The 115,343-nt window shown below is 27.9% G+C and carries 113 protein-coding genes, 1 riboswitch and 1 other annotated feature (2 of these 115 cut by a window edge); of the genes, 26 read left to right on the top strand and 87 right to left on the bottom strand.

Features of this window, described 5'->3' with window-relative positions:
- From recG to AACH12_RS09045, 3 genes are all read right to left on the bottom strand, one after another.
- Positions 1-487, bottom strand: partial view of an ATP-dependent DNA helicase RecG gene (gene recG / locus AACH12_RS09035; RefSeq protein ID WP_338535088.1) — the 5' end (the start) only. 1,544 nt of this gene lie to the left of the window's left edge; 487 of the gene's 2,031 nt are visible here — the first part of the coding sequence; it begins with the start codon at positions 485-487; its stop codon lies off the left edge, out of view.
- Positions 488-576: 89 nt separating this feature from the next.
- The gene (locus AACH12_RS09040; RefSeq protein ID WP_338537368.1) at positions 577-2,205 is read right to left on the bottom strand and encodes a DAK2 domain-containing protein; all 1,629 of its coding nucleotides are present in this window, start codon (positions 2,203-2,205) and stop codon (positions 577-579) included.
- Between the two features lie 24 nt (positions 2,206-2,229).
- Positions 2,230-2,583 (bottom strand): Asp23/Gls24 family envelope stress response protein, encoded by a 354-nt coding sequence (locus AACH12_RS09045; RefSeq protein ID WP_338535089.1) that lies wholly within the window; start codon positions 2,581-2,583, stop codon positions 2,230-2,232.
- Between the two features lie 290 nt (positions 2,584-2,873).
- Here AACH12_RS09045 and rpmB point away from each other — a divergent pair, with 290 nt between their 5' ends.
- On the top strand, positions 2,874-3,065 hold the full coding sequence (gene rpmB / locus AACH12_RS09050) for a 50S ribosomal protein L28 (RefSeq protein WP_338535090.1): 192 nt from the start codon (positions 2,874-2,876) through the stop codon (positions 3,063-3,065).
- 136 nt (positions 3,066-3,201) lie between these two features.
- On the opposite strand, the gene AACH12_RS09055 is transcribed toward rpmB, so the two are convergent.
- From AACH12_RS09055 to AACH12_RS09130, 16 genes are all read right to left on the bottom strand, one after another.
- Positions 3,202-3,879, bottom strand: a complete 678-nt coding sequence (locus AACH12_RS09055; RefSeq protein WP_338535091.1) for a thiamine diphosphokinase — start codon at positions 3,877-3,879, stop codon at positions 3,202-3,204.
- Positions 3,869-4,522 (bottom strand): ribulose-phosphate 3-epimerase, encoded by a 654-nt coding sequence (rpe, locus tag AACH12_RS09060; protein WP_338535092.1) that lies wholly within the window; start codon positions 4,520-4,522, stop codon positions 3,869-3,871. Before rpe ends, AACH12_RS09055 begins: the two co-directional genes overlap by 11 nt.
- Positions 4,516-5,406, bottom strand: a complete 891-nt coding sequence (rsgA, locus tag AACH12_RS09065; RefSeq protein WP_338535093.1) for a ribosome small subunit-dependent GTPase A — start codon at positions 5,404-5,406, stop codon at positions 4,516-4,518. The genes rpe and rsgA overlap by 7 nt, the downstream gene beginning before the upstream one ends.
- A 12-nt stretch (positions 5,407-5,418) precedes the next feature.
- Entirely contained in the window at positions 5,419-7,413 is a 1,995-nt protein-coding gene (pknB, locus tag AACH12_RS09070; protein ID WP_338535094.1) for a Stk1 family PASTA domain-containing Ser/Thr kinase, read from the bottom strand.
- Positions 7,414-7,429: 16 nt separating this feature from the next.
- Positions 7,430-8,146 (bottom strand): Stp1/IreP family PP2C-type Ser/Thr phosphatase, encoded by a 717-nt coding sequence (locus AACH12_RS09075; protein WP_338535095.1) that lies wholly within the window; start codon positions 8,144-8,146, stop codon positions 7,430-7,432.
- A gap of 11 nt (positions 8,147-8,157) precedes the next feature.
- On the bottom strand, positions 8,158-9,480 hold the full coding sequence (gene rsmB / locus AACH12_RS09080; protein WP_338535096.1) for a 16S rRNA (cytosine(967)-C(5))-methyltransferase RsmB: 1,323 nt from the start codon (positions 9,478-9,480) through the stop codon (positions 8,158-8,160).
- Positions 9,481-9,619: 139 nt separating this feature from the next.
- Positions 9,620-10,537 carry a methionyl-tRNA formyltransferase gene (gene fmt / locus AACH12_RS09085; RefSeq protein WP_338535097.1) on the bottom strand — a complete coding sequence of 306 codons (918 nt, stop codon included), beginning with the start codon at positions 10,535-10,537 and terminating at the stop codon, positions 9,620-9,622.
- Position 10,538: 1 nt separating this feature from the next.
- On the bottom strand, positions 10,539-10,994 hold the full coding sequence (gene def, locus AACH12_RS09090; RefSeq protein ID WP_338535098.1) for a peptide deformylase: 456 nt from the start codon (positions 10,992-10,994) through the stop codon (positions 10,539-10,541).
- A gap of 20 nt (positions 10,995-11,014) precedes the next feature.
- The gene (gene priA / locus AACH12_RS09095) at positions 11,015-13,480 is read right to left on the bottom strand and encodes a primosomal protein N' (RefSeq protein ID WP_338535099.1); all 2,466 of its coding nucleotides are present in this window, start codon (positions 13,478-13,480) and stop codon (positions 11,015-11,017) included.
- Positions 13,481-13,499: 19 nt separating this feature from the next.
- Positions 13,500-14,684: a bifunctional phosphopantothenoylcysteine decarboxylase/phosphopantothenate--cysteine ligase CoaBC gene (coaBC, locus tag AACH12_RS09100; protein WP_338535100.1), complete on the bottom strand. Its 1,185-nt coding sequence runs from the start codon at positions 14,682-14,684 to the stop codon at positions 13,500-13,502.
- Between the two features lie 82 nt (positions 14,685-14,766).
- Positions 14,767-14,964 carry a DNA-directed RNA polymerase subunit omega gene (gene rpoZ / locus AACH12_RS09105; RefSeq protein ID WP_338535101.1) on the bottom strand — a complete coding sequence of 66 codons (198 nt, stop codon included), beginning with the start codon at positions 14,962-14,964 and terminating at the stop codon, positions 14,767-14,769.
- Positions 14,958-15,578: a guanylate kinase gene (gmk, locus tag AACH12_RS09110; protein ID WP_338535102.1), complete on the bottom strand. Its 621-nt coding sequence runs from the start codon at positions 15,576-15,578 to the stop codon at positions 14,958-14,960. Before gmk ends, rpoZ begins: the two co-directional genes overlap by 7 nt.
- Positions 15,579-15,649: 71 nt before the next feature.
- Positions 15,650-16,528, bottom strand: coding sequence for a YicC/YloC family endoribonuclease (locus AACH12_RS09115; protein WP_338535103.1), 879 nt, complete (start codon positions 16,526-16,528; stop codon positions 15,650-15,652).
- A 1-nt stretch (position 16,529) separates the two neighbouring features.
- The gene (gene dapF, locus AACH12_RS09120) at positions 16,530-17,372 is read right to left on the bottom strand and encodes a diaminopimelate epimerase (protein ID WP_338535104.1); all 843 of its coding nucleotides are present in this window, start codon (positions 17,370-17,372) and stop codon (positions 16,530-16,532) included.
- A gap of 37 nt (positions 17,373-17,409) precedes the next feature.
- On the bottom strand, positions 17,410-18,201 hold the full coding sequence (locus AACH12_RS09125; RefSeq protein ID WP_338535105.1) for an undecaprenyl-diphosphate phosphatase: 792 nt from the start codon (positions 18,199-18,201) through the stop codon (positions 17,410-17,412).
- 97 nt (positions 18,202-18,298) lie between these two features.
- Entirely contained in the window at positions 18,299-20,596 is a 2,298-nt protein-coding gene (locus AACH12_RS09130) for a hypothetical protein (protein ID WP_338535106.1), read from the bottom strand.
- A gap of 332 nt (positions 20,597-20,928) precedes the next feature.
- Between AACH12_RS09130 and AACH12_RS09135 the strand changes: the two genes are divergently transcribed.
- Together AACH12_RS09135 and AACH12_RS09140 are read left to right on the top strand one after the other, a co-directional pair.
- Positions 20,929-21,480 carry a GNAT family N-acetyltransferase gene (locus tag AACH12_RS09135; protein WP_338535107.1) on the top strand — a complete coding sequence of 184 codons (552 nt, stop codon included), beginning with the start codon at positions 20,929-20,931 and terminating at the stop codon, positions 21,478-21,480.
- A gap of 17 nt (positions 21,481-21,497) precedes the next feature.
- The gene (locus AACH12_RS09140) at positions 21,498-23,270 is read left to right on the top strand and encodes an Rqc2 family fibronectin-binding protein (protein WP_338535108.1); all 1,773 of its coding nucleotides are present in this window, start codon (positions 21,498-21,500) and stop codon (positions 23,268-23,270) included.
- 210 nt (positions 23,271-23,480) lie between these two features.
- Here the strand turns inward: AACH12_RS09140 and pyrR are convergent, their stop codons facing one another.
- The 28 genes from pyrR to mraZ form a co-directional block, all read right to left on the bottom strand.
- On the bottom strand, positions 23,481-24,017 hold the full coding sequence (gene pyrR, locus AACH12_RS09145; protein ID WP_338535109.1) for a bifunctional pyr operon transcriptional regulator/uracil phosphoribosyltransferase PyrR: 537 nt from the start codon (positions 24,015-24,017) through the stop codon (positions 23,481-23,483).
- Between the two features lie 89 nt (positions 24,018-24,106).
- Positions 24,107-25,063 carry an RluA family pseudouridine synthase gene (locus AACH12_RS09150; RefSeq protein WP_338535110.1) on the bottom strand — a complete coding sequence of 319 codons (957 nt, stop codon included), beginning with the start codon at positions 25,061-25,063 and terminating at the stop codon, positions 24,107-24,109.
- Between the two features lie 192 nt (positions 25,064-25,255).
- Positions 25,256-28,351: an isoleucine--tRNA ligase gene (gene ileS / locus AACH12_RS09155; protein WP_338535111.1), complete on the bottom strand. Its 3,096-nt coding sequence runs from the start codon at positions 28,349-28,351 to the stop codon at positions 25,256-25,258.
- 45 nt (positions 28,352-28,396) lie between these two features.
- Positions 28,397-28,599 (bottom strand) — a binding site (T-box leader).
- 66 nt (positions 28,600-28,665) lie between these two features.
- A complete protein-coding gene (locus tag AACH12_RS09160) occupies positions 28,666-29,109 on the bottom strand; it encodes a DivIVA domain-containing protein (RefSeq protein WP_338535112.1) in 444 nt (147 codons plus the stop codon).
- A gap of 49 nt (positions 29,110-29,158) precedes the next feature.
- The gene (locus tag AACH12_RS09165; RefSeq protein WP_338535113.1) at positions 29,159-29,953 is read right to left on the bottom strand and encodes a YlmH family RNA-binding protein; all 795 of its coding nucleotides are present in this window, start codon (positions 29,951-29,953) and stop codon (positions 29,159-29,161) included.
- Positions 29,954-30,214 carry a YggT family protein gene (locus AACH12_RS09170; RefSeq protein WP_338535114.1) on the bottom strand — a complete coding sequence of 87 codons (261 nt, stop codon included), beginning with the start codon at positions 30,212-30,214 and terminating at the stop codon, positions 29,954-29,956.
- Positions 30,215-30,236: 22 nt separating this feature from the next.
- A complete protein-coding gene (locus AACH12_RS09175) occupies positions 30,237-30,761 on the bottom strand; it encodes a cell division protein SepF (protein ID WP_338535115.1) in 525 nt (174 codons plus the stop codon).
- A 17-nt stretch (positions 30,762-30,778) separates the two neighbouring features.
- Entirely contained in the window at positions 30,779-31,477 is a 699-nt protein-coding gene (locus AACH12_RS09180) for a YggS family pyridoxal phosphate-dependent enzyme (protein WP_338535116.1), read from the bottom strand.
- A gap of 29 nt (positions 31,478-31,506) precedes the next feature.
- A complete protein-coding gene (locus tag AACH12_RS09185; protein WP_338535117.1) occupies positions 31,507-32,745 on the bottom strand; it encodes an HlyD family efflux transporter periplasmic adaptor subunit in 1,239 nt (412 codons plus the stop codon).
- 142 nt (positions 32,746-32,887) lie between these two features.
- Positions 32,888-33,910 carry an NAD(P)H-dependent glycerol-3-phosphate dehydrogenase gene (locus tag AACH12_RS09190; protein WP_338535118.1) on the bottom strand — a complete coding sequence of 341 codons (1,023 nt, stop codon included), beginning with the start codon at positions 33,908-33,910 and terminating at the stop codon, positions 32,888-32,890.
- Between the two features lie 19 nt (positions 33,911-33,929).
- Positions 33,930-35,258 carry a ribosome biogenesis GTPase Der gene (gene der, locus AACH12_RS09195; RefSeq protein WP_338535119.1) on the bottom strand — a complete coding sequence of 443 codons (1,329 nt, stop codon included), beginning with the start codon at positions 35,256-35,258 and terminating at the stop codon, positions 33,930-33,932.
- Positions 35,255-36,586 (bottom strand): DUF512 domain-containing protein, encoded by a 1,332-nt coding sequence (locus AACH12_RS09200; protein ID WP_463671020.1) that lies wholly within the window; start codon positions 36,584-36,586, stop codon positions 35,255-35,257. The genes der and AACH12_RS09200 overlap by 4 nt, the downstream gene beginning before the upstream one ends.
- 145 nt (positions 36,587-36,731) lie before the next feature.
- Positions 36,732-37,517, bottom strand: a complete 786-nt coding sequence (gene pgeF, locus AACH12_RS09205) for a peptidoglycan editing factor PgeF (RefSeq protein ID WP_338535121.1) — start codon at positions 37,515-37,517, stop codon at positions 36,732-36,734.
- A 90-nt stretch (positions 37,518-37,607) separates the two neighbouring features.
- Positions 37,608-38,069, bottom strand: coding sequence for a transcriptional regulator NrdR (gene nrdR, locus AACH12_RS09210; protein WP_338535122.1), 462 nt, complete (start codon positions 38,067-38,069; stop codon positions 37,608-37,610).
- 19 nt (positions 38,070-38,088) lie between these two features.
- On the bottom strand, positions 38,089-39,195 hold the full coding sequence (ftsZ, locus tag AACH12_RS09215) for a cell division protein FtsZ (RefSeq protein ID WP_338535123.1): 1,107 nt from the start codon (positions 39,193-39,195) through the stop codon (positions 38,089-38,091).
- Positions 39,196-39,436: 241 nt separating this feature from the next.
- Entirely contained in the window at positions 39,437-39,787 is a 351-nt protein-coding gene (locus AACH12_RS09220; RefSeq protein ID WP_338535124.1) for a small basic family protein, read from the bottom strand.
- Positions 39,784-40,512, bottom strand: coding sequence for a DUF881 domain-containing protein (locus AACH12_RS09225; protein ID WP_338535125.1), 729 nt, complete (start codon positions 40,510-40,512; stop codon positions 39,784-39,786). The genes AACH12_RS09220 and AACH12_RS09225 overlap by 4 nt, the downstream gene beginning before the upstream one ends.
- A gap of 34 nt (positions 40,513-40,546) precedes the next feature.
- The gene (locus tag AACH12_RS09230) at positions 40,547-41,260 is read right to left on the bottom strand and encodes a DUF881 domain-containing protein (protein ID WP_338535126.1); all 714 of its coding nucleotides are present in this window, start codon (positions 41,258-41,260) and stop codon (positions 40,547-40,549) included.
- Positions 41,261-41,265: 5 nt separating this feature from the next.
- On the bottom strand, positions 41,266-41,994 hold the full coding sequence (locus AACH12_RS09235; protein ID WP_338535127.1) for a cell division protein FtsQ/DivIB: 729 nt from the start codon (positions 41,992-41,994) through the stop codon (positions 41,266-41,268).
- A gap of 25 nt (positions 41,995-42,019) precedes the next feature.
- Entirely contained in the window at positions 42,020-43,114 is a 1,095-nt protein-coding gene (locus AACH12_RS09240; protein ID WP_338535128.1) for a UDP-N-acetylglucosamine--N-acetylmuramyl-(pentapeptide) pyrophosphoryl-undecaprenol N-acetylglucosamine transferase, read from the bottom strand.
- An 11-nt stretch (positions 43,115-43,125) separates the two neighbouring features.
- On the bottom strand, positions 43,126-44,205 hold the full coding sequence (ftsW, locus tag AACH12_RS09245; protein ID WP_338535129.1) for a putative lipid II flippase FtsW: 1,080 nt from the start codon (positions 44,203-44,205) through the stop codon (positions 43,126-43,128).
- Between the two features lies 1 nt (position 44,206).
- Positions 44,207-45,559, bottom strand: a complete 1,353-nt coding sequence (gene murD / locus AACH12_RS09250) for a UDP-N-acetylmuramoyl-L-alanine--D-glutamate ligase (protein WP_338535130.1) — start codon at positions 45,557-45,559, stop codon at positions 44,207-44,209.
- Positions 45,560-45,567: 8 nt separating this feature from the next.
- Complete coding sequence (mraY, locus tag AACH12_RS09255; RefSeq protein WP_338535131.1) at positions 45,568-46,533, bottom strand: phospho-N-acetylmuramoyl-pentapeptide-transferase; 966 nt, start codon at positions 46,531-46,533, stop codon at positions 45,568-45,570.
- On the bottom strand, positions 46,514-48,013 hold the full coding sequence (locus AACH12_RS09260) for a UDP-N-acetylmuramoyl-L-alanyl-D-glutamate--2,6-diaminopimelate ligase (protein WP_338535132.1): 1,500 nt from the start codon (positions 48,011-48,013) through the stop codon (positions 46,514-46,516). Before AACH12_RS09260 ends, mraY begins: the two co-directional genes overlap by 20 nt.
- 60 nt (positions 48,014-48,073) lie before the next feature.
- Complete coding sequence (locus tag AACH12_RS09265; RefSeq protein WP_338535133.1) at positions 48,074-50,044, bottom strand: penicillin-binding transpeptidase domain-containing protein; 1,971 nt, start codon at positions 50,042-50,044, stop codon at positions 48,074-48,076.
- A 196-nt stretch (positions 50,045-50,240) separates the two neighbouring features.
- Positions 50,241-50,771: a cell division protein FtsL gene (locus AACH12_RS09270; RefSeq protein ID WP_338535134.1), complete on the bottom strand. Its 531-nt coding sequence runs from the start codon at positions 50,769-50,771 to the stop codon at positions 50,241-50,243.
- Between the two features lie 43 nt (positions 50,772-50,814).
- A complete protein-coding gene (rsmH, locus tag AACH12_RS09275; RefSeq protein WP_338535135.1) occupies positions 50,815-51,747 on the bottom strand; it encodes a 16S rRNA (cytosine(1402)-N(4))-methyltransferase RsmH in 933 nt (310 codons plus the stop codon).
- Positions 51,748-51,761: 14 nt separating this feature from the next.
- Entirely contained in the window at positions 51,762-52,193 is a 432-nt protein-coding gene (gene mraZ, locus AACH12_RS09280) for a division/cell wall cluster transcriptional repressor MraZ (RefSeq protein WP_338535136.1), read from the bottom strand.
- Between the two features lie 332 nt (positions 52,194-52,525).
- Here mraZ and AACH12_RS09285 point away from each other — a divergent pair, with 332 nt between their 5' ends.
- Positions 52,526-54,235, top strand: a complete 1,710-nt coding sequence (locus AACH12_RS09285) for an IS1634 family transposase (RefSeq protein WP_338537331.1) — start codon at positions 52,526-52,528, stop codon at positions 54,233-54,235.
- 260 nt (positions 54,236-54,495) lie between these two features.
- Here the strand turns inward: AACH12_RS09285 and lgt are convergent, their stop codons facing one another.
- Genes lgt through yfmF form a run of 3 tightly spaced genes read right to left on the bottom strand, consistent with a single transcriptional unit; the run spans position 54,496 to position 57,841 of the window.
- Entirely contained in the window at positions 54,496-55,245 is a 750-nt protein-coding gene (gene lgt, locus AACH12_RS09290) for a prolipoprotein diacylglyceryl transferase (RefSeq protein WP_338535137.1), read from the bottom strand.
- 27 nt (positions 55,246-55,272) lie between these two features.
- Complete coding sequence (gene yfmH, locus AACH12_RS09295) at positions 55,273-56,559, bottom strand: EF-P 5-aminopentanol modification-associated protein YfmH (RefSeq protein ID WP_338535138.1); 1,287 nt, start codon at positions 56,557-56,559, stop codon at positions 55,273-55,275.
- Entirely contained in the window at positions 56,534-57,841 is a 1,308-nt protein-coding gene (gene yfmF / locus AACH12_RS09300) for an EF-P 5-aminopentanol modification-associated protein YfmF (protein WP_338535139.1), read from the bottom strand. Before yfmF ends, yfmH begins: the two co-directional genes overlap by 26 nt.
- Positions 57,842-58,098: 257 nt before the next feature.
- Between yfmF and ychF the strand changes: the two genes are divergently transcribed.
- Entirely contained in the window at positions 58,099-59,190 is a 1,092-nt protein-coding gene (gene ychF / locus AACH12_RS09305) for a redox-regulated ATPase YchF (protein WP_338535140.1), read from the top strand.
- A gap of 156 nt (positions 59,191-59,346) precedes the next feature.
- Here ychF and AACH12_RS09310 read toward each other — a convergent pair whose 3' ends face one another.
- From AACH12_RS09310 to AACH12_RS09325, 4 genes are all read right to left on the bottom strand, one after another.
- The gene (locus tag AACH12_RS09310) at positions 59,347-60,174 is read right to left on the bottom strand and encodes an exodeoxyribonuclease III (RefSeq protein WP_338535141.1); all 828 of its coding nucleotides are present in this window, start codon (positions 60,172-60,174) and stop codon (positions 59,347-59,349) included.
- Between the two features lie 43 nt (positions 60,175-60,217).
- Positions 60,218-60,721: a GNAT family N-acetyltransferase gene (locus tag AACH12_RS09315; RefSeq protein ID WP_338535142.1), complete on the bottom strand. Its 504-nt coding sequence runs from the start codon at positions 60,719-60,721 to the stop codon at positions 60,218-60,220.
- 107 nt (positions 60,722-60,828) lie between these two features.
- Positions 60,829-61,050: a YdbC family protein gene (locus AACH12_RS09320; protein WP_338535143.1), complete on the bottom strand. Its 222-nt coding sequence runs from the start codon at positions 61,048-61,050 to the stop codon at positions 60,829-60,831.
- Positions 61,051-61,066: 16 nt separating this feature from the next.
- The gene (locus AACH12_RS09325; protein ID WP_338535144.1) at positions 61,067-61,771 is read right to left on the bottom strand and encodes an HAD family hydrolase; all 705 of its coding nucleotides are present in this window, start codon (positions 61,769-61,771) and stop codon (positions 61,067-61,069) included.
- Between the two features lie 147 nt (positions 61,772-61,918).
- Here AACH12_RS09325 and AACH12_RS09330 point away from each other — a divergent pair, with 147 nt between their 5' ends.
- Positions 61,919-62,482, top strand: coding sequence for an HD domain-containing protein (locus tag AACH12_RS09330; RefSeq protein WP_338535145.1), 564 nt, complete (start codon positions 61,919-61,921; stop codon positions 62,480-62,482).
- An 88-nt stretch (positions 62,483-62,570) separates the two neighbouring features.
- Here the strand turns inward: AACH12_RS09330 and AACH12_RS09335 are convergent, their stop codons facing one another.
- The 3 genes from AACH12_RS09335 to AACH12_RS09345 form a co-directional block, all read right to left on the bottom strand.
- The gene (locus AACH12_RS09335) at positions 62,571-63,734 is read right to left on the bottom strand and encodes a DUF2087 domain-containing protein (RefSeq protein ID WP_338535146.1); all 1,164 of its coding nucleotides are present in this window, start codon (positions 63,732-63,734) and stop codon (positions 62,571-62,573) included.
- 216 nt (positions 63,735-63,950) lie between these two features.
- Positions 63,951-64,319 carry a hypothetical protein gene (locus tag AACH12_RS09340; protein ID WP_338535147.1) on the bottom strand — a complete coding sequence of 123 codons (369 nt, stop codon included), beginning with the start codon at positions 64,317-64,319 and terminating at the stop codon, positions 63,951-63,953.
- Complete coding sequence (locus AACH12_RS09345) at positions 64,303-65,619, bottom strand: pyridoxal phosphate-dependent aminotransferase (protein ID WP_338535148.1); 1,317 nt, start codon at positions 65,617-65,619, stop codon at positions 64,303-64,305. The genes AACH12_RS09340 and AACH12_RS09345 overlap by 17 nt, the downstream gene beginning before the upstream one ends.
- 320 nt (positions 65,620-65,939) lie before the next feature.
- Between AACH12_RS09345 and AACH12_RS09350 the strand changes: the two genes are divergently transcribed.
- The 5 genes from AACH12_RS09350 to AACH12_RS09370 all read left to right on the top strand — a co-directional run bounded on the left by AACH12_RS09350 (position 65,940) and on the right by AACH12_RS09370 (position 72,990).
- Positions 65,940-68,063 (top strand): hypothetical protein, encoded by a 2,124-nt coding sequence (locus AACH12_RS09350; RefSeq protein ID WP_338535149.1) that lies wholly within the window; start codon positions 65,940-65,942, stop codon positions 68,061-68,063.
- A gap of 93 nt (positions 68,064-68,156) precedes the next feature.
- The gene (locus AACH12_RS09355) at positions 68,157-69,446 is read left to right on the top strand and encodes a zinc ribbon domain-containing protein (RefSeq protein WP_338535150.1); all 1,290 of its coding nucleotides are present in this window, start codon (positions 68,157-68,159) and stop codon (positions 69,444-69,446) included.
- Positions 69,443-70,501 carry an extracellular solute-binding protein gene (locus AACH12_RS09360; RefSeq protein WP_338535151.1) on the top strand — a complete coding sequence of 353 codons (1,059 nt, stop codon included), beginning with the start codon at positions 69,443-69,445 and terminating at the stop codon, positions 70,499-70,501. The genes AACH12_RS09355 and AACH12_RS09360 overlap by 4 nt, the downstream gene beginning before the upstream one ends.
- A gap of 12 nt (positions 70,502-70,513) precedes the next feature.
- The gene (locus tag AACH12_RS09365; RefSeq protein WP_338535152.1) at positions 70,514-72,028 is read left to right on the top strand and encodes an ABC transporter permease family protein; all 1,515 of its coding nucleotides are present in this window, start codon (positions 70,514-70,516) and stop codon (positions 72,026-72,028) included.
- Positions 72,025-72,990, top strand: coding sequence for a two-component regulator propeller domain-containing protein (locus AACH12_RS09370; RefSeq protein ID WP_338535153.1), 966 nt, complete (start codon positions 72,025-72,027; stop codon positions 72,988-72,990). The genes AACH12_RS09365 and AACH12_RS09370 overlap by 4 nt, the downstream gene beginning before the upstream one ends.
- A 47-nt stretch (positions 72,991-73,037) precedes the next feature.
- On the opposite strand, the gene AACH12_RS09375 is transcribed toward AACH12_RS09370, so the two are convergent.
- From AACH12_RS09375 to ribD, 5 genes are all read right to left on the bottom strand, one after another.
- Complete coding sequence (locus AACH12_RS09375) at positions 73,038-73,691, bottom strand: HAD family hydrolase (RefSeq protein WP_338535154.1); 654 nt, start codon at positions 73,689-73,691, stop codon at positions 73,038-73,040.
- A gap of 9 nt (positions 73,692-73,700) precedes the next feature.
- The gene (gene ribH / locus AACH12_RS09380; RefSeq protein ID WP_338535155.1) at positions 73,701-74,162 is read right to left on the bottom strand and encodes a 6,7-dimethyl-8-ribityllumazine synthase; all 462 of its coding nucleotides are present in this window, start codon (positions 74,160-74,162) and stop codon (positions 73,701-73,703) included.
- A gap of 96 nt (positions 74,163-74,258) precedes the next feature.
- Positions 74,259-75,464: a bifunctional 3,4-dihydroxy-2-butanone-4-phosphate synthase/GTP cyclohydrolase II gene (locus tag AACH12_RS09385; protein ID WP_338535156.1), complete on the bottom strand. Its 1,206-nt coding sequence runs from the start codon at positions 75,462-75,464 to the stop codon at positions 74,259-74,261.
- Between the two features lie 57 nt (positions 75,465-75,521).
- Positions 75,522-76,160: a riboflavin synthase gene (locus tag AACH12_RS09390; protein WP_338535157.1), complete on the bottom strand. Its 639-nt coding sequence runs from the start codon at positions 76,158-76,160 to the stop codon at positions 75,522-75,524.
- Positions 76,145-77,245 (bottom strand): bifunctional diaminohydroxyphosphoribosylaminopyrimidine deaminase/5-amino-6-(5-phosphoribosylamino)uracil reductase RibD, encoded by a 1,101-nt coding sequence (gene ribD, locus AACH12_RS09395; protein ID WP_422388919.1) that lies wholly within the window; start codon positions 77,243-77,245, stop codon positions 76,145-76,147. Before ribD ends, AACH12_RS09390 begins: the two co-directional genes overlap by 16 nt.
- Positions 77,246-77,332: 87 nt before the next feature.
- Positions 77,333-77,447, bottom strand: a riboswitch (FMN riboswitch).
- A 111-nt stretch (positions 77,448-77,558) separates the two neighbouring features.
- Between ribD and AACH12_RS09400 the strand changes: the two genes are divergently transcribed.
- A complete protein-coding gene (locus AACH12_RS09400) occupies positions 77,559-77,831 on the top strand; it encodes a hypothetical protein (protein WP_338535158.1) in 273 nt (90 codons plus the stop codon).
- Between the two features lie 120 nt (positions 77,832-77,951).
- Here AACH12_RS09400 and AACH12_RS09405 read toward each other — a convergent pair whose 3' ends face one another.
- The 5 genes from AACH12_RS09405 to AACH12_RS09425 all read right to left on the bottom strand — a co-directional run bounded on the left by AACH12_RS09405 (position 77,952) and on the right by AACH12_RS09425 (position 81,640).
- Positions 77,952-78,713 carry an ankyrin repeat domain-containing protein gene (locus tag AACH12_RS09405; RefSeq protein ID WP_338535159.1) on the bottom strand — a complete coding sequence of 254 codons (762 nt, stop codon included), beginning with the start codon at positions 78,711-78,713 and terminating at the stop codon, positions 77,952-77,954.
- 147 nt (positions 78,714-78,860) lie between these two features.
- The gene (locus tag AACH12_RS09410) at positions 78,861-79,055 is read right to left on the bottom strand and encodes a YwbE family protein (RefSeq protein WP_338535160.1); all 195 of its coding nucleotides are present in this window, start codon (positions 79,053-79,055) and stop codon (positions 78,861-78,863) included.
- Positions 79,056-79,087: 32 nt separating this feature from the next.
- The gene (locus AACH12_RS09415) at positions 79,088-79,795 is read right to left on the bottom strand and encodes a M48 family metallopeptidase (RefSeq protein WP_338535161.1); all 708 of its coding nucleotides are present in this window, start codon (positions 79,793-79,795) and stop codon (positions 79,088-79,090) included.
- 188 nt (positions 79,796-79,983) lie between these two features.
- Positions 79,984-80,226, bottom strand: coding sequence for a hypothetical protein (locus AACH12_RS09420; RefSeq protein ID WP_338535162.1), 243 nt, complete (start codon positions 80,224-80,226; stop codon positions 79,984-79,986).
- A gap of 55 nt (positions 80,227-80,281) precedes the next feature.
- A complete protein-coding gene (locus AACH12_RS09425; protein ID WP_338535163.1) occupies positions 80,282-81,640 on the bottom strand; it encodes a hypothetical protein in 1,359 nt (452 codons plus the stop codon).
- A 294-nt stretch (positions 81,641-81,934) separates the two neighbouring features.
- Between AACH12_RS09425 and AACH12_RS09430 the strand changes: the two genes are divergently transcribed.
- The 5 genes from AACH12_RS09430 to AACH12_RS09450 all read left to right on the top strand — a co-directional run bounded on the left by AACH12_RS09430 (position 81,935) and on the right by AACH12_RS09450 (position 86,527).
- Positions 81,935-83,110 (top strand): metallophosphoesterase family protein, encoded by a 1,176-nt coding sequence (locus AACH12_RS09430; protein WP_338535164.1) that lies wholly within the window; start codon positions 81,935-81,937, stop codon positions 83,108-83,110.
- A gap of 286 nt (positions 83,111-83,396) precedes the next feature.
- Positions 83,397-83,879 (top strand): hypothetical protein, encoded by a 483-nt coding sequence (locus AACH12_RS09435; RefSeq protein WP_338535165.1) that lies wholly within the window; start codon positions 83,397-83,399, stop codon positions 83,877-83,879.
- Positions 83,876-84,409 (top strand): permease, encoded by a 534-nt coding sequence (locus AACH12_RS09440; protein WP_338535166.1) that lies wholly within the window; start codon positions 83,876-83,878, stop codon positions 84,407-84,409. Before AACH12_RS09435 ends, AACH12_RS09440 begins: the two co-directional genes overlap by 4 nt.
- Before the next feature lie 139 nt (positions 84,410-84,548).
- Complete coding sequence (locus tag AACH12_RS09445) at positions 84,549-84,860, top strand: hypothetical protein (RefSeq protein WP_338535167.1); 312 nt, start codon at positions 84,549-84,551, stop codon at positions 84,858-84,860.
- A 167-nt stretch (positions 84,861-85,027) separates the two neighbouring features.
- Positions 85,028-86,527 carry a SulP family inorganic anion transporter gene (locus AACH12_RS09450; protein ID WP_338535168.1) on the top strand — a complete coding sequence of 500 codons (1,500 nt, stop codon included), beginning with the start codon at positions 85,028-85,030 and terminating at the stop codon, positions 86,525-86,527.
- A 58-nt stretch (positions 86,528-86,585) separates the two neighbouring features.
- Here the strand turns inward: AACH12_RS09450 and AACH12_RS09455 are convergent, their stop codons facing one another.
- The 5 genes from AACH12_RS09455 to AACH12_RS09475 all read right to left on the bottom strand — a co-directional run bounded on the left by AACH12_RS09455 (position 86,586) and on the right by AACH12_RS09475 (position 90,068).
- Positions 86,586-87,545 (bottom strand): D-2-hydroxyacid dehydrogenase, encoded by a 960-nt coding sequence (locus AACH12_RS09455; protein ID WP_338535169.1) that lies wholly within the window; start codon positions 87,543-87,545, stop codon positions 86,586-86,588.
- A gap of 130 nt (positions 87,546-87,675) precedes the next feature.
- Complete coding sequence (locus tag AACH12_RS09460) at positions 87,676-88,854, bottom strand: glycerate kinase (RefSeq protein WP_338535170.1); 1,179 nt, start codon at positions 88,852-88,854, stop codon at positions 87,676-87,678.
- A gap of 68 nt (positions 88,855-88,922) precedes the next feature.
- The gene (locus tag AACH12_RS09465) at positions 88,923-89,270 is read right to left on the bottom strand and encodes a hypothetical protein (protein ID WP_338535171.1); all 348 of its coding nucleotides are present in this window, start codon (positions 89,268-89,270) and stop codon (positions 88,923-88,925) included.
- Positions 89,263-89,778, bottom strand: a complete 516-nt coding sequence (locus AACH12_RS09470; protein ID WP_338535172.1) for a DUF6036 family nucleotidyltransferase — start codon at positions 89,776-89,778, stop codon at positions 89,263-89,265. Before AACH12_RS09470 ends, AACH12_RS09465 begins: the two co-directional genes overlap by 8 nt.
- A gap of 146 nt (positions 89,779-89,924) precedes the next feature.
- On the bottom strand, positions 89,925-90,068 hold the full coding sequence (locus AACH12_RS09475) for a hypothetical protein (RefSeq protein WP_338535173.1): 144 nt from the start codon (positions 90,066-90,068) through the stop codon (positions 89,925-89,927).
- A 76-nt stretch (positions 90,069-90,144) separates the two neighbouring features.
- Here AACH12_RS09475 and AACH12_RS09480 point away from each other — a divergent pair, with 76 nt between their 5' ends.
- Positions 90,145-91,338: a MalY/PatB family protein gene (locus AACH12_RS09480; protein ID WP_338535174.1), complete on the top strand. Its 1,194-nt coding sequence runs from the start codon at positions 90,145-90,147 to the stop codon at positions 91,336-91,338.
- A 188-nt stretch (positions 91,339-91,526) separates the two neighbouring features.
- Complete coding sequence (locus AACH12_RS09485; protein ID WP_338535175.1) at positions 91,527-91,829, top strand: hypothetical protein; 303 nt, start codon at positions 91,527-91,529, stop codon at positions 91,827-91,829.
- 41 nt (positions 91,830-91,870) lie between these two features.
- Here the strand turns inward: AACH12_RS09485 and AACH12_RS09490 are convergent, their stop codons facing one another.
- Positions 91,871-92,617, bottom strand: coding sequence for an NAD-dependent protein deacylase (locus tag AACH12_RS09490; RefSeq protein WP_338537370.1), 747 nt, complete (start codon positions 92,615-92,617; stop codon positions 91,871-91,873).
- Positions 92,618-92,992: 375 nt separating this feature from the next.
- On the opposite strand from AACH12_RS09490, the gene AACH12_RS09495 reads away from it, so the two are divergent.
- Positions 92,993-94,522: a hypothetical protein gene (locus tag AACH12_RS09495; protein WP_338535176.1), complete on the top strand. Its 1,530-nt coding sequence runs from the start codon at positions 92,993-92,995 to the stop codon at positions 94,520-94,522.
- A 342-nt stretch (positions 94,523-94,864) separates the two neighbouring features.
- A complete protein-coding gene (gene pepF / locus AACH12_RS09500; protein WP_338535177.1) occupies positions 94,865-96,664 on the top strand; it encodes an oligoendopeptidase F in 1,800 nt (599 codons plus the stop codon).
- 137 nt (positions 96,665-96,801) lie between these two features.
- Here pepF and AACH12_RS09505 read toward each other — a convergent pair whose 3' ends face one another.
- Positions 96,802-97,323, bottom strand: a complete 522-nt coding sequence (locus tag AACH12_RS09505) for a GNAT family N-acetyltransferase (protein WP_338535178.1) — start codon at positions 97,321-97,323, stop codon at positions 96,802-96,804.
- A gap of 344 nt (positions 97,324-97,667) precedes the next feature.
- Between AACH12_RS09505 and AACH12_RS09510 the strand changes: the two genes are divergently transcribed.
- Both AACH12_RS09510 and AACH12_RS09515 read left to right on the top strand, forming a co-directional pair.
- Positions 97,668-98,126: an HD domain-containing protein gene (locus tag AACH12_RS09510; RefSeq protein WP_338535179.1), complete on the top strand. Its 459-nt coding sequence runs from the start codon at positions 97,668-97,670 to the stop codon at positions 98,124-98,126.
- 45 nt (positions 98,127-98,171) lie between these two features.
- Positions 98,172-98,915 carry a putative ABC transporter permease gene (locus AACH12_RS09515; protein ID WP_338535180.1) on the top strand — a complete coding sequence of 248 codons (744 nt, stop codon included), beginning with the start codon at positions 98,172-98,174 and terminating at the stop codon, positions 98,913-98,915.
- A gap of 134 nt (positions 98,916-99,049) precedes the next feature.
- Here AACH12_RS09515 and AACH12_RS09520 read toward each other — a convergent pair whose 3' ends face one another.
- The 8 genes from AACH12_RS09520 to AACH12_RS09555 all read right to left on the bottom strand — a co-directional run bounded on the left by AACH12_RS09520 (position 99,050) and on the right by AACH12_RS09555 (position 105,994).
- Positions 99,050-99,691 (bottom strand): CDGSH iron-sulfur domain-containing protein, encoded by a 642-nt coding sequence (locus AACH12_RS09520; RefSeq protein ID WP_338535181.1) that lies wholly within the window; start codon positions 99,689-99,691, stop codon positions 99,050-99,052.
- 107 nt (positions 99,692-99,798) lie between these two features.
- Positions 99,799-100,329, bottom strand: coding sequence for a redoxin domain-containing protein (locus AACH12_RS09525; RefSeq protein ID WP_338535182.1), 531 nt, complete (start codon positions 100,327-100,329; stop codon positions 99,799-99,801).
- Between the two features lie 114 nt (positions 100,330-100,443).
- On the bottom strand, positions 100,444-100,896 hold the full coding sequence (locus AACH12_RS09530) for a hypothetical protein (protein ID WP_338535183.1): 453 nt from the start codon (positions 100,894-100,896) through the stop codon (positions 100,444-100,446).
- An 88-nt stretch (positions 100,897-100,984) separates the two neighbouring features.
- The gene (locus AACH12_RS09535) at positions 100,985-101,245 is read right to left on the bottom strand and encodes a DUF2164 domain-containing protein (protein WP_338535184.1); all 261 of its coding nucleotides are present in this window, start codon (positions 101,243-101,245) and stop codon (positions 100,985-100,987) included.
- A gap of 16 nt (positions 101,246-101,261) precedes the next feature.
- Positions 101,262-102,221, bottom strand: coding sequence for a YeiH family protein (locus tag AACH12_RS09540; protein WP_338535185.1), 960 nt, complete (start codon positions 102,219-102,221; stop codon positions 101,262-101,264).
- A 52-nt stretch (positions 102,222-102,273) separates the two neighbouring features.
- Positions 102,274-103,161, bottom strand: a complete 888-nt coding sequence (locus AACH12_RS09545) for a LysR family transcriptional regulator (protein ID WP_338535186.1) — start codon at positions 103,159-103,161, stop codon at positions 102,274-102,276.
- 71 nt (positions 103,162-103,232) lie between these two features.
- Entirely contained in the window at positions 103,233-104,084 is an 852-nt protein-coding gene (locus AACH12_RS09550) for a mechanosensitive ion channel family protein (RefSeq protein WP_338535187.1), read from the bottom strand.
- Positions 104,085-104,284: 200 nt separating this feature from the next.
- The gene (locus AACH12_RS09555; RefSeq protein ID WP_338535188.1) at positions 104,285-105,994 is read right to left on the bottom strand and encodes an IS1634 family transposase; all 1,710 of its coding nucleotides are present in this window, start codon (positions 105,992-105,994) and stop codon (positions 104,285-104,287) included.
- A gap of 418 nt (positions 105,995-106,412) precedes the next feature.
- Here AACH12_RS09555 and rarD point away from each other — a divergent pair, with 418 nt between their 5' ends.
- On the top strand, positions 106,413-107,303 hold the full coding sequence (gene rarD, locus AACH12_RS09560; RefSeq protein ID WP_338535189.1) for an EamA family transporter RarD: 891 nt from the start codon (positions 106,413-106,415) through the stop codon (positions 107,301-107,303).
- A 189-nt stretch (positions 107,304-107,492) separates the two neighbouring features.
- Here rarD and AACH12_RS09565 read toward each other — a convergent pair whose 3' ends face one another.
- The 5 genes from AACH12_RS09565 to AACH12_RS09585 form a co-directional block, all read right to left on the bottom strand.
- A complete protein-coding gene (locus AACH12_RS09565; protein ID WP_338535190.1) occupies positions 107,493-108,074 on the bottom strand; it encodes a hypothetical protein in 582 nt (193 codons plus the stop codon).
- Between the two features lie 175 nt (positions 108,075-108,249).
- A complete protein-coding gene (locus AACH12_RS09570; RefSeq protein ID WP_338535191.1) occupies positions 108,250-109,497 on the bottom strand; it encodes an efflux RND transporter periplasmic adaptor subunit in 1,248 nt (415 codons plus the stop codon).
- A 13-nt stretch (positions 109,498-109,510) separates the two neighbouring features.
- Positions 109,511-111,862, bottom strand: coding sequence for an ABC transporter permease (locus tag AACH12_RS09575; protein WP_338535192.1), 2,352 nt, complete (start codon positions 111,860-111,862; stop codon positions 109,511-109,513).
- Positions 111,862-112,560 carry an ABC transporter ATP-binding protein gene (locus AACH12_RS09580; RefSeq protein WP_338535193.1) on the bottom strand — a complete coding sequence of 233 codons (699 nt, stop codon included), beginning with the start codon at positions 112,558-112,560 and terminating at the stop codon, positions 111,862-111,864. Before AACH12_RS09580 ends, AACH12_RS09575 begins: the two co-directional genes overlap by 1 nt.
- Before the next feature lie 17 nt (positions 112,561-112,577).
- Positions 112,578-113,225, bottom strand: coding sequence for a TetR/AcrR family transcriptional regulator (locus tag AACH12_RS09585; protein WP_338535194.1), 648 nt, complete (start codon positions 113,223-113,225; stop codon positions 112,578-112,580).
- Positions 113,226-113,563: 338 nt separating this feature from the next.
- Between AACH12_RS09585 and AACH12_RS09590 the strand changes: the two genes are divergently transcribed.
- Together AACH12_RS09590 and AACH12_RS09595 are read left to right on the top strand one after the other, a co-directional pair.
- Positions 113,564-113,764 (top strand): cold-shock protein, encoded by a 201-nt coding sequence (locus AACH12_RS09590; protein WP_338535195.1) that lies wholly within the window; start codon positions 113,564-113,566, stop codon positions 113,762-113,764.
- Positions 113,765-113,930: 166 nt separating this feature from the next.
- Positions 113,931-115,343, top strand: the 5' portion of a protein-coding gene (locus AACH12_RS09595; RefSeq protein WP_338535196.1) for a sensor histidine kinase. Its footprint extends 465 nt past the window's final position; 1,413 of the gene's 1,878 nt are visible here — the first part of the coding sequence; it begins with the start codon at positions 113,931-113,933; the stop codon falls past the right edge of the window.

Below are 115,343 nucleotides of genomic sequence, written 5' to 3' on the forward strand. Positions count from 1 at the left end.
ATATATTTATCATTTCTTTATTAGTTATTCCTGCTGTTAAAGAATAAATTGGTTCAATCCTTAAAAATTTTTTATCGTTATACATTGAATCAGAAAATTCTGGGTGAAACATTTTTGCTTCATAGTGTGTTTTAACAATTTTACCATAAAAATAGTATTCTTTTCCTATTGAGAACTTCTTTAATAAAAATGAAGCATTAAAGAAAATAATAGCAACATTATAACCGTTCGTATCCTTGCACTTCAATCTTAAAGTGCTTTTTTTATAAGCATTTTTAGTTTCGGAAACATCGTATATCAATAGTTTTATTGTTGATATACTCTCGTTTTCAATTTCATTAATATTATTAACCTTTGATCTATCAACATAAGTTCTAGGAAAATTGGTCAACAAATCTTTAACCTTATAAAGATTTAAATTATTTAAAAGTTTATATTTTTTCTTCCCTATACCTTTAATTGCAATTAAATCATCATCTAAATTCATGAAATCACCCGTCTTTACAAAATTAAAGGTTGAGTATTCAAAAAAGAATCTCAACCGATTTAATGGATTTCTTAGCTCTTAGTAAAACTTTATTCAATAGAAAAAATATAATAGTAAAGAGGTTGTCCTCCATAATACAGTTCTACATCTAAATCCTCGTATTTTTCTTCTATTTCTATTTTTAATTTTTCTACTTCTTCTTTTTTAACATCCATTCCATAATAAATAGTTAGTATTTCTGAATCTTCGTCTATAGCTTTCGAAAGAGACTCAAATACAACTTTTTTTAATTCTTTACCCACTGAAGAAATTTCACCTTCATATACACCTAGAATATCATCTTTTTTTATGTCCATATCATTAAAAACAGTATCTCGAACTGAATAAGTTATTTGAATTGTTTTTACTTCTGTTAAGACTTCGCACATACTATTATAGTTTTGCTCAGGACTATGTTCTAAATCAAATTCTATCATCGATGAAATACCCTGAGGAACTGATTTAGAGGGAATAACAAATACTTCCTTATCTTCAATTAATTCTTTAGCTTGATTTGCAGCTAAAATAATATTAGAATTATTTGGCAAAATAATTACATTTTCTGCTCTACATTTATTAATTGCAACGACAATATCTTCAGTCGAAGGATTCATCGTTTGTCCACCTTCAATAATAACACTTACACCCAAATCATTAAAAATGTTAGAAATACCGCTTCCCATAGATACTGACACAAAGCCATACTTGGAAATTTCTTCAACTGTTTCCTTTGTAATTTCATCACTTTCAGTAGAACTATTATTTTCAATAATTGAAGTATGCTGTTGTCTCATATTTTCAATTTTTATATTTATTAATTCACCGTATTTAAGCGCTTCTTCAAGGGCAATACCAGGATTATTAGTGTGAATATGTGTTTTTATAAGTTCATCGTCTGTAACAAACACCATACTATCCCCAAGAGAAAATATTTTATCACGAAGTTTTTCTACATCTCTGATATCACTTCTAATAATAAATTCTGTACAGTAACCATACTTTATATCTGTATATTCAGTTGAAGTATGAGGAGCTACAGTTTCAGTAAGTTCGTAAAATTCTTCAGCTTCTTCACCAACTACAGCGTTATAGAATCCATTTAAAATAAATACAAGTCCTTTTCCACCTGCATCAACTACTCCAGCTTGCTTTAAAACATCTAAATATTCTGGTGTTTTATCAAGTGTTTCTTCTGCTCTTTTTATAAGTATTTTTAGTAATGCATGAATCGGAACTTCATCTTCCAAATAATCTTTAGCCTTTTCAGCAGTTTTTCTAATAACAGTTAGTATTGTTCCTTCAACAGGTTTCATAACTGCACTATAAGCAGTTTCTGATGCGCTAATAAAGGCTTTGCAAAGATCAATTGAAGTTAGTACTTCTTTATCAACACAACCTTTTGAAAATCCTCTAAAGATTTGAGATAAAATAACTCCTGAATTTCCTCTTGCACTCATTAATGATCCTTTAGACATAGCTTTAGACAAATCATCTACTCTTTCATATTCTTTTTTAGAGATTTCTTTAACAGCATTTTTCATAGTTAGTGACATATTTGTTCCAGTATCTCCATCTGGAACTGGAAACACATTCAATGAATCCACTAAACTTTTATTTTTGTTTAGCTCTATCGAAGCCTGTTTAAACATTCGGTATAAAAGCTCTACATCAATTTTCATAATATCCAAAATAATCCTCCTATACTACTGTACTCGTACACCTTCAATATTTAAATTAACTTTAATAACTTTAATACCCGTTTGTTTTTCAACATTGTATTTAACTTTTTCAATAATATTTTCAGCAACAACAGATATTTTAGTTCCAAATTGTATTACAACAAAAAGATCTATAATAATTCCATCCTCTTCAATTGTAATATCGATACCTTTACTTAAATTTTCTTTTTTAAGTAAATTAACAAATCCGCTTGTTGCAGTTCTAGATGACATACCCACTAAACCATAGCACTCAACAGCAGCTGCTCCTGCTATTGTAGAAATAACATCCTTATTTATGTTAATAGTACCATAATCATTTTCTACTGTAATAGACATACTTTACCTCCTCAAGTGCTTTTACAAAATCACCATTTTTTAAAATCGATATATAGTTTATTTTACTATTAAATCGCTACAAGTACAACATATAATTGATTTTATATTACTATTTTATGTTTTTTTAAATAAAACATTTGAATTTTGATGTAAAATATAATATAATTAGTCTTTGTTGAGATAAAAAAAATTAAGCGATGATATTAGCAAATGTTTCTTGCAATAGATTCAATTATCTGTTAAAATATATTTGCTTATATTGTTGAATTACTCAGTTGGAGGTGTTATAGATGGCTAAAATTTGTGCAGTTTGTGGTAAAGGTAAAATGTCTGGTAATCACGTGAGTCACGCGAACAACCATAACAGAAGAACTTGGGCACCAAACTTAAAAAGAGTTAGAGCTGTAGTTGAAGGTTCAAACAAAAGAATCACAGTATGTACTAGATGTTTAAGATCTGGTAAAGTTGAAAGAGCACTATAAAAAAACAAAAGCAGTGCAAAAAAAAGAAAAAGTATAATCTTACAAACGTAGTTTGTAAAAGATTATATTTTTTCTTTTTTTTATTGGGACTTTGTCACGTAAAAGGCTAATAGAGCTTTTCTATTAATATTTTTAACTACACCCTATCTGTAGAATAAATAACTAAAACTTTACCACCATATACATTTAAATAAGGAGTTTTACTCGCTTTTTCATTACTAATCATAAGAGTTGAACCAAATTTTATATTTTTTTTAGATAAGTCATATTTCATACCACTAATTTCAATTTTTTCAATATAAGTCGAAATCGGAATAATAGATAAAAATTCATTTTCTTGGAATTTCAAATTAATTTTATTACTTGATAAACACTCAATTCTATTATTAGAATCAATAATATATCCTTTGCCACCACTATTTTCAATAAAATCAAGCAAAAAAATATTTGCTAATGTATGATCTAGCCTTTCTCCAGTACACCCAACTAGGTATAATTTTTCAGCTCCTAAGTCTAGTGCTTTCCTTATAGCAAGTTCTGTATCAGTGAAATCTTTTTTACTATTATATCTAATAACGTCAGCGCCACTATACTTTTCAAAGATACTTTCATCATCATTTATCGAATCAAAATCACCTAAAATAATATTTGGTATCAAACCTAATTTATCCATATGAAAAATGCCGCCATCAACTGATATAACAAAAGCATTTTTAACATCCATATAGTTACTAATTTTTTTACTTACACTTAAGTAATTACCTATTACACCATTTGCTACAATTATAGCTTCCTTTACGTTTCTATAGCACATTTTTTCTAAATTCCATTACTCTTTCATTAATATTCTCAGCTTTAAAAATTGCAGAACCTGCAACGATTACATTGGCTCCAGAATCTACTACCATTTTCACATTTGAAGGGTTAATACCACCATCAACCTCAATATCAATATCTAAATTCTCTCTAGTAATTAATGTTCTTACTTTTTTTATCTTCTCAAAAGTTGACTCTATAAAACTTTGACCACCAAAACCTGGGTTTACTGACATTAATAGAACCATATCAAGTTCAGGTAAAATTTCCTCAATCGTAAATACTGATGTAGCAGGATTTAATGAAACTCCAGCTTTTATACCATAACTTTTGATCTTTTGAATTGTTCTATGAAGATGAGTACATGTTTCAACATGTACTGTTATAATATCTGCCCCTGCTTTTACAAATTCCTCTATATAATTATCAGGGTTTTCTATCATCAAGTGTACATCAAATACTAATTTTGTTTTCCCTTTTAATGCATTCATAACAATAGGTCCAAATGATATATTTGGAACAAAATGACCATCCATAATATCAATATGAAGATACTCTACACCTGCATTTTCAACCTTTTTTACATCATCAAGTAAATTTGCAAAATCTGCAGATAATATTGAAGGTGCTAATTTTACCATTTTTTGTGCCTCCTATTTTCTTTTATCTCATTCAATAAATATAAATATGACTCATATCTACTTTTAGATATTAATCCATTCTCAACTCCTAATTTAACACCACATTTAGGCTCTTTTTCATGATAACAATCAGAAAACTTACACTGTATTTTATCATTTTTAAATTCTGGAAAAAACTCTTTTAATTCGCTCATTTCAATAGAAGTAATATCTAAAGAAGTAAATCCTGGCGTATCAACAACAAAACCACCAAAATCTAATTCTATAAGTTCACTATGTCTTGTAGTATGCTTTCCTCTTTTAATTTTTTTGCTAACTAGGCCAGTCTTTAAATGTAAGTCTCTTTGAATTACATTTAGTATCGATGATTTTCCAACACCCGAAGGTCCTGCTAATACTGATACTTTATTATCTAGTACTTCTTTTAATTCATCAAGTCCTGAATTATCATAGGCACTTGTAGAAATAATTCTATAACCTGTACTTTTGTAAATATCATAGAATTCCTTATATATTCCTTCAGAGTCTAAATCACATTTATTAAAGCAAATAACTAAATCAAGTCCTGATTTCTCAATTAAAACTGTAAGCTTGTCTATCATAATTTTATGGGGTTCAGGATTTTTTAAAGCAATAACCACAACTGCTTGATCAACATTTGCAACTCTTGGTCTAATCATTTCAACATTTCTAGGCATAATTTTCTCTATAATAGCAGTTTTTTCTTCTAGGCTATTAATTGAAATTATAACGTTATCACCAACTAAAGGAATAATTTTATCCTTTTTAAAAATTCCTCTAGCTTTACATTCAAAAACAACATTATCCGCCTTAACATAATAGAATCCTGCAATACCTTTTATTATTCTTCCTTTATGCTCCATTAAATCCCCCAACTAAAAAGTTTCATCTTTTGTATATACAAGCTGATCATCAAAATAGAATTTCAAAATTGCTTCTCCTTTTCCTCTAATGACAATTCTTAAGCTATCTTCAGTTTTAAAATGTTTTTTTTCATAAACGATTGTTTCAACATTATCTTGCAGCATGACAACTTTAACAACTTTGCTTTCAGTTTCTATGTTAAATGGAATAATATATGTTTTATCTTTATATCCTACTAAGCTTGGAGTTGTTTGCTCTGGAGTATCATTTCCATCTGTAGCTGTAGTATCAGTATTATCTATAGCTGTACTGAGTGGATCCTTTCCTTTGGAAACTATTAATTCAATAGAAGACCCACTTTTTATTTCAGATCCCGTTTTAATTCCTTGTATCATTATTTGACCTTCATTGTAGTCATCGCTATAATTATAAGTTATTTTATTTATACTAATAGCTAAGGGCTTAAGTTGTTCTTTTGCTTCTTCCAAAGTTTTACCGACTAAACTTGGCATAATCATTGTTTCTATTTTTACACCTTGACTTACTTTAAGGTCAATTATCGCTTTTTCTTTTACTTGCTTTCCTGCAGCTATTGATTGCGAAACAACATAGCCTTTTGGAAGATCGTTATCAACATATTCAACATCACCCAAGGTCAATTTGCTGTTCTCAAGAACTACTTGTGCTTCAACATATTTTTTTTGAACGACATTTGGCACATTTACCATTACTGATCCTTTACTAACTTCTATATCAATTGTAAAGCCCTCTTTTAACTTTGTACCTTCAGGATATGACTGTGAAATAATATTATCTTTATCTACTAAATCATTATATTTATATTCAGAAACTTCAACATTGAATCCCGCATCCTGAAGTTTCTTTGTACCATCATTGAATTCTAAATTAACAACCATAGGTACTGTAATTGTTTTATTCATAAACATAGAAGTAATAGGTTTAAAAAATACAACCGTAAATAAAACTAAAGTCAGAATTAATGCAACTAAAACTGTTATCATAACTGATATTACGCTTTTTCTTTCACTTTTTTTACCATTTGATTTTTTTTGTTTTTTAACTTTCTTTTCTTTTTTTTCCATAAACTCTCCAAGATTTGGCATTACCATAGTAGGCGAATCTTCAGCAGAAATATATAATGGAACATTCACTTCTGGATTTTCAATTACTTTATCTAAATCTTCTATTAGCTCACTTGCAGATTGATACCTATCATCTGGTTTTTTCATTAACGCTTTTAATATTATACTTTCAAGACCTTTATTTATTCCACTATTATAGCTAGACGGAATCAAAACATCTTCCTTTAAATGCTTCAAAGCTACTGATATAGGCGAATCTCCGTCAAACGGAACTTTTTTTGTAGCTAATTCATACATAAGCACTCCAAGAGAATAAATATCACTTCTTTCGTCAACAAATCCCCCGCGCGCTTGTTCTGGAGACGTATAATGCACAGAACCAACAATCTCATTGCTACTTACAATAGTAGACGAAGTAATAGCTCTTGCTATACCGAAATCTCCAATTTTAATCCTATTATCATCCGATATAATAATGTTATGAGGTTTTATATCCCTATGAATAATGTGATTTACATGTGCATGTTCTAATGCTTGAGAGATTTGTTTAGAAATATTAAGGATATCATAATTTGATACAAATCCTTCTTTTTCTTTAATATATTTCTTTAAAGTTATACCATCTACAAGTTCCATAACGATATATCTTATATTCTCATCTTTGCCTACATCAAAAATATTAATAATCGATGGATGAGACAAGCTTGCTGCTGCTTGTGATTCCTTTTCAAATTTTTCAACAAAATCGTCTTCAATTGCAAATTCAGGTCTAAGTACTTTTACTGCAACATATCTATTAAGGAGTTGACAACGAGCTTTATAAACTAACGCCATACCACCTTCTCCGATTTTCTCAATTACTTCATACCTGTTTCCTAAAACTTTTCCAATAAGTTTATCCATTTTTGTCTCCTACTCACTAAATGCTAAGAAGTAAAACAGTAATATTGTCACTACCACCATTTTCATTAGCCAATTTTATCAATTTTTCACTCATAATATTTATATTTTCATTTTCTTTTACAATTTCTTTTAATTCTGATTTTGATACATTATCTGATAATCCATCTGTACAAAAAATATATATATCTCCATCTTCAACTTCGTATTCAAATATATCAGAATCAACTTTAAAAGACGTTCCAATCGCTTTAGTAATTATATTTTTATTTGGATAATTTTTTGCTTCTTCTTCTGTAAGTGTTCCGTTATTAAGTAGTTCATTTACTAAAGTATGATCTTTAGTAATTTGAGTAATAGAATCACCTCTTAATAAGTATATTCTGCTATCACCAACATGACCAACATAAAGAATATTATTTATAAGAATACCCATTGAAATGGTTGTTCCCATTCCGTCACATTCTTCTTTTTCATTTGACATATTGTAAACAACATTATTGGCATGTTTTATTGATTCGCTTATAAGTAATGGAATTTTACTTTCATAAAAATTATATTTTGATTCAATATATTCACTAATCAATTGAGTTGTTAATGAACTTGCAACTTCACCAGCTTTATGTCCACCAATTCCATCAGCAACAATAAAAATATTATTTTTTTCATCAATATAATAATAATCTTCATTGTTATTTCTTATTTTACCCTTATCTGTTTTTGCAGCAGTTTTCATAATTACACCTCTTAGAGTTTTTTTAACATACACATAAAGAATCCATCCGTTTCTTCAACATTTGGAAATAAATATATCCATTCTTTATTTCCCTTATTTAAATAATTTGTACTTATTAATTCAAAATCATTATGATTTTCTAAAAAGTTCTTTATAACCATCTCATTTTCCTTTTTATCAATAGAACAAGTACTATACATAAGTGTTCCACCTTTTTTCAAATACTTTGAATTGGTATCTAATAGTTCACTTTGGAGCTTTGATAAATCTATAATATCTTTTTCTGTTTTCAAATATTTAATCTCTGGCTTTCTTCTAATTATTCCAATTCCAGAGCATGGAGCATCAAGAAGAATTTTATCAAACTTATTAGCATCTTCTTTTCGAAAAATTCTACCATCAACGCTTTCAGTTTTTACATTAGTAAGGCCAAGTTTTTCGCAATTTTTTCTTATTAAATCAATTTTATGGCCATATATATCTCTCGCAATAATACTACCTTTATTGTTCATAATTTGGCCTAAAAAAGTTGTTTTTCCACCGGGAGCACTACAAACATCCAAAACAATATCACTTTCAAGAGGATTAAGTAATTTAGCAATTAACATTGATCCCACATCTTGAACAATAAATTCACCATTTTTAAATTCATCACTATCTATAATCGATTTCGTTCCAGAAGATATTATTAATGCCTCATCTAAATATTCGCTTTCCTTCACCATAAAACCTTTAGATATAAGTTTTTTTACTAATTTATTCTTCGAAATTTTAATTGTGTTTACTCGAACCGAGATATCCGGCTTCTTATTATTAGATTCTAGCAATTTTTCTGTGAACTCTTCACCATAATCCTCTATCCAATTTTTTACAAGCCACTTACTATGCGAATATTTTATCGAAAAATAATTAATAATATCTTCATTTCTATTCGGAAGTGGTAGATTATTTTTATTTATCGATATTTGTCTCAATATCGCATTTACAAACCCTGATGACCTAAAATTAATTTTTTTTGTGATTTTTACAGCTTCATTTACTGCTGCTGAATCTGGAACTCTATCTAAAAAAATAATTTGATATGCTCCGATTCTCAAGTTATTTAACACTGAATTGTGAATTTTTTTTAGTCTAATACTTGAATATTTTCTAATAATATAATCTAATAATAACCTATTTTCTATTACTCCATAAACTAGATTGCTTATAAAACGTTTATCTTGATATGAGTAATCTTGATTATTATTTAATTTGTTTAATAATAAATTTGAATATCCTTTTGTTTCATCAAACGTTTCTAATATAAAGAGAGCTTGTTTTCTTGGATTATGCATATTTTCTCCTATTTAATCAAATATATTTTTGTTAATTGAAATTTTTAAAATGATATCTTAACAAGTTTAGCAAACACACGAAAATTGAAAAAGATTCAATCTATTAAATCCTTTCCAATATTCTTATATTTACAAATTATTATTCAAATTTTGAATTTTGATCAATATTATGCCCTAAAATGTATTGTGAAATATGCATTTTTTTACTTTTAAAAAACTGAATATCTTTTAATTTAATTACAAAGTCTTTTGTATTAACAAATAAACCATCTTTATTTACCATATTGATAGTACCTGGCTTATTGTTTGATTTTTCATCAGTTAATTCACCACTAAAAAATTTAACCGTTTCACCATTATATTTACACCATGCAAGAGGCCATGGATTAAGCCCATTAATAAATCTTAGTATTTCAAATGCATTTTTATTCCAATCAATTTTAGCCATTTTCTTATTTAACAAAGGTGCATAAGAATTTTCCCCAGTTTGCTTAATTCTTTTAATGTTTTCAATGTTATTTAAAGTATCTATCAAAAGTTTCGAACCCATGTTCATTAAGATATCATGCAATTCACCAGCTGACATATCCTCTGTAATATCAGTAGTCCTTTTAAGTAAAATATCTCCCGTATCAAGGCCTTCATCCATTAACATTGTAGTTATACCTGTAATTTTTTCGCCTTTAACAATAGACCAGTGAATTGGTGAAGCACCTCTATATTTAGGTAGCAAAGAAGCGTGTACATTTATACACCCATATTTAGGTATTTCTAATATTTCTTTAGAAAGTATTTGACCATATGCAACAACAATTATTACATCTGGATTTAGTTCATTTATAATATCGTAATTTTCTTTAGTTTTTAATTTTTCTGGTTGATAAACTTCTAAATTGTTTTTTAATGCACAGTCTTTGACAGGAGGAAATGCTATTTTTTTACCTCTACCTTTTGGTCTGTCTGGTTGTGTGAAAACAGCTAAAACTTCGTGTTCATTAACACATGCTTCAAGACATGGAACAGAGAATTCTGGTGTACCCATAAATACAATTTTCATATTATTCCTCTCTTATAGTCGCTTTGTCAGTAAAAAGTATACCATCCAAATGATCAATTTCATGACAAAATGCTCTTGCAAGCAAACCTTCAGCCTCATATTCTTTATACTCACCTTTTTTATCAAGTCCTTTTACTTTTACATTCATAGGTCTTGATACAGTTCCAGAAACACCTGGAACAGACAAACATCCTTCCATCTCAAATTGGTGACCGCTTTGCTCAATAATTTCAGGATTAATTAATATTTTTACACCTGTATCATCATACAAATCTATAACAATAATTCTTTTAAGAATACCAACTTGAGGTGCAGCAAGTCCTATTCCATCTGCATCATACATCGTTTCTATCATATCATCAATTAAATTAACTATTTTACTATCAACTTCTTTTACTTCTCTTGATTTCTTTCTTAAAACAGGATCTTCATCAATTCTAATAGTTCTACTTGCCATTTTCTCCTCCATTATATATGCTAAATTAAACTTTTTGCGTCAATATCAATAATAAAATTAATATTATCATATTTACTTCTTATTTTTAAATTATAATTATTTTGCACTCTCCTAAGCACTGTTCTTAGAACCTTCATACTTTCTTTTTTATATTTTATTGTAATTTGATATCTATACTTCTTTTTTATTTTACTATAAACTGCGGGATATGGTCCATTAATCTCAATAAATTTTAATTTATTCTTAATAATACCCTCTTCAATTTGTTTTTTTATATTCTCCGAAATGTATATTACTTCATTTTCATTTTCACCATTAAATAAAATGCTACAAATCTTAAAATATGGCGGATAATTAAAAGCATTCCTTATGCTTAACTCTTCTTTATAAAAGCCTAAATAATTATGATCTTTAACCATTTTTATAACAAAGTTTTCAGGATCATATGATTGAATAATAACTTGGCCTTTCTTTTTACCACGACCTGAACGTCCAGAAACTTGTGATAAAAGTTGAAAAGTATTCTCGTTAGCTGTAAAATCAGGAAAATTAAGTCCAGAATCTGCATTTACTATTCCAACTAATGTAACATTTTCAAAATCTAAGCCTTTAGAAACAATTTGAGTTCCAACTAAAATATCGACTTCTTTTTTCTCTACTTTACTAATTATTTTTTCCAAACTTCCTTTTCTTGAAGTAGTTGTACTATCAAGTCTAATCGTTTTTGCATTTACAAATTCCGATTTAATAAGTTCTTCAAGTTTTTCTGTTCCCATTCCCATATATTTATAATATTTACTTCCACACGATGGGCAATTATTACTTACAGAAACTTCATAATCACAATAACTACATTTTGCTTTATTAATACCTTTATAATAAGTAAGTGAAATTTCACAATTTGGACATTTAAGTACAAATCCACATTCCCTACATGAAACATATGTCGAATGACCTTTTCTATTTAGCATAATAATAACTTGCTCATTTTTATTTAATCGGTCATTTATACTTTTTTTTAATTCATAACTAAATACTGATCTATTACCGCTAATAAGTTCTTCTCTCATATCAATGATTTTGACTTTTGGCATCATAGCTTCACCATGTCTTGAACTTATAGTATGAAGTTTAAAAATACCTGTAGACGCATTATACTCACTTTCAATTGAAGGTGTAGCAGAGCCAAATACAACAGGGCAATTTTCCTTAATTCCAAGATACAGCGCAACGTCTTTAGTATGATATTTTAAAGAAGACCCACTTTTATATGACATATCATGCTCTTCATCCAAAATAATAATACCAATATTATTAAGCGGAGCAAAAATAGCAGATCTTGCTCCAATTACAATTTTTTTCATTCCTTTTTTTACATCATTCCATTGACTAAATCTTTCAATTGGAGTTAATTTCGAATGAAAAATTGCGATTTCATCACCAAAGTGATAATTAAATCTACTAACTAGTTGAGGAGTTAAAGAGATTTCAGGAACCATAATAAATGCCGACTTACCTTTTTCTACAACTCTTTTAACAAGTTCTATATAAACTTCTGTTTTTCCACTACCTGTAACACCACGAATTAGATGTGGAGAAAATTTTTCGAAATCTATATCTTTTTTTATAGAATTATATACAAGTTGCTGTTCCTCATTAAGTTCAGCTTTAAACTGCTTATTATTACTTACAAAAAGCTTTGGATTAACACTTATATCAACTTCTTTCAAATCGATAAAGCCACTTTTTGAAAGAGTAACTATCTCTTTTTTTGTAGCATTAATTTCTTTTTTCAAATCTGTTAATAATATTTCTTCATTTAAATAAACTATTTTTAGTATTTCAATTTTTTTTGGACTTCTTTTACCTAACCTACTTAATACTTTTTCTAATGTAGAATCTCTATTTTTTGTAATAAGTAAATCAGTTTTTGGTTTTATCAAACTAATCGGCTTATATATCTTTTTAATATAGTTTTGTTTAATTAAAGTTTGAATTTTACTCTTTATATTAGTTCCAAAACAATTAAATAAATTTTCTTCTTTAATTAAATTAGTACTTATAAAATCAACAATTTCACGATTAGTATCAGTTAAAATAATATTATTAAGATCTATATCCTTACTAACTTTATAATAAACTTCAAATTTAATCTTATTTTTAGGTGGCGTTACTAAATTTAAAGCTTCAGAATACGTTGAAAGATATCTTCTTCTAAGAAAAGATACCAAATTCAGTTGATTATTCGTCAAAACTTCATCTTCACCTAATACATCAATAATATCTTTAGTTTTTTCAAATTCAGATTGATTTTTTAACTTTATTACAAATCCTTCATGATGTTTGTTGCCACCTCCAAAAGGAACTATAAGTTTAGATCCAATATATACACTTTCGCTTAAAGATGAAGGGACTTTATAAGTAAATGTTTTATCTAAAACTTTTGTATATGTTGTAATCGCAACCTCAACAAATATATCATCCACTTACCTTCCTCCTAAAGAACTAATTTCTACCTATATATTCTAATATTTCATAAGCTAAGTCATTCTTTGGCATATTCTCATACGATTTTTCTATACCAAATTTATCAATTATTAGCACAGTATTATTATCTGATTTAAAACCTGAATTAGGTTGTGAAATATCATTTGCAATTATATAATCCAAATTTTTTGATTTTATTTTATTTTTTGCATATTCTTTAATATTATTCGTCTCAGCAGCAAAGCCTACTAAAATTGTGTCTTTTTTATCTGCTCCTAATGTTTTTAATATATCAGTAGTTCTTTTAAGAGCAATATTTAAATTACTATCTTGTTTTTTTACTTTGATATCTGAAAAATTTTCAGGTGTATAGTCTGAAACCGCTGCAGCCATAAAAACATAATCAGAATCTTTATACTTTATAACTTCATCAAGCATTTCTTTTGAACTTCTAACTTTAATAAAATTAACGCCTTGAGGAATTTTTAGATTTGTTTCACCAGAAATCAAAGTTACATTCGCTCCAAATTGATAAGCGCGCCTGGCGATTGAATATCCCATCTTTCCAGAAGAGTTATTAGTAATGTATCTAAATGGATCAATATCTTCAATTGTTGGTCCCGCAGTAACTAAAACATTTTTATCTTTATACAAAGTATTCATGGATAAGAGATTAATAACTTCTTCAACTATATCTTCAGTTGGAGCAAGTTTCCCAATACCTAAATCCCCGCATGCAAGTCTTCCTGAATCTGGTTTAATAAATTTATACTTTAATTTCATAAGTCTTTCAATATTTTCCTGAGTAATAGGATTTAAATACATATTTGTATTCATAGCCGGTGCAATAAGTACAGGTGCTTTAGTTGCCATTACTGTTGTAGTTAGCATATCATCTGCAATGCCACTCGAGAGTTTCCCTATGAAATTTGCAGTCGCTGGTGCAATCAAAAACAAATCTGCTGCCTTAGCAAGAGCTATATGCTCCACATCAAACGATTTAGGCTCTTCAAACATATCTGAAGAAACATGATTTTGTGAAATAGATTGCATAGTAAGAGGACTTATAAATTCTTTTGAATGTTTAGTCATAATCACTTTAACATTTATATCAATTTTTTTTAACCTGCTAGCTATATCTGCGGCTTTATATGCAGCAATTCCACCAGTAACACCAAGGACAACCAATTTATTTTTCAACATAAATTCACCTCTTAAAATATATTTTAAACTTTTATACATTATAACATAACAAAAAGCTAATGTTTTCACATTAGCTTATTTTTTATTCTACTGGATTAATACATTCTACTTTATCTTGCTCTATTTCATTTATAGCTATTGTAACCGGCTTGATTGAATTTGTTTCAATCAAAGCTTCATCACCTTCTATAAGTTGTCTCGCTCTTTTAGAGACTGCAATTACAAGTGCATATCTACTACCCGCAATTTCAATCATTTTATTAACTGGTGGTTTTAACATCTATTTTCCTCCTTAAACTCGTTAATAAGCTCTCCAATATTTGATATTATTCTATTTTTTTCTGCCTCAATAATACAAATTAATTTAGAGGTAGCTTTATGAATTTCATCATTAATGATAAAATAATCATAGTCTTTAATAAAACTCATCTCATCTAAAGCACTTGAATACCTTAACTTAAATGAATCTTCAGTTTCAGATCCTCTATTAATTATCCTGTTTTTAAGTTCTTCCATAGACGGTGGAAGTATAAAAACGAAAATTCCCTCTGGATACTTTTCTTTCACTTGAAGGGCTCCTTGAATATCAATTTCAAGAAGTACATCCTCACCACTCAATACTTTATCAAGAACAAATTTTTTCGGAGTTCCATAATAATTTTGATATACTTTAGCATATTCTAGTAATTCGTCATTATGAATCATACTTTGAAATTTTTCCTTCTTAAGAAAAAAGTAATTCTTTCCATCAACTTCACCATCACGAGGCTCTCTCGTTGTAGCTGAAACAGAAATTCCAATATCTTTATATTCAGATATTAAAGATTTACATATAGTTCCTTTACCTGCTCCAGAAGGTCCTGAAACAACTATTAACAAACCCCTTGGTGTCATTTTATCGCTCCTCAATATTAATAATATAGAACATTATATCACATTAAATCGATTTATCAAAAATAGACGCGCTATTCTAAATTTTGAATTTGCTCTCTAATTTTTTCTATTTCACTCTTCATATTTACAACATAATTTGATATATCAATATCTGGAGATTTAGATCCAATTGTATTTACCTCTCTATTTAATTCTTGAACTAAGAAGTCTAATTTTCTACCAACATCTCCACCTTGGTTTATTATTAATTCAAATTGTTTAAAATGACTCTTAAGTCTTACAATTTCTTCAGTAACATTGGTTTTATCAGCGTATATTGCAATTTCTTGAGCCAATCTATTATCATCGATTTCAATCTTATCTAATATTTCATTCACTCTTTCTCTCATCTTGTTTTTATGATTTATTAGTATTTCAGGCGATTTATTTTCTATTATTTCTACTAGTTCGCTTATTATCTTAATTCTTTCCATTATATCTACAAGAAGTTTTTCTCCTTCAGTATTTCTCATATCAATAAGATTTGTAATTGCAGGTCTTAACGCATTTTTTAAAACTTCAAGCACTTCTTTTTCATCATCTTCTTCAATTTCTATTATAAAAGAATCTTGATTTTTAGTTAATAAAGATAATGAAGGTTTATCTTTCAAATCATATTTTTTTGATATTTTACTATATGCATCATAATACTTATCAATCACTGCAAAGTTAGGTTTAATTGAAATATTGTCCGAAGCAATTTCTACAAAATTAAAATAAACTTCTACTCTACCCCTTTTTACATCTTTTTTAATTTCACTTTTAATAAAATCTTCAAATTGAAAAAATTTTTTAGGCATTTTTAGTATTATGTCATTATATCTGTGATTAACTGATTTTATTTCTATTTCTAATTTGTATTTATCGTTTTCAAAATTTCCTTTTCCATATCCCGTCATACTACGTATCATATTACCCCTCCGTATTGTTGTAAACGCCTTCTGCAATAGTACTAGCAGGACCATACATATATATTTCATTATTTTCAAAGTCTAAAATAATTGATAATTCACCACCAGGTAAACTTACATTTACTTCATTATCAATAAATCCAAGTTTATTTGCAACATATACACACGCAACCGCACCAGTTCCACACGCTAAAGTGTTTCCTGCTCCTCTTTCCCAAGTATCAATTTTCATTTGATTTCTACCTATAACTTCAACAAAATTAACATTGGTATTATTGGTGAAAATTTCATTTTTTTCTATTTCTGGCCCATATTTTAGTAATATTTCTTTATCTAATTTTTCTAAAAATATAACGGCATGAGGTACACCAGATAAAACAAAAGACAATCTAAATGTTTTATCTAGAATTTTTATTTCTTTGTCATAAAAAGTTTTGCCACTATAATCAATCGGAATAAGTTTTGATTCATCAATTACTTCTCCCATAGAAACTTTTATTTTGACAACTTCTGCATCCTCAATGAACAACTTAACTTTTTTTATTCCCGCTAAAGTTTCTATTGAAAACTCATCTTTTAAAACAAGTCTATTTTTATAAACAAATTTTGAGAAACATCTAATGCCATTCCCACACATTTCACCTGTACTTCCATCCGAATTAATATAAATCATTTTTATATCTGCATTTATTGATTCTTTTGATATCATAAGTCCATCTGCGCCGATTCCAAAATGCCTATCACATATTTTTTTTGCGAGTGCATTATAGTCACCTAAATAATCGTGACCATCAATTAAAATAAAATCATTACCAACGCCATGCATTTTTGAAAATTTAATCATTTTATCACCTTTCAACATGTATAACTAAGTGTACATGTTACCTTAAAATTAATAGCACCATAATACCTAATATAATTCGATAATAAGCAAATGGAATCAAATTTTTCTTTTTAATGTAATTCATAAAAAAGGCAATTACAAAATATGCAACTACAAAAGAAACAAAGGTTCCAATAAATAATAGAATCCACTGAAAACTAGTAAACACAAAACTTGCTTTAAGTATTTTAACTAGTCCAGCACCGAGGAGTGTTGGAATAGCTAAGAAAAATGAAAACTCTGCTGCAACACTTCTATCGAATCCTAAAAACATTCCACCAATAATAGTAGATGCCGATCTTGACATTCCAGGAATAAGTGCTAAACACTGAAACACTCCAACAAGAAATGCGTTTTTATAAGTTATTTCCGAATCATTTTTAACAGTTACTTTAATACTTGATTTTTCAGCAAGTATAATAATAATAGCTCCAATAATCAAAGTAATAGCCACTGGGATAGGATGGAACAATATTGCTTCTATTTTACTATCAAAGAGTACACCAAGTATTCCAGCTGGAATTATTCCAATAATCACTTTACTCCAAAGAGAAATGTACGCCTTTTTTGATTTAGAAGAATCAAATTTAGGAAATACTTTATCCTTAAAATAAAGAATTACCGCAAAAATTGCACCAGTTTGAATTACAATAGAAAATAAATTAGCAAAATCACCTTCAAAGCTTAAAAATTTATTTGCTATTATTAAATGACCTGTTGAAGAAACCGGCAAAAATTCTGTAAGACCTTCAATTATTCCAAGAATTATTGCTTTAATTATTAATATCATTTTTTCACTCCTTAAAAATTAGTTAACATACTGATACATTATATCGTTTTTCAGAGTAAAAGTAATGCAAAATTTATTAATTATTTATTTTTGTTACTTACTTCGTTGAATTAAGCCTAATATAAACTCTATACTGACCAACTATAACGTTCACTATTCTATCATCAATCATCCCTTCCCATTCAATGCTTTTACTACCATTTTGAGCATCCAGCAAATAATAAACTTTGCTAATAAAATCTTCAGCACTTTTTTTATCACTAAAATAGGAAGCAGAAAAATAATTTAATAATTCACTATAAGTATTAAGTTTACTATAGAATTCAAGACTAACTTGACCAGTATTTTCAAAGGAGTAACTCATAATATTGTCGTTATTCTTATAAAATTCAACATAAGAACCACTTCCTAAGGAGTTTGAAAAATTTTCTTTTGAAAGCGTATAAGTTTCTTTAATTTTTGAATCTAAAAACATATTCGAAGCATCTAAAAACGTCTTATCTTTTGATTTAGGTTTCATTATAGAAGACAAATCAACTTTGGTTAATCCTTGGCTTGGTATTATTATTTTATTAAGAGCCTCTTCTTTTAATGAATCTATTTCATTTTCTAACGAGTCAATTTTATCTTCCAAATCAATTACATCAGATTTTAAAGAAATCTTATCTTCATACAAGTCTAAAATTTTATTTGCCGTTGTAGAATTAAGTTTATCTAAAGTAATATGAAGTCTGCTAAATATTTTTGGAATATCTTTTTTTTCAATAACCTTACTTTCTAGTTTACTAATATCATATTCTTTAACTTTGCTTGTAGTTTTAGTATTTTTACCTAAAAAATACAAAGTCATAAATAAAGAATTTGTTATAAATAAAACTATAAGAAAAATAATTAAAATCATATTTCTTATATTTTTTTTAGAATCACCTTTTTTTTCTTTTATCTTTTTAGGTTTCTTTTCTTTCTTTTTATCTTTCTTTTTCTTTTTCTTTTTCTTTTTATCTTTTTCATTACTTTCTTTGCTTTCCTCTACTTCTTCTATTTCATCTATTTCTTCTGTTTCCTCTGTTTCCTCTGTTTCCTCTGTTTCTTCTACTTCTTCTTGTTTAGAAAGCATTTCTTTTTTTGCTTCTTCCAATGTTTCTTCATTTATTGCAGTATTAGAATACTCAGCTAACATTTCTTTTTGATTTTCAATTGAATTATCAACACTTTCAAATTCTATATCATCATCAAGATTTTTTAAAGGATCTGTTTCAATCTCTTCTTCAATAAATAATTTGTTCGCTTTTTTAGATTCTTCTTTTTTTTCAACTTCTTCAATTTTGATTTTATTATCTTCAAGTTCACCATCTAACTTTTCAATATCTTTTTTTTCATCAACTTTTTTCTCGTATGGAGAACTGTTTATTAACTTTTCGATTTTCTCTGGTGTTAAATTTCCATTTGATGGTGGTTCTTCTTTTGTTTCTTCTACGGGTTCTATAACTTCTTCTACTGGCTTTTCTACTTGCTCTGTCTCATCTTCATTTGCAGAAGAATTTATTAATTTTTCGATTTCTTCTGGTGTTAAATTTCCATTTGATGATGGTTCTTCCTTTGCTTCTTCTACTGGTTCTTCTACTTTCTCAGTTTCATCTTCAGTTGCAGAGGCATTTATTAACTTTTCAATTTCTTCTGGTGTTAAATTTCCATTTGATGGTGGTTCTTCTTTTGTTTCTTCTACGGGTTCTATAACTTCTTCTACTTGTTCTTCTACTTGTTCTTCTACTTTCTCTGTCTCATCTTCATTTGCTGAAGAATCTATTAACTTTTCTATTTCCTCTGGTGTTAAATTTCCATTTGATGATGGTTCTTCTTTTGATTCTTCTTTTGTTTCTATTACTTCTTCTACTAGCTTTTCTACTTTCTCAGTTTCAGTTTCATTTGCAGAAGAATTTATTAATTTTTCGATTTCTTCTGGTGTTAAATTTCCATTTGATGATGGTTCTTCCTTTGTTTCTTCTACTGACTCTATAACTTCTTCTACTGGTTCTTCTACTTTCTCTGTCTCATCTTCATTTACAGAAGAATTTATTAATTTTTCGATTTCTTCTGGTGTTAAATTTCCATTTGATGTTGGTTCTTCTTTTGCTTCTTCTACTGACTCTATAACTTCTTCTACTGGTTCTTCTACTTTCTCTGTCTCATCTTCATTTGCAGAGGCATTTATTAATTTTTCGATTTCTTCTGGTGTTAAATTTCCATTTGATGATGGTTCTTCTTTTGATTCTTCTTTTGTTTCTATAACTTCTTCTACTGGTTCTTCTACTTGCTCTGTCTCATCTTCATTTGCAGAGGCATTTATTAATTTTTCGATTTCTTCTGGTGTTAAATTTCCATTTGATGGACTCATAAATCCTCCTATTTTTTATAATCAAAGCTTCCACTCAATTTAATTTTATTACTTATGTATTTTCTCAAAATTCATTTATCTTCATAATCTATTTATAACCCTTTAAGTTTAAATTATTCAAGTATACCTACATTTAAAAATTTATATAACTCAAATGAAAATTCTAATAAAATTTTTATAATTTATATATAATTTAATCAGTTTATTAAATATACTTTTGGCTACTGGATTTAATATTAATTTTATTGTATAGTAAAGTAGTTTAGCAAATCTTTCATATGTTTGTTATTATTATAACCAGTTCTTTTATATTTGTAAATTGGAGGCTACTAATGTTTACGCCCTATTATACTTCTAGATTGCAGTTAAAGCCATTAGATTCTTCTAATGCAGATATAGTGTTAGCTTTTTATCTTAATAATAAAGATTTTTTAAGACAATGGGAACCTTACCGCACTGATGACTTTTTTACAAAACAATTTCATATAACTATACTTGAAAACGAAAGAATCAATATATTAAATGGAAGCTTGATTAAATTTTGGATTTTCGAAATTGAAAATCCAAATAAAATTATTGGTTCGATAGCTTTTTCGAATATTGTTAGAGGTCCATTTTTATCTTGTTTTTTAGGATATAAATTAGATAAAAATGCTATAAAAAATGGTTATATGAATGAAGCATTAACAAAATCAATCGAAATAATCTTTGATGAAGTTCATCTTCATAGAATTGAAGCAAATATAATACCTAGAAATATTGATTCTCTTAATGTAGTCAAAAAATTAGGATTTATTAATGAAGGTATATCAAGAAAATATTTAAAAATAAATAACATTTGGGAAGATCATATTCATATGGTTTTGCTTAATGATAAGGTATAAGTATAAAGGAGAAAAAAATGGCATTTGACGGAATTTTTATTCACTCACTAGTTGAAGAATTAAATAAAATTATAAAAGACGGAAAAATAGATAAAGTCTACCAACCTGAAAAAGATGAATTAACTTTGGTAGTAAAAAAAAATAGAAAAAATATAAATTTATTAATATCTTGTGATGCTAGTTTACCTCATATCACGATTATTGAAAAAAGAAGAGACAATCCTAAAGCACCACCCATGTTTTGTATGCTAATGAGAAAAATGCTAGTTGGATCAAGAATAGTCGAGATTTCTCAAAGTGGACTTGAAAGAGTAATTACTATTAAATTAAGAAATAAAAATGAAATTGGTGACACAGTTTATCTAAATCTAATTGTAGAAATTATGGGAAAACATTCAAATATAATTTTAACAAATAATGAATTTAAAATTATTGATAGCATCAAAAGAATCCCTTTTAACTTAAGCAGAGTTAGACAAATACTTCCGGGACTTAACTATTCTCAAATCCCTTCTGGAAAATTAAATCTGTTAACTACAAATTACGACGAACTTTTAGATAAGTTTAATTTATATAAAAGCAATAAGCCTGTATTTAAAAGCATTTATATGCTTCTTGATGGTATAAGCCCTATTGTCGCTAAAAACATCTGTTATCTTATTAGTTTAGATGCAAGTACTAAATTTGATGACGTGAATAAAGATGATATCATTTCACTTGTTGATAATCTCATATCCTTACAAATCTCATTATTAAATAATAAATTCACACCGTTTTATGTAAGGCAAAAAAATGAAGAAAAATTAATTGATTATCATATATTAGAACTAGATTTATACAAAAATGAAAAAAACAAAATCTATCACAATGATGATATTTTCAAAGTGATTAATACTTATTTTTCTAAGAAAAATGATGATCATAGAATTGCTCAAAAATTTTCTAACCTTAGAAAAATAGTTTCTCAAAGAAAAGATAGATTAACAAATAAAATTTCAAAACTTGAAAATGAATTGCTAATTGCTGAAAACGCTGAAGAATTTAAAATCTGTGGTGAGTTAATAATTGCAAATATTTACAAGATTGATGCTAATCTAAACGAAATTGAACTTGATAATTATTATGACGAAAATAACCCGAAAATTATAGTTAAATTAAATCCAAATTTAACTCCATCAGAGAATTCGCAAAAATATTATAAAAAGTATAACAAGCTTAAAACTGCTCAAACTGAACTTAAATCACAAATTGAAGAAACAAATCATGAAATTGTATATTTAGAAAATGTACTTAGTAACATTGAAAATTCAACTGATGTAGAAAATATTGAAGAAATCAAAAATGAACTTATAGATACTGGGTATATTAAAAAGAAAAAACTTATAAAGGGCAAAAAAAGAAAAGTTAAAGCCTTAAATCCATATGAATATTTATCAAGTGACGGCTTTAAAATACTTGTCGGGAAAAATAGTGCGCAAAACGATTTACTTACACTAAAGTCGTCTTCAAACAAAGATATTTGGCTACATACTAAAATTATTCCAAGTTCTCATGTAGTAATTAAAACAGAAGGAAAAGAAGTACCTGAAAAGACAATTTTAGAAGCTGCTTTAATTTGTTCTTACCATAGCAAAGCTAAAATGTCCTCAAATGTACCTGTAGATTATACTGCTATTAAAAACGTTTCTAAACCAAACGGTGCAAAACCTGGTATGGTAATATACGTTCACTATAATACAGTCTATGTTACACCTAAAGAAAGCGAAGTGCTAAAACTTAGAAAAATTTAATAATTTTTATCAATAATACTGCATAAAAAAAACTCTAAATTTATTTATCCGATGCCTTAGAGTTCTAATACCCCCACTTCTTAAAAAAGTGGAGGATAAAGAACTCTAAAAAGGCCCTGGATTATGTTTTCTAAGATTCAGTGGGAGTAAAAACTCCCCCTGAATCCAAGAAATTCATTTATAAACTAGAGTTTTTTTATGCAATATTGTTTATACTGAATAAATGCTTACTTCATTTAAAGAATCTATTCCTTTTACCCTAACCTTTATAATTTCTTTTCTTGAAGTAGGCACATTTTTTCCAACATAATCAGCTCTTATTGGAAGTTCTCTATGCCCTCTATCAACCAAAACTGCAAGCTGAATCGTTTTAGGTCTACCAACATCTATTATAGCATCCATTGCAGCTCTTACCGTTCTGCCTGTAAAAATCACATCATCAACAAGGATTATATTTTTACCTGTAATGTCAAAATTAATTTCATTTGATTTTACAAGTGGCACGTCTCCTATTTCTGTTAAATCATCTCTATACAATGATATATTAAGTGATGTTACTTTTACATTTTCATTTTCTAGTTCATTTATCTTCTCTGCTATCAAATTCGCAATAGGAACTCCTCTTGATACTATTCCTACAAGCACTATACTTTCAACACCTTTGTTTTTTTCAATTATTTCATGTGAAATTCTTGTAATTGCCCTAAAAAAAGCTTTTTCATCTAAAATTATTGCTTTAAATTTCAAAATATCACCTCTATTTGTCTTTACTAGTATCAATTTAGATAGAAAGATTTTTTTGTACTAAATTAAAATACTAAAATTTTTGAACTTACTCACTCTTTATTACGTATTTTATTGATTGCTTCAATCTTTTTTATTAATTCTACAAAATACTCAGGTAGCTCTGAATTAAATTCAATATATTTATTTGTAGTTGGATGAACAAAACCTAGGGTTTTAGCATGAAGCGCTTGTCCACTATACTTGATTTTAGAATTTTTCGGACCATATAGATTATCGCCAAGAAGAGGATGATTTATATAACTCATATGAACTCTAATTTGATGTGTCCTACCTGTTTCAAGTTGGCATTCTACTAAAGTAAAAGTTTGATATCTTTTTAAAACTTTGTAATGGGTTACTGATTCTCTTCCACCTTCAACAACAGCCATCTTAAGTCTGTTTTTCGGATTTCTTGCAATTGGTTTATCAATTGTACCTTGGTCTTCAACTATATTTCCATGAACAATAGCAATATACTTTCTTGTAGAAGAGTGATCCTTTAACTGAGCCGCGAGACTATTATGACTTTTATTATTTTTCGCTATCATTAGAAGACCTGAAGTATCCTTATCAATTCTATGAACAATGCCAGGTCTTACAACTCCGTTAATATTTGATAAACTTTTTGCATGAAATAAAAGAGCATTCACTAAAGTTCCACTGTAATTGCCTGGTGCTGGATGAACAACCATACCTTGAGGTTTGTTTACAATAATTACATCGTCATCTTCATATACAATTTCAACAAAAATATCTTCAGCTTCTACATCAAGATTTACTGGCTTTGGTATAAAAATTTCAACTGTATCATTTTCTTTAATTGCATATTTTTTTGTAGTTACTACTTTACTATTAACATTAATATATCCGTCTTTTATAAGTTTTTGAATATAATTCCTTGAATATCCATCTAATATTTTTGTTAAAAAAACATCTAATCTTTTACCTTCATTTTCTGTGTCTATTATAAATTCAAATTGATCAATTATGTTATTTATGTCAAACATTGGCTTCTCCTGTATTTTAAATAATACTTTTATACTATAACCTCTTTATTCTATCAAAATTCTATTACCATTAAAAGTAATGCATTAGATAATTTCATTTCTTGATGGTTTAGCCTTCTAGTATGTATAAAAAGGCTACATAGAAATTACAGTCTAAGTAGCCCCTTTCGTAATGTAATACTTTTTTATAATCTATGCTTTTTCTACAAATACCATAACATCATGATCATTAAGATTATATTTTTCAAATTCTTTATCAGTAGACTTTTCTAACGATTTTGCTAAAGTCTCTTTCATAATATAATCTTTGAATTTATTAATGCCTTCTTCAAACTCACTATCAGCATTATAATATATATTAATATTATCCATCATTTCATAATCATTCGCTTTTCTCATTTGTTGTACTCTTGAAATTAATTCTCTTGCATAACCTTCTTGAATTAACTCTTCTGACAAAGTAGTATCTAAAATAATAAATATATTATTTTCCATTCTTACCGTAAAGCCTTCTTTGGCTGAAATATTGATCATAATACTTTCTTTATCAGCTTCAAAAGTTTCACCATCTAAATCAAAAATTAATACTTCTCCGCCTTCAAGTTTAGCTACAGCATTTGAAGGATCAAGCGCACTAAGTTTTTTACCAAACATACCTATTTTTTTGCCTAGTTTTGGTCCAAGAACTCTAAAATTAGGTTTTAAACTAAAGTTCATGTATTCAGATAAATTAGAAGCAAATTCAACGTTTTTAACATTTAATTCTTCTTTAATTAATGGTACAAGGTCACTTATTAGAGATTCGTATTTACCATCAATCAATACATTACTTATTGGCTGACGAACTTTAATTTTAACAGATTCTCTTGCACTTCTTCCTAGTCCAACTAAGTCCCTTACAAGGTCCATTTTTTCTTCAACGTTTAAATCTATAAACTTATCATTAGCAACAGGAAAATCTGATAAATGAACTGATTTTTCTCCAGTTAATTTTGAGTAAATTTCCTCTGAAATATATGGAGCAAATGGTGCAATTAATTTACTTAATGTGATCATAACTTCATAGGTAGTATTATAAACTGATTTTTTATCAGTATTAAGTTCCGTGCTCCAGAATCTTCTTCTAGAACGTCTAATATACCAATTTGATAAATCCTCATTAATAAAGGCTTGAATTTTTCTAACAGCTTTTGTAGTATCATAAACATCTAAATCAGCTGTTACATTTTTTATTAAATTATTTAGTTTAGACAATACCCATCTATCAAGTTCAGGTCTATCTTCCTCCTTAACATTAAATGCTTTAACATCTATATTGTCTGTATTAGCATAAAGTGTAAAGAAATTATAAACATTTTTAATAGTTCTAAAAAACTTACTTTCTACTTCTTTTACGCCTTCTTCATCGAATTTAGTTGGGCTCCATGCAGGAGAACCATGGTAAAGATACCATCTAACAACATCTGCTCCGTATCTATCAAACAATTTAAAAGAATCAACTGTATTACCTTTAGATTTAGACATTTTCTTTCCATCTTTATCTAAAATTAAGTCATTAACTAGAACATTTTTATAAGGAGATTTACCCATTACAAAAGTTGAAATAGCAAGCAATGAATAGAACCATCCTCTTGTTTGATCAATTCCTTCACAAATAAAATCTGCTGGGAACAATGTATCAAATTTTTCTTTGTTTTCAAATGGGTAATGATGTTGTGAAAATGGCATTGAACCACTATCAAACCAACAATCAATAACCTCTGGTACTCTTTGCATTGACTTGCCACATTTTTCACATTTGATATGAATATCGTCAACATAAGGTCTATGAAGTTCAACCGATAAATCAATATCTTCAATCGCCTTATCAACTAGTTCTTGCTTTGAACCAATACTTGTAGTGTGACCACAATCACATCTCCATATATTTAGTGGAGTTCCCCAATATCTAGTTCTTGAAATAGCCCAATCATTTAAATTTTCAAGCCAGTTGCCAAAACGTTTTTCTCCAACATAATCTGGGTACCAATTTACTGAATTATTATTTTCTATTAATTTATCTTTCAGTTTTGTCATTTCAATATACCAGCTTGGCTTAGCATAATATAAAAGTGGTGTTTTACATCTCCAACAATGCGGATAATTATGAGCCATTTTTTCTTTTTTAAATAATTTATCTTCAGCTCCAAGCCATTTAACAATGTCAAGATCACAATCCATAACAAATCTGCCATCCCAAGGTGTACCTATATATTTTCCATCTTCACCAACTGGCTGAAGCACAGGCAAATTATATCTTTTTCCAGTGTTGTAATCATCTTCACCAAAAGCTGGCGCAGTATGAACAATACCAGTACCATCTTCAGTAGTTACATAGTCAGCACAAGTTACAAAAAATGCTTTTTTATCAGCTTTAACAAAAGGCATTAACTGCTCATACTGGATAAATTCTAAGTCTTTTCCTTTCATTTCTTCAAGAACTTTATAATCCTCACCTACAACCTTTGAAGCCAGATTTTTTTCTACATAATATATATTTCCTTCTTGCTCAATTTTAACATATGTTTCATTTGCATTAACAGTCAATGCAACATTTGAAGCCAAAGTCCAAGGAGTTGTTGTCCAAACTAAAAAATACTCGTCTCTATCTTTAAGTTTAAACTTAACATATACTGTGATTGATTTAATTTCCTGATAACCTTGAGCAACTTCATGTGACGCAAGTCCAGTACCACATCTAGTACAATAAGGAAGAATTTTATGACCTTCATAGATATATCCTTCTTTAAAAAATTTATCTAATATCCACCACTCTGATTCAATAAAATTGTTATCAAGAGTAATATATGGATTATCTAAATCAATTAAATAAGCCATTCTTTCTGTTTGCTCTCTCCATGTACTTTCATATTCAAATACTGAGTTTCTACACTGTGTGTTGAATTTTTCAATACCGTAATTTTCAATTTCACTCTTATTATTTAATTCTAATCTCTTTTCGACTTCAATTTCAACTGGTAATCCATGTGTATCCCAACCAGCTTTTCTCTTTACTTGATATCCCTGCATTGTCTTGTATCTACAAATAGAATCCTTTAGAGCTCTTGCAATTACATGATGAATTCCTGGTTTTCCATTAGCTGTTGGAGGACCATCATAAAATACAAATTGCTCTTTGCCATCTCTTGTATCTACACTCTCTTTTAGTAAATCAATCTCGTCCCAATAAGTTCTTAATTCTTTTTCATTTTCACTAATTGGGTTTTTCATTAACTCTTTATAAGCCATTTTAAAACTCCTTTTTTTAAATTAAAAAAGTCCCTAAGCATAATGCTCAGGGACGAATATTTTCCGCGGTACCACCCAGATTGCCCAATAAAAGGCCTCTTTTTATTATAACGTAATAATCGATTAAGCCTACTTTTGTCAGCCTAATAGTTCATGGGTGATTTTCAAACAATTTTAATTTCGGTTTACACCAAACACCGAATCTCTTAAAATAAAATCATTATACTCGTCCCAATCATAACTTTAAATATTCAACTGTAGAAATTATACCCTAATTGTTTTGTATAGTCAACTAAAGTAACTAGTTAATAAAATTATAACTTTTCTTTTTCAATTACATCAAGCTGCGAATTTAAAAGAGTTTTAAATCTAGTTTTAAAAATTAAAAATTCTTTTCTAGCTTCTTCATGTTCTCTTTTAATTCTTAAAACTTCATTATTAGCATCATCAATTATTTTTATAGCCTTACTTTCTGCTTTATCTATAATAATTTCAGACTTTAACTGAGAATTTTTAATTACCTCATCTGACGTTTTCTCAGCAGTTACTAAAGCATCACGTATGTTTTTTTCAATTCTATTAAATTTACTTAATTCTGCTTCAAAATATTTCATTTTTTCTTTTATTTTTTCATTTTCTTTAATCAAATTTTCCATTTCTTCAGCTACTCTAAAGTTAAAATCTTCAACTTCATTTTTACTATATCCACTAATAGACTTTGAATAAACTTTTTTTTCTATATCAAGTGGTGTAATCATATTGAGCCTCCTTAAAAATCAGTTATTTTTTAGTACACTTAGTCACTATTTAAATATATTTCTTTATTAAAACATTAATTCTATCTTTTTTTGTTAATCTACCAACTTCCAAAAGAATAATTCTTCCATTTCCTCTACATGATATTATATCATTTTCTTTTACAGCTAACGAAATACTCTCAACAATTGTATAGTTGCATTTAACCTTACCAGATTTTACAAGCTTTGATGATTCACTTCTAGACAAATTAAATCCAGCAGCTAATATAGCATCAATTCTAAGTGAAGCAACTACTTTATGATGTAATTTAAATTCAGGTTCTTTGTACAAAAATTCTGATAGTTCTATTTGTTCTATCGTTATTTTTGATCTACCAACTCTATCAAAATTATATAATAAATAATCTGATACTCCTTTACCAACAAAAACATAAAACACTTGGTCATATACTACAATATCACCAATAGTATCACGTCTTATGCCAAGACCCATCAGTGACCCCAAAATATTTCGATGACTTAGAGAAATATTTAAATCATTTGATTCACCTTTTAATAAATAAATTGGAAAATCATCTTTTTTTTCGTCCATGTATAAGGGTTCAATTTTTACAATAGCATACTCTGAATCTTCGTATCCACCAAAATATGTAAATCTAAGTTCATAAGAAAAATTTATTTCTATTCTTTTTATAATTTGAATTATATCAGGAGAAAGAAAATTTGAAAACTGAATTTCATATGATTTAAGAGCTCTTTCAATTTTATCTAAAAGATTAAAGACAATGATTTTATTATCATTGTCTATTTTTAAACCTTTTAAAATTTTATTTTTATCTAACATTTATAACGCTCTAAGAAGTGCATTAGCAATAAACTGAATAGCAAGCATTGCTACAATTGGTGAAAAGTCAATTGTACCACCAAGTCCAATCCTTTCTAAAAGTTTTCTAAACGGCATCAATATTGGTTCAGTAACTTGAAAAATAAACTGAACAATAGGATTACTAAAGTCTTTAATAACCCAAGACATTATCACTCTAGCTAAAATCAAAAAATTTACTACTTGTACAAAATATATTATTGCATTTGCAAGTACACCCATAACACACCTCAACCTTTTTTATTTACTCTTTATTTGTAAAACTAAAAATCCCCTTACTCTTTAATTCACCTTTCACATCACCAGATACATCGACGTTTGGTGGAGCTAAAATAAATATGCCTCTTGAAATTTGCTGAATATGACCATCTAAGGCATATAATGCACCACTACAGAAATCGAAAATCTTTCTAGCAAGTTCAGTATCTAAATTTTCAATATTTAATATAACAGGTTTATTAACTTTTAAATTATCAACCACTGTTTTAGAATCATTAAAATCTTTGGGTTGATACAGCATAACTTTTAAGTTACTACTTTGAGTTTTATTAAAATTAACAATTTTAGTACCCGACTTTACAGCGCTACTAACATTTTGAGTCTTGGGAGCAGAAACTGTAGTGTTTTTTTGACTACTCGAATACAAGGAACTAGCTGTAGGTTGATTAGAAGAATAATCATCTTCTTCTAATTCTTCTTCGTATTCATCCTCATCATAAGATTCAAATCCCATAAAAAATTTTATTTTATCAACAAATTTCTCTGCCATAACTTCCCCCATATAATCTATTTTGAATAATCACGCTTGCCATAAATGCCAGTTCCAACTCTAATCATGTTGGCTCCTTCTTCAATTGCAACCATATAATCATTAGTCATTCCCATTGATAAGTAAAGCATCTCTACATTATTATACAACTTATTTGATAAAGAATCAAAAATCTCTTTCATTTTTTTAAAATCATTTCTTATCTTCTCAACATTTTCATCAAAAGGAGCTATATTCATTAGTCCTTTAACTTTAATATTGTTAAGTTTTGACAATTCATTAATGATTTCATCAATATTTTCTTCGTTTATGCCAAATTTACTTTCTTCTTTTGCAACATTGATTTGTACTAAAATATCCATTACTTTACCAATTTCTCTTGCTCTTTTATCAATTTCTTTAGCAAGTTTTATACTATCTACAGAATGAATTAAATCTACTTTTTCAATAATATATTTAACTTTATTAGTTTGTAGATGACCAATTAAATGCCATTTTACACCGCTTTTTATATTGTCGTATTTTCTTTGTATTTCTTGAACTCTATTTTCACCAACATCAAAAATATCATATTTTAAACTCTCATTTACAATTGACTCATCGATTGTTTTAGTCACAGCTATAAGAGTGATTTCTGAAATTTCCCTTCCTGTACTATCACAAGCCTTTTTTATATTTTCTCTTATATTATCAATATTATTTTTTAGATATTCCATTTTTTCTCCTCGCTTAATTAAAATTTATTTCAATAAATTTTATCGCCTTCTTTAACAGACGCAGCATCAATTACAATTTCATCTGTTAAATCAATAGTCCTTACTCTTTTATTTTCATCATCAATATATATATATCCATCTTTTACAATGGAATATTTATCGTCTTTGCCAAGAATTTTTATAGGTCTAAAATTAGCTTTATTATTAATCCCTAAAATATAAACTCCTAAAACATTATTTTTTGAAACAATACTAGTGTTTTTTATTTTAATGCCATTAAAATTATTTCTAATAATCGTTGCTTTTACAAATCTTTTTTTATAAAAATCTTCATACTGCTGTGATATTTTTAGAACTAAAGCTGCTTTATCCGAAGAAACAAAAACATCAGCAACCCTTGCATCTAACTTATTTGAATCAATCATAGCAACAATTTTTTGATTTTTATCGTAAAAATTCAAATCTTTTTTATCGATTACACATACTAAAAACCAAAGTGAATTATCAACGATTTTATAAACAGGGCTTTTAGCAGCAAGTCTGCTTGAAGTTAAGCTTTTTAGTGAAAAATCCCTATCCATAAGTTCACTATAATTAATGTTATAAATATTTTCAATTGTTAAATTTGGTTCTAAATTATCAATATAAAAAGATACAATACCAGAAATAGGAGAATAGAAATTAACTTTATCACCTACATTTGCATTTGCATTACCAATGTAAGACTCTTTAAAACTTGAAGAACCATTATCAATTAATTTTTTGTTTTTTTCTATCAAACTACGTTTATCAAGTTTAAGCAATAATTTGTTTTTTAAATCGCTAAGCTGAACATAATTTTTTTCATCAACTGATTCTAAAATTCTTTGTTTTAAAGAATCAATTTCACCATCAATTACACTAATATCTATTTTTATTTTTTTTTGAAATTCTATTAAATCAGATTCTGATTTTTCGCTGACAATATCTTCTTCTACTTTTTCATGAGTTATTTCAGCAACTTTATAGCCTTTCTTTATTTTTTCGCCCTCATTTACAAAATATTTTATAGCGCCACTTGCATTCGTATTGATAATCTCTTCTTTTCTAAAAATAACTCCACTATATGTTGATTCAAGATTCAATTCATCATATTTAGCTTTGTATGTTAAATTATCCGTTAAAATAAAATTTACAAATAATCTTAATCCTAAGAAAATCACTATAGCAATTATTAGCAGACTCCTTAAAAGTTTTAGAACATTAAATTTTTTTTTATATTTTTTCATAAAACCACCTATTAAAGTTACTCTAAACTGATTATAATAAAAAATAAAACTTTATTCTAGTAAAAAATGAAAATTTATGTAATATTAAAAAAACCACTCAATAAACTAAATAATAATTAGCTTTTATTGAGTAGTTTCAGAATTAATTCCACTCTATTGGATTTAAAATCATCTCTTCAATTTCATGTTTTTTACTTCTCATCATAAGTGATTTCACTGAATCACGAGCACCATGATTTTCATAAATCACCTTGTATAATTCTCTAGTAATAGGCATTTCTACATTATATTTTTTTGAAAGGTAATATGCTGACTCCACAGTATAGAAACCTTCGACAACCATACCAATCTTTTCAAGAGCGTCTTTTGGTTTTTTCCCTTCACCTATAAGTATTCCACATCTTCTATTTCTAGAATGCATGCTTGTACAAGTAACAATTAAATCTCCGATTCCAGATAATCCAGTGAAAGTTGTAGTTTTAGCACCCATAATTTTACCAAGTTTTGCAATTTCATATATACCACGTGTCATAAGAGCTGCTTTTGCGTTATCTCCATAACCAAGTCCATCAGATATTCCCGCACCAAGAGCAATTATATTTTTTAAAGACCCACCAATTTCAACTCCAATTACATCCGGATTGGTATAAACTCTTAAATATTCGGTTGTAAATATATCTTGAATTAATTCAGCACTTCTTTTATCTATACTTGCAGACACAAGTGTAGTAGGCATCCCTTTCGATACTTCCTCTGCATGAGACGGACCTGAGAGCGCTACAAAATTATTATTTGGAAAAAATTCTTTAACTATTTGAGAAATTGTCTTTAAAGAAACCAATTCAATTCCTTTTGATACATTAACTATTAATTGATTTTTATTAACATGTTCTTTTATCGTTTCAAGAATGTTTCTAGTCGCCTGAGACGATACAGCGAGTACAATAACGTCTACGTCTTTAATTGAATCTTCAATATTATTGATAAATTCAATATTTTTATCAAGTAAAACATCAGGTAAATATTTTTTATTTACTTTATTTTCTCTCATATAATTAAGATCTATAGAATTTCTTGTCCATAAATTAACTTTAAATTCATTATTTATTAGAACATAAGCTAAGGCTGTTCCCCAACTACCTGCACCAAGAATTGCAATTTTCAATTAAAATCATCTCCATTATTTATTTGAATGTCTTTTTCTTTCTCTCTCTCACAATAGTCTTAATAGGAGTTCCCGTAAATTCGAAATTTTTTCTTAATGTATTCTCCAAATATCTTATATAAGAAAAATGTGCCAATTCTTTTTTATTCACAAACAATACAAAAGTTGGAGGTTTTACTCCAGATTGAGTCATAAAGAAAATTTTAAGTCTTACACCCTTATCAGACGGTGGTTGATTTAAAAGTATAGCTTCACTTATTACATCATTTAAAAGACCAGTTGATATTCTCTTAGAATGTTCATTTGAAACAAGCTGAATCTTTTCAAATAAGTTCATAACTCTTTGTCCCGTTAAGGCTGACACAAACATAACAGGTGCATATCTCATATATGCTAAATCATCTCTAATACTATTTTCATAATTTGCATATGAATGGTTATCTTTAGCTAACATATCCCATTTATTGACTACAATAATTGATGCTTTTCCTGCCTCATGGGCATAACCTGCAATTTTAGTAACTTGCTCTGTGACACCTTCAGTTGCTTCAATCATAATTAGGCAAACATCACATCTCTCAATAGCCGTAAGTGCTCTTAATATACTGTATTTCTCGATTTTTTCATTTATTTTGCTTTTTCTTCTAATTCCAGCTGTGTCAATAAATGTGTATTTTTGCCCATCGTATTCAAATGGAGTATCAATTGCATCTCTTGTCGTACCCGCAATATCACTAACTATAACTCTATTTTCACCAAGTATTTTATTTATTATTGATGATTTGCCAACATTTGGCTTTCCTATTACAGCGACTTTAATAACTTCCTCATCATCAACTTCCTTACTACTTTCATCAAAATAACCTACTATTATATCTAGTAAATCACCAAAGTTCAGAATATTTACTGATGAAATTGGAATTGGTTCACCTATTCCTAAATTATAATAATCATAAAAATGGCTTGGCATATCAGTTCCATCAACTTTATTTACTACAAGCACAACAGGTTTTTTAGAACGCCTTAACATTTGAGCAATTTCTTCATCAGCTGGTGTATATTCATAGTGACCATCTAACATAAATACGATTACATCTGCAGTATCTATTGCAACTTGGGCTTGCTCTTTCATCTGACTCATAATTACATCGCCATTATCAGGCTCAATTCCACCTGTATCTATTAAAGTGAAGTTATGGCTTAACCACTCAACATCCGCATAAATTCTATCTCTTGTTACTCCAGGTGTATCTTCGACTATTGAAATTCTTCTTCCAGCAACTCTATTAAAAAAAGTTGATTTGCCAACATTTGGCCTTCCAACTATTGCTACTATGGGTTTACTCATTGCACTACCTCCGCTTTGTTTCCTAAAATATTATCCATGAATTCTTTTCCTATTACATTAGTGATTTTTATACTTATATTTAATTTTTTAGATAATTCATCCACAGTCATATCATCTAAAAAAATATTTTCATCTGATTTCATCATAGCCTTTGGAAGCAAGATCATATCTCCTAATTCTTCGTTTTTTAGCCTATTATATATATCTTGACCAGTTAAAAGTCCTGCTACCGTAATAGATTCACCAAAAAAACTATTTTTAACTTCGAACACATTAATTTTAATATTATTATAATGTTTCATTATATCTTTTGCTAATTCATTTAAAAATTTATATGCAGATTTTCCAGTTGAAATTGTAATACATCTCTTTAAATTTATTGAATCTTTCGAGTTGTCATTTTCAATAAATTTATCAACTTCGTATTTGAATTTTCTAATAAGTCCGACACCATTTTCGATTAGCGTGAAACCTTCATAGGACTCATAGTTAGGTGTTTCAATGCCTGCAAGAACATAAAATTCGTCGGACAAGAACACAAATCTAGTTCCAATTTTATCCATAAATTTTTTTTGCCATTTCTCAATTTGCTCAATAACAAATAAAGCAGATTCCTTGTTAAAGGTATTAAGTAGGTAAAGTCCTTCTCTAAATTTTGTTTTACCAACAGGAACAATAGCCAAACTATTTATTGGTCTCTTCATATTTAATAAGTCATTCAATGTTCTATCTAGTTCATCCTTGTCATTTATATCTGGACAAAGCACTATCTGACCGTTAACTTCAACCCTATTCTCAGTTAATTTATTAAGTCTTTCTATAACGTTTCCTGCAAACTTGTTGCTAAGCATTTTTTTTCTTAGTTCAGAATTCGTTGTGTGAATAGAAACATTTATAGGACTAATATTGTAATCTATAATTCTATCTAGTTCCTCATCCTTTACATTGGTTAGCGTTACAAAATTTCCTTGTAAAAACGATAATCTTGAATCGTCGTCTTTAAAGTATAAAGTTTCTCTCATATTAGGCGGAAGCTGATCTACAAAACAAAACATGCAATTATTACTACATCTTTTAGCATGATCTAAAATTGGATTTTCAAATTCAATTCCAAGTTCTTCATCATACTCCTTATCTATTTCGAGCATCCAAATCTCGCCATTTTTTTTTTCAATTTCAACTTCTAAAAATTCATCTGACATTAAAAAAAGATAGTCAATAATATCAACCACCTTTTTGCCATTGATACTAACTAAGGCATCGCCAACATTAAGTCCGAGTTCTTCAGCTATACTTTCATTCATAATTTTTGAAATAACATTACTCAAATTTTTCATAATCCACCACTCTTTAAAAATACCTATATCTACCCAATACTACAATAATACATTTAAAAAAATAATACGTCAACCTAAACTTTAAAAACCAAATTATTTATATAATAAATTTTTTAAAAAAAATACTAATAATCATTTACTTTGATATTATTCCAATATGGCGACCCGTTTTTCCATTTTCTTTCCTATAAGAAAAAAGAATATCATTGTTGCATATTGTACATAATGGCGAAATTTCAATATTTTCTTTTAAAATTCCAGATTCTACTAGAATATCATAATTCATTTTTTTTAGATCAAGCATATATTTATTATTATTTTTTAACATATAATATTTATGCGGAAATTTAAAGTTTTTATTTACTTCTTTAATTACAACACTATCAACTTCATAGCAACAAACAGAAGCGCATGGTCCTATCGCGCATATAATATCCAGCGGGTTCGAATTAAATTCGCCAATAAATAATTCAACCATTTTTAAAGCAATTTTCTTAACACTACCTCTCCAACCCGAGTGGCAAATGCCAATGACATCATTTTTTTTATCATAAAACAAAAGCGGAACACAATCTGCATAAAAAGTCACTAGGTTTATATTTTTTAATTTACTTATCATCCCATCAAAGTTTTCAATAGCAGAAAAATCTGAGCTATCAGCATAAAATTTTTCATCTATTATTTTTATATCCGTTCCGTGAACCTGAAGAGTATAAAAGGTTTTATTCATTCTTAAATTTAAACTTTCTAAAAATATTTCATAATTTTTACTTATTGACTCTTTTTGGTCATTTGTGTAGATACCTAGATTTAAGCTCTTATAATTACCACTACTCACTCCACCATTTCTTGTTGAAATTCCAGCCATAATACCTAAATTTGCAATATTTTCGAATTCAATAAACATGTTTTTTTTATACAACTTTTCACACCTCAGTTAAAATACTTTATAATAGTAAACAGTATACCTACTTACTACAAATAGATAAAACTCCCAAAATGGGAGTTTTTCTTAATTGTTTTTTTCATTTAATAATTTTGTAAGTTCATCTATAAAAGAATTAATATCCTTAAATTGCCTATAAACAGAAGCAAATCTGACGTAAGCTACTTCGTCTAAATCTTTTATTAAATCAATTACAAGTTCTCCTATTTTAGTTGAATGGATTTCTTTATCCATTGTATTGTGAAGTTTTAATTCCACTTTATCAATTAATTTCTCCATCTGCTCGATAGAAACTGGCCTTTTTTCACAAGCCCTTATTATTCCATTTAACAATTTTTTCTTATCATAAAGCTCACGTGTACCATCTTTTTTTACAACAATTAAAGGAGTTTCTTCAATCTTTTCGTATGTAGTGAACCTTCTCTTACACTTAGAACACTCTCTTCTTCTTCTAATTGAATGACCTTCGTCGGTTGGACGAGAGTCTACAACTTTTGATTCAGTGTAACTACAATATGGACAATTCACTTACAATCACGCTCCATTTCTATCTTTTTCTTCTTAAAAAAGTAGGGATTTCAAATTCTTCTGAATCAGAGTTTTCAATTTCTATTTCTTCAACAGACTCTTCTTTTTCTTCAACTGTTTCGACTTTACTTCTTTTTACTTCTTTAGTTTTATTTTTAATAGCCTCACTTTTATTTACATCAAATCCAGTAGCAATAACTGTTATTCTTATCTCATCTTTTAAAGCCTCATCAATAACAGCACCAAAAATAATATTTGCATCTTCATCAGCTGCTTCCGATACTATTTCAGCAGCTTCATTTACATCAAATAACCCAAGTGAAGAACCACCAGTAATATTAAGAAGTACTCCCTTAGCTCCATTTATAGTTGTTTCAAGTAGAGGAGAGTGTATAGCTTGCTTTGCTGCTTCTTGTGCTTTATTTTCTCCACTTGCTCTACCAACGCCCATATGAGCAAGTCCTTGTTCAAACATAATAGTTTTAACATCAGCAAAGTCAAGATTTACAAGCCCTGGTACAGTAATCAAGTCAGAAATACCTTGAACACCTTGTTTTAATACATCATCTGCAATTTTAAATGCATCTACAATTGAAGTTCTTTTTTCAGCAACTTCAAGTAATCTATCATTTGGAATTGTGACAAGAGTGTCAACTTTATCTCTTAATTCAGCGATTCCACTTTCGGCATGTGTATTTCTTCTTTTACCTTCAAAAGTAAATGGTTTCGTTACTACTCCAACAGTTAAAATGCCCATTTCTTTAGCAATTTCTGCAACAATTGGTGCAGCACCAGTTCCGGTTCCACCGCCCATACCAGCAGTTACAAATACCATATCAGCACCTTGAAGTGCTTGATATATATCGTCTTTACTCTCTTCAGCAGCCTTTTGTCCAATTTCAGGATTCGCTCCCGCTCCAAGACCTCTTGTTAATTTTTCACCAATTTGTATTTTGTATTCAGCCTTCGAATTATAAAGTGCCTGTTTATCTGTGTTTACAGCTACAAATTGAACCCCTGTTAAACTTGCATCAATCATTCTATTTACGGCGTTATTTCCACCACCACCAACTCCAACAACTCTAATTTGAGCAAACTGTTCCATATCTATATCGAATTCTAACATTTAAGAGCCCCCTTTAATATATAAAAGAAAAATAATCATTCGACATTTTTCGCATATTTTTATTATCATTCAAGTTATGACTCAATTTCAAGCCATACACCTAATATAAATAATACCATATTTTTTGATTAATAAATACAATTTTCTTGTCTTTTTTTTCAATTTCTTAAAAAAAACATACTATATGTAACATTTTTTTATTTTTATACACAATATATATTGAATTCAACTAATATTATAATTATTCGACTCTCTTTTTTCTAATATTTTCAATAATAATCCTTCTAATAATTGCTAAGTTATTAAATAACCTAACGCCAAAAGCAAAAATAGCTGCATAATATAAAGGAACACCAAGATTATCTCCAATATACGCTAAAAGTCCTGCCATTAATGCATTAATAAAAAATCCAGAAATAAATATTACTGGATCAAATTTTTCCATCATGCTCGCTCTTACTCCGCCAAAAACTGAATCAATAGCGGCTAGTATTCCTACCGATACATATAAAGAATATGTAGCTGCAAGCGAAAGTGGCAGTAGTAATCCAATAGCCACTCCTAATAAAATTCCAAGTAACGCAATAATCATTTTTCTTCACTTCCTTTATCATCATGAGTATAATTTGAATAAATAAGTTCACTATATTTTGGAATAACAATACTCACACTTGTATTTACTTCAACAAACAATCCCCAATCTCTCAATATATTTCCATATCTACCTGGAGCATTAATAGCAGATTCCAAATATGTTCGATTACCTATAGCCTTAATTATAAAAGGCTGAGCAAAAACTGAATTATTCACTTTTATAGTTGGTCCAGTACAGTGTACTATTGATTTTCCAAAAAGTATTCTTTGACCATTTATAGAAATAGCTTCAGCTCCAGCATTTCTTAAATCAGTAATAATTTTTTTTATATCTAAGTCGTGAACTAATACATTATTAGGATTTTCATTATTTAAAAGTTCTCGGTCCCCATCAGAAATAATTACAATTATACCTTCACCTCTCACTCTTGAAAGTCCTGCAAATTTAATTATTTCATCAAGATTTTTTTTAAGAGTTTTTTCTAATTCAAAGTAATTTTCACTATTTTCATATTCATTAACTTTATTTTCAATTTCTAATTTAGTTTTTTTTATCTGCTCAATTTCAGCTTTTTCACTTTCAATTTGCGTATACAAATAATCAATATCCTGTATCTTAACGTATTTAAATCCTGTTCTAAGTATTCTAAATTGAACAGCAACCAAAACTCCTAAAATTAGCATTAAAGCAAATAAACTTGCTTTTGAACTTTTTCTTTTCATTTTACACCTCTAGGCGAGTGAATTGTACAATACTCTATTCCTTAGTTTTTGCGTATATAAAATTTGTAATACCAGTATATTTTTTTATACTTACTTCTTCAGCTTTTTTCGTATCAACAAGATAACCTCGACTCCTAATCGTACTAACAATTCCAAATCTTTGATTTATTGCACCATCTAAGGTATCTTTATTTCCAATAACTTTAATAATATAGGGTGTTGACTGTGGAATTGTATTAATGTTAATAGAATTTCCTGCTGCTCTTATTTCTGAGTAGCTAGTAAGCCTTTGATTATTAATCATAATTGCTTCAGCACCTGCAGAATTTAACTCATTTACTAAATTAATTATTAATTCATAGTCGTAAACGATATTAATATCATCAGAGTAATTTAAATCTTTTGGTGGATTATCTATCGTTATAATTATACCTTCACCTGAAACGTCTGTCAGCCCTGAAAAAGATTTGTATTTCTGGGCATCTGATCTTAATTTATTTATCATAATGTTGTCACTTGAAGCTGCTTCTTCAATCGATTTAAGTTTTTTATCTAATTCATCAAACTCAGATTGAAGCTTTGATTTCTGGCTCCTCAACTGGCTAACTTCATTAATTAATTCTGTTGATTTAATATGAGGACTCATACCATGAAAATAATTTCTTTGAACTATTCTAAACTGAAATGCAATTATTATACCTAGGATTACACATACAATTCCAATCCATATCTGATCTTTTTTCATCATTTTACCTACTCTCCAAATGGTTTATACAAAGGTAGACCTTTATTACTAACATCAATGATACCAGAATTTACTCCTTTATTTACAAGAGCCTCATAGATATCAACGAAATCATTAAATTTTCTTTCTATATCGTCGCCTTTGCCGAATTTTGCTTTAAAAGCATCACTTATTTGAACATTTAAACTTCCATCACTATAATTAATTTTTGGTTTAAAATCTATATGCGATTTTGATAATAGTTTTATAAGAAGTGTCGCGTTTTTCAATACTGATTCATTATATACTTCTATCTTTTTACCTACAATAAAGTCTTTAAGTAAAAATCCTTCAATAATAAAAATATCTCCTGTTTTATCAGATACTGATAAAACATTTAGTTCATCATCTATCGTAATATATAAATTAGAATATTCTATTACTGAAAATTCTTTTCTATACGTAAAATCAAAGATCAAAGTACTCGGATATACAATTTTAAGGGAAGCATTTTTTATAAATGGTTCTAATTTAACTTTTGAAATAAGACTTTTTTTGTTAATTAAAAAAATAGACTTTTCATTTTTTAGAAATCCCATCGCCTTATAAATATCTTTTTCATTAACATTTGCATTAAGATTATATTCTATTTTATTAACTTTAAATAAAGGACTCAAAAACACTAAAAAACCTAATAATAATATTATCACAATTGTTGTTAATTTAATAACAGTTTTTTTTCTTTTATTTTTGCTCAATATTGCCTCCGTACTTTCTAAAGTGTCATCTATCATTTAAAATAGTGTCAACTATAACCTTAGCTGCATTGACATCTTCAATTTTCGCAGATTTATATTTATTTATACTAGTTCTATCAATCGAAAAATTTTTAATCATATTAATAATATTTACATATACCATATCTTTTTCTAGAATAACTATTGCACTTCCCTTTTCTTTAAGAGAATTGGCATTAAATTCTTGATGATTATCTTTTACATTTGGAGAAGGAATAATAATTGCCGGTATTCCGCATGCTTCAAGCTCAGAAATTGCTCCCGCACCTGCCCTTGAAATTACAAGGTCGTATGCATTAAAATAATAAGGAAGTTCATAAGTATAAGGCAATATTTCAATATTTTTTTCGAATTTCAAATTCTCACTAAGCATTATTTTTTTAAATCTTTCATAGTATGATCTTCCAGTAATATGCGTTATTCTTACATTTTCATTGCCACTAAAAGATTTAATTATCTCGAGCATTAAATCATTTACTTTTCTTGCTCCTCCGCTTCCGCCTAGTGAAATAACATTTAATACCTCATCTTTGCACTCAAGTTTTTTTCTTGATTTTTCTCTATCCATCGTCGTAAATTCTTTTTTTATTGGATTCCCTGAATAAACAACCTTTTCTAAACTTAAATCAATTTTTTTCGTGTCTTTATGTGAAACGAAAAACTTATTAACTTTTACAAAAAGTTTTAAATTCGTTCTACCTGGAAATGCATTTTGTTCATGCACATAAGTACGAGTACCAAGTAATTGCGCTATGTATACAAGAGGAAAACTTACATAACCACCTGTTCCTATAACAATATCAGGTTTTTCTTTAATAACTATTATAAATGACTGTACAATTCCTAAAAGAACTTTAAATATTGTTTTTATTAATGAAATGATTTTTCTTGATTGAATACCACTAGCTTCAATTCCTAAAAACTCATATCCTTCTTTTTTTGCAATTTCACATTCTATACCTTTTTTTAAACCAACATATTTTATAATGTTTTTTTTGTTTCGTCTTTTAAATTCATTCGCAATAGAGATAGCTGGATTAACATGACCAGCAGTTCCACCGCCCGTAATTAATATTTTCATTTTTATCCCCTTTAGTGCCTAGAAATATTTAACAATATTCCTATAGAGCTCATCATAATTACTAGCGAATTGCCTCCGTAACTTATAAATGGTAGAGCAATTCCTGTAGCCGGTAATATTGCAGATGCAACACCTACATTAACTATAACTTGGATAGCAATCATAGCTGATATACCAGATGCGAGTAAACATCCAAATAAATCTTTAGAAGTAGAAGCAATTTTAATTCCTCTATATATAAGTATTAAAAATAGTAGTAATACAAAAACTACTCCTATGAATCCAAGTTCTTCACCAATTGTAGCAAAAATAAAATCATTTTGAGGTTCTGGAATATAAAGTTTATTTTGAGTGCTTTGACCAAGTCCAACTCCAAAAATACCCCCTGAACCTAGGGCATATAGAGATTGTGTAACTTGCCATCCTTCTCCAAGTGGATTAGAACCGGGTTTTAGTAAAGTCATCATCCTCTTTAACCTATATTCAGCTGAAAATGCAAATCCAACAATTGCAAGTATTCCAGCAAACATCATAATTCCTAATTGTGAAAGCTTTGCTCCAGAAATAAAAAGCATAGATATAACTATAAGAGAAATGGTAACTGCAGTACTTAAATTTGGTTGAAGCAAAATCAAACAAAAATTTAGGGCAATAATTAAAATATACGGAAGAACACCATTCTTAAAATCTTTTATATTCTCCCCTTTGTTTGACATCGTACTCGCACAAAAAATGATACATGCCAGTTTTGCAAATTCTGATGGCATAAATGTAGTAATACCTACATCTATCCATCTTTTTGCTCCATTTACTTCTATTCCAAGTGGCGTTAATACAACAATCAAGAAAGTAATTGATACAATCATAATTGGTAAAGATAATTTTTTTAACTTCCGATAATCATACAGTGCAAAAAATACCATTAATACTAATCCTACACCCGCAAAAATCAATTCTTTTCTAAAAAACAGAAATTTATCTTTCCAAAGAGAAAGCGCAAAATAATAGCTTGAACTAAAAACCATCATAATTCCAATAAATATTAAAAACATTACTACAATAAATAATACAAAATCAAATGGCTTTTTCATCTTAACCCCTTAAATTACTTACAATTTCTTTAAATTCTTTTCCTCTGTGTTCATAACTTTTGTACATATCCCAACTTGCACAAGCAGGTGATAAGAGAACATTTTCTCCCTTGCTAGCTTTTTTAAACGATTCTTCAATAGCTTCTTTTAAAGTGTCAACTATTATATAATTAGTAAATTCATTCTTTTTAGCAGCTAATGCAATAATATTTTTCGTTTCACCGAAAAGTATTAATTCTTTCACTTTATCATCAAATGATTTAATAAAATCATCAAATTCACTTTTTTTATCCATTCCACCAGCAATTAAAAAAGTTTTACCTTTCATTGCTTGAATAGCTTTTATTGACGCATCAGGATTAGTACCTTTGGAATCATTATAATATGATACCCCATTTATTTTATCAACAAATTCTATTCTATGTTCAACACCTTTAAAAGTTTTAAGAGTATATCTTATAACGTCTAATCCTATACCAGAGTAATAAGAAATTAGAATAGCTGCCATTGCGTTTTCAAGATTATGTTCTCCAAGTATAAATATATCATTTTTATCCATTACGTGCATTGTTTTGCCTTTAGATTTAATAACAATAATATTTCCATCAAGAAAGACTCCGTCATTAACTTTTTCTTTCAAAGAAAAAAACTTTACATTCGAAGATACATTTAATGCAATTTTTCTTGTTATCAAATTATCATAATTCAATACCAAAATATCATTCTTTGACTGATTTAAAAACACATTAGATTTTGCATCAATATAATTTTTCATTGTTTTATGTCTATTTAAATGATCTGGTGTAATATTTAAAATTGCCGCAATATGCGCACTAAAACTTGAAATACTCTCTAGTTGAAAACTGCTTAATTCTGTAATCAAATAATCATCTTTTTTGCAAGAAAGTGCAACAGAAATAGCAGGCACACCAATGTTTCCTACTACATAAGCTTTTTTATGTGCATTTTCAAATATTTCACCAACGAGTGCTGTCGTTGTTGTTTTTCCATTTGTTCCAGTAATACCAATAAAATGCTTGGAAAGAGAGAGTCTATAAGCAAGTTCTATTTCACCAATAACATCTATATTATTTTCTTTAGCTTTTACTATAAATTCTAAATCAGTAGGTACTCCTGGAGAAAGAATCATAGTTCCACAATCCTTTATCTCACTTAGGTTAGGATGTCTGCCAAGAATTTTTTCATCATATAATCCATTAATTGATAAAAGTATTTCTTTTAAACTTTCATCTGTTTTTATATCGTTAATAGTCAAAGAAAATCCAAGTTCTTTTAAAATTTTTAAAGTTGATATACCGCTTTTAGCAATTCCTACAACTAATACTTTTTTCATTTTTCCCCCTAATGAAATAGAACAAAATATCCAATCAGTGATAACAAGACAGAAACAAGCCAAAATACTTTTACAACTTTTGTCTCTTTCCAACCAGATAATTCGAAGTGATGGTGAAGAGGACTCATTTTGAAAATTCTTTTGCCCGTAAGTTTGAAATAACTCACTTGAAGAATAACTGAAAACGTTTCAGCTACAAAAATACCACCAACAATTATCAATATAATTGGCTCTTTTAAAACAATTGATATCGAAGCAATAGCGCCTCCAAGCGCAAGCGAACCAACGTCACCCATAAAAACTTTTGCAGGATATTTATTAAACAATAAAAAGCCTAAACAAGCCCCAGTAATTGAGATAGTTACAAATGATACATGAAATTCACCAAGTTTATAAGCTACTATCGAAAAAAATAAAGTTACTATAATGCTTACTCCACTTGAAAGTCCATCAAGTCCATCCGTTAAGTTTACACTATTACTTACTCCCACTAATAAAAACACAATAAAGGGAATATAAAATATTCCTAAATCTAAATTATGCTTTATAAATGGAATATGAATGTCTGTACCAAGTTTGATACTATAAATAGCAATTATTAGACTCACTATAAGTTGTCCTAAAATCTTTTGCTTTGCAGTTAATCCTAAATTTCTTTTAAGCCCGATTTTTATATAATCGTCAATAAAACCTACTAATCCAAAAAACATAAGTCCCATTATAATAACTAATGTCTTATCACTGAAATTTAAAGAAATTAGAAAAGAAGCAAGAATAGCTGTTAAAATGATTAATCCACCCATTGTAGGTGTACCTGTTTTAACTTGATGGCTTTTAGGTCCTTCTTCCCTTATACTTTGACCAAATTTCATTTTCTTTAGCAGAGGAATTATAAATGGTGCTAAAATAACCGCACTTAGAAATGAAATTATAAACGATAAAAACATATTAATATTAATACTTTCTACAATCATCTTTTTTTACCTCTCCTAGTATATTATGAACTACTTCTCTATCATCAAAATCTATTGTTTTATCATTAAGAATTTGATAAGTCTCATGCCCTTTTCCAGCAATAAGTAAAGTATCGTTTAAGTCCATTTTATCTATCCCTTTTTTTATAGCTAAAAATCTATCAGGTTCTAAAAGAACTTTGCTTTTATTGATATCTGTAATTCCTTCAACTATATCATCAATAATAAGAAGTGGATTTTCACTTCTTGGATTATCACTAGTAACAATTACAAAATCAGCATTCTCAGATGCAATTGTTCCCATAATTGGTCTTTTAAATTTATCTCTATCTCCACCGCAACCAAAAACAACTCCAACTTTTCCTTTTGTAAATTCTTTTGCAATTTCAATAACTTTTTCTAGTGCATCTGGAGTGTGAGCATAATCTACAATAATATTAAAATTTTGTTTATTTTCAACCCTTTCAAGTCTCCCTCTAACAGATTTTATTCTACTTAAAGATTCAGTAATATCATCAGCCTTAAAATCAAGAGCTATCATTGCTCCAACAGCTCCCATAACGTTATAAATATAAATATTCCCAGGGAGATTAATATTAACTCTCTTAGAAAAAATAGGAGTTATTAAATCAAAGGAAGAACCACTTTCATTAAGTTCTATATTTTGAGCCATAATATCAGCTTTTTTATTTATTGATGTAGAAAATGATTTTACGCCGTTTTCTCTTAACTCAAAGTATAGTCTTTCACCGTATTCGTCATCAATATTAATTACATTTCCGTCAGTTGTTAAGTAAAAGAGCTTCTTCTTCTCAGAAAAATAGTCTTCGAAACTATTATGAAAATCCAAATGATCTTCTGTTAAATTTGTAAAAATACCAACATTATAGTCTAAGGCATTTACTCTGTTTAGCGCTAACGAATGGGATGAAACCTCCATAATTGCATAATTAATTTTTTTATCAACCATCTCAGAAAACATTCTACCAAGTTCATGAGATTCTGGTGTTGTAACACTAGATTTATAAACTTTATCATCAATCTTATTTTCAATAGTACCAAAAAGTCCTGTTTTTAGACCAAGGTAATTAATCATATTATTTAAAATACTTGCAGATGATGTTTTCCCATTAGTACCAGTTATTCCAATCAATTTTAATTTAGACGTTGGATTACCATAAAAATTATTTGATAATATCGCAAGAGCCTCTCTTGAATCATCGACCAAAACGTAATTAATGCCATTATTTTCAAAGTCTTGGTCAAAATATTTCTTATTGTCAAGAATAATTAATCTAGCTCCTCTTTCAATCGCATTTTTTATATACAAATGTCCATCTACTTTATATCCTTTTATTGCAACAAAGCATCCACCTTTTATTATTTTCTTAGAATTATTTTCAATACATGTAATATCATTTGTAATTTCAATTTTTTTATCAATAATATTTACACCTTTAAGTAGTTGAATTAATTTCATTTTTTCCTCCAAATATTAGTAAAAAGAAGCTTCTAAATTATATCACATATTTATGTTTGTTTACTCACCAAAACTCAAAACAATTGTTGTTTTCTCATTAATTTTCGTACCAGCATATGGAAACTGCTTTTTTACAATTAAATTTTCATCTTTAATTGATAAAGGATTAGTTGTTAAAATTAATCCTGAAGCTTTTGCAATACCTTTAGATATTTTTAAAGTTTTACCAACAAAATTTGGCATATTAATTGATTTAGATTCATTATTGAAATTTGGTTCAACCTTTAAATATCTAAGCGTAGGTTCCATTATATCTTTAGCAATAGGTGCAGCAATAACACTTCCATAAGTTGAATCTTTAGGATCATCAACTACTATTAATACGCTTATTTTAGGATTTTCAATAGGTGCGACACCGAAAAATGATGAATATGCTCTAGTATGAGAATATACTCCATTTATTAACTTTTCACTTGTCCCAGTTTTACCACCTACTCTTATACCAGGTATATATGCTTTTTTACCCGAGCCATATAAAACAACAGACTCCATCATAAGTCTTAAATCAATAGAAGTTTTTTCACTAACCACATTATTAATAACCGTAGGTTTATTTTCGAGAATAGTGTTACCCTTGTTATCAACAAATTTATCAACTACGTAAGGTTTCATTAATTTTCCACCATTTACTACTGACGAAAGTGCTGTTACAACTTGAATTGGTGTAGTTGAAAGACCATGTCCATAAGACATCGTTGCAGTATCAACTGGACCAGCTTTATTTTTTTTTAAGTAAAGTGAGGAAGCTTCAGCTGGAAGATCTATTTTAGTTTTATTAAACAATCCAAAATCCTTATAATACTTGTATAAATTATCTTTTCCAAGCTCTTGCCCAATTTGAACAAAAATTGGATTTATTGAGTTTTCAAGAGCCTCTGTTAAAGTCTGCTCTCCAAAAGGTCGGTTCTTTCGCCAATTATATATCCTTGTCCCATAAACATCAATATAACCTTTGTCAAAATATTTAGTTGATGGACTAGTAATATTTTCTTCAAGTGCAGCGGAGGCAACAAGTAGTTTAATCAAAGACCCAGGTTCATAAGTATCACTCACAGCAGGATTTCTCCAAATTTCATTCCAGTTATTTACGAGTGTACTGTCATCCATTTTATCTACTTCTTCCTTAGTATAATATCTAGATAGGTCTCTAGGATTATTGGGATCGTAGTCTGGAACAGAAGCCATAGCTAATATTTTCCCTGTTTTAGGCTCCATAACTATTGCGCTAACTTTAAGAGGGTTGTGCTCCTCGTAGGCTTTTCTTACTGCTTTTTCAGTAAAATGTTGTATTACTTCATCAATTGTTAGAACAATATTTTCGCCTTCTGTAGGCTTATAAACTTTATCATTTGAATAAGGAAGAGGTCTACCAACAACATCCGTACTTGTAATAAGCATTCCATCTTTTCCTTTTAATTTATCCTCATAATAATATTCAATTCCTGAAATACCAACATTGTCTGTAGTAGTATGTCCTAAAATATGAGATGCAAAATCAGAAAACGGATATACTCTTTTATTGTTTTCAGCTATCCAAACACCGTATATTTTTTTATTTTTAATAAGATCCGAAGTCGATTTAGATAAACCCGTGGCTATTTTAATTAAATCTTTGTCAGAATTAAGTTTTTTCAAAACATAGTCTTTTTCTTTTCCTAATATAGTAGAAATTTCTTTTGCTGCATCTGCTTTATTTTTTATCAAAGAAGGTCTTAAATAAACGTCAAAAGTTGCAACGCTATAAGCTAATTTAACTCCATTAGCATCGTAAATAATTCCACGTTTTGCAGGAATAACAATATCGCGAGTATGTTGTGCCAGTGCTTTCTTTTTGTAAATATCATTATTAATCACTTGAATATATGCAAGCCTTGTTATTAAAATTAAAAATGCAAAACAAACTAAAGCCATTGCAAATGTTAATCTTGATTTATTTAATGAAGTTGATTCATTTCTTTTTTTTCTAGACATTTTTTCTCCTATTTCAAACTACAAAATCTTAAATTTTCAAAATAAATATACATATAATTTTAACATTTTATTCTATGCATTTCTAACTATTTTTCTAGCATTTAAGTAATAAAGCTATGATTTGGAGTATATTTACAAATCATAGCTTTATCACTTATATTATTTTAGGAAAATTACATTTTCCTTACACCTATATTTACTTATCTATAAAATTGTTGATCAGTAAAGCAACATTCTTGAGTTCTTTTTTAAATTCGTTTTTCGAATCGCCAATTTTCTTTGCGTCTTTAAGTATTTTTTTGTCATTACTGGTAAGTGCATAATGCCATTTTGATCCAATATATACTATCTGTTCAGGTTTAGGGTACTGCATATTTAATTCAGTCATAGCTACTTTTTCAACATTTTCAAGTACGACTACACTTTCAAGTTTTGATAATCGATCTTCCACTTCAATATCTAGCTTCGCGCTTTCTCTTTTTAATTCATAATTGTGATATTTAAGTTCTGCGATATTTGCATAGTTATATATTAAAACTCCAAGACCTGCGCAAACAATGAACGCAAGAAAAACAGTAGAAAAAGTTATAGACAATTTTTTCTTATTTTTTTTATTTATTTTTCTTGTTTTTATTTGTTCTTGTTTATAGAGTACATTACTACTGTACAAATATTGACAGTAGTCACTATAATCATCAAACTCTTCAATTTTTCTAGCAGTTCTCATATAGAATTCCCCTTTGGCCTTTTATTAAAATAAATCACAATAATTACAATTTCATTGCAATTCTAAGTTTTGCACTTCTACTCCTTGAATTATTTTCAACTTCCTCTTTAGATGGTAGTTGAGGTTTTCTTGTAATTATCTTTAGAGTAGCTTTATGATCACACATACAAACTGGAAATTCAATAGGACAAATACATGCAGTTGCAAGTTCTTTATATGTGTTTTTAACTATTCTATCTTCCAAAGAATGAAAAGTTATAATACAAATTCTTCCGTTTTTATTAAGAACTGATGAAATATCTTCAATAGTTTTTTTTATTATAGTAAGTTCGCTATTTACTTCTATTCTAATTGCTTGAAAGGTTCTTTTTGCCGGATGAGAATTTTCCTGTCTTGCTTTTACCGGAATAGCTTTTTTAATAATTTCTACTAATTCACCAGTAGTTTCAATAGATTGTTCTGCTCTAAATTCAACTATAAATTTCGCAATTCTTCTTGACCAATTTTCTTCACCATAGTCTTTTATAATACGATTAAGTTCATCTTCACTATATGTATTAACAACATCATATGCTGAAAAATGTGAACTTCTATCCATCCGCATATCAAGAGCACCTTCACTCATATACGAAAAACCTCTTTCAGCCTTATCGATTTGATATGAAGATACTCCAAGATCCATTATCATTCCATCTATTTTTTCAATATTTAACTCTTTTAAAACATCAAGTATATTTGAAAAATTATTGTGAACTAATATCAAATTATCTTTGTACTCTTTAAGTCTTATAGCAGAGGCTTCTAGTGCATCTTTATCTTGATCAATTCCAATTAATTTACCTTTATCTAATTTACTAAGAATTAATTCAGAATGACCACCACCACCAAGTGTTCCATCGACATATATGCCGTCAGGATTAATATCTAATCCATCAACAGTTTCCTTTAGAAGTACAGTTTTATGTTTAAATTCCATATTATTCACTTTCCTTAAATACCAAGTTCTGCCATTTGTTCTGCTATTTCATCATAACTTATATTATCTGGACTATTATACTCTAGCCAATTTTCATTCGACCAAATTTCAATTCTAGTTCCAACACCAATTACTTTTACTTCTTTTTCAAGTTTTCCGTGTTCTCTAAGCGGTTTTGAAATCATTATTCTTCCCTGTTTATCGAAATTCACTTCCGAAGCACCGGAAAAGAATAATCTTACAAAAGCTCTTGCATTTTTGTTTGTAAGAGGAAGTGCTTTAAGTTTTTCTTCAAAAACATTCCACTCTGATTCAGGAAAAATAAACAAACAATTATCAAGACCCTTAGTTACATAAAAAGGCTTATTAAGTTCTTCTCTAAATTTCGAAGGAATATTAATCCTACCTTTTGAATCAATTGTATGATTAAATTCACCTATAAACATAGTTTTACACCTTCTTCAGGGACATTTACCCACAATAAACCACTTTTAGCCACTTTATATTTTTTATTATATCACTAAATTATAACTTTTAATAATTTTTTTTATTTTTTTTTAAAAAAATTATATATATAAATTTTTAATTGATATTAGCTATCAACTACTATGAAGCAAGGAACAAAAACAAAAGTATTAGCCGGAAGTTTGACAGTTGCATAAACAAAATTCTACCTCAAAGCCAATTATAGGCTTATTTTTTTGTCAAATTTTCCGTTTTACTATTGCGTAGTTTGTCGTATTGTGGTATAATGTAAGGAACAGGAGGTATTATGCTTATGAGACTTTCAACTTCTAAATCAAAAAATGCTACTTCACTTTACGTTATTAAAGATATTACTATTAAAAATAAACGAACAACTAAAATTGTAGAAAAACTTGGTACTGAAGCACAATTACGTGAAAAATTAAATGGACAAGATCCTTATGAATGGGCAAAAAAATATATAAGTGAACTTAATAAAAAAGAAAAAGAAAATAAAGTTGAGATTATTGCTAAATTTTCTGAAACTAAACAAATACCAATGGATTCTAAGGTTCATTTCAATGGTGGATATCTTTTTTTACAAGATATTTATTATGATTTAGGCCTTCATAAAATTTCAAAGCAAATTTCTGATAAATATAAATTTTCTTTTGATTTAAACAGTATTCTTTCTAGACTCATTTATACTAGAATGCTTAATCCGTCTTCTAAGCTTTCTTCTTTTAAAGCCTCTAATGACTTTATTGAACAGCCTAATTTTGAATTACAGCATATTTATAGAGCTTTAGAAATAATTTCTAAAGAATCTGATTTTATTGAATCAACTGTTTATAAAAATAGTTTAAAATTATCTAAAAGAAATACAAAAGTGCTTTATTACGATTGTACAAATTATTTCTTTGAAACTGAAAAAGCCGATGGGTTAAAACAATATGGACTTTCCAAAGAACATCGCCCTAATCCAATTGTACAAATGGGATTATTTATGGATGGGGATGGCATACCACTTGCATTTTCTATATTTGATGGAAATAAAAATGAACAGCCAAGTTTAAAACCACTAGAAAAGCGCATATTATCTGATTTTGATTTATCTAAATTTGTTGTATGTACAGATGCAGGATTAGCATCTAATACCAATAGAATATTTAATAATAAAAACGATAGAGCTTTTATTGTTACACAATCATTAAAAAAGCTTAAAAAACATCTTAAAGATTGGGCTCTTGCCCCAAATGGATGGCATTTATCAAATGAGACAAAAAATATTAATTTAGAAAATATAGATCATTCTTCAAACAATAAAGCTATTTATTACAAAGAACGTTGGATAAATGAAAATGAATTACCACAAAAATTAATAGTAACATATTCACCAAAATATAGAGCTTATCAAGAGTACATTCGAAGCACTCAAATACAACGTGCAGAAAAACTTGTTAAAAAACCTTCTAGTATCAATAAAAAGAAACAGAATGATCCAAAGAGATTTATAGATTCTATTCACTGCACTAATGAAGGTGAAATCGCTGAAAAACAGGTACTTACAATAAATAGAGACACTATTTCTGATGAAGAAAAATATGATGGATTCTACGGAGTATGTACAAATCTTGATGATAATGCTGAAACAATTATTAAAGTAAATAAAAGAAGATGGGAAATAGAAGAATCATTTAGAATTCTAAAAACTGAGTTTAAAGCAAGACCAGTATATTTAAGTAGAGATGATAGAATAAAAGCTCATTTTACAACATGTTTTCTTTCTTTATTGATATATAGGCTTTTAGAAAAGAAACTTGATGAAAAATACACTACTAAAGAATTAATAGAAACGTTAAAAAATCATAACTTTATGGAGTTAAAAGGCGAAGGATATATTCCGACATACACACGAACTGATATAACAGATGAATTACATGATAAATTTGGATTTAGAACGGATACCCAAATAATTAGTAATGCTAAAATGAAAAAAATATTAAAACAAACGAAAAAGTAAAAAAAGGTACGCACTTTTTACTACATTAAGAAACCGTGATAAACTACTGTTTGCAATAGATATCACGGTTTTTCTGCTCTACAACTGTCAAAGACGAGATTATAACTTTTAATAATTTTTTTTATTTTTTTTTTAAAAATTATATATATAAATTTTTAATTGATATTAGCTATCAACTACTATGAAGCGAGGAACAAAAACAAAAGTATTAGCATATTAATATGCTAATACTTTTGTTTTTATTTCAATTTTAATTTTTTTTATAATTTTTCTTCAACCTTATTAATCTTATATTTTCTAAATATAAATATTCCAAGCAGACCTATCACAATAAATAGAGCAGAAATAACCTGGGCTGTTCGAAAATTTCCCATCATCAAACTATCTGTTCTCAGTCCTTCAATCAAAAACCTTCCCACAGAATAAAGTATCATATAAAGCATAAATACTTCACCGTTAAATTTCTTTTTACCTTTATATTTCCATAATACAAATAAGACTAATAAATCCCACAAACTTTCATATAAGAAAGTTGGATGAACTTTAATTCCATTTACCATAATACCCCACGGTAAACTTGTTGGACCACCATGCGCCTCTTGATTAATAAAGTTTCCCCATCTTCCAATGGCTTGACCAAGTATTAACCCTAGAGCACCCATATCAAGAATATCCCAAAAATTTAATTTTTTTATCTTACAAAATATAAATCCTGCTAATACTCCAAATATAATTCCACCATGAATAGCCATGCCACCTTGACGAGTATTAATAATTTTCAAAATATCACCTTGATAATATTGCCAATTAAACACAACATAGTAAAGTCTTGCGCCAACTACTGCTGATGGAATAACAACTAATAGCAAATCGTAAATTGTATCTACATTAATATTTTTCTTTTTTGCTTGATGTATTAGCAAAAAGCCTCCAAGTAACATTCCAAGAGCCATTGTAATACCGTACCATCTTACGTCGATTCCAAACAAATTAAATGCAACCGGATTCATTATTTTTCCCTCTTTTCTATAATTATTTTATTTTACCATTGAAACAGAGAAGTTTTCAGTGTCAAAATGATTATTCATTATTTTCTTTACACCATTTACATCAAGTTCATTTAAAACATCCAAATAATCGAATAAATTTATATCTTTCATAAAATAAGAAATAAATGTATTTGCAATATACTTAATTGAATTAAAAGAACTTAAGTATCTACCTGTAAGTTTCTTCTTAATTCTTTCAAAATCTTTTTCATTAAATCCATTTTGCTTAAATTTATTGATTTCTTTTAAAATTTCTTCATTTAAGAAATCTGCTTCTTTTGTTTCTCCACCAATAACCGAATACGAAAACGTCCTTCCAAAAGAATATTCATAAGAAAAAGAATTATTAATAGTTCCTCTGTCATAATGTGTTTTGAAAAATTCACTTCCTTTTCCAAACATAAGGTCAAGAGCAATCTTAAGCGCTATATTCTTTTTCAATCTTTCTCTTGTATTTACTTCTTGAACGTTATCTTTAAAACCCATATAAAAAACAGGAATTGGAAGTTTAAAATCTTTTTCAATTCTTTTTTTGTTAACTTTTAATGGTTCATCTTTAATAAGAATTTTAGGTACTGCACCCTTACTTAAAAAGCTCTCCTTTAAAGATTTATCTGTTGCATCGACAATATCATCCATATCTAAATCTCCAATAACAAATATCATCATATTTTTTGGAGAATAGAAATAATCATAACACTCCTGAAGTTCACCTCTAGTAGTTTTCATAACAGAGTCAACACTTCCAGCTATATCGTGTTTCATAGGATGATTTTTATACATGGCTTTAAGCAGATTAAAGTAAACCGCCCAGTTTGGATCATCATCATACATTTTAATTTCTTGAGTAATAATACCCTTTTCTTTCTCAACATTTTCATCTGTTAAATGTGGAGTTTGCACAAAATCCATTAGTATATCAAAACACTCATAAAAATTATTAACAGTTGAAAACATGTAGGCTGTTGATTGATAATTGGTAAAAGCATTTACACTAGCACCAAGTTTAGCAAATTCTTCAAAAATATTTTTATCTTTTGCTTCAAAAATTTTATGCTCTAAAAAATGTGCGATGCCAAGTGGCATTGATTTGACTTCGTCTTCACCAAAAGGAATAAAATCATTGTAAAGCGCACCATATCTTGTAGCAAAATACGCATATTTTTTTTGATAATTCTTCTTTGGAATAAAATAAATTTCAAGCCCTGAAGGGTGTATTTTTTTGTATACCTCTTCTCCAAGTAGTTCGTTATACGTTTTTTCTATTTTCATCATTATTTTCTCCATCTAAATAGTATATTGTATCTTTACTAACTCTTTTCGCAACTTTGATAACATCTTCTTTTGTTACTTTTTCGTATTTTTCTTTTAATTTTACTAAATCAAATTTATGTCCAGTTAACGTTTGATTATAGTAAAAATTAATAAAAGAATTAGGAAAATCAGATATCGAATCTATTGAAGAAACAATTAAATCCTTTGCAATTCTTAAATCTTCATCTGTAAAATCACCTTCAACTATTTGTTTCATATTTTCATCAATTAATTCCAAAGTTCTATCAAAATTTTCAAATTCTACACCTGCAGATACTATCATTATGCTTTTAAATTTTTCTACTTTTGAAAAAATATAGTAACATAAGCTTTCTTTTTCACGTACATTCATAAATAACTTTGAATTACCACCACCGCCGAGAATTATACCATAGATAGTAGAAGCTTCAAATAAATCATCTTCAAAACCAGTATTAACTCTATAACCAATAGTAAGTTTCCCTTGTTTTACTTTAAAGTTTTCTCTATATTCCCTAACTTTACTAATATCAAACTTAATTTGTTCTTTAGGAATTTCAACTAAATTTGATACATTAAATTTAATTTTTTCTTTAATTATTTGTTCAACTTCATCAAAATCAATATCACCAATAACTGTAATATCTACATTTGATGATTTCAAAACATCTTGGTAATGATTATATAAGTCTACACAAGTAATTTTTTCTAATTCTTCTATTGAACCATATTGAGGAACGCTGTAAGGTTCATTTTCACACATTAATTCTATACATCTGTCCACTGCAAATTGTGTTTTATCATTAACAAGAGTTGCAATTTCATCTCTTAAATTTTCTTTTTCTTGTTCAAAATAACTTTTATTAAAAGCAATGCCTTTCTCAGTTTCTTCAAGAAAAGGATTAAAAATTAGTTCATTTAGTAAATCAACTGACTTTTTAAAAATATCCTTTTCTAATATATGTTTTTCGCTAGGAAAGTGAGATTTAAAGGTCAATGTATGCTTTTCACCGTGCTTACTTACGTCAGCGACTAAAATCGAACCATACAACTCTTCTAAATGAATATTTATTTCTTTTGAAGAAGGAAATTTTGTAGTTCCTCTTTCAAGTATTCTTGTTATCAAAGTATTTTTTGTAGCTTCCTCTTTTTTTAAAGGCCTTTTTAAATTAATAGCAATTAAATTAGTTTTAAATTTAATTGATTTCATCAAATGAAGTCTAACTCCATTTGATATTTCAACAATTTTAATATCATCTATCATTTTACCATTCCTTTTTTATACATTTTTTATTTTGTGACTACTATATTATATATAAATTTAACAATTATGTGTAACATTTTAAAATAATAAAAAAAAATTAACATTCTATTCACATTTATTAAAATTTTATCGTATTTTATATTGAATAGATTTTTATTATAATATATAATGAATTTTGTATGTAAAACTTAAATAATTGTTATCCGATTATTATAAATATATTAATTGTTTAATTTTTTAGCGAAAGGAAGATATAAATGAAATTAGGAATCGTAGGATTACCAAATGTAGGAAAAAGCACACTCTTTAATGCAATTACAAAAGCTGGCGCAGAATCTGCAAATTATCCATTTTGTACAATTGAACCAAATGTTGGTGTAGTTGCAGTTCCAGATAAAAGACTTGATGTGCTAAGAGAAGTATATAATTCAAAGAAAAATGTGCCTACTGCAATTGAATTTTATGATATAGCAGGACTAGTTAAAGGAGCTTCTAAAGGCGAAGGATTAGGAAATAAATTTTTAAGCCACATTAGAGAAGTAGAAGCAATAGTACACGTAGTACGTTGCTTTGAAGACGAAAATGTAGTTCATGTTGACGGAGAAGTTGGACCTTCTAAAGATATTGAAACAATCAATTTAGAACTTATTTTTTCAGATTTAGAACTTATTGAAAGAAGATTATTTAAAACTCAAAAAGGACTAAAAGCTGATAAAAGTTTAAAAGTAGAACTTGAATTACTTACAAAACTTAAAGAAACTCTTGAAGATGGATTTTCTGCTAGAACAATCGAATTTAATGATGAAGAAATTAAATTTGTAAAATCTCTTAACTTATTATCTTTCAAACCAATTATATATTGTGCAAATATTAGTGAAGACGATATAGTAAATGGAAATGAAAATAACTATGTAAAAGAAGTAAGAAAAATAGCAGATACTGAAAATGCTGAAGTTATAACTATTTGCGCTAAAATCGAGCAAGAAGTTTCTGAACTTGAAGAAGATGAAAAAGAAGAATTCTTAAACGAACTTGGATTAAAAGAATCTGGACTAGATAAACTTATAAGATCAAGTTATCACTTACTTGACTTAATTTCTTTCTTAACTGCTGGACCGCTCGAAGTAAGAGCTTGGACAATTAAAAAAGGAACAAAAGCACCACAAGCTGCTAGTAAAATACATTCAGATATAGAAAGAGGATTTATTAGAGCGGAAACTATTGCATTTGAAGATTTAAAAGAACATAGAACTATGGCTGCTGCAAAAGAAAAAGGATTAGTTAGACTTGAAGGAAAAGATTACATTGTTAAAGATGGAGATGTTATTGTATTTAGATTCAACGTTTAAATAACAAAATTTTTAAAAACCTGCAAAAGCTTGAGTTTTCATTAGCTTTAGCAGGTTTTCTTTATCAACTTTTATTATAGTAAGAATTATAAGCTAATATTACAAAACCCATTAATACTGTTTTACTATCGGTATTAATGGGTTTTTTAATGTGTATTATAAATCTATTTCCAATAAAATTGGTGTATGATCTTGTCTATCTCCTGAGTTTATCATCTCAGATTTAACAACTTTTTCAGTTAGTCTATCACTAACTAACCAGTAATCAATTCTCCAGCCTGAATTATTTATTTTACTCGTTTTTACCCTTTGTGCCCACCAAGAATACATACCTACGGCATCACCATGCATATATCTAAAAGTATCTGTAAATCCTTTTTTTAATAAATTTGTAAAACCAAGACGCTCTTCATCTGTAAAACCTGCGGACCTATGATTGTTTTTTGGATGTGCTAAATCTATCTCTTTATGCGCTACATTATAATCACCTGTAGCTAAAACTGGTTTTTCTTTATCTAGATTTTTGAGATACTCAGCGTAGTTTATATCCCAAATTTGCCTTTCTTTGAGTCTTTTTAGACCATCACCTGCATTAGGTGTATAAACTTGAGTAAGATAAAATTTTCCAAAATCTAAAGTAATAATTCTACCTTCTATATCCATTGTATCTGGAGCTTCAATTTTAGGATAGAAAACTTTCGGTGAATATTTGTCTTTATATAGAAACATAGTGCCAGCATAACTTTTTCTAGCTGGTTGTTGAGAACTTCTCCATACATATGAATAACCTTTAAAATAATTTGCTAAATGTTCCATATGCTTTTTACTAGGACCAGTAGCTGGTAATTTAGTTTCTTGTAAAGCAATTACATCTGGATCTTTTTCTATAATTGTATCAAATACTTTCCTTGTTAGTTGCGCCCTATTTGAATCACTTGTTAAGGCAGCATTTAATGAATCAATATTCCATGAAATAAGTTTCAATTTGTTCTCCTTTATAATTAATATTTCGCGTATCCTATATTTTTTATTCTTTAAACTCACTTTTCAATATTGAAAAAACAATTAAATCAATATATTTACCATCAACTTTATGTGCTTCTCTTAAAATTCCCTCTCTAGTCATACCTAATTTTTCATAGATATGAATACCTTTATCATTATTAGAAAAAGCATCTAACCAAAATCTATTGGTTTCACCATTATTAAAAGCGTACTTCATAAGTCCTTTTATAACTTCAGTTCCATATCCTAATGATTTTTTTTCAATAACAATTCTTCTAAGTTCAAAAACATCTGAGAGTTCATCTACTACTGATAAAATAAATCCTACTTTATCTTTGCTCTTAGCTTCTTCAACAATAAAAAGAAGTTCATTTTCAGACTTTATTTGTTTTAAATGAGTTTCAAAAGACTCATTATACACGAATCCTTTATTCTCATCTTGATTTTCTAAATCCATAATATATTCTATATCTGTTTCATTTGCATTCCTAATAAGTAATCTTTCACTAGTAAAAACATTAAACATTTTAATCCTCACTTTCTATAAGAAACTTTTAAAAAACTACTACAAAACATATATACCCAATATATTATTTTTTATCACAAATTATAAAACAAATTAATAATATTATTTTAGAATTCAATATTATTTAAAGCATCTCTTAATTTAAGTATATCGTCTTTTGATAAAGTGACTCCTTTTCCCATTTTCTCATGAGTCGGATCCCAATCTCTTAAATCGTATTTAGCTTCTCTATCATTCCAACTAATTAAATTTAATTCTTTTGTCCAACCTTTAGAATTTTCAGATATAATCGCCACATTTTTCTTTATTTCGTATTTTATATTCGCCATTATTAGCCCCTTTATTTTATATTATGCTTGTGATTAATTTTTCAATATCTTTTACTAAAACCATATTTTCAGTTAAAACTTGATTTCTTTTATTTATTAGTATTGTTTTAAAACCAAATTCTCTTGGCACTTTATAGTCATTCATAAAATCGTCGCCAATAAAAACAATTTCATTTTTTTCATGATTTGATTTAATAAAAGCTTCTTCGTATATCTTGTAATCTGGTTTTGCATATCCAAAATTAATTGAAGTAATAATAAATTCAAACAAATGGTCTATTTTATTTAATTTGAGAAGTGTTTCAACTCCATTTTCTACTTTAAAATTTGAAACTATAGCAAGCTTATATTTTTCACTAAGTTTATTTAAAAGATCTCTTACTTCTTCATGGACATAACATCTTGAAAGGTAATTATTCCAAAAATTTTCTTCAAGTTTTTTAAGAACCTCTTCTTTACACTCAAGGTCTATTCTAGTGTTTTTATTAACTACATACTCATACCTTAAAAATATACTATACTCTTCATGCGTTTGAAGCTTTGATTCAATATTTTTTCTAGCATTTTCATATTCAAAGAAAAATTCATCGAAATCTTCCCAATATTTTTCAACTTTAGAACCATTAAAAGCCCAATATGCATAATCGCTCTTCTTGGGAAGTTCATACATATCAATGATAGTCTCCATACAATCGAAAAATATATATTTTATTTTATTCAAATCAACACCTCGTTTATTTATTATTACATCTTAATTTTATCATTATAATTAACTTAATTAAATAGTTAATAAAATAATTATTCTAGTCTATTAAACATTATTAATATATAATATATGAAAATACAATAAATTTTACAGGAGGTTTTTATGAATAGAGAAGATGCTTTTAAACTATTACAAGAACACGTTAAAACTGATCGACTACTTCGTCACTCATTTGCAGTAGAAGGTGCTATGATTGCTTATGCTAAAAAACTTGGAGAAAATGAAGATAGATGGGGTTTACTTGGTTTACTTCACGATATTGATTATGAAAAATTTCCAGAAGAACACCCTGATTTTGCTCCTAAACTCCTTAGTGAAACTGACTTAGGTGATGATTTTATTAATTCTATTTTATCACACGGCACAAATTCTCCTTATCCTAGAGATAGTAAAGAAAGACAGTGCCTTCATGCAGTCGATGAAATGGCTAGCTTTATTATTGCAGTCGCTTTAATGAGACCAACAAGGTTTGAAGGATTAAAGGCAAAATCGGTTAAAAAGAAAATGAAAGACAAAAGATTTGCAGCAGCTGTCGATAGAGAAGAACTCCTTACTTCAGTTGAAAGTCTTGGAACTGAATTCAATGAACACATAGATATTATAGTCAATGGATTAATAGAAGAAGAGAAAATGATAAACGCTGATGGTTATACTTTACTAGGATAAAAAACAGATGAACTTCCATTCTTTAGTGGCAGTTCATCTGTTTTTTTAAATTGCATAAATGAATTTCTAAGGCATCGGATAAATATCATTATTTTTTAACTATCTTATGATAACCTTTGTCTCCATAAGGCATTAAATTTTCTTTCCACTTTTTTTCGAGTTCTTTCATTTTTTTATGAACCAAAGTAGAATTTTCTTTTTCTTTGAATTCTTCTAAAATTTCAATAACAAAATTTTCTTTACCAAATTCATTCCAGTCGTTTTGAAGGCCTTTATTCATAAAAGTCCCCATATTAAGCTGAAAAATAATTCCATTTAGCTGTCTTATATTTCTTGAAGTTCCTAAGAAAATTTTTCCGTTTACTAAATTTTTAATTTGATAAACACCATTTATTATATCTTCACTAGCAATTTTAGCCTTATACTCTTCTCTTAATTTTTTCTTTCTATCATTCACTTTTTTAATTTCCTTTTCTTTTTTATTTAAATTTTTATCTACAATTTCTTTGACCCAATAAAAACTTCCATCTTTTTCTCTATCCATAAAACCATACTCTATTAAGTACCTTCTTATAAGAGTATAATCTTCAAGATAAATATTTTTCAAAATTTCATTTACTTCTTTTTCAGTATATTTTCTTTCAAATTCAAATTTCTTAATTATCTCTCTTAAAATAATAATTTTGTTTTTTTCTTTAGTATAAAAAGTTCTTAGTTTTCCATTAGTACCATCCGGGAAATAATTATTTATAATTTTTTTAGATTCATCATTTGTAGTATTATATCTATCATCTATCATTTTGGCAGTTTTATGCGGTTTTATTAATTCTTTATTTTGATTAATATTTTTACTTAAAATGCTCATGATTGTTACTATTGCCTTTGCTTGTTTTTCTTTTTCTTTTAACATATATCTATGATTTCTAACAGTTGAAACACTACCTATATTAAGTTTTTCTTTTATATTATAATCTGACTCACCTTTATAAAACAAATCAAGTATCTTACTTTGATGATTTGAAAAACCTGTAATCTTTTTATCAAGATTAATAAGATAATCAAATACACTAATATGCTCTTTTTCTATATGCTTAATCATTTGTTTCCTTGCGTCAAAAAAATCATCTCCATTTTTATAAACATTACCTATTTCAGTTTTAAATTCACATAACAAACAATGATATTGATCATTAATTTTACTATAGCCTTTTTCCCTATCTGAACTTTCTACCATCCAAAACAATTCATTCATATTAGCACCTACCTCTTTTTCGACACATCCATCTATAAATAAATAGATTTTTAGCAACAACATCTATTAAAATGATATTACAAGTAATATTATTTGTCAAATAAAATTTAAAATACAAAGAATAATAAAACAAAAATAAAAAAATGCGCATAGCATTTACTAGACTATACGCATTTTAAAATATTTACTTATTTTAACTTAAATTAGTGAATTTGCTTAATTACTTTTATTAATTCTCATATCTACTGAATATTCATCATTTTTCACTTCTATAAATATATCACTATAATTAATTTCAAAATTCATCGATTGCAAATCTGAATTTAGCGAATTAATTATATGAATTGTTGCTAAGAAACTGTCTTCATTTTTATTAAATCTAATCATAATTTTATCTATTCCTGAAAATTGAAATCTAGAATTAATTATTTTAAATTCTTCATCAAAATACAAATTTAAAGTTCTTTTTTTTAGCAATATAGCTAAATCTATATCTTCATCAACTTCTCTAACAGTATGAATATCAAAATCACTTTCTATGTTTAAGTTGTATTTTTTGTAATACATCTTATCTTTTTTCTTCAAATTGATTTAGAAGGCTAACAAATAATTCTGGAATTTTTGCCATATTTTCAGGAGTTTCTACAAATGAAATACGGAACTGAGTACTTCCCGGATTCTCTTCTCCTTCATCTACATTATAAAAACCTTTCATTGGTGCCACTAAAAGTGTAGTTTCTACACCGTCAACTACAACAGAACCTTCACCTGCACAGTAAAGTACAAAATCGATTGCATCAAAACCCGGTTTAACTACATTTCTTACATCAATTACTGAGTAAATTGATGCATCTGGACTTGATACGATTAAATTTGGCTCAAGTTTTTTAAGACCATTATAAACCATTAAGATTTGTTCTTTATAATAATCTTTAAGACCACTACACCATCCTGCAATTTGTTCTTTAGATTCATGAGCAAGCGCTCCAAAGATGTATTGACCTATAACATTTGCACAAAGATTTGCAGTATATTCAGCAATAGAACGATTGTTAAACTCAGCATTATCAGTAATTACAGCGCCAATTCTTAGTCCACAAGCATTCCAAACTTTTGATGCTGTTTCAATACTAATTCTTCTACCTTCAATACCAGGTACATCTTTATCTGTGATTCCCCATACGCTGACCAAATTATTACCATCGTCGTAATACAATTCTCTATACGCTTCATCACTTACCATCCACATATTGTATTTAACACATAATTTAGCAAGATCTGTTAAAGTATCATGACCAAAAAGTTGACCAGTAGGATTATCATAAGGAATTACAAGTAATGCTCCAGGGTTATGTTTTTTTATTGATTCTTCTATCTCGCTTAATTTAGGTAAATTAAATTTACCATCTTCTCCAAGATGACGTTTTACTGTAACAGTTTTTCTACCAACTCTTTCCGCAAATGAAATATAATTTGTATAAGCTGGGTCAATCATCATAAGTGGTCTTTCATCAGTTCCAGCAGGTCCACAAAGTCCAATTAAAAGAAGTTCCATTCCAGAAGATCCACCATCAGTTACTTGAACATGTAAATTACTTGTATCAAATCCCTCACAGTTTAAGATGTTTTTAAAGGCATTTTGACACTCTTCAGTTCCAGCAGTAGTTGAATATCTTATAACTCCTTTGTTAAATGGACTTTCAGGTGCTCCTAGTTCAAACATCCTCTTTTGCATTGCTGGATTAGTAGGAAGTGAAACATTTCCAATACCAACGTTTATTACAGCTTCAGGCTTAATTTTACGCTCTTCATATTTCATTTGAGCTAATCTAACATCCGACGGTTTTCTTGACTCAAAATGTGCTGATAAAACTGGTTTACTCATAATAAATCTCCTTTAATCATAAAATTATTTTATTAACAAACATATATTATTCTAACCGATACTATTCTAACATTTTATTACGTTTTGTTCACGTTTAAAATGAATTTTTTTTAAAATTATTTTCATTTTATTATTAAAACTTTTTTTTCAGGGTATATATACCGAAATAAACATTACTATTTTATTTACTTTAATACGGTTTACACTTTAACTAAGCTTGTATATATAAACTTCTTTTGATAAAATTACACATATAATACATAGAAAATTTTACTAAAATTAATATAGCAAATATATTAAAAACTATTGGAGGAAACAAAATGAAAAAGAAAAAGAAAATAGCAAAACAAAACAAAGAATCAAAATCTCCAAAAACTTTATTTCAACTTTTTAAACTTATATTAATTAGTTTTATTAAAGGAATTCCAAAATTATTCAAAAGAACCATTATTAAATTATCTGTAATTTTTTTAATAATAATTATTATTAATACTTACTTACTCGTTGTAAAAAATGAAGGTTTTTCTCCTACCCAGGGCAACAAATGGCTCGATATCACGTCTCTACAAGGAAACGTAGCATGGGCTACTGCATTTTGGACATTTGCAATGTTTTTTATAACAACAGTGCTATCACGTATTAAAGAAGATGGCTTAAAAAAATTTCTTACTGATATCTTTAGTTCACCTTCATTTATTAGAAAAAATATGAAATCAAACAAAACTAGTGCTTTACCTACCCTTTTAATCACAACAACAGGGGTCCTTCTTTTCACCTTATTAATAAAAAACAAAGGTGCTTTGCTCCTTTATACTTTTATAGCATTTTTATCATTTACAAAACGTGGTAATAGTTTTTTAATAATTTTTTTCGCTCTTCTAAAAAGTGATTTAAATAGAATTTTTCATAAAAATAATAAAACTAATCAATCATCTTTGTATATTATGGCTTTTAGTGTGAGTTTAGCATTTTTAATAGCATTCTTTATTAGAAAACCAATGTTTATAATATTATTATCTTTGGCATTAATTGGTATCTCTTTCTACCACAAATCAAAGCATAAATCAGTTAAAACAATGATTTTTATTTTTGCATTTTTCGGAGTTAATTATCTCTATTATAAGTTAAGTGGAAATGTTTTTGCAGATGATGGAGGATGGCAAGAATCTGGTGCAACACTTGGTGGTTGGATTGGAAGCGATGGAGCAGGAACTGCTCTAACAATGGGAATTTCTCCTGCAGCAGGTGGTGTTCTTGGAACAATTCTAGGCACCATATATAGTGGAATTAATCCGAATAATTTTTTGCCAGATAAAAGCGTTTTTGAAGGAATATTGTCAGCAGAAGATATGGAATTTGTTGATGATTTTCTAGATGGATCAACTAATGATTTAGCTGACATTCTAAATCCACTCGGAAACGACGAAACAAATATTGCTTCATCCACAAATGTAGCTGACGGAATGAGTCTTGACGATCAAGTTGATTATACAAACATACTAGGAAATTTTCTAGGTCTTGATTCTACTGGTAATTCATTAAAAAATGGATTAAGATCGCTTTTTGAAAATACAGATAGTTTTTCAGACTACATGAAAGATATGGTCAAAAATAGTAAAATATACGACTATGTATCAGAAACTTTACAAGGCGATCAAAAATCTAAACTAAATTGGTTAAAGAAATCTTTTGAATCTATGAAAGACTCAAAAGTAAATAAATACTTAAGTATATTAGAAGGAGGATTAACTTTTGTAGGAAGTGCATTTGATTCTTACGATAATTTTGACCATGGTGATGACTTATCGGTTGCAATTTCTAAAAGTATGGCAACAAATGCGACTGTATTTCTTGCAGGAAAAACTTCCGGTGGACCTTCCCTAGCACTCTGGGAAATGGGAAATCATATGCTTTTTGGTGGTAGTAAAGCTGCAGATATAGGTAGTCCAACTAAATTAATAAAAGGCGGAATGAATTGGGCACTAGATTTTTCAGGCGGAATGGATCCAAAGACAATTGCTACACGTATGGATAGTGGATACTATGGTGAAAATATTAAAAACCTCTACTATGGTTCTGATATGGTTAAAGATTTTGTTAAAGACCCAGGTAGTTTTTACGATGAAGTAAGCAGTTTTACAAGAGCTGGAAGTGAAAATTGGGATAATATGAATAAAACAGTTGATGATATATTTAAATTACCGAAAAACGTAAATGAATCAACTAAAGACTTGTACTCAACAAAAGCTCTTCAAACTGCATGGCATCATCCACTCGATACAACAAGGAAATTAGCAACTGATGCAGCTCACTTAGCAACAAAAACAGCTGTGAAAGTTGGAGAAGGATGGGCTTATATAGGTGATGCTGCAGGAACTGCATCAGTATCAATAGAAAATTCAGTTACTAACTCATACAATTATTTAAGATCATTTTTTCACTAAAGATTTTTTTCATACTGCATAAATAAATGAATTTCTTGGATTCAGAGGAAGTTTTTACTCCCGCTGAATCTTAGAAAATATAAAGGAGTAATTATGGTTATATTAAAATTAAACTCAAGTGAATTAGTAACTCTATCTTCATTTTCTAAAATAAAAATGGATAAAAACTCACCTCTTATTGGTCATTATCCTATGGAAATGATTAATTTTAATCACGATAGATACAGGAAAGCATATAATTCATTTATAGAAAATGGTTTTCTTGTTCCCGAAAACGACGGTTACACTCTAGCAAATGAATTAGAATCTGCATTTTTATTGTTGCATAAGCCAGAAGTAACCGTAAGTTTTAAAAGACTTAGAGAAATAAATATAAGTGAAGTATGTTTTACTTTTAAAAAAGGTTTCTCTCTTCAATATATAGCAAACGCACTAGACGAGAATTATATACTTGCATACCCTCATGTGCTTCCCAGCGTAGGTTCTTGGATTCGTAAAGAACTATTTGTAGATCTGAAATTTGAGGGTCCTATATTAGATAAATTCAAATCTGAACTAAAACTAGAAGAACTTTTAATTCTATTAATTTACATGAATTCTATTAAAATCAGAGTCAATGAAAAAAAAGAAGCATTAAATGAAGATCAATGTTTTATATCAAAAGATTTAATTAAGAATTTTAATAACTTTGATGAAATGAAAGATTTAATGGTTAGATATACTGGAGATAATAATTTAAAAAATTATCTAAGTAAAAGCAAAGATATTGAAAATGGCATTAACTCCTTAGTTTCTAAGGGTTTAATGTTACTTGTTAATGACGAAATATCACTAACAAAATATGCTAAAAACATATTTGATCCCGCAAGTAAAAGAGAATGCTTTATTATAGGAGAACACTTAGCAAATGAAAATAATTTAACTACAGTAAATATTATTAAAGGCGGTTACCTTATTCTTAAAACTGTATCTAATAGCGGTGAACTTCCTAAAATTATAATTGAAGTTAGACCTCCATCAGAAGATATTGAAACAATAATGAAAATAGCTGCTCCAATTGCATTTTCGGATGGTTTTGGTGATGAAAAAAAATATGAAAATGAACTTTTAAAACAAAAAAAATTATTTATGGAGAAAGTCGCTTCAAATAGTTCGCCAGAAACTAAAAGTATTAATTATACAAAGACAAAACCTTCAACAAGTAATATTAACTATGTAAAAACAAGTTCTTCTCCAAATAAGATTAATATTGAAAAAACAAGTTCACCAAAAGTATCAGAAAAAGAACTAAATATAAAGCAAGATTTTAAATTCTGTTCATCCTGCGGAACAAAACTTTCAAGCAATGCAAATTTCTGTACATCTTGTGGAAAAAAACAATGACAAAGAAACATTCTTTGATCAAAACGAACTTATTTAAACTATCAATTTGCATATTTATATCAATATTTTTTATAAGTGGATGTAACAATTTAATTCAAGAAAATGTGGTAGTATATACCTCTGTAGATAAAGTATATTCACAAGAAATATTTGATTCCTTTTATAAAGAAACAGGAATTAAAGTTTTAGCTCTCTACGATGTAGAAGCTTCGAAAACAACAGGACTAGTAAATAGACTTATAAATGAAAAAAATAATCCAAAGGCCGATGTATTTTGGAATGGTGAAATACTTCAAACATTAAAGCTTAATAATGAAAATATCCTTGAACCTTATGGTTCCAAAAACACTGTAAGCTTTAATAAAAAATATATTGATTCCAATAATATGTGGACGGCATTTGGATTAAGAGCACGTATCCTACTAGTAAATAATGATTTACTAGAAAAAAAATTAATGCCTAATTCATGGTTAGATATTGAAAAAGATTCAAAAAATATGAATGTTGGTATTTCAAAGCCAATGTTTGGTACCTCTTCAACTCATATAGCTGCACTCTACAACAAATATGGAAGAGAATTCGTATTAAACAATTTTGAACAAATGAAAAAAAATGGTGTTAAAGTATTAGATGGTAACAGCAATGTGCGTGATATGGTAGTTTCAGGAGCACTAACCTATGGACTAACCGATACTGATGATGCTTTAATCGCCTTAAAAAAAGGTGCAAATGTTTCAATAATTTTTCCAGATCAACTTACTAAACAATATGGAACGCTAGCAGTTCCAAATAGCGTTGCCCTAATAAAAAATGGACCAAATACAAAGAATGGAAAAATATTTATTGACTATTTACTAAAAAAAGAAACCATAAATAAACTTGTCGAAATGGGATGGATACAAATTAAAATAAACAATGGAACTAAAATTGATAAACTATTGCAACCATTTTTACCTAAAGATGAAATGATAAAATTTATGGATATTAATTATAATGATATATTAAATGAATTTGATCAATCACAAAATGATATGACCGAATTATTCTTAAATTAGTTGGAGAAATATATGAAAAAGCAAAATATAATATTCATTATCATAATTACTATACTAAGTTTGCCTGTATTTTCTTCTCTTACTTATGTACTCTTAACTAGTCATAGTAGTTGGTCAATCTTTTCATACAGAAGATTTTTAATAATCATAAAAACCCTTGTATATGGTTTTTCAGTTAGTACAATCACATGCATTATAGGTGCTTTAATTGCACTACAAATACTCAAAAAATATAAAAAAACAAAAATAATTAGTTTTGCCATATTATCTTTAATGGGTATTCCACCTTATTTTTATTCATATATAGCTTTAAGTATTTCAAAATCAATATTCAATGTTCCATTTTTATCTGGATTTTTAATAAGCACTGGCCTGCAAAGTCTTTATTTACTCCCACTTTCAATTAGCGTTTGGTTATTTTTTATTAATAGCATACCAAATGTTTATTTTGAAGACCTACTGTTAATTGTTAATAAGAAAAAAGCATATTTTGAAGTATTAATAAATCTAATGATTAACCCAGGGAAAATTTTACTAGTTTTACTAACACTTATTACAATAAATGATTATACTATACCATCAATATTTGCTTATAATACTTACCCTATTGAAATTATGAGTATATTTGCTGCTAAAAGTTCTCTTCAAGCACCTTTAATTGTAAGTTTTCCAATGATTATTATTTCTTTATTATTAGTTACTTATATATTTAAAACTTGGAATACTGTAGATGTAGATTTTTCAAATCAATCAAATATATTGTTCAAACATACTAAAAAGCATTCTATTATTAGCAATTTATTTTTATTTAGCATTATAGGAATAATATTAATTGTAATTATATATTCAAATATATCCCAAGCCTCAAATTTTTACTTTAATTCTTCTATAGTAGGTGATTTGGTATTTGGACATTCTTCAGCTATTATAGCAGCTTTTATAAGTAGTTTATTAGCCTATTATTTTAATTATAAAATTATAAGAAATGTATTTTTTAGAAAACTACTTGTATTTTTAATTATTCTTTTCTTTAGCCTTCCAGGAACACTTACTGGACTTATGATTAATTCTCTATACCAAGGAATCGATTTGCTACTTAACACTAGTTTGTATAATACAATTTTACCGATTGTTCATATGCTAACTATTCGTTTTTTAGCAGTAGCATTTCTAATTATATGGATAGGTATAAGCAATATACATTCTTCAATTATTGATATAGCAATTTTAAATACAAGTAGTTCTTATAAAATCATGTATAAAGTTATTTGGCCATACGTTAAATACTATGTATTAAGTAACTTTTTTATAGTTACCATATTAATGATTGGAGAACTACCAGGATCAATAATGGTCGTTCCACCTGGTAAATCTACCATAACAATCACAATCTATAATTATCTACATTATGGTAGTAGTGATATGGTTGCTTTATTAATTATTATCATGATTTTTGCACTAATACTGTTTTTTTCTTTTCTCATTATTATTTTAAATCATATAGACAAAACAAAGGATAATTTATGAAAAAAATACTACTAATATTGATAATTTCATCTCTACTACTAAATGGATGTCAAAAACAAGCTAACCCTAATGGTCATTTTAAAACAATCGATAATACTCTTGATATTATGACCATGGCTGAATATGAAGATAAACTATATTTAGCTACCAACGAGGGATTATACGTCATGGATTCAAATAATCAAATAAGCTTAGTAAAACTTATTAAACCACTTTCAATAATACATACTCTTTTCGTCTCTAGTAACAAGGATTTATATGTCGGAGGAATGAACGGTTTAATAATAATTAAATCAAATAAAACACAAACTTACTTCGATGACAGAGAAAATTGGCTACCTGATACAAGAATATTATGTGTTTATGAAGATAATAATAATAACAAAGACACCATATATATAGGAACTTTTAGTGGTCTTGGAATCCTTAATCCTAAAACTATGAGTGGAAATATAATGACAGAAAAAGATGGATTACTGAGCAATAACGTTAATGTAATTACTAGGACAGATGATGGAAGTTTATGGCTAGCATCTTACAATGTAAGAGGAGGAGGCATTACTAAAATCAAAGATTCCAAGATAAAGTATTATAAAGACGAACTTGCTACAATAAATATAACAAGTCTATTAAAAGAAAAAAACAAACTCTATTTTGCAGGTGGTATGTACAACTCTGGAGGGATGACAGAATTTGATTATAATAATTCTACTTGGAAAATAGAAAAGTTATGGAGACGTAAAGATGGATTTGCTGGAGAAAAAGTAAGAAGTATTTATAAAAGCGCTAACAAACTTTATATAGGTTCTGAATATAGCGGCTTAGCTATATGGAATGGTAAAGTAAAAAAAATATATACTAATAAAGATGGTCTACCCCACAATGAAATCAAATCAATAATTAAGTACAAAAATAATATTTATTTTGGAACACGAAATGGTCTATCAAAATGGGAAGAGTAAACAAATTACTCTTTCCCATTTTTTATACTATCATTACACTAAATTACTTATAAAATATTTTTCAGTTCCCCTATTGAAGCTATTATAGTATCCGCCTCTTTAAGTTCATCCTTACTCCCATATCCATATGAACAACCAATTGTATATAAATCATTTTCTTTTCCCGCTTTTATATCATGAAATCTATCACCTATCATAACCATATCCATCTTATACTTTGACATAACTTTTTTAATAATATCTTCTTTAGGAATATTATTAAATCTTTCAGCAGTAAGATAATCATCAAAGTAGTCTTGAAGTTTAAAATTTATAATAGAAAAATCTTTGTAACTTTCAGTGCAATTACTTAAAAATAATAGAGTATAACCTTTTTCTTTTAAATATTTTAAAGTGTCGATTGACTCATCAAAAAGCGATGCTTCACCTTTTTCAACTAATTTATCCATAGTAGAACCAATAATCTTACTGGCCTTTTTTTGTATACTTTCAGGCAAATTTGGCATAAAAGTATTCCACATATCTTTTTCATTGTAGCCAAGCCACATAGCAACTTCTTGGCTTGAAAATTCTTTTTCATCAGCATAACCATTTTCAACTAGGTACTTATAACCTTCTTTAAAAGCAGGAATATATACTTTTTTACCATTATGAAGAGTTCCATCAAAATCGAAAAATATTGTTTTTATATTTTTAAACATAATACCACCTTATATTTGACTTAGTAAGTTCACCATCTCTATAGCTGTTAGAGCAGCATCACTTCCCTTATTTCCAGCTTTTGTACCTGCTCTTTCGATAGCCTGTTCAATTGAATCTGTCGTTAAAACTCCAAATATGACTGGAATTCCAGTATCATTTGATACCGAAGCAATTCCTTTTGCTAGCTGAGATGAAACGTATTCAAAATGAGACGTTGCACCTCTAATAACTGCACCAAGACAAATTATACTATCATATTTACCACTAGTAGCAAGTTTTTTTGCAACTAAAGGAATTTCGAATGCTCCAGGCACCCATATTATTTCAATTTCTTCATCTTTTGCACCGTGACGAATAAGTGTATCCTTTGCACCAGAGAGCAATTTACTTCCGATAAATTCATTAAACCTTGCTACAATAATACCATATTTTTTCCCATCTGAAACTAATTTACCTTCTAAAACTTTCATATAATTTTTCCTCCAAATTTATTTTAATTAATATAATAATCACTAAAATACAAAGTAAGTTTTTTAATCTAAAAAATTAAATTTTAACTAATATATTTATTTAGCAAATTCGAGTATATGTCCCATTTTTTCTTTTTTTGTCTTTAAATAAAATTCATTTTTTTCATTATGATTCATTTGGATCGGCACTCTCTTTACAATATTTAATCCATAACCACTTAGTCCTGATATTTTAAGAGGATTATTTGTTATAAGTTTAATGTTCCTTGCACCCAAGTCATTAAGTATCTGCGCACCTACTCCATAACTTCTCATGTCTTCCGGAAATCCAAGTGCAATATTTGCCTCTACAGTATCCATTCCATTGTCTTGAAGAGAGTAGGCTTTTATCTTATTAATTAAACCAATACCTCTTCCTTCTTGCCTCATATATAGGAGAATACCTTTTCCTTCCTCTTCTATCATTTGCATTGATTTATTTAATTGTTCTCCGCAGTCGCATCTAAGTGAAGCAAACGCATCACCCGTTAAACATTCAGAGTGTACTCTAACTAAAATTAATTCATCTTTATTAATTTCACCTTTAACAAGAGCAATGTGATGCTCACCATTAATTTTATTTACATAGCCAACCATATCAAATTCACCATATTTAGTTGGCATTTTAGCTTTTGAAACTGCTTCTACCAATGTTTCATTTTTACTTCTAAATTTGATTAAATCTTCGATTGTTATTATTTTAAGATTGTGTTTTATGCTAAAGTTCATTAATTCAGGAACCCTAGCCATTAAACCATCTTCCGACATAATTTCACAAATAACACCCATTGGAGATAATCCAGCAGCTTTTGCCAAATCAACCGCAGCTTCTGTATGGCCCGCTCTAACTAAAACTCCACCTTTTTTAGCAATCAACGGAAAAATATGGCCAGGTCTTGTAAATTCGTTTTTACCAGCATCAAGATTCGTCATTTTTTTTATTGTATTGGCTCTCTCTTTTGCTGATATCCCTGTTGTAGCATCAGAGTCATCTAAAGAAACTGTAAATGCAGTTCCTTTTGGATCAGTATTATTTACTACCATAGGATCTAGTCCAAGCTTAATTGCCTTCTCCTCTATAAGGGGGACACATATAAGCCCCCTAGCAAACTTTGCCATAAAATTAATTGATTCTTTTGTAACTTTATCAGCAGCCATTAGAAGATCACCTTCATTTTCACGATTTTCATCATCAACAACCACCACCATTTTACCAATTTTTATATCTTCAATCGCTTCTTCAATTGTATTAAACTTTCTCATAAATCCTCCCACAAAAATTAAACATTTTATTATTTTAAAAAACAAATAGCAAATTTTCTACATAAATCCATTCTCTTCTAAAAAAGATTTATTTATCACAGATTTTTTTTCACTAAAGCTATTAAAGTTCATAAGTTTTTCTACATATTTCCCGACTATATCGCATTCTATATTAATGAATTCCCCTACTCTCTTAGTTAAAAGCGTTGTATCTTTACTTGTTAAGGGAATTATAGATACTCTAAATAAATCTTCTTCTAATTCTCCAACCGTCAAACTAACTCCATCTATTGCTACTGATCCTTTTAATATAATATATTTAAGTATATCTTTACTTGCCTTTAAAGTTATCCAGCTAGCATTTTTTTCTTTTTCAAAATTAACAATCTCTGATGTGCCATCTATATGCCCTGAAACAATGTGACCACCAAACCTTGACCCTATTTCCATTGCTCTTTCTAAATTAACAAAGCTAGCTTTTTTAATATTTTTTAAATTTGTTCTTCTAAAAGTTTCAGGCATAACATCAACTGTAAAAGAATTTAATGTAATATTATTGACAGATAAGCAAATACCATTTACACAAATGCTATCACCAATCTTTACACCCTCTAATACTTTTTTTGCCTCAATCGTTAATGATCCAGAAGCAATTTCTTTTACTTTTCCTATTTCCTCTACTAATCCTGTAAACAAGAATCTTCCTCCCTTATATAAGCAGTTAGTAAAATGTCTTTTCCATAAACTTTGGCACTTATGTTTTTTACATCTATTGCATTTTTAATTAAAGGAATTCCTCTCCCACCTACCGGAGTTTTACCACTAGCTCCGCCAACAATTTTTGGTGCAATAAAGGTCATAACTTTATCAACTATACCTTCTTCTAAAAAACTAAAATTCAGAGTAGAACCACCCTCCAGCAAAATACTATCAATTCCTTTTTCACCGAGAATTTTAATCATTTCTTTCAAATTAACACGATTATTTTCAGTTGATACTTTTAATATTTCAATTCCTTTTTCTTTAATTTTATTTTCTTTTTCTATTAATAGCATAGAAGTAGTAACTAAAATAGTTTTATTCTTTTTTGCAGTTAAGGCGATTTTTGAATCCAGTGGTAATTTCCCGTGACTATCTACAATAATTCTAATAGGTTGTATACTTTCATTATTACTTCTTCTCGCCGAAAGAGAAGGATTGTCTGATATAACAGTTCCTATTCCAACCATTACCGACGTATATCTATGTCTAATTTCATGTACAAATTCTCTAGAAAGATCACTCGAAATCCACTTTGAATCACCAGTATAGGTTGCAATTTTCCCATCTAAAGTCATAGCGGTTTTCATTAGTACAAAAGGTAATTTCCTACTAATGTACTTTACAAAAACCTCGTTAATTTTTTTTGCTTCATCTTCAAGCATACCTATTTCAACATCAATACCATTTTCTTCTAATATTTTCACACCATTACCAGCAACTAACGGATTTGGATCCAACATAGCAATAACAACTTTTTTAATTTTTTTTGAAATAATTTGATTTGCACATGGTGGAGTTTTACCAAAGTGTGAACATGGCTCAAGACTTACATACATAGTAGCGCCTTCGACGCTCTCACTTGCATTATTAATTGCATTTATTTCTGCATGATTTCCGCCAAAATACATATGATAACCACTTCCAATTATCCTATCATCTTTAACAATAACAGCTCCAACAAGAGGATTAGGATTAACTCTTCCATATCCTTTTTTAGAAAGCTCTAAAGCCTGTTTCATATATTTTTCCAAAATACCCTCCTTTACAAAAAACAAAAAAACTCTAAAGAAATTTCCTCAGAGTTTAAAACGCACAAAAAAAGCGTAGCACTACTTCTTCCATCCAGACTATACTGTCGGTCTTGGAATTACACCAAGTCAGCCTTTCGGCTCGCGGACTATCACCGCCGGTAGGGAATTACACCCTGCCCTGAAGTAAATATTTATTTAATTCAATTTAACATATAATTATAAAAATATCAAATTTAATTTATTGTTTAAAAGTTATTTACAAAGGATATAAATAACATATAACTAATTAGGAGGCTAGACTATGGGATTTATGGATGTTGTAAAAAAAGGTTTAAATGATGGAACAAAATTTACAAAAGTTAAAGCGGAAATTTTAAAATTTCAAGGCGAAATTAGATCTAAAAAAACTTTAATTGCTGATTCGTTTATTGAAAATAATGAACTATCTGAGGAAATGGTAACATTAAGAAATGAAATTTTAGAACTTAATAAAAAAATTGAAGCTCTAAATGATTCTCTTAAAAAAGACGGTGAAAAAGAAGTAGCTCAAGATGATAAGATTTCAGAAGAATAAAGTTTAAATAAAGAAGAATAGATTTCTTAATAAATTCTAAAATAAACATAAAAAATCTTTAATATAAAATATATTAAAGATTTTTTATGTTTATTTTATATTATTATCATAAATTCACAATCACTCATCATCATAATTTTGAAAATCATCATTAAAATCATCTCGAACATACTCTCTTATTTCATAAGACTTACCTCTAATTAAATATCCAAGACCTATAATCATTTCTGTTTTATTAAAATTTATTTCCTGACTTGGACCTAAATTAGATGCTAAGAACCTATCTCCAATTTCATATGCGTTTTCACCACTTTTAGATTTAATGAAAACATCTGCACCATTATTAATAAGAACATCATATACATTAAAAGAAGCATTCTTAGCTGCATCAATAAGAGCAGAATAACCATTTATTTTTTCTGTTTTATTAACATCAGCACCTTCTTCTAAAAGAAGACTTGCTATTTTTTTATTATCCATTCTTGCAGCAATCATAAGTGCAGTAACTCCATCTTTATCTAGCGCATCAACATCAGCTCCATTATTAATTAGTTGCCTAACTATATCTTCATCACCACTTGAAGCAGCATAATGAATAGGATACGCATTAGATGAAGATTTATAATTAACATTAGCGCCTTTTTCTATAAGTTTTTTTACAAGGTCTGTAAAGCCATAATGAATTGCTCTTATAAGAAGTGTATATCCAAATTCATCATAAGAATTTAAGTTTCCAAGTTCCATTTCATAAAGAATTTTTTCTCTTTCTTTTTTTAATTCTTCCTCTCCAGCTTTAATAATTGATTTAATAAATCTCGCTATTAAAACGATTACTACTATTAAAATTCCAAACCCTAAAAAAGCCATTTTTCCTTCAAGCATTATCTTCCCCCTCTTTAATAAAAAATAATCATTTACACCAATATCTTCATAAGCTTACCCACCACTACTACATCAATATTATCTAGAAACTCATTTACTCCGATTGTAACAATCCAAGTTAAAACCTTAATTTTTTATATTTCACTTCTATTTTATTATTTCCTTAACTCTACCAACTATATCATTTTCAAGCATTACTTTTATTCCATGTGGATGACTTGCTGAATTTGTAAGGATTTTCTTAACAATGCCTTCTGTTAATTGACCTGTAGGCTGATGTGGTTTTTGAACTACATTAACTTTAGTGCCAATTTTAATATTTACTCTATTTTTTCCGTCCATAAGCCCCTCTTTCTACAACTTTTATATTCCAATTATAGCTCAATCTTATGACCATTTATCTTAAGCCACTCTTTTCTTTCTTTGTAATCAGGTATTATACTTTCTACCAATGACCAATACTTTTCCTTATGATTCATATGAACCATGTGACATAGTTCATGTACAACTACGTAATCAAAAATATTCATTGGAAGCATTGCACATTTTAAATTAAAATATATTTCTCTTTTTGATGTACAAGTTCCCCATCGTCTTTTTTGAATTTTAGAAACAATTTTTATTGGATATACATCAAAATATTTTTGATAATAATTAATGCGTTCTACTAATTTTTCTTTTGTTCTTTTTCTATACCAATCTTCAACTGCTTTTTTTATGATTTGTTTATCATTTGAAGGTGTATAAATAATAATATTATCACCCTTTAATTTAGCTTTTGCTTTTTTATATGGAACATCATCTTTGATTTGCAAAAAATAATCTTTACCTAAATACAGAAAAATTTCATTATTAACGTATTTTTTTTCGATTTTTTCAAAATCTATTTCATTAAATTGATTTATTTTTTTCAGAATCCAGTCTGCTTTTTTTCTAACATTATCTTTTATTAATTCCTCAGAAACTCCTAGAGGTGCAGTAACTTTCACTTCATTTGTTGGAATTACACTGATTAGCAAAGATTTTCTTTTGCTATATTTAACACTAAATTCTATTATTTCTTCATTATGCACTATCTGCACTTTACTCTCCTTAAAAATTTACTCTACATAAACAATATACTGAATCAATTAGATATTATTACTTCTATTTAATCAATTTTTTTCACTTATATCAATATTATACATTATTCTACTTAGAATAGTTTTAACCTCTATTATAGTTAAAAGGTCAAATCTTCTAAACATAGAAAATTTGGCCTTTTAGCTTTTTAAGAAATTACTATATACACATATATAATAAGAGTTACTATATAAATCATAAAAAACACTCTTGATAAATTCTTTAAATTCTTATTTATATTTTTCTTAAAAGACCACCTAAAAGACATAAGTAGATTAATAATTGGTATAGCCATTATTAATAAGAAAAATAAAATCATTGGCACCGATAAAACTTTTTCCAGCTTTGTATTTTCAATCGAATAATTTTCATTCTCATTATTTTCGCTCATATTCAGCTCCTTTTATAGCTTATATTTAATTTGCATAGAATACTTCTTTTTTTTATTAATTGTCATCCATATTATCTATTTCATTATTTAATTTACTACCCATATTAGAAAAATCATTAATTGTACTCGATATCCACACACCAAATCCACCGACTACACCATAATAATTCTTTTTATGACGATCTTTTATTTCGTCTATATTTGCCTTACTATCACCACTAAACATATCAAATGCAAAATTATTGACTCCTTTAACAGTTTGTTCAAAAGAAAAATCAAAATCAAATCCAACTTTTTTTGTAAGCTCTAATACCAAATCTGCAGCTTTAGGAACCATACCAATTGGGCCAGCACCTACTATATTTCCCCAAAATGCTTTTTTCTCAGCAAATTTTTCGCTATCACCTAGCTTCACGTTATCTTTTGAATCTTTATCAACACCATAAGAAAATACGAGAAAATCTAATAGTGGAACTTTTCCCATTGTTTCAGGATTAGGAAGAAACTCAGAAACTTTAGAAATAATATCAGCAAATCCCTTCGTACCTTCTTCAACTTTATCAGTAATAGTTTTGTCATTTTCATTGCTATTATTTGAATTATTTGTGTCAACACTATAAGAACCATTATTAGTTGATTCACCACCATTTGATTCTTCACTACTTGACACATTATCATTTGGCTTATTATCACTCGATTCATTACCACTTGGCTCATTACCACTTGGCTCATTACTACTAGCTTCTACCTTATTTGTATTATTAATTTCATCTGAAGACTCGCTTTCGCCACTTTCACCATACTCTGGCTGTACTTCACTTGTTTGCTGTGTACCTTCATCATTATCTGTTAGCGAAGAAGCCATTTTAACTCCTGAAAAACTAACTACAGAATTTACTTTTAATTCTAAACCATTTGCACTTAAAGTTTGGCTAATTACAGTTTGACCAGTAATCATATTACTTGGTCCCAATTTTACAAACATTGAGGTATCTGCTTTTACATACTCATTTATAAATTTATTCATATAAAAAAGTAAACCTCCATTTTTTTCTTCAGCACCTATTGAGTGAGATGTAAATTTACCATTTACCAAGATATCAACATTAATGCCTTTACTATACTCATCATAAATATCGAGTACAATTTTTTCTCCTTTAACATCTTTAATTGTAGAATTTATTGAACTTTCTAGCATTACTTTCATTTGATTCCATTGATCAGACGGAATTTTTTCTCCTATTATTTTTTCCATTTGAATTTTCAAATCACCTAAATCGACTGGCTTAAATTCTTTAATTTGGCAATTCCATTTGCCAAGATAGGCATCAATATCTGTAGCAAAATTAACATTTGTTAACGCACTAATCAATATCATTGCTATAATTAAGCATAAACTTGTTATTCTATTCATATCGTTTGCACGCCAAATAATATAACACTTGACATACGCCTCCTTTCTATCTTCATATTAAAAAAAGTATTAATTCAATTACACACTCAATTAAATAAAACAATTTTATTATACCAAATTCTTTTATATATATATCCAAATTCTTATGTAAATATTCTTTTTTTTAAAACTAACTCTAAAATTTTATATTACTTATAATTATAAATACTATTTTTATTATAGATACTACAATTTATAGTCATTTTATGTTAAGTTAATAAAAGAGCATCCTACTAAATCATTAAAGGAGCACCCGTGAATTACATATCAAGATTAAACTACTATAAAATAGGTGTTAAAGAAAATTTATTTGATGAAATTACACTTAGAACTATTGAAACATATTTTGAATATAGATGGAAAAATATAGATGTTAATTCTAATAAACTTGTAAAAATTATAAATGATCAACAAGATTTAATGTTTGAAGTTCAAAAAATTCAAAGAAATGAATACTCATTTATACTTTCTAAAGACTTAAAAAATACATTAAGTTTCAAAAAAATTATAGAAAAAACTTCCACAATTTGTAGAGCTAACAGAATTTATATTTTACCAAAATGTGATAAAGAAAAAGTTATAATTATTGGAGACATTCATTCTGATCCTATTAGTATTAAATCAATACTAGAAGCTTGTAATTTTTACAAAATGATTTCTCATAAAGAGCCCATTAGACTTATATTTATGGGTGACTATGTTGACCGTGGAAAAGAGCATTTAAAAACAATAGATTTAATTCTTTTACTCAAATACGTCTTTCCAAATAATATATATCTTCTTCGAGGAAATCATGATGGTGGTTTTATTGAAAATAACGGTCAAGTAAAAACACCCTATAAAGTGCCCGAAGATGAAGACAAAAATGATTATTTTCCACTATATCTAAAAAATTTAGAAAAAAATAATCCAAATATAATCGAACCCTTTATTAGTGATTATTTTAATTTTTTTAACTCATTAGCTATAATAGCAGTTTTTAAAGCAAATGAAAAAATACATTTAACGTGCCATGCAGGAATACCTAGACCAAGTACAACTAAACAGACTCACTACGAATATATAAAATGTCTTAGTGATTTAACTAACGATCAAATACTTGACAGTATTGATAAATCAATAGTTCAAAATATAATATGGTCTGATCCCATTGAAGACGAACAAGCTGATTTACACCTAAATTTAGGAAGATTTAAATACACAAAACAAGACTTTGAGACCTATAAAAATTATATCGATATAGATAAGTTCTATAGAGGACATCAAGTACAAGAAAATGGCATTAAAGAATATTTTGAATCTAATTTAATTAGTGTGTATTCTACTGGAGATAATATGATGTATGTAAAAAACACTTCAAGTGCTTACAAAGGAGTTACTCCAAAAGTAGTATCAATATCAAATGGAAACACCAATTATTTAAGAATATAAATACCTCATTGTAAATTAAAAATATTTATGTTACATTAATAAATGAATTTCTTGGATTCAGAGGGAGTTTTTACTCCCACTGAATCTTAGAAAACATAATCCAGGGCCTTTTTTAGAGTTCTAATACCCCCACTTTTTTAAGAAGTGGGGGTATTAGAACTCTAAGGCATCGGATAAAATCAGTTTTCAGAAAAATTAGTATTAATATAATTTATATTAATCAAATAAATATGCAAATAATACTTTTACAAAATATTATTTGCATCTATCTAAGGGAGGAATACTATTGCAATTTATATACATTTTGACAATAGTTTCAGTAATTATTTCATTTTTTATTGATTCTAAAAAAACAAAAAAAGCATTCAAAATTGGTGCAAAAAAACTTTGGAAGATTACCCCAACCTTTGTTTCAATACTTGTAGCAATATCTATTGTTTTATTTTTGCTACCTAACGAAACAATTGTTAAATACTTAGGCGGAGCGAAATCTTACACAGCTATTTTTTCTGCACTCACAATTGGATCAATAACAGTAATGCCTGGGCCAATTGTATATCCACTTTGCAAATTGCTACTAGAAAACGGTGTATCATATAGTGTGATTGCTGCATTTGCAACATCTCTTATGATGGTTGGAATTATGACATTTCCTATCGAAAGTACATATTTTGGCAAAAAATTTGCAATTCTAAGAAATTTAACTAGTATAATTATTTCTTTTATTGTTGCTATAGTTTTCTCTTATGCAAGTGGGTGGTTAATATGAATAAATTAAAAATACTTTCAACAAAAACTATTATATTTATTGCTTTTATAATTTTTCTTATAATTTCAGTATTCATAAAATTTACACCGGGTATAGAAATTGCTAATAATTTTAAATCTTTTTCATTTGAAATGCTTAAAGTATTACCGCCCATTTTTATTTTAATAGGTCTATTTGATGTTTGGGTTAAAAGAGAAACAATAGTAAAACATCTTGGTAAAAATGGTGGTATTAAAAGTTTCTTTTGGGTATTTATACTTGCAGCTCCAATGGCCGGAGGACTTTTACCAGCATTTCCAGTTGCTCATTCCTTATATAAAAAAGGAGCTCGTCTTACAGTAATACTTGTTTTTCTTGGAGCAGTTGGAATAGGACGCGTTCCAATGATTCTTTTTGAATCAACTTTTTTAGGAATTAAATATAGTGCAATTCGCATAATTGCTTCAATTCCGCTAGTTCTTATTTTTGGAATTTTATTAGGTAGATTACTAGAAAAACATAATTATGCATTACCTAAAAATGATAAATAATTTATTAGTTTCAACCGAACAATCACAAATACAAAAAACTCCTTACCATTTTCACTTGCTAAGGGGTTTTTATTAATTCGTATCTAACCTTGTCAAAAACATGTAATTGTAATAATATATTTCTTAAGGGGGTGTTCAAATGGGTCTATTTTCAAAATCGAAAAATAAGTCAACTATAACTAATAAAAGACTAACAAATAATTATAATAACGTCTTAAGAGATTTAAAGAAAAAAAGAGTAGAACATTGTCAACGCAATGATGTTAAGCTTTCTCAAATGGGCATGGATTTAGCACATATAGAAAAAAAATCAAAAACGCTTTTTAATGAATCAGTAAAATACATTAAATCTGGCAATAGCCATGAAGATGCATATATGTATGTACTAGAAAATTTCACCGTTTCAAGTAATGATAAAGAGATTCTCAACAAGTTATATATCAGCAAATAAAAATCAAATATGTATCTTATGCGAATGCTCTTTTAGACTATAATAGGGCATTTTTTGTCGTTAAAGTAATTAATTCTTTTATTTTTAATGTTTTTAAATTGTTTAATCTAAAATAGTGTGTTAGACTAGATACTTGCGTATCAAAAACATTCTAAAGGAGTTAATAAATGAATACAATAAATTCTTCATTAAAAAACAACATATTATCTGGAATAACTGTAGCATTAGCACTTGTACCTGAAGCAATCGCATTTTCATTTGTAGCTGGTGTAGATCCATTAATTGGACTTTACAGCGCAATGATTATTGGATTAATAGCATCAATATTTGGCGGTCGACCAGGAATGATATCCGGGGCTACTGGATCCATAGCTGTAGTTATTGTAGCCTTAGTTCTATCACATGGTCTTGAATATTTATTTGCAGCAGTCATATTAATGGGAATCTTTCAAATACTCGCGGGAGTCCTTAAACTTGGAAAATTCATTAGACTCGTTCCTCATCCAGTAATGATAGGCTTTGTTAATGGACTTGCAATGATTATATTTTTATCTCAATTTGAACAATTCAAAATTGGAAACGAGTGGCTTAAAGGCTCAGAGTTATTTATTATGGTTGGTCTAATAGTTTTGACAATGGTAATTATAAAATTTTTTCCAAAACTCACTAAAGCTGTACCATCTACATTAGTTGCAATTATAACCGTTACTGTGATTTCAAATATATTTAAAATTCCTACAAAAACTGTAGGAGATTTAGCAACAATTTCTGGTGGACTTCCAACTTTTCATATACCAAATGTAACATTAAATTTTGATTTAATAAAAACAATATTACCATATTCACTAATTATGGCAGTAATTGGACTAATAGAATCCTTAATGACTTTGAATTTAATAGATGAAACAACCGATACACGTGGTCATGGAAATAAAGAATGTATAGCTCAAGGCACCGCTAATATGGTTTGCGGTGTATTTGGCGGAATGGGTGGATGTGCTATGATTGGTCAAAGTATGTTAAATATCCAATCTGGAGGTACAAAAAAATCTTCTGGCGTAACAGCTGCCTTATCTCTTTTAGTATTTATTATGTTTGGCTCTAATATAATTTCAATGATTCCCATAGCATCATTAGTAGGTATTATGTTCATAGTAGTAATAAGTACTTTCGAATGGGAAACATTCAAAATGATAAATAAAATACCAAGAACTGACGCACTAGTTATAATAGTAGTGTCAATAATAACTATATTTACAAATTTGGCTGTATCAGTATTTATTGGAATCATACTTTCAGCACTTTCTTTCGCATGGAAAAAAGGTAAACATATTAGTTCTAAAACAATAATTGAAAATAATACTAAAATTTATCTATTAGACGGACCACTATTTTTTGGATCAATTAAAAACTTTATGGATCTATTTAATGTAAAAAACGATCCTGATGAGGTTATTATAGATTTTCTTAATTCTCATGTACATGATCATTCAGCTATAGCTGCAATTGACTCGCTTACTACACGCTATTTGACAAATGGTAAAAAAATTCATATACGTCACTTAAGCCAAGAATGTCGTCAACTACTACATGACGCTAAGGATATTGTAGAAATTAATATTATCGAAGATCCAAAATATCATGTTGCTACAGATGAATTAGCATAATTTTTTAATGCCAAACAGTTATTTTTACATGTAAAAAGTGTTTGGCATTTTATTTTTCCTAATTATTTACAACATTAATTGCATTTCCATTAATAAAAGTCTCTAGATTTTTAACAGCAATTTTCATAAGTCTCTCTCTTGCTTCAAGCGGAGCCCATGCAATATGGGGTGTAATTATTAAATTTGGAGCTCTTAGCAAAATTGAATCTTTAGAAATCGGTTCTTCTTTTACTACATCAATTGCTGCCGCTTTAATTTTTCCATTTTCTAAATTTTCTACAATAGCTTTATCATCTATTAAGCCTCCACGTGAAGTGTTAATTAAAATTACGCCTTTTTTCATGAGTTTAATGGAATCATTATTAATTATATTTTTTGTGCTATCGAACAATGGAACATGAAGAGAAATAATATCAGACATTTTATATAGGCTTTCAAGTGATACAAATTTTTTAAAGTTCGTTTCAACTTCATTAACCTTAGAACGATTATAAATCAGAACTTTCATTCCAAATGCTAAAGCTATTTCTGTAGTTTTCTTCCCAATTTTACCATAACCTATAATACCAATAGTTTTTCCACTAAGTTCAATTTGTGGAGTCTTCCAGTAACAAAAATCTAAACTTTTTGACCACTCACCTTTATGTACTGATTCAGAGTGAAGTTCAACTTTATGACAAATATCTAGAAGAAGTGCAAACACATACTGAGCAACTGATGACGTACTGTAACTCGGTACATTTGTTACTGTAATTCCATATTGGTTTGCACCTTCTATATCAACCATATTATATCCCGTTGCTAAAACCCCAATATATTTTAGTTTTGGAGAATTACTCATTATTTCTTTAGTAATACTAATCTTATTAATAAAAATAATTTCTGCATTCTTTATTCTTTCTATTACAAGTGAATCACTAGTTCTATCATATACAGTTACTTGACCAAATTTATTAAAACCCTCCCAAGATAAATCACCTGGGTTAGATGTATATCCATCTAAAATTACAATATTCATATATTCTCCTCTTTTAATAAATGAATTTCTTGGATTCAGAGGGAGTTTTTACTCCCACTGAATCTTAGAAAACATAATCCAGGGCCTTTTTAGAGTTCTTTATCCCCCACTTTTTTTAGAAATGGGGCTATTAGAACTCTAAGGCATCGGATAAACTTACTCCAACTTTTAATATCCTACATAAACTGTTTGTAGCCTTTCTTAGTCTTTCATTTGCATTAATATAAATTTCATCCTTATCAATTGGATAAGTAATGGTTGAAATAAGAGCATCTACTCCAAAGTCGTAAATTTTTTCATAATTTTCTTTTGCACTCCCGACTATTAAAACAAGCTTTGAATCTGATTTATTTACTCTTTTAGAAATACCTGTTACTAATTTTCCAAAGCTTGACTGATTATCTAATTCACCTTCTCCAGAAATAACAAGATCAATATCATTAATTAATGAATCAAACTCAACTAAATCAAGCATTACATCAACACCTGATTTTAAAGTAGCATTAAAAAATACAGAAAGTGCCGCTCCAATACCACCAGCTGCTCCAGCACCTTTAATTAAATCTACATTTACGCCAAATTGTTTTAATAATAGATTTTTATAATTTTCCATACCGCTCTCTAAAAATGGAAGTAAAATAGAATTTAAACCCTTTTGAGGCCCATAAACATAAGTTGCCCCATTTAATCCAGTAAGAGGATTATTTACATCACAAATCACTGTTATTGGTATATTTTTTAGTTTTTTATTAATAACATTTATATCAATAAAATCAATTTCACTTAAAATTTTTCCGCCCTCTTCGTTAATTTCAACAAATTCACTATTATCATTTGAATTAGGTTTTTTAGTAAAAAACTTCACACCAAGGGCTTTTGCCATACCTACTCCACCATCATTAGTAGCACTTCCACCGATCCCTAGAAGAATTGAACTAACTCCGTTTTTAACAGCATGAAGAATCATTTGACCAGTTCCAAAGGAAGAAGCTTCAAATGGATTTAGTTCATTGGGTTTTAATCTCATAATTCCAGACGCCTCAGCCATTTCTATTACTGCAACATTTTCATAAATACCGTACCTAGCACTTATATTTCTTCCAAGCGGATCTTTTACTATACAATCTACATACCTTCCGTTTTTTGCTTTAATAATTGCAGCAAGAGTACCCTCTCCGCCATCTCCTATAGGAATCTCTATAATATCAGAACTTGGAAAATGTTTTAAAAATTCATCTTTTATAATACTACTAACTTCTACTGACGAAAGTGTACCTTTAAAAGAATCTGGTATAATCATAACTTTCATATTAAATAACCTCTTTTTATTTATTGATATCAGTCATTCTAAATAATTAAATTACATTTTTTACATAATCAGCACCAATATTTAGTTCCTAATAATAAATCTATAATTTTAAGTTGCTCATCAACTTTTTCTTTATCTAAAGTTTCTTCTTTTTTGCCATCAAAACCATATCCCCATAGCTCCCATGAAAACATCTTAAATGATGGATATTTATCTGTATTTTCTTGTAAAGACCAAATAATATTTGAAATTTCATTATATTTTTTTATATTAGTTTTTTGTAGTTCATTGTATTTATTGATATCAGTCAATACATTAAGTGATTTTACAAGTTTATACCTATAATTTAAAGATTCATTTTCCTTATAATTAATTAAAAGAAAATTTTCAAGATTTTTTACAAATTGTCTATACATTAAATTTCTCCTTAAACTTTAGACTATTCTTTTTAAATTCCATTTGTATTCTTTTGCTAAAATCTTTCCTATTAATAACATTTTGAATTAACTCATTTAATATTTTATAATCAGCTTCTTTAATTAGTTCTTTTATATCTTCTTTATCTTTAATAGAATATCGCGCTAATTTGCTTACAATAATATCTTCTCTACTTAATATATAAAATTTTAAATAGCTAAAACCATCAATAAATTTTGATCTTTTTTCAAAGTCAGTTGAAATAGGAGTCACATAAGTATCTAACATATCAAATCTATCAAACAATCTAAAAATTTTACCAACTGATGCATCATAATTAATATCAATAAAATCTATATCTAAAGTAGCTCTAGTTAAATAATCTCCAAGTATACAGCCTGATCCTCCAAGAATATATATAGGTGGACATTTTATTTTTTTTAAAAATGCAAAATCATCTGCATCATGTAACAATTCTAACAATATATCTTTATTTTTAAGTTCCATTTTACACCTCTAATTTTGTATTTCTAAATAAATTATACAATTATTAACTCTTTAAATCAAATATCACATCTATTAAATATAGGTCATATAAACTAATAGCTTTCTCTAATCGTTTATAAACTTTTTGAACAATATAAAGTTTTTTTTCAATCAATTTTAACTAACGATTGATGAATAAAGTAATTCCAAGTATAATTAATTAAAAGATTTAGCAAGAAAATAAAATAATTGACAACAAAATCAAAATAACCACTTTTAACTATTGAAATACAACTTACTACCATTTTCATGTAGATTTTTTACAGATAAATTCAGCTTTACACCTTTTAAATTTATATTTAATAATACTAGTGAAAGGATTTTATTATGGATTATAATTTCGATTCAATAATTGATAGAAGTATTTACCCAACTGAAAAATGGAGCAAGGAAAAATTAAATAAATATTTTGGAAATAAAGATTTATTATCTTTATGGGTGGCTGATATGGATTTTAAAACATCAAATTTGTTAATAGACGATTTAGTAAACAGAGCCAGGCATGGAATATTTGGATATGAATACAAAACTGATGATCATCACAATGCAATCATAAATTGGTACAAGAAACGACATAATTGGAGCTTTAAACAACACGACTTGTACTACGCACCTAATATTTTATCAGCTATTTCTATTTTAATTGATTTACTAACGGATGTTGGAGATCATATTATTATCCAAACTCCAGTATATTACCCTTTTTCGAAAAACATTAAATATCATAAAAGGATTCCTATAAATAATTCTTTAATTTTAGTTGACGGAAAATACGAAATAGATTTTGACGATTTAGAGGAGAAAGCAAAGAATTCAAAGGCAAAACTAATAATTCTATCAAATCCTCACAATCCAGTTGGTAGAGTGTGGAAAGAATACGAACTCAAAAGAATTGGTGAGATTTGCTTAAAATATGATATAAAAATAATTTCAGATGAAATTCATGGAGATATTGTATATAAGAATTATAAGTATACACCCATTGCTTCTATTTCAGAGGATATTGCCAATATTACTATGACATGTTTATCACCAGGAAAAACTTTTAATATATCCGGTTTAAGCACTGCAGCTGTAATTATTTCCAACAAAGAGATTGCAAAAAAATTCATGAGATTTGAAAACAAATATCATATTAACACCAATAATTCCTTTTCTTTAGTAGCATTTCACTCATCGTATGCAAAATGTGGACAGTGGTTCGATAAGTTTTTAGTATATTTAGAGGACAACTTACTGTTTTTGAAGAATTATATTAAGAAAAATTTGCCAATTATAACCTTAATAGAACCTGAAGGAACTTATTTGATATGGATTGATTTAAGAAAACTTAAGATGAAAGACAAACAGCTACAAAAATTCATCATTGATGAAGTAAAAGTGGCATTTGTTTTTGGACATTGGTTTGGAAATGAGGGATCTGGCTTTATAAGAGTCAACATTGCATGCCCAAGAAAAATATTAGAAGAAGCATTAATACGATTAAAATCAGCAATTGATCAACACAATGTTAATCTGTAGTTTATATAAAATTAAGTTTTAGATATAAGTACTTAAAAATAGCAACTTATATAAATCATAAATATGAATAAAAATTTAGGAAAAATATCGTATAATTGTATTACAAAAAATTATGATTAAAACTCAATAATTTGGGTATATATGTAGTCGTTAGTATTATTGTTTTTATTAGTTAAGGTGGTGATAATATGAATAAAATTCTAATTAATCAAATTATAACACTAAGAGAAAAAAGAAAAGTTCTTGAAGCTGAACTCGGACTTTCATCTGAAAATGCTCATATTTTTTCAAAAATTGAAATGAATCTTATAAAACAAGAAATAAACAGTGAACATGCATATTATACTCTTGAAAAAATTAAGCATGAACTACTCTTTGCTGAAGATGATTTTATTAGAGCATACAGCAAAATCGATGGCAATGATATAAACGACGAGTGGAATAATGAATTTGAAGGTCTAATTAACAATGATATGTCAAAACTAATTTAATGTAAAATCTTCCTAGCTATTGATAATTCAATAGCTTTTTTCTATTCTAAATACTTCATGACTTCACCCAAAACTTTTCCTATGTTATCATCAAAGACTATTGTTGCCTTTGAATCATATTTTGTTGGTGTTTTATTAATAATAACAATATTTTCACCTTTAAATTTACGGATTAACCCTGCCGCAGGATAAACTAGTAAAGAACTTCCACCAACTATTAATAAATCTGCATTTACAACATGATTGACAGCATTATCAAATAATTCATTACTTAAAGGCTCACCGTACATAACTACATCAGGTCTTATCTTTCCTCTACACTTTGTGCATAATGGAACCCCCTCATATTTTAGTACATATTCAAGATTAAACTTTTCACCACAGGATTGGCAATAACTGTTATACAGCGATCCGTGTATTTCTATTACATTCTTACTACCTGCCATCTGATGCAACCCATCAATATTTTGAGTAATAATAGCTTTTAATTTGCCTTTTTCTTCAAGATTTTTTAAAGCAAAATGAGTTGAATTAGGTAGTGCATCTGGATATATTAAGTTTTCTCTAAGGTATTCATAAAATCGTTCTGTTTTATTATTAAAAAAATCAATACTTAAAATTTCTTCTGGCGATACACCGTATTTAGATTTTTTTGAATAAAGACCACATGAAGAACGAAAATCCGGAATATTACTTTCAGTAGAAGTTCCTGCTCCACCAAAAAACACTATATATTGGCTTTTATCTATTATTTCTTTAAATTTTGATATTTTTTCTATATTCATTATTTTCATCCTTTTATTAAAATTTTTTATTTAGAAATGTTAATTCTTTTTTTCTTACAACAAACATATTACCACTCCTAAGAAATTGTTTATACTTTAGATTATAACAAATTAAAGTATAAGAAACACCTTTAAAAATCATAAAATAACATCATCATTAAAGCCACCACGTTCCTCTCGTTTTGTATTTCGAATCATTTCAAGTTTACTAAAATCAATTTTTTTTTTGCAATACCATAAATATTCTCGAGATATATACCAGGTACATATAATTCTACCTGTAGTCAATAAATTAATTTATCATTAAAAGTGTTTAATCATTGAAGAAAAATGGTATAAGAATAGAAAGTATTACATTAAATACAATTGGAGGGAGTTATGAAATTTAAATCTGTTATTGAATCATTAGCTACTATTACTGACTTAAAAAGAGTTTCTAGCGCTTACGTCATTGATTATAGAAACTTACAAAATGAAGAAGTTAAAAATGCATTGTTAAAAACTGCACCTCAATATTACTATAATGAAAATGTAGAGAAAGCTTTGAATAGCTTATTACTATCAAGTAACAGAGATGAAAGAATACTTGCACCAATTATAATAAAAAATCTACTTCTTCATACAGATGATTTTAAAAGTACTCAAAAAGAGTTATCTGACTCCGTAATTGAATATGAACAAAATACTATTAATAAGTCAAATGATTTTTTTGATAATCATAAAGCTGGTAAGCAAAGTAGTTTTGAATTTTTTAAATTCGTTCTTGAGGCAGCCTGGGAAAAAGATGGAAGTATATCTGTTGACGAAAAAAATCTTCTAAATAAAATAAGAATAAAATTAAATATTACTGATGATGAAAGAAATGTACTAGAAGCATCTATCGGAAAATTTCCGTCATTAGGTAATAATCTTCATACACGTGAAACAATTGATATTGTTAAGAGAAAACTCCAATCATCAGGCTTATTATTCTGTATTAGAGATGAGAATAAAATTAATTATGATGTTATACCAGAAGAAATAGCATCTACACTAAAATCATATTTTAATATAGAAATGAAACATCATGGTTTTATGGAATTGCTTGATAGTAAACACTTTAGAAACAAAGCATATTTAAAAAATATTCTTGATAAAAGTGGTTTAAATATAAATAATAACTTACGTCTAGATGATTTGAAAGAATTGTGTCTGACACATATTAATCCATCCATACTCCTTGGAGGATATTCATCGCGAGATGGTTTCGATACAGCAACCCTCTCAAAGTGGTGCTCTGAGTTACACTTACAGACCTCTGGTCAAAAAAGTGAACTTATTGCACGTGTAATCGATTTTTACGATAATTTACGTAAAGATATAAATTTACTTGAAGATAATCGGATTATCTATTTTGAGTATTTTGAAGACTTAGCATCTAGAAATCTTGATCAATTAAGATCTCAGAATATTATTGTTAAAGATTTAGAATGCGAAAAATACTTTGAAAGAGCAACTGATTATATATTTGAAGAGCTTTTAGTTCAAAAACCTCTTGCACTAAAAGGTACAGAACACCCAGATGGCATGTTATCATATCAAGAAAAAATAATTATGTGGGATAATAAGTCTAAGGAAACTGAAGTTAATTTAGCTGATCACATCAAACAATTTGATAGATATATTAAAAATTCAGAGAAGAAAGTACCCATATTCCTTGTAATAGGACCATCATTCACAGAAAATTCTATAAATGTCGCAATGCAATATATGTTAGAAAATGATACAATAATTTCTCTTGTTTCTGCTAACGAACTTAAAGAGCTAGCAATTAATTGGAATAAAAAATATACAAAAGGTGCAGATCCATTCCCATTAGGTTACTTTAAACAACCCGGAAGATTTAATAAGAATTTAGTAAATATATAAAAGTTATTTATTAATAGCTTTATAAATTAATAGAACCGTTACATATTGGTTATATACTAATTGTAGTGGTTCGTTTTTTTGATTACTAATTTAAACGCCTTAATGGTGTATTAATACTGCAAAAATTTAACTCTCATATATACTTTATATTTAAAATATATTAAGAATTTTTTCTAGTGATTTAATTCTCAGCTTTTATTTTTTTCTGCCAAATTTTGCTTACAAATATATTTCTCTTAAAAATATGATATAATATTTTTAATATGGCTTTTATTTATTATTTATTAATCTATATTAAGAATTTTTATTCCCCCAACAAATACATATACAAAGGAGTTTACAATGACAAAACGATTAAAACGTAGTGAAGTTACTAGCGAAATGACTTGGGATTTATCTGCGCTATTTAAATCTGATGAAGACTTTAAAAAAGCCCTTGAAGTAGCTAAAAGTGACGCTGAAAAAATCAAATTATTTAAAGGAAGTTTAACTCATGATGCTTGTAATTTATATAAGGCTATTGAGTCTCTTGAAAATCTTATAATTTCTCTTGATGCACTTGGTACTTATGTAAGTCTATTGGAATCTGTTGATGGTGCTAATACTTCTTATCAAGAGTTAGCTATGAATTTTGAAGCTGTTGCTACTGAAATTAGCGCTGGTCTAACTTTTTATGATAATGAAATTATGTCAATTACTAAAGAAGAATACAAGCAATTATTTATTAATGAGCCAAAACTCGAAGTTTATAGAGTTTATCTCGAAGATATATTTACTCAAAAGGAATTTAAACTTTCTGATGATACTGAAGAAACACTTGCTGCTCTTGGAGAAATAACTGGAGCACCATACAGAACTTACTCAACTAGTAAATCAGCAGATATGCAATTTGATTCTTTTAAAGACAGTAAAGGCAACTTGCTTCCAAACTCTTTTGCTTTATTTGAAGGAAAATATGAATTTAGCGAAGATAGTGTAACTAGAAAAAATGCTTATGAATCATTTAATAAAACTCTAAATAAATATAAAAACACATATGCTTCAATTTACAGTACAGAAATCAAAAAACAAGTAACTCTAAGTAAATTGCGAGGATATGCATCCGTTACAGATATGCTTCTTAAGCCTCAAAAGGTTACCAACGAAATGTACCATAGACAAATTGACGTAATTTATAAGGAATTAGCTCCACATATGCATAAATTTGCAAAACTTATTAAAAACGAATTAAAACTTGAAAAAGTACATTTTTACGATCTTAAAGCTCCTCTTGATACTACTTTTAACCCATCTGCTACTTATGAAGAAGCAAGGGATATAGTTATTAAATCACTTGGAATTATGGGGGATGATTATACAGATATTATTAAAAAAGCTTTTAATGAAAGATGGATTGACTACTCTGACAATGAGGGAAAATCTACAGGAGCTTTTTGTGCTTCACCTTATGCGGCTCATCCATATATTTTATTAACTTTCCAAAACAATATGAGAGATGCCTTTACTTTGACTCATGAACTTGGTCATGCATGTCATTTTTATTTGGCAAATAAAGAACAAAGGTGTTTTAATACTGAGCCTTCAACTTATGGTGTAGAAGCACCTTCAACTATGAACGAAATGCTTCTTGGTAGATATTTACTTAAAACTACTAGTGAACCTAAAATGAAAAAATGGGTTATTTTACAATTCCTTGGCACATATTATCACAATTTTGTTACTCATCTTTTAGAAGCTGCTTTTCAAAGAAAAGTTTACGCCTATGCAGAAGAAGGAAGACCACTTACTGCAAAACTACTTTGTGACAGTAAGCTTGAAGTGCTAAGAGGTTTCTGGGGTGATTCAGTTGAGATTGATGAAGATGCTGGTATGACTTGGATGAGACAGCCTCATTATTATATGGGCCTTTATCCATATACTTATTCTGCTGGACTAACTGCATCAACTGCAGTTTCTGAAATGATGTTCACTGAAGGTAAGCCTGCAGTAGATAGATGGATTAAAATGTTAAAAACAGGTGGAAAGGAAAAACCACTTGAACTTCTTAAAATTGCTGGAATGGATTTAACTTCTGATGAACCTGTTCAAAAAGCTGTTAAATTTGTTGGAAGTTTAATTGATCAATTAATAGAACTTTCTTAAAAATGATTAAGGCCTGTTAAAAGTTAAATGCTTTTAATTGGCCTTTTTATTATGTTTATAAAAGTCTTTTATACAAGACAAAATTATCAAAACAACGCATAAAGTCTTTTATAAAAGACCAAAAACGTTTCATGTTATTAGTCCAAAGCCTTCAGCATTCTTATATCACTTTTCCACTCACCGCAGTTATAAACAAAATTTTTAACTACACCCACTACTTCATAGTTAAGTGACTTATATAATTTTTGTGCTTTTGTATTAAACTCAAAAACCCCAAGTTCTATATATTTTAAACCGCTTTCTTTACATTTTTTTTCAATATCTTTCATTATTAATTTACCTATTCCCCTTCCCCAGTAGCTTTTTTCACCTATAATTATACTAATCCACGCTGTTCTTGGATTATTGGTATATAGATATTCAAATTCACTGTCAATCGAATAATAACCAATTGCCGAGGAATCATCGTAAACTATATATACTTCTTTTGTTTTATTGGATAAAATATTGAATTTCAATTCAAATGGGCTAACATCCATAATTTCTTCAGTCGTTGTTCTTGGAAAGATAAATTCTTTTATATTAGGATCATTATCCCAATTTGCAAGTATATTAAATATAGTGGTGTCATTCATATTAATTCTTTTAAAATTTATCATGATTTCTCCTTTATTTTATAGTAAATATTTTTAATTAAATTCTATTTATCCGATGCTTTAGAATTCTAATACCCCCACTTCTTAAAAAAGTAGGGGATAAAAAGCTCTAAAAAGGCCCTGGATTATGTTTTCTAAGATTCAGTGGGAGTAAAACTCCCTCTGAATCTTAGAAATTCATTTATCACTTAGATAAATTAAGCTATAATGATATTATAGTATTACATATTTTAAAAATATATCTTTTTGTACTAACTAATAAAACTTTAGTAAGAAACAAATAAAATATTTAATTGTATAATGCTATTTTGTTTCTTATACTTTATTTACCCCAAAAGGACAAAATTATGCTTAAAAGAATCAACCCAAAACTTAAAATTACAGATGATTTACTTTATATGTCTCTTGTTGATGATATTATTAATAATCCTGCTGTTATTGATATGAAAAATTATATTCATCATGGCAAAATAAATTGTTTTGAGCATTCGCTTCATGTATCTTATTTATCTTATAGATTATCTAAAAAATTAAAACTTGATTACACTTCTTCTAGTAGAGGAGGTTTTTTGCATGACTTTTATTTATATGATTGGCATATTAAAAATGAAAGAAAAGGACTTCATGGATTTACACATTCCAAAGAATCCCTTAAGAACGCTGAAAAAATTTTTAATCTAAGCGACAAAGAAAAAGATATAATTTTAAAACATATGTGGCCACTTAATATAAAATTTCCAGCTTATAAAGAATCATTTCTTGTTTGCTTTGTTGATAAGTACTGCGCAATTAAAGAGTATTTTTAAAATTTCTCAAATAAATTCTAGAAAATCGTCTACTTCGGAGGTATTATGATTGTATTTATATTAAAATATTTATTTCTATTTGGAACTGGATCCCTTTTTGGATGGGGTCTTGAACTTGTCTATAGAAGATACTTTGGAAAAGCTAGAACATGGATTAATCCAGGATTTTTATCTGGTCCCTATTTACCACTTTACGGAAGTGGTGTTGGTATTCTTTTTATTGTGAGCGATATGAACATAAATTTTTTTATTAAAATTATTCTTTTTACTTTTTCTACAACAACAATAGAACTTTTAACAGGATTATTTTTTCTAAAATTTTACAACACAAGACTTTGGGACTATACAAATTTAAAATTTAATTATAAAGGATTAATCTCCCCATTATATTCTCTATTTTGGACTATTCTTTCTTTACTTTTTTACTTTGTTCTATATCCATATTTTTATAATCAAATTGAATTTTTATATAAAAATCTTCAATTTTCATTATTTGTGGGAATATTTTACGGTGTTATTATTGTTGATCTTATAAATTCATTTAATATATTAAATCGTATTAAAGAATTAAGCGACGCCATTGAAGATAGTCACTTTATTATTCAATATGAACAATTTAAAGATGAAATTAAATATAAATTTGAAGGCATCAAATCTAAAACAAGAAAACCTCGTTTTCTACTCCCATTTAAAGGAGAATATGATTTAGTGGAACAAGTTAAAGAACATATTGAAAATCTAAAAGAAGAAAGCAAGAAAAAAATTGAAAAACTTACTAAATTACAATAAAACTAGCATAAAAAAGAGTTAATATATCCCGATTTGCGCGGATTATTAACTCTTTTTTTAAATTAATAACTAATATCACAATAAATCTTAGATACTTTAATGCTAACAGAATTTTGTGCAAAAATTGATATCCTTTATTTATTTACTTTACCATCATCTTTAAATTCTTTATACCAATGAGATCCATCGCAAAACGGTTTATTTTTTGAATGTCCACACCTGCAAAGTGCATAATGTTCATCAGACTGAGGATGATCTTCATCATAATCAAGATTAATAGATCCTTTTATATGATATGGTCCATTCTTTGTTAATTCAATTATTTGTTCATCTGAATACTTATCGTACTTTACACCATCTATTGAATAACTTAAAGCACCTGATGGACATTTTTTTATAACTTCAATTATTGATTTAACTGTTTCACCGTCAGCGTCAATCCAAGGCTCTGTATTCATTCTAAAAACTTTTGGAAGTCCACCAGTGCAAAATCCTGCATGAGAACAAATTCCTCTATCATCGTGAATAGTTATTTCTTTTCCAACATAATTATCTACTTTTCTAGCCTTTCTACCTTTTTCTTTTTCATCACTAAAATTTTCGTGTATATGACTTCCGTCGCAGTAGGGTTTAGTTTTCGATTTACCACATCTACAAAGAGCAGTTACAGAATTTTCACATTTGTTTGTTTGTCCCTCTGAATCTAGTATTTCTTCTAATTCACTAACAAGATAAGGACCATTTTTTAATGGCTTAATACTAATGTTTTTTTTCAAATCAATCCCTCCAATTTATATTTGTGATACAACTTTATTTAAATAAAATTAATCATATTTAATAAAATACTTTAATAAAATTCACAAAAGAAAAATCAAAATTACTCTTATCTTATTAAAGCAAATAATTCTTCAATGGGAAGATGGTCTCCAATATCTTTTCCATAATAGGCTCTAATAATCTTATGATTAGAATCAAGTAAAAAATCAGCTGGTAAAAGAGTTTTTATACCATCACTCTTGCCAAGCTTAAATCCTTTTGAAAAAGCCTTTGACATCCTCTTTAAGTTCAAACCACCTATTATATATCCTAGAAGTGAAGCTTCTACACCAAAATTTTTATATATTTTTCTTTTAGGATCGCCTATTATTGGAAAAGGTGATTTTTGTTTTTCCATATATTTATTAAGTGTATCATTTGATGATTCAAAAAAAGCAATCATACTTAAACCTTTTTCTTTAAGCAGTGGCTCATTTTCAATAAGTTCGCTTATTCTAAGATTACATAAAGGGCACGATGCATACCTATAAAATGATACAAGTGTATATTTCCCTTTGTAATTTCTTAAATCTATATCTTGCCCTTTTATATCTTTTACTTTAAAAATTGGACAAGTCGAATTTTCTTTTAATCTCATAATTACTCCTTTAATCTAATATACTTATATAGTAAAATTTAAAATTTTTTCATTATATTTAAAATACCCTAAAAAACATAAAAAATGCATTTTAGGGTATTATTATTTTTTTTACTATTTTGATTTTACTGCTTTTTCTGTATCTTTAAATAATTTATTTCTATTTTTTATATAATTTACTATCAATCTATTAGATACTTTATTTGTTTCATTATGCTTATAAACTATTTCAAGGACTGTCATTTTTTCATTTTTATATCTTGGTATTGCTTTTATTAATTTAGTATTTTCAATTTTATGTTCCTGTACTTTAAGTAATATATTAAAGGAAGTGTACATAATAAAGTCATCAGAGAATTCTATTGTAAGCACTGTGTTTTTCATCTTTTTTGCTAAAATATAAAGAAGCGTTCCAGCGCAAAACAATAAATATATATACTGATTTGATGGTTCTACATATCCACTAGTACTAAACATTAAAATTGTAATTAAAATAATTATTATACCTAGACCAATAAAATAATCACGTACGACCTTATCTCTTTCTGCTATGTATTTATTTTTCATATATTCTCCCCATACATTTTTGTACAACCAATATTTCAAACGCCCATTTATTTATATTCTATATTATTTCGTACACTCCTTTACTTATTTACTTGTTATAAAGCAAATCAAAATCACTATCTAAATTATCCATTTTTTCACTAAACCATCTCCTTGCATCATCAAGTGAATTATTATAAATAGTAGGTCCAATTTTTTCTATAAAAAAATCTAATAACACTTCTGAAGCTAAAGTACCTATATCTTCTCCTCTCTCTTCGTTAAAAAATATTTGAATTTCTTTTACTAGAATCGCTTTTTCTTCTTTTGTTATAATTCCAGAAAACTTTTTCGATTTTTTTCTTCTCATATTCCCTCCAATTTTTCTATAAAACTGTAATAATCGCGCTCAGACCAATTGTTGATAAAATTAAAAATAAAACACTTCCCATAAGAATTGCATTTTTTGCTTGTTTTTTTATGATTTTAAAATGGACATGTAATCCAAGACCTGTCATAGCAATTAATATAAACAAATCACTAAGACTTAATATATATTTTGTGATTTCACTAGGTATTATTTTTGTTATTCCAATTATTGATGTTACTATGAACCATATTAGATATTGTGGCATTTTTGCAGTTTTACCTTCTGATTTAAAAAATTTAGATAATATTATTGAAACTGGAACTAACATTAACACTCTAAGTAGTTTTATCATTGTACCAATTTCTTTTGAAGCATCACCGCCTGCTCCCGCTGCTGCAATTGCATGTGCTACTCCGTGAAGCGTAAGGCCTGACCAAAGACCATAGTGAATCACATCTATTTTTCCCAAATTGAAAACAAAAGTATAAATAAAAACCCCAAGAGCACCTAGTAGGCTTATTGTTGAAACTGCAAGTGCAGTATCTTCTGTTTTGGCTTTTACCGAATCAGATAAGGCTACTATTGCTGAAGCACCACAAATTGAAGAGCCTAAACTTATAAGTAAAGATGTTTTAGGGTTAACTTTAAATAGTTTCCCAAGATAAATTCCAAGGAAAATTGCAAGTGATATATATCCAATTACAAGAAAAATACTTTTTACTCCTAGTACATTTAAACCAGAAATACTCATTTTAAAACCCAATAAAACTATTCCGTATTTAAGTAATTTTTTTTGCGAAAATATTATTCCATCTTCAAATGACTTTGGAATTTTAAAATTATTAACTACAATTATGCCTAAAATAATTCCAATAGTAAGTGCCTCAATTTTAATATAATTTGATAAGAGCTTACTTACAATTATCGCAATAACAGACAATGATGATACAAAGATAATTCCTTTTATGTTTTTCATATTAACCCCTCCTAAATTTATTTTAGCAATGATTTAATAGGATTAATAATTACTATTTGTAATTGTTTAATAACAATTCGTTATGTTTGATAAATGTATCAATAAAATTCGTATTTTCACCTTTACACCAAACATAATATAATTTTCTTTCAATTTTAAAATTTGAGATATTTTGTATTTTTAATTTATTTTCTTTTATTTCTTTTTTAACTGCAAGTTTAGATATAAAACTAGATCCCATATCTTTTGAAATTAAATCTTTTATTGCAGTAATATCTCCTATTTCCATATAGTTTTTAAAATTCTTTATATTTAAATTATGATCGCTTAGACGATTTTCAAGTAATTTTCTCGTACCAGATCCCTCTTCACGCAGTATAAGTACATCATCTAAAATTTCGTCCAAAGATTTATTTGATTCTATATTAGCTTCTAATGAACTTACATACACTAAACTATCTTCCATAATTTCTTTAGTATTATATTCATTAAGACTAAATACTCCTTCAACTAATGCAAATTCAATATCTTTTCTATTTAGTTTTTTTAATATTTCATTTGTATTATCAACCGTCAAAATTATATTACAATTATATTTTTTCATATAATTTTTCATTAAATCAGAAACTAAATATGCTCCAATTGTCTTTGTTGCCCCTATTTTATAAGTTTTAGTTTTATTATTTGCTGCATTTATCTTTTGATAAATTTGATTTTCTAGTACTATCATCTGATAAATTCCACTTTCTAAAAGATAACCCGCTTTAGTTATTTTGATTTTTTTTCCAACTATATCAATAAGTTTAGTATCAAGTTTTTCTTCTAAAAACTTAATATGTTTTGATACTCCCGGCTGAGTCATATTTAACATTTTTGCTGTTAAAGTCATATTTTTTGTTTTTACAAGTGAATAGAAAGTTTTTAATTTTATATCTATCATTTTATCTCCTAATTATCAATTATATATTTTTTGTTTTTTTTTGAAATATATACATATACAATTATTAGTTTCTATTTCTCTAAATATATTTTCTGCGATGGATATGCAAAATTAATATTTTCTTCTTTCATAAATGCTTCGTATATCTTTTCATTTATAAAATTATTAGTATCTCTTCTCTTTCTAACAAAAGATAAATATCTAAGTTCAATTTGAATGCCACTTTCTTTAATACTAAAATACGTTATTGGAGTTAATTTACCAGATTTAACTGCAAATTTCTTAGACATTTCTTTCTGCTCATCCCTAATTTTAGTGAATATCGTTTTATCCATTGATTTGTTTGCTATATCAATAATTATTTCTTTTGCCCTATCTTTATCACTATCAAAAGTTATCAGTACATCAATTTCATCCCATACAGCATTAAATCCTGATGTAAAATTAAAAAAAGGATCAGTAAAAATTTTACCAGTAGGTATAGTTGCAAGTCTACCTGTTGACTGATCTAACTTCACCCAGTTTCCAACCTCAAGAACTACAATATAAAACATACGAATATCAATAACATCACCCTTTATATCCTTATATTCTATTCTATCTCCAATTTCAATTGGTCTTTTAATCATAAATAGCATCCAACCTGCAATATTTAATATCACTTGATTTAATGAAAGAGCAAGACCAGCTGATGTAAAGCCAAGTATAGTAGTTACAGAAAATACATCTTGTAACCAAACTAGCATAATTATAAAAACAATTATAACCGTCCTAGTATAACCAATCCATTTTCTAGTTAAATGCTTTGTTTTAACTCCTTCTTCTTTTTTTACAAGAATTTTCATAATCAAAGTAGATAAAACATATACTATTAGTATTGCAAGTGTAGTAACAATTAGTTTATCATAAAATATTTTATTCAAAATGATTCACCCCTATTTTTATTCAAATCAAACTTCTTCTTCTATTATCCTATAAAGACATAAATAAATCTATCTAAATATATAATTTTATACTATAACTTAAGTTCTGCAATAAAACAACAAAAAAACTACCCGCATAACACTGGTAATAGTGTAGTTGCGGGTTTTCTTTTTTTACGTTTTATTGTAGTGTTTTGAGCCTATTTTTTAGTTTCTGAAATATTTTTTTTGATTTGTTGTAACGTTCTTATCTTTGTTGAAAAATCAACGTTTGTAGCTAATCCAATATCTTGTAAAACTTCATCATAATAATCAAATAAATAATAGTTTTGATCGACGTTTGTACAACTACATTTTTTTAGACTATTAATAATTCTGGTAATGCTATATTTCCCATTTAGTTTATATTCAAGTATTCTAGCTATGACTAATGCAATGAAGCAAGTTAGAAAATGCGCTTTTATGTGTTTTTCAGTTGATACAAACACAGGTCTTGATTCTAAGTCGCTTTTAGTAACCTTAAATGATTCTTCTATCTTCCATAAACCGCGATAAATTTCAATGATATCACTAGCTGATTTTTCATACTCGCTTGTCACTAGAACATAGTAACCATCAAGTTCTTCTTGATCTTTGATTTTTTTTTTGTCCAGAATAAGTGCCGTTGAATCTGCAATTTCTCCCGTTTCTTTTACAAAAGTAAGATTCTTAACATAGCCTGCAGCACCGTGAGATGTAGAGCGATTATAACTAGAAGGAGATTTAATAAGTTTTTCTGCCTTTTCTATGGCTTTTGCTCTCTCGTGTCTAGCTTTTTTTGCGTATTTTTCACTGTAAAATACAACTTGCTTTACATCAATTGGTTTCTTTTTCTTTTTACCTGATGCCATAGTTACATTTATTTCTGTAGGATATAAACGTGATTTCCACTTGTAGTCAGATCCAAGCCATTCGAATCCTTCATCATTTTTGATATAGTTTTTAAGTTCTGCATTAGCGCCTCTTGCTGTTTGACTAAAGACAAATCCATCATTTGCTGAAAGAGTATAATTAATATTGTCACCTGTATTCATACCTTTATCTGCAACAACTATTACTTTACCTAAATCAAATTCTTTTTTCATACGAGAAAACGTTGGTCTATACGTTAAACAGTCATTAGTATTTCCAGCGTAAAGATCGTAAGTAATAGGAATACCATTGGTATCCATAAATAAACCCATTTGAACAATTGGATTAGGGCGGTGTTCTTTAGAAACACCTTTGCGTCTAAAATCATCGGTTTTATCTGACTCAAAATAGTAATTGGTTACATCGTAATAAACAAGATTGGTATCTCTACTGTAGTTCTCTTTGATACGATCATTTATCCAAAGTTGTAGTTCATTACTTTTTTCGTTGAAAAAACTTAATGAGCGGTAAACATCGTCTAAAGAATAGTTTGTTTTTTCAAAGAACATATCTCTATTGTCGTATGCTTGCTTTTTTGAACCCGGCTCTAATAGTCTTGAGTTTATAAGTAACTTCATAATGTGATTAGTATTTGCTTCAATCTTGGTAGAACGTTGTCTGTTTATTAAAAACTTATCTATCTCAAGAGTGTGATAGATAGAACTCAATGCAGCATAGCCAAAGTTTTTACGGTTATTGGTACCAATAGAAAGTTTTTCAGATGATTTGTATTTAACCAATACATCTATTTCTTTAACTGAACTTTCATGGTTCATTTCTTTCACGATATTTTCAAAGTGTTCTATTGGATCAGTATAATCTTTATATAGTTCATCTAAATATCCAAGTGACTGAATTGTTCTAGATCTAGGTTTTTTAGTTTCTTTATCTCTATAGCTTTCAACAATAGAAAGGTAAGTTCGACCAGATTTCTTTTGTTTAATTTTTCTAAGATACATATTATCACTCCTTTTACTGTATATACTTATTATATCATAAAACTACTTAAATCTACAGTAATACGAAAGAAAAGTAAAATAAAAAAGTCTAAACCAATTCGATCTAGATAGGTTTAGACTTAACTATATATAATTTGCTGCAAAACTAGGGAATTTTCATAATCAAAGTAGATAAAACATATACTATTAGTATTGCAAGTGTAGTAACAATTAGTTTATCATAAAATATTTTATTCAAAATGATTCACCCCTATTTTTATTCAAATCAAACTTCTTCTTCTATTATCCTATAAAGACATAAATAAATCTATCTAAATATATAATTTTATACTATAATACTCAGTGTAAGATATTTCTCAATCTCTCACTCCATAAATATGAAAAAGAGATTATACAATAAATGTTAAAAGGAAAAAACATGGATAAAAAAAATTATATCAATGGAATAATATACGGAACACTCGCATTTACTATATGGGGAATACTTCCCTTGTACTGGAAAGCTGTAAATATAATTAACCCTTATCAAATATTTCTTCAAAGGGTAGTTTGGTCATTTATTTTTATTGCCATTTTAATTATATTTACCGGCAAATCAAAAGAATTCACTAGTGTACTAAAAAAGCCAAAACTATTTTCTAAAGCAATTGCTCCATCATTATTTATATCTATAAATTGGCTACTATATATTTGGGCAGTAAATAATAACTATGTAATTGAAACAAGCTTGGGTTACTATCTAAATCCTCTTGTACTTACCTTGCTTGGTAGAATATTTTTAAAAGAACATCTAAACAAACTACAAATTATAGGAATAAGTTTTGCAAGCATTGGAGTTTTGCTTCAAGCACTTTTTTATGGACGTATACCTTATATTGCAATAGTACTAGCTGTGTCTTTTGCAATTTATGGACTACTTAAAAAAACTTCTCCATTTGAATCATTACATGGACTTGGTTATGAAACTTTAATAATAGGAATACCCTCAGTAATAATTTTATCAATCATTGAGGGAACTGGTAAAGGTATAAGTGGAAATATAAATCCAAGTTTCTGGTTTTTAATCGCACTTAGCGGAATAATAACAGCTACTCCGCTCGTTCTCTACGGAGCAAGCACAAGAAAAATACCACTTAATGTAGTAGGTTTTCTACAATACATTGCACCTACTATAGCTCTTTTTTTAGGAATTTTTGTTTTTAAAGAGCCATTCAATTCAAATTCTCTAATATCATTTGTACTAATTTGGATTGGACTTGCTTTCTTTTCATATTCACAGTATAAACTATTAAAAAACTCAAGTAATTAAACTTGAGTTTTTATTTTCTTCTATATTCATATTCATCACGTCTTCTAGTAGGTATTATAAGTTTTAAACACAGAAAAAATATATGTCTAAAAAATTCAATAAATATTTCTAAAAAATCCACAAAATCATCCTCCCATTTGCTAAAATATGCTTTAAAAATTTCAAACTCCTAATATGTAACTACTTGATTTATTCTTTATAAAACCATATATATAACAAAAAAACTGCAGAACATATTATGATTGCTAGCTGTCTATTACTCTTAAATTTTCTGTTATCAAGTTCCAATAAATATGGTTTTAATTCTTCTCTTAGTTTTTTTGTTTTATTAAAATCTAATCCTGATTTAATTGAAATTCTTGTTTGCTTATCTCCTTCGAAGCCATATATTTCTATTTTCGATTTTTCTTCTGTAATTAAATCTACTCCGTCTTTATAAGTTTCTTTAACTTTTGAACTTCTAATAACATTAGCAAAATTTAGTTTATCCATAACATCCTTATATTCAACATTTAAATAAAATGATGTTCCTGTAATAAGAAAAATAATAACATAAACACAAAATTGTACGAAAAAAGAAACAATAATTCCCTTATAATTATAAATACCATTAATAACTATTGAAGTTAAAGTCGATACTAAGAACCCCATTGTTAATGAATAATTATTTACCTCAAATACGTATTTATCTTTATTCATCAAATAGGTAAACGGTGCCCAGAGTGCTAATACTAAACCAGCTAAGCCAGCCGCTAAAAATATATTTTTCACTATTACCACCTCTCAAATTTATTTTCAACATTGTAATTACATTAACACATTTTACCATGTTTTTCAATGTTATCTTTATAATCATTTTTTTTATCTAATGCATAAAAGTTCTAATACACCAAATTTTCAATTACATAAAAAACAGCATAGCACATTAACTACGCTGTTTTTCTATTTACTCTACTTTCATTCCATCTTCAAGTTCATTTTCTGGAGACAGAATTACAACATTACCTTCTTTTATGCCTGAAACAACTTCTACATAATCAAAACCTTCTAGCCCAGTTTCTATTTTTGTTAATTTTGAAAATCCATCTTTAATTAAAAATACATATTTCTCATTTCCTATTTTAAATATGGCATCATCTTTAATTTTAATAACATTTTTTGACCGTTTTAATATTATTTTTAAATCAAATTCAAATCCAAGTACTCTTTTTATAGAAACATTTGGTTTGATAGTTATTTTTACTCTTTTTTGATTAATTCCTAAATCTGATATTTTACTTATTGCTTTTGGATCTTTTTTGATTACTTTTCCAGTAAATTCTTTATCTAAATCTGTATCAAGAATTGCAACTTCATCCATTATATTAATCTTCTCAGCATCTGATACTAGAACATAAGATTCAATTTGCAAATTATTTTTATCACTAATTTCACAAATTGGAGCACCAGAAAGTAGCATATCTCCTTCATTTACAAATTTATTTGTAATAATACCATCCATACTTGCTTTTACAGTAGAACTCATTAATTGCCTTTCTTTTATTTCTAAGTTATATTCAAGAACGCTTAATCTACTTTCAAACTGTTCTCTTTGTTCTTTTGAAATTCCTTTAATTGCAATATTTCTATTATTTTTTGCTATTTTTAAATTTTCTACGCTTGCATCGAAGCGTTTTTTTGAAGCGTCAAGCTCTGTTTTACTAATAACACCTTTTTCAAACAGTTCTTTATTGGTATCATATATTTCCTTATAATTATTCTGATTATTTTGAGCAATTCTAATACTTGAATCTAATTTGCTTAATTCATTTTTATCTATAGATTTACTAACGCTTAAAAGCTCCGCATTTACTCCATCTATTTGACTATTGATTGATTTTATCTCAAGTTTTAAGTTTTCTGAGTCTAATAAAGCTATAATATCGCCTTTTTTTACAATACTCCCGACTTTTACATTTATTTTTTCTACAAATCCACTAACTTTTGACTTTAACTTAATTTCATTTTCTGTTATTAATTCACCTGATGCCTCTATATAATTAATAACATCACCTTTACCTACGGCTTCGCTCTCCACCTTAAAGGCTTTATTAGAATTTGAATACAAATAAGCTACGACTAATAAGACAATGATTAGTCCAAATACCCCATATTTAATTAATTTCTTTTTATTAATTTTATATTTCTTTAACATAATACACCTCCATTTAACTCATTCTATTTTTAAGAGCATCAATAAAATTCAACTTTTTAATTTTTTCATATGTTGCAAATTGTGAGAGTAAAATAAATACAATAGTTAAAACACCTGCATATACATATGAAATCGGTGGTGCTTTTGCGTTTAAAGTTATTACTTCACTAGACATTGATGCACCCACTGAGTCACCCATATTAAGAGCGAGTGGTATTCCTATAATTATTCCTACTATAACCATAATTATATTTTCATATAATACAGTTTTAAAAATTTCTTTTTTCGTAAAACCCATAACTCTAAGGGCTGAAAATTCTAATTGTCTCTCTTTAATTGTAATGATGGTTGAATTGTAAACAATTACAAAGCCTAAAATCCCTCCAAAAATAACCATTACACTTATCATAGCTATCTGAATTTCTAAATACTCTTTAAATCCATCTGCAGAATCCTTTATAGAAAGAATACTACTAATAAAATTAAAATCTTTTAACTTCTCTTTTACGTCATCTTTGGAATTTATATAAGCACCGCTTATCATATTTTTATCATAAAAATAATGTCTTAAAGTATCAATGTTCATATAAGCTGAAATTCCAAGACTTTGGTCTACCAAATCTTTAACTTTTATTTTAAATTCTTTGTCTTTATCTTTATATGATGAAAGGTACACATAATCCCCTTTTTTTACTTCTAATGTATCTGCAAGTGATTTTGTTAATAATATACCATGTTTAGGAATTGTTATTCTTTCTTTCTTTAAATCAACCAAATTATAAAAGTTATTGTCTACTTTTAATCCTATTGTTTGTACATCTTTTGTTTTCCATTTGTTTCTTATTATTAATGGGTAATCCATTTTCCCACTTATATCTGTATATGATATAACTTCTTTAATTTTAATTAATTCACTTTCATTTAATGGCGCTTTAAAACTTACGTTGTAGTCCATAGAAAGAAAGTTTGAATAAAAATCGTTAAAAATAACAGTTATGGAATTGTAAATATAAAATGGCATTTGTAAGACCGCAAAAGTTAATGCTATCCCTATTACTAAAAATAAAAATCTTCTTTTACTTCTTAGTATATTTTTAAATACAATTTTCCAGCTAAATTTTAATTTTTTCCATATCCATGGTATTTTTTCTAAAAAAATTATTTTTCCAGTTTTAGGTGGATCAGGTCTCATGCTTTCTGCCGGATTAATACTCATGATTTTTCTTGAACCAATAAATCCTGCACCTAGGCAAAATATTAAGGTTAAAGCTATTGAATAAATCACTACTTTGTAATCAAGCTTGCCTACTAATGTTGGTATATCAAAGTTATTTTCAGTAAATAATTTAGCAAAGCCATCTGCCATTTTTAGTCCAAAGTATATACCACTACTTCCACCCAGTATACCAATTCCAAGTGAATACATGGCGTAGTGTACAATTATTTCCTGGTTAGAATATCCAAGAGCTTTAAGTACACCTATGGCCATTCGATCATTTTTTATTAATTTATCTATAGTCATAGCTATAATAAATGCTGCCACACCTAAAAATATAAGTGGAACTACACCAGCAGCTTTTTTACCACCTTCAAGCTTTAAACTAACAATTTTGTAGCTCATATGATCTTCATAAGAGTAGATACTTTTTACTCCATACTTTTTTAATTTTTTTTCTACAGCATCTATTGTTGTATCTATTTTTTCTTTGTCATTAACTTTAATTAATAACTGATTATAATCACTGCCAAAACCAAATGCACTTCTAGCAAATTCATCACTTACATATCCAATACCAAAAGTTTTATAGTTTGGAACTAGTACTTGAGGATCTTCAATAGGGAAAATAAACTCAGATGATGCACTTTCACTATCAACACTTAAGTTATAATCGAATCCATTAATTTGTACTTTTAATTTGTCTCCAAGTGACATATTCCTTGCACCAAAAAAACTTTTCCCAACAGATATACCCTTGCTACTTGTACTTTTTTTACCTCTATAATAAAAAAGTTTATTAATCGTATCTGCGCCTTTATTTGGAATTGAAACTAATCTTAATTTAATTTTTTCATTAGTATCTGTTATTAATGGAACGTCTTTAAGAATTCTCCCCTGAACGTCCTTAACGTTTTCAATTTGCTTAACGTATTTTATAGCGCCAATTGGTATTCTATCAAGTTCAACATATATATCCGCAGAATTGGTATAAGTTCTAAATTCATCTACAGAGTCCTCTAAATTTACCATGGAAGTTGAAAGTCCAAGGTACATCATAATTCCAATCAAAACTACAAGAGAAACTGCAATATATTGAGGGAGAGTTTCCTTTATTTTTCTAAGTAATCTCTTATTTAAATTACTCATTACCAATCAACTCCCCTAGGAGAAAGTGGGTTTTCGTTTGTATAATTTTCTATAACTTTTCCATTTCTAAGTTTTATTACTCTATTTCCCATACCTGCAATTGAAGCATTATGGGTAATTATAACAACAGTTTTTTTATATTCTTTATTAATTTTTAAAAGTAATTCCAAAATTGATACTCCAGTTTCAAAATCAAGAGCGCCAGTAGGCTCATCGCAAAGTAAAATTCTCGGATTTTTTGCAACTGCTCTTGCTATGGCAACTCTTTGCTGTTCTCCACCACTCATTTGTGAAGGAAAATGGTCGCTTCTACTATTTAAATCAACTGCACTAAGAATCTCATCAATATCTAATGCATTTTCAGTTATTTCAGTAGCAAGTTCAATATTTTCTCTCGCCGTTAAATTAGCCATCAAATTATAAAATTGAAAAACAAAGCCAACAGTATGCCTTCTATACTTAGTAAGTTCTTTATCTTTCATACTATTAATTTTTATATTATCTACAATTATCTCACCAGAAGTTGGCAAGTCCATTCCTCCAACTATATTTAACAAAGTACTTTTACCTGATCCAGATGGCCCTAAAACAACAACAAATTCGCCTTCTTCAATTTCAAAATCTACTCCATTTAAAGCATGAACCTCAACTTCACCCATTTGATAAGTTTTTGTTAATCCATTTGCACTTATAAACATTGTTTCACCTCCAGTATCTATTTATAAAAAGTTTTTCTAAAAATATCTAAATAACTAATTAATTCATCCATCATATTGGAAAAGAATTTATCAGATAATAAATCAGAATTCTGGCCTTTTCTAAACTTTCGTTTTATTTCTTTTAGTTTCTCTTCAGAAAAAGATTCAATTGTCCATGTTAGTATTTTCATAGCTTTAGGAATATCAGTATCTTCTTTAAATAGAGAATAATCAATATTTTCATAGAGTTTTAAAAAAGACTCATTTTTAATAATCTCACTTCTTTTATTGAATTCTTCTTCAATTTCATAAGGTGTTTTTTTATAGAAACTAATTAAAAAATTATACATTGATCTATTTTCTTTAAATATATTTAATTTAACTTGACTGACTTCAATCATTTTTTTTATAACGTCTGTTTCTTTCATAGCATCACTTTCAAATATATTTTTTTCTAAGATTTTTATACAATAATCTACTAGATAAAAATATAAATTCTTTTTATTACCAAAATAATTAAATAAAGCACCTTTAGAAATTCCTGCTTTTTGCACTATATTGTTTGTAGAAGCACTTATAAAGCCATTTTCTCCAAATTCAATCAAAGAAACTTCAATTATTTTTCTTTTCTTTTCTTTGGGTAGGTTTTCAAACTTAATAAACATAATTCGCCTCCTTTGACCATGTAGTCAAATCTATATTATCATTATACCCATTTTTTGACCACTCAGTCAATAAAATAAATAATATTTTTTTATTAACTTAAACACTTCTAATTTCAATAACTTAAACTTATTAATCAAAATATATACAATTTACTATAGATTTTTACTTGACATATTTTTTTTATCATGTTAGTATTAGTTGTTGCTTAAATTGAAAGTAAATAAATTATCTTAAATATATTCGATTAAAACTTTTACAGTGTATAATCCTAATATTTGAAATGTATTTGTTGTGAACTTTGCAAGATTTAAGAAAAAAAAATTAGGAGGTACACATTATGAATGGTACAGTAAAATGGTTTAACGCAGACAAAGGATTTGGTTTTATTACAGGAGAAGACGGAACTGATGTTTTCGCTCATTTCTCTCAAATCAATATCGATGGTTTCAAAACTTTAGAAGAAGGTCAAAGTGTTTCTTTTGACGTTACTGAAGGACAAAAAGGTCCTCAAGCTGAGAACATTACAGTTGTAGGATAGTTTTAAATTTTGAAATAAAAACCTTATGCTTTTGCATAAGGTTTTTTTATTTTTTTGTTTTTTATTATACATTCGTTTCATTCTAAAATTGTTTTAATTGCTAAAACAAGGGTATCATTTATACGTCGACATTCCTTCGTATGATTTTGATATCAGAGGTGATTTTGTGAAAACAGTAAAATTTTTATTATTAATCATAATCACACTTTTTTTCATTTTAGTCCCCTTCTCATTTTCTCAAGAAAGTAAAATTTACAATATTTTAATTCTTAATTCATATTCTAGTGATTATATCTGGAGTGAAAATATTCTAAAAGGTATTAATGAAACACTAAAAACAAATAATATTAACTCCAATTTAAGAATAGAATATATGGATACAAAATATAATAATAGCAAAGAATATTATAATCTACTATTTTCCCTATATAAAAATAAATACAAAAATGTAAAATTCGATGCAATTATTAGTTCAGATGACAACGCTTTTCGTTTTTTACTTAAAAACAGAGAAAGTCTTTTTAAAAACGTACCTATATTCTTCTGTGGACTTAATTCCATTAACTCGTATGATTTAAAAAATGAACAAAATATATACGGTTTAGAAGAAAAATTTTCTCTACCCAACACACTTGATATTGCATTTAAAAGCAATTCCAATATCAATAAAATATATTTAATCACTGATAATACAGTTAGCGGAAATTCAACAAAATATGAATTTAAAAGACAAGCCATTAAATATAATCCTAATTTAAAAATTTTATTTATTAAAAATAATACCATTGAAACATTAAAAAACGAAGTAAGTATAATTACTGATAAAAATTCTATTATTATTTTCGCATATTATATAACTGATGATTTTGGAAATAAATATTCAATTTCAAAATCAACAAAAGAAATCACAAGTATTGCAAAAATTCCAATATACGGTTTGTTTTCTTTTAATCTCAGCAACGGGATAATTGGCGGAAATTTAATTTCTGGTTATTCACAAGGTAAAAGAGCAACCGAAATTATGATTTCCTATTTCAAAGAAGATTTTGTAGGCAAAACACAATATTTAGAAAGAGATGTTATAAGTCAAAACATGTTTGATTATAATATGTTAATTAAATACCATATTAACCTTAATACCTTACCTAAGGATAGCTTAATAATAAATAAACCAAACTCTTTTTATGAAAAGAATAAGAAAATACTTATAGTAGGAACTAGTATTATTATATTTTTAATATTATATATTATTACACTTCGCTTTCAAATAAATAAAAAAACAAAAGCTAACATAAAAATTGAAAAAGAGTTACTCGAACACAAAAGAATGAATTCTCTTGGAATTCTTACAGTAGGAATTTCACATGAAATCAATACCCCACTTGGAAATTCAATTACGATAGCAACATACCTAGACAAAATAGCCGATGAACTCAAAGAAAGTTATATATCAAAGTCTTTAAAAAAATCAGATCTTCTAAATACAATAACACTCATTAAGAATTCAGTTAATATACTAGTAACTAATTTAAATAAAATTTCCATTTTAGTTAACTCATTTAAAAATATAATGGTAAAT

The sequence above is a fragment of the Helicovermis profundi genome (assembly GCF_033097505.1).
Taxonomy (GTDB): domain Bacteria; phylum Bacillota; class Clostridia; order Peptostreptococcales; family Acidaminobacteraceae; genus Helicovermis; species Helicovermis profundi.

Bases quoted from the DNA above. Each gene is read 5' to 3' on its own strand.
- AACH12_RS09465 (WP_338535171.1), bottom strand. From the start codon at position 89,270: ATGTATAGACAATTTGTAAAAAATCTTGAAAATTTTCTTTTAATTAAT.
- AACH12_RS09580 (WP_338535193.1), bottom strand. From the start codon at position 112,560: ATGTTTATAAGTGCAAATGGATTAACAAAAACTTATCAAATGGGTGAA.
- AACH12_RS09555 (WP_338535188.1), bottom strand. From the start codon at position 105,994: ATGTATCTTAGAAAAATTAAACAAAAGAAATCTGGTCGAACTTACCTT.
- AACH12_RS09220 (WP_338535124.1), bottom strand. From the start codon at position 39,787: ATGATTATTGCGTTACTTGGAATTTTATTAGGAGTGGCTATTGGATTA.
- AACH12_RS09115 (WP_338535103.1), bottom strand. From the start codon at position 16,528: ATGATACGTAGTATGACGGGATATGGAAAAGGAAATTTTGAAAACGAT.
- murD (WP_338535130.1), bottom strand. From the start codon at position 45,559: ATGAAAAAAGTATTAGTTGTAGGAATTGCTAAAAGCGGTATATCAACT.
- AACH12_RS09440 (WP_338535166.1), top strand. From the start codon at position 83,876: ATGAATAAATTAAAAATACTTTCAACAAAAACTATTATATTTATTGCT.
- AACH12_RS09160 (WP_338535112.1), bottom strand. From the start codon at position 29,109: ATGATTACACCACTTGATATAGAAAAAAAAGTTTATTCAAAGTCTATT.
- AACH12_RS09185 (WP_338535117.1), bottom strand. From the start codon at position 32,745: ATGAAAAAATATAAAAAAAAATTTAATGTTCTAAAACTTTTAAGGAGT.
- rsmB (WP_338535096.1), bottom strand. From the start codon at position 9,480: ATGCATAATCCAAGAAAACAAGCTCTCTTTATATTAGAAACGTTTGAT.
- AACH12_RS09040 (WP_338537368.1), bottom strand. From the start codon at position 2,205: ATGAAAATTGATGTAGAGCTTTTATACCGAATGTTTAAACAGGCTTCG.
- ychF (WP_338535140.1), top strand. From the start codon at position 58,099: ATGAAATTAGGAATCGTAGGATTACCAAATGTAGGAAAAAGCACACTC.
- AACH12_RS09260 (WP_338535132.1), bottom strand. From the start codon at position 48,013: ATGAAATTAATTCAACTACTTAAAGGTGTAAATATTATTGATAAAAAA.
- AACH12_RS09485 (WP_338535175.1), top strand. From the start codon at position 91,527: ATGAATAAAATTCTAATTAATCAAATTATAACACTAAGAGAAAAAAGA.
- def (WP_338535098.1), bottom strand. From the start codon at position 10,994: ATGGCAAGTAGAACTATTAGAATTGATGAAGATCCTGTTTTAAGAAAG.
- AACH12_RS09285 (WP_338537331.1), top strand. From the start codon at position 52,526: ATGAGACTTTCAACTTCTAAATCAAAAAATGCTACTTCACTTTACGTT.
- AACH12_RS09460 (WP_338535170.1), bottom strand. From the start codon at position 88,854: ATGAAAGTTATGATTATACCAGATTCTTTTAAAGGTACACTTTCGTCA.
- AACH12_RS09335 (WP_338535146.1), bottom strand. From the start codon at position 63,734: ATGAATGAATTGTTTTGGATGGTAGAAAGTTCAGATAGGGAAAAAGGC.
- der (WP_338535119.1), bottom strand. From the start codon at position 35,258: ATGAGTAAACCCATAGTAGCAATAGTTGGAAGGCCAAATGTTGGCAAA.
- AACH12_RS09240 (WP_338535128.1), bottom strand. From the start codon at position 43,114: ATGAAAATATTAATTACGGGCGGTGGAACTGCTGGTCATGTTAATCCA.
- AACH12_RS09420 (WP_338535162.1), bottom strand. From the start codon at position 80,226: ATGAGCGAAAATAATGAGAATGAAAATTATTCGATTGAAAATACAAAG.
- AACH12_RS09360 (WP_338535151.1), top strand. From the start codon at position 69,443: ATGACAAAGAAACATTCTTTGATCAAAACGAACTTATTTAAACTATCA.
- yfmF (WP_338535139.1), bottom strand. From the start codon at position 57,841: ATGATAGATGATATTAAAATTGTTGAAATATCAAATGGAGTTAGACTT.
- ribH (WP_338535155.1), bottom strand. From the start codon at position 74,162: ATGAAAGTTTTAGAAGGTAAATTAGTTTCAGATGGGAAAAAATATGGT.
- dapF (WP_338535104.1), bottom strand. From the start codon at position 17,372: ATGATTAAATTTTCAAAAATGCATGGCGTTGGTAATGATTTTATTTTA.
- AACH12_RS09450 (WP_338535168.1), top strand. From the start codon at position 85,028: ATGAATACAATAAATTCTTCATTAAAAAACAACATATTATCTGGAATA.
- pknB (WP_338535094.1), bottom strand. From the start codon at position 7,413: ATGGATAAACTTATTGGAAAAGTTTTAGGAAACAGGTATGAAGTAATT.
- AACH12_RS09225 (WP_338535125.1), bottom strand. From the start codon at position 40,512: ATGAAAAGAAAAAGTTCAAAAGCAAGTTTATTTGCTTTAATGCTAATT.
- AACH12_RS09055 (WP_338535091.1), bottom strand. From the start codon at position 3,879: ATGTGCTATAGAAACGTAAAGGAAGCTATAATTGTAGCAAATGGTGTA.
- yfmH (WP_338535138.1), bottom strand. From the start codon at position 56,559: ATGATGAAAATAGAAAAAACGTATAACGAACTACTTGGAGAAGAGGTA.
- AACH12_RS09505 (WP_338535178.1), bottom strand. From the start codon at position 97,323: ATGATAAATTTTAAAAGAATTAATATGAATGACACCACTATATTTAAT.
- AACH12_RS09535 (WP_338535184.1), bottom strand. From the start codon at position 101,245: ATGAGAAGAAAAAAATCGAAAAAGTTTTCTGGAATTATAACAAAAGAA.
- AACH12_RS09585 (WP_338535194.1), bottom strand. From the start codon at position 113,225: ATGTTTATTAAGTTTGAAAACCTACCCAAAGAAAAGAAAAGAAAAATA.
- AACH12_RS09165 (WP_338535113.1), bottom strand. From the start codon at position 29,953: ATGTTAGATAAAAATAAAATTTTAAAAGGTTTAAAAATAGACAATGAT.
- rpmB (WP_338535090.1), top strand. From the start codon at position 2,874: ATGGCTAAAATTTGTGCAGTTTGTGGTAAAGGTAAAATGTCTGGTAAT.
- AACH12_RS09270 (WP_338535134.1), bottom strand. From the start codon at position 50,771: ATGAGAACTGCTAGAAAAATTGAAGAGTTTGATGATTATAGTGACTAC.
- AACH12_RS09150 (WP_338535110.1), bottom strand. From the start codon at position 25,063: ATGTTTGACATAAATAACATAATTGATCAATTTGAATTTATAATAGAC.
- ftsZ (WP_338535123.1), bottom strand. From the start codon at position 39,195: ATGTTAGAATTCGATATAGATATGGAACAGTTTGCTCAAATTAGAGTT.
- AACH12_RS09410 (WP_338535160.1), bottom strand. From the start codon at position 79,055: ATGGACGGAAAAAATAGAGTAAATATTAAAATTGGCACTAAAGTTAAT.
- AACH12_RS09375 (WP_338535154.1), bottom strand. From the start codon at position 73,691: ATGTTTAAAAATATAAAAACAATATTTTTCGATTTTGATGGAACTCTT.
- AACH12_RS09170 (WP_338535114.1), bottom strand. From the start codon at position 30,214: ATGGGTGTACTTGCAAATGCAATAATATATTTTGTACAAGTAGTAAAT.
- AACH12_RS09400 (WP_338535158.1), top strand. From the start codon at position 77,559: ATGGGATTTATGGATGTTGTAAAAAAAGGTTTAAATGATGGAACAAAA.
- AACH12_RS09475 (WP_338535173.1), bottom strand. From the start codon at position 90,068: ATGAAAATGGTAGTAAGTTGTATTTCAATAGTTAAAAGTGGTTATTTT.
- AACH12_RS09125 (WP_338535105.1), bottom strand. From the start codon at position 18,201: ATGATATTAATAATTAAAGCAATAATTCTTGGAATAATTGAAGGTCTT.
- AACH12_RS09470 (WP_338535172.1), bottom strand. From the start codon at position 89,778: ATGGAACTTAAAAATAAAGATATATTGTTAGAATTGTTACATGATGCA.
- ileS (WP_338535111.1), bottom strand. From the start codon at position 28,351: ATGGCTTATAAAGAGTTAATGAAAAACCCAATTAGTGAAAATGAAAAA.
- AACH12_RS09575 (WP_338535192.1), bottom strand. From the start codon at position 111,862: ATGAGTAATTTAAATAAGAGATTACTTAGAAAAATAAAGGAAACTCTC.
- mraZ (WP_338535136.1), bottom strand. From the start codon at position 52,193: ATGTTTATAGGTGAATTTAATCATACAATTGATTCAAAAGGTAGGATT.
- AACH12_RS09075 (WP_338535095.1), bottom strand. From the start codon at position 8,146: ATGAAAACTGCTGCAAAAACAGATAAGGGTAAAATAAGAAATAACAAT.
- AACH12_RS09370 (WP_338535153.1), top strand. From the start codon at position 72,025: ATGAAAAAAATACTACTAATATTGATAATTTCATCTCTACTACTAAAT.
- AACH12_RS09425 (WP_338535163.1), bottom strand. From the start codon at position 81,640: ATGAATAGAATAACAAGTTTATGCTTAATTATAGCAATGATATTGATT.
- AACH12_RS09510 (WP_338535179.1), top strand. From the start codon at position 97,668: ATGCTTAAAAGAATCAACCCAAAACTTAAAATTACAGATGATTTACTT.
- AACH12_RS09315 (WP_338535142.1), bottom strand. From the start codon at position 60,721: ATGTTTAATGTTTTTACTAGTGAAAGATTACTTATTAGGAATGCAAAT.
- rsmH (WP_338535135.1), bottom strand. From the start codon at position 51,747: ATGGAATTTAAACATAAAACTGTACTTCTAAAGGAAACTGTTGATGGA.
- AACH12_RS09135 (WP_338535107.1), top strand. From the start codon at position 20,929: ATGTTTACGCCCTATTATACTTCTAGATTGCAGTTAAAGCCATTAGAT.
- pepF (WP_338535177.1), top strand. From the start codon at position 94,865: ATGACAAAACGATTAAAACGTAGTGAAGTTACTAGCGAAATGACTTGG.
- AACH12_RS09405 (WP_338535159.1), bottom strand. From the start codon at position 78,713: ATGCTTGAAGGAAAAATGGCTTTTTTAGGGTTTGGAATTTTAATAGTA.
- rsgA (WP_338535093.1), bottom strand. From the start codon at position 5,406: ATGGAGCATAAAGGAAGAATAATAAAAGGTATTGCAGGATTCTATTAT.
- AACH12_RS09350 (WP_338535149.1), top strand. From the start codon at position 65,940: ATGAAAAAGAAAAAGAAAATAGCAAAACAAAACAAAGAATCAAAATCT.
- AACH12_RS09365 (WP_338535152.1), top strand. From the start codon at position 70,514: ATGAAAAAGCAAAATATAATATTCATTATCATAATTACTATACTAAGT.
- AACH12_RS09445 (WP_338535167.1), top strand. From the start codon at position 84,549: ATGGGTCTATTTTCAAAATCGAAAAATAAGTCAACTATAACTAATAAA.
- AACH12_RS09175 (WP_338535115.1), bottom strand. From the start codon at position 30,761: ATGGCAGAGAAATTTGTTGATAAAATAAAATTTTTTATGGGATTTGAA.
- rpe (WP_338535092.1), bottom strand. From the start codon at position 4,522: ATGGTAAAATTAGCACCTTCAATATTATCTGCAGATTTTGCAAATTTA.
- AACH12_RS09480 (WP_338535174.1), top strand. From the start codon at position 90,145: ATGGATTATAATTTCGATTCAATAATTGATAGAAGTATTTACCCAACT.
- coaBC (WP_338535100.1), bottom strand. From the start codon at position 14,684: ATGTTGAAAAATAAATTGGTTGTCCTTGGTGTTACTGGTGGAATTGCT.
- lgt (WP_338535137.1), bottom strand. From the start codon at position 55,245: ATGAATCCGGTTGCATTTAATTTGTTTGGAATCGACGTAAGATGGTAC.
- ftsW (WP_338535129.1), bottom strand. From the start codon at position 44,205: ATGAAAAAGCCATTTGATTTTGTATTATTTATTGTAGTAATGTTTTTA.
- AACH12_RS09355 (WP_338535150.1), top strand. From the start codon at position 68,157: ATGGTTATATTAAAATTAAACTCAAGTGAATTAGTAACTCTATCTTCA.
- AACH12_RS09545 (WP_338535186.1), bottom strand. From the start codon at position 103,161: ATGATAGATATAAAATTAAAAACTTTCTATTCACTTGTAAAAACAAAA.
- AACH12_RS09385 (WP_338535156.1), bottom strand. From the start codon at position 75,464: ATGAGAAAGTTTAATACAATTGAAGAAGCGATTGAAGATATAAAAATT.
- rarD (WP_338535189.1), top strand. From the start codon at position 106,413: ATGGATAAAAAAAATTATATCAATGGAATAATATACGGAACACTCGCA.
- AACH12_RS09525 (WP_338535182.1), bottom strand. From the start codon at position 100,329: ATGAGATTAAAAGAAAATTCGACTTGTCCAATTTTTAAAGTAAAAGAT.
- AACH12_RS09330 (WP_338535145.1), top strand. From the start codon at position 61,919: ATGAATAGAGAAGATGCTTTTAAACTATTACAAGAACACGTTAAAACT.
- fmt (WP_338535097.1), bottom strand. From the start codon at position 10,537: ATGAAAATTGTATTTATGGGTACACCAGAATTCTCTGTTCCATGTCTT.
- rpoZ (WP_338535101.1), bottom strand. From the start codon at position 14,964: ATGTTAAAACCACCAGTTAATAAAATGATTGAAATTGCGGGTAGTAGA.
- AACH12_RS09045 (WP_338535089.1), bottom strand. From the start codon at position 2,583: ATGTCTATTACAGTAGAAAATGATTATGGTACTATTAACATAAATAAG.
- AACH12_RS09570 (WP_338535191.1), bottom strand. From the start codon at position 109,497: ATGTTAAAGAAATATAAAATTAATAAAAAGAAATTAATTAAATATGGG.
- AACH12_RS09140 (WP_338535108.1), top strand. From the start codon at position 21,498: ATGGCATTTGACGGAATTTTTATTCACTCACTAGTTGAAGAATTAAAT.
- ribD (WP_422388919.1), bottom strand. From the start codon at position 77,245: ATGAAACAGGCTTTAGAGCTTTCTAAAAAAGGATATGGAAGAGTTAAT.
- AACH12_RS09495 (WP_338535176.1), top strand. From the start codon at position 92,993: ATGAAATTTAAATCTGTTATTGAATCATTAGCTACTATTACTGACTTA.
- AACH12_RS09530 (WP_338535183.1), bottom strand. From the start codon at position 100,896: ATGAAAAATAAATACATAGCAGAAAGAGATAAGGTCGTACGTGATTAT.
- AACH12_RS09180 (WP_338535116.1), bottom strand. From the start codon at position 31,477: ATGGAATATCTAAAAAATAATATTGATAATATAAGAGAAAATATAAAA.
- AACH12_RS09320 (WP_338535143.1), bottom strand. From the start codon at position 61,050: ATGGCGAATATAAAATACGAAATAAAGAAAAATGTGGCGATTATATCT.
- AACH12_RS09230 (WP_338535126.1), bottom strand. From the start codon at position 41,260: ATGATGAAAAAAGATCAGATATGGATTGGAATTGTATGTGTAATCCTA.
- AACH12_RS09540 (WP_338535185.1), bottom strand. From the start codon at position 102,221: ATGAAAAACATAAAAGGAATTATCTTTGTATCATCATTGTCTGTTATT.
- AACH12_RS09345 (WP_338535148.1), bottom strand. From the start codon at position 65,619: ATGAGTAAACCAGTTTTATCAGCACATTTTGAGTCAAGAAAACCGTCG.
- AACH12_RS09455 (WP_338535169.1), bottom strand. From the start codon at position 87,545: ATGAATATTGTAATTTTAGATGGATATACATCTAACCCAGGTGATTTA.
- AACH12_RS09130 (WP_338535106.1), bottom strand. From the start codon at position 20,596: ATGAGTCCATCAAATGGAAATTTAACACCAGAAGAAATCGAAAAATTA.
- AACH12_RS09515 (WP_338535180.1), top strand. From the start codon at position 98,172: ATGATTGTATTTATATTAAAATATTTATTTCTATTTGGAACTGGATCC.
- AACH12_RS09590 (WP_338535195.1), top strand. From the start codon at position 113,564: ATGAATGGTACAGTAAAATGGTTTAACGCAGACAAAGGATTTGGTTTT.
- mraY (WP_338535131.1), bottom strand. From the start codon at position 46,533: ATGATTGTAGAAAGTATTAATATTAATATGTTTTTATCGTTTATAATT.
- gmk (WP_338535102.1), bottom strand. From the start codon at position 15,578: ATGACACCAAGGGGTTTGTTAATAGTTGTTTCAGGACCTTCTGGAGCA.
- AACH12_RS09265 (WP_338535133.1), bottom strand. From the start codon at position 50,044: ATGTCTAGAAAAAAAAGAAATGAATCAACTTCATTAAATAAATCAAGA.